An 86,836-nucleotide genomic window follows, 5' to 3' on the forward strand; every position below is an offset into this window, starting at 1 on the left:
GCTCGGCCTGGCCGGTCTCGCGCAGGTGCGCGGAGATGCGCTCGGGCATGCCGCCGGGCGGCAGATAGCGGGGGTCGCCGGCGTCGATGAGGCCGGCGAACGCCGGCGCTGCGGCGGCCTCCTGCAGCAGCCCCGGCAGCGCGGAGTCGTCCAGGTCCCACGCGCGCAGGCACTCCTGGACCAGCCACAGCCCCATGATGTTGCGCAGGAACCGGGTGGTGCCGTCGACGCCGAGCTCGTTGGTGAAGTTGGCGGCGCGCGCCTCCTGCGCGGTCACCGGAGCCTCCAGCTCCAGACCCGCCAGCGACCAGGTACCGCAGGAGACGTAGCCGAACCGCTCGGTGCGCGCCGGCACCGCCGCCACCGCCGAAGCGGTGTCGTGGGAGGCGACGGCGGCCACCGCAGTGCCCGCGTCGAGTCCGGTGTGCTCGGCGGGGCCGGGCAGCAGCGTGCCGATGCGCTCGCCGGGGGAGCGCAGCGCGCCCAGCAGGGCCGGGTCGATGCCGGCCGCCTCCGCCAGTTCGGGCGACCAGCGGCGCGTGGCGACGTCGAGCAGGCCGGTGGTGGAGGCGTTGGTGGCTTCGGCGCCGCGCTCTCCCGTCAGCCAGTAGGCCAGCAGGTCGGGGATGAGCAGCAGCGCGTCCGCGCCGTGCAGCTGCGGTGTGCCCCGCGCGGCGGCGAGCTGGAAGATCGTGTTGAAGGGCAGGAACTGCAGCCCGTTGCGGGCATACAGCTGCGCGGCGCCCAGGCGCTCGACCATCGCGGGTGCGACGGTGCCGGTGCGGGGATCGCGGTAGTGGTGGGGCAGCCCCAGCAGCGCGCCGTCCGCGTCGAGCAGGCCGTAGTCCACGGCCCAGGAGTCGATGCCGACCGAACGGGGCGCGTGCGGCGCGGCGGCGCGCAGCCCGTCGAGCATGCCGTGGTAGAGGCCGCCGATGTCCCAGTGCAGTCCGCTGGGCAGGCGCAGCGGCCGGTTGGGGAAGCGGTGCACCTCGGTCAGCGCGAGCTCGCCGGGGCCGATGCGGCCCGCGACGACGCGCCCGCTGGAGGCGCCCAGGTCGACGGCGGCGAAGACGTCGGAGGAGGACACGGCGGGCCTTTCCGGGTGAGAGCGGCCGGCGGGCCGCGGGGAGGTCGGGTGCGGTACCCGGCGCCGGACGGGAAGCCGGGGCGGGGCGTCGGCGGAGAAGGGGCGGGCAGAGTGAGGGCGGGAGCGTCGGCGCCCCCGCCCCCGCCCGCCTCAGCGCAGGAAGGCGGCCGCCACGCCCGCATCGACGGGGACGTGCAGCCCGGTGGTGTGGCTGAGCTCCCCGCAGGTCAGCGCGTAGACGGCGTTGGCCACGTTCTCCGGCAGCACCTCGCGCTTGAGCAGGGTGCGCTGGGCGTAGAACGCGCCCAGCTCCTCCTCGGGTACGCCGTAGACGGCGGCGCGCTGGGCGCCCCAGCCGCCCGCGAAGATGCCCGAGCCGCGCACGACCCCGTCGGGGTTGACGCCGTTGACGCGGATCCCCTCGCCGCCCAGTTCGGCGGCCAGCAGCCGCACCTGGTGGGCCTGGTCGGCCTTGGCCGCCCCGTAGGCGATGTTGTTGGGGCCGGCGAACACCCCGTTCTTGCTGCAGATGTAGACGATGTCGCCGCCCATGCCCTGGCGGGTGAGCACCCGCGCGGCCTCCCGGGAGACCAGGAACGACCCGCGCGCCATGACCCGGTGCTGCAGATCCCAGTCCTGCTCGGTGGTCTCCAGCAGCGGCTTGGAGACCGACAGCCCCGCGTTGTTGACCACCAGGTCCACACCGCCGAAGGCCAGGACGCTCTCCTGCAGCGCCGCCGCGATCCCGTCGGGATCGGTGACGTCGACCGCCACCGCGACCGCGGCGTCGGCGCCGCCCAGTTCGGCGGCCACCTCGGCGGCGGCGTCGGTGTCGCGGTCGGCCACCGCCACGCATGCGCCCTCGGCGGCCAGGCGACGGGCCGTGGCCCGGCCGATGCCCGAACCGCCGCCGGTCACCAGCGCGATCCGGGTCGCCAGCGGCTTGGGCGCCGGCTTGCGGCGCAGCTTGGCCTCCTCCAGCTCCCAGTATTCGATCCGGAACTTCTCCGACTCGGGGATGGGGGAGTAGGCGGAAAGCGTCTCGGCGCCGCGCATGACGTTGATCGCGTTGGCGTAGAACTCGCCGGCGACCCGCGCCGTCTGCTTGTCGGCGCCGAAGGAGAACATGCCCACGCCCGGGACCAGCACGATCGCGGGATCGGCGCCGCGCATGGGCGGCGAGTCCGCGTCGGCGTGGCGCTCGTAGTAGGCCCGGTAGTCCTCCCGGTAGGCGGCGTGCAGCTCGCTCAGCCGCTCCAGGGCCTGGTCGATCGGCGCGTCGGCGGCGACGTCGAGCACCAGCGGGCGCACCTTGGTGCGCAGGAAGTGGTCCGGGCAGGAGGTGCCCAGGGCCGCCAGCCGCTCCAGCGCGGAGCGCGAGACGAAGTCCAGCACCGCCTCGCTGTCGGTGTAGTGGCCCACCTGCGGCCGGTCGGTCGAGGCCAGCCCGCGCACCGCCGGCAGCAGCGCGGCTGCGCGCTCGCGGCGCTGCGCCTCGGGCAGCGGCGCGCGGCCCGCGACGACGTCTCCGAAGGGGTGGGGCCCGTCCGTGCCGCGTTCGGCGATGAAGCGCTCGGCGGTGCGGATGATCTCCAGGGAGTTGGCCTCGCACTCTTCGGCGGTCTCGCCCCAGGCGGTGATGCCGTGCCCGCCCAGGACCACCCCGACGGCTTGCGGGTTGTCCCGCTTGATCGCCGCGATGTCCAGCCCCAGCTGGAATCCGGGGCGGCGCCAGGGCACCCAGGCGACCTTGTCGCCGAAGCACTCGGCCGTCAGCTTCCGCCCGTCGGCGGCGCAGGCCAGCGCGATGCCGGAGTCGGGGTGGAGGTGGTCGACGTGGGCGGCCTCGACCAGGCCGTGCATCGCGGTGTCGATGGAGGGCGCGGCACCGCCCTTGCCGTGGGCGCAGTAGTCGAACGCGGCGACCATCTCGTCTTCGCGCTCGACGCCCGGGTAGACCCCGGGCAGGGCGCGCAGCCGGTCCAGCCGCAGCACCGACAGCCCCGCTTCGGTGAGCGTGCCCAGGTCGCCGCCGGAGCCCTTGACCCACATCAGCTCGGTGCCCTCGCCGGTGACGGGGTCGGTGGCGGTGCCTTTGGCCGAGGCGTTGCCGCCGGCGTAGTTGGTGTTGCGCGGGTCGGAGCCCAGCCGGTGCGAGCGCTCCAGCAGCGCCGCGACCTGGGCGTGGGTCGTCTGCTCGGTCATGTCGTCCCCTGAAGTTCGCTGGATGTGTGCTGCTGGGCTCAGTCGACCGCGAAGTCGGCCACGTGGACGGGGGAGGGCTCCTCGCCGGTGCTCGGCTCCTGGTAGAAGACCGACAGCCGGCCGTCGGAGTCCAGACGCGAGTCGTCGACCAGGACTTCCCCGAAGGAGTCGATCCCGGCCCCGTCGTAGACGGTGCGCCAGTCGCTGTAGTCGGAGGCGGCCGTGGCGGCCAGGATGGTGCCTCCGGGCAGCACGGCGTAGGCGTCGTCGTCGGGGCCCAGCACCAGGCGCGAGCGGCCGAAGGCGTCCACGCGCTCGGGCAGCTCGGTCTTGTGCCAGGAACCGGAGTCGTCGCGGAAGATGTGGAAGGGGCGGGCCCACTGCTCGCGCTGGCCGACGAAGTCGCCGACGCACTGTGTGAAGCGCCCGGGCACGTAGCTGACCATGATGTGGGGGGCGCCCCCCGAGTCCACGGCCTGGGACTCCTGGTTCATCAGCGCGTGGTCCACACCCAGCGGGTCGACGACGTGACCGGGGGTGTCGACCGAGACGCGGTTGCCGGTGCCGGTTTCGGCGGCGAGCCGCCCGTCGTCGGTGCGCCAGGTGCGGCCCATGTCGTCGCTGTAGACGTAGCCGGTGTCGTGGTTGGCCAGGCCGCCCGGGTCGCACAGGATGTCGCCGCCCGCGGCGGTCTCGCGCCAGGTGAAGGAGGCGTGCAGCCGTCCGTCGGTGTCGTAGCCGATGCCGTGCAGGTACATGTTGCGGGTGCCGCTGGTGGCGCCGTTGGCGGCGTATCCGCCCTCGGCCGAGGACCAGGCGCCCACGTTCGTCCAGTCCTGTCCGGTGTACTCGGCCAGCTCCAGGACGCCGTCGCCGGACCCGCCGGTGCGGTAGGTCAGCTGCAGGCCGCCGTCGGGGGTGGGCACGAACCGGGGGTAGGTGATGCCGCCCGGATCCAGGCCCTCCAGACTGCGCTGGACCTCCCCGAAGGAGTCGGCTTTCCAGGGGCCGCGCCCGTCGGCCAGGCCGGTCTGCGAACGCAGGTAGTACACCGTGGAGTTGTGCGTGTCCATGGCGATGTGCAGCCGCCCGTCCTCGGCCGAGACGCCCATCGCGATGACGTTGTGGGAGTCGTCGGCGCTGAGCTTGTGCGGGAGCTCCACCGTCTGCCACGCGGCGGGGGTGCCGGCCGGGCGGCGGGCGATCACCGCGGTGCGGTCGGCGGTGTACCAGGCCGCGTACTGGTAGCGGCCGTGGGTGAGGATGCCCTCTTGCTGGAAGGAGTTGTTGTTGACGATGCCGTCGTAGGACTCGAAGTACAGGCCCTGCTCGTCCAGGACGCTGTCGCGCACCAGTTCGGCGCCGGGCCCTGCGGAGGCCCCGGTGTCGGCGGACGCGGGGGCGGTGGCGGCACCGAGCGCGGTGAGCGGGACGAGCGCGGCCAGGCCGGCCGCGGCCAGCCGGTGCCGGGCGGAGGTGCGCGGTGCGGGGTGTGCCGTCGCCATCGTCAGGCCCCCCATCCGGCCTGCTGGCCGCCGACGCGCTCGGCGGCGATCGCCTCCATGTAGCCCGAGCGGGAGAACGCCGCCATGGGGTCGGGGTCCAGCCCTTCCTCCGCGCGCAGCTCGGCCAGCAGCGGGCGGACGTCGGTGTTGTAGGCGTCCATCAGCACCGCGTTGGCGCCCAGCACGTCGCCCGCGCTCTGGGCGGCGGACAGCGCCTCGGCGTCGACCAGCAGGGCCTTGGCGGTGGCTTCCTGGACGTTGAGGACCGAGCGGATCTGGCCGGGGATCTTGGGCTCGATGTTGTGGCACTGGTCGAGCATGAAGGCGATGCCCTCCTGCGGCTCGAAGCCGCCGCCGCGCACGACCTCGTACATGATCCGGAACAGCTGGAAGGGGTCGGCCGCGCCCACCATCAGGTCGTCGTCGGCGTAGAAGCGGGAGTTGAAGTCGAATCCGCCGAGCTTGTGCTCGCGCAGCAGGAAGGCGACGATGAACTCGATGTTGGTGCTGGGCGCGTGGTGGCCGGTGTCGACGACGACTTGGGCCTGGTCGCCGAGTTTGAGGCAGTGGGCGTAGGCGGTGCCCCAGTCGGGCACGTCGGTGGTGTAGAACGCCGGTTCGAAGAGCTTGTACTCCAGCAGCATCCGCTGGTCGGGGCCCAGCCGCTCGCGCACGGCCTCCAGCGCCTCGGCCAGCCGGTCCTGGCGGGCGCGGATGTCGTCCTGGCCGGGGTAGTTGGTGCCGTCGGCGAACCACAGCTTCAGGTCGGCCGATCCGGTGGCGTCCATGACGTCGACGCAGGCCAGCAGGTGGTCCAGGGCTTTGGCGCGGACGGCGGGGTCGGGGTTGGCGACACTGCCCAGTTTGTAGTCGTCGTCCTGGAAGACGTTGGAGTTGACGGTGCCGATGCGCACGCCCTGCTCGCGGGCGTAGTCGGCCAGCTCGCGGTAGTCGTCGACGGTGTCCCAGGGGATGTGCAGGGCGACGCTGGGGGCGGCGCCGGTGTAGCGGTGCACCTGTGCGGCGTCGGCGATCTTCTCGTGGGGCGTGCGCGGGACGCCCGGCTGGCCGAAGACCTTGAAGCGGGTGCCGCTGTTGGCGAACGCCCAGGACGGCAGCTCGATGGCCTGCTTGCGCAGCGCGGACTTGACGGCGCTGTGGTCGGTCATGGAGGAGGGCTCCTCGTGGTTGTAACGATTCAAATTCCGGTCGACCGGTCCGCCGACCGACGGGGGCGGCGGGACCGTCCGGCGGCGCCCGGCGGGCGGCCGGCGCAGCGGCGTCGGTCAGTCCAGGTGGAACACCTCCGTCAACGGCACCATCCCCTCGTCCGGGCGGCCGTCGAGCCCTTCGAAGAACGGAGCCGTCTCCGCCTGCCACCGGGCGTTGACCGCGGTCGCGGCCATCGCCGCCTGGGCGGCGGCGAAGTCCTCGGTCTCCAGATAGCCCACCAGCAGGCCGTCCTCGCGGCAGAAGATCGAATAGTTGCGCCAGCCCGCCTCGCTGAGAGCGGCCTTCATCTCCGGCCACACCTCGGCGTGGCGCCGCCGGTACTCCTCCAGGCGGTCGGCTTTGACCTTGAGCAGGAAGCAGACCCGCTGCATCGCGTCCTCCCCGGAACGGATCGGGGTCCGGCCGGGCCGCGGGCGCGGAAACGCGCTCGCGGCCCGGAACCGGACCGGATCAGAAGTCGAAGTCGCCGATGTTGTCCTCGTTGAACACCGTGGGCGGACCCAGCGCGATCTCGCCGTCGGCGCCGATCTCGTACTCGCCCAGGCGCCCGGCCTCGAAGGTCTGGCCCTCTTCACCGGTGATGCGGCCCGCCGCCTGCGACGCGCCGGCGTAGGCGGCCAGGTAGCCCAGGTCGGTCGGGTTCCACAGGGCGAACTCCTCGACCGTGCCGTCCTCGACGAACTCCCGCATCTGGTTGGGCGTGCCCAGCCCGGTCAGGGCCACCTCGCCCTTGAAGTCCGAGGAGCTCAGGTACCGCGCCGCGGCGGCCAGGCCCACGGTCGTGGGCGAGACGACACCCGCCAGGTCGGGGTGGGTCTGCAGCAGGCCCTGCATCTCGTTGAAGGACTTCTGGTCGTCGTCGTTGCCGTAGACGGTGTCGACGACCTCGATGTCGGAGTACCGGTCGGTGCCCAGCTCCTCCTTCATCAGCTCCAGCCAGGCGTTCTGGTTGGTGGCGTTGGGCGTGGCCGACAGGAAGGCGACCTCGCCCTCGCCGCCGATCTGCTCGGCGATCATCTCGACCTGGGTGGTGGCGAGCCCCTCCGACGTTGCCTGCTTGATGAACAGGTCGCGGCATTCGGGGTCGGAGTCGGAGTCGAAGGTGACCACGACGCTGCCCGCCTGGCGGGCCTGGTTCAGCGCGCCGCAGACCGCATTGGGGTCGTTGGCGGCAGTGGCGATCACGTCACTGCCCTGCTGGCTGAGCGTGTTGATGTAGCTGACCTGGGAGGAAGCGTTCGCCTCGGAAGGGCCGACCTCCTTGAACTCCCCGCCCAGCTCCTCGACGGCCTCCTCACCGCCGGCGTCGGCCACGGTGAAATAGGGGTTGTTCAGCTGCTTGGGCAGGAAGCTGATCGCCAGGTCCCCGGGGATCTCGGCGTCGGGGTCGGCCTCGCCGGAACCGCCGGAGCCGCCGGAGCCGCCGGAGTCGTCGCCGTCGCCGCGGGTGGTGCCGCCGCAGGCCGAGGCCGCCAGCATGACGCCGGCCAGGGCCGCGGCGGTGATGCCGTAGCGGATTCGCGTTCTCATGGTGGATTCACTTTCCTTGTGCGCAGGGGAATGGAAGGACGGGGATGTCGGGGTCGGTTCTAGGAGGGCGGCGCCGCCCGGGGGCGGCGCTCGCGCACGCGGGCCAGAGTGGTGGGAACCACCACCGAGGCCACCAGCAGCAGTCCGGTGACGATGTCGAGCACGTCGGAGGAGACGTCGGCCAGCATCAGGGCGTTGCGGATGACGCCCAGCAGCAGCACGCCGGCCAGCACGCCGGGCAGCGCACCGCGGCCGCCGAAGATCGACACGCCTCCCAGCAGCACCGCGGCCACCACCGACAGTTCCAGCGCGAAGGCGTTGTCGGCGCGGGCGCTGCCGTACTGCAGCGTCCAGAAGACTCCGGCGCCCGCCGCGACCGTGCCCGAGAGCACGAACAGCCACAGCTTGGTCCAGCGCACCGAGATTCCGGAGAAGCGGGTCGCCTCGGCGTTGTTGCCGACGGCGTACAGCGCGCGGCCCACCGGGGTGGCGTGCAGCACCGCACCGAAGACCGCCGCCAGTACTGCGATCAGCACGGCGATCCAGGGGATGTCGGTGCCGGGCAGCCGCGCGGTGGCGCCGCCGGTCCAGGAGAACGGGAAGTCGGCGACCGCCCGGTCGCCCAGCACCACATAGGCCAGGCCCCGGTACATCGCCATGGAACCGATCGTCACCGCCAATGACGGCAGCCCGGCCACCGTCACCAGCACCCCGTTGAGCGCTCCCAGGAGCGATCCCAGGACCAGACACAGCGGAACGATCAGCTCCAGCGGCAGGCCCGCCACCCACAACTGGCCCATGACCGCGCTGGTCAGACCGAGCGTGCTCGCCACGCTCAGGTCGATCTCGCCGGTGATGACCACCAGGGTCATCGGCAGCGCGATCAGCGCGATCGCGGTCACGTCCAGAATCAGGAAACCGGCGTTGCGGCCGGTGGCGAACCCCTCGACGATCAGCGATGCCGCCAGGATCGATACCAGCAGAGCGCCGATGATCGACGTTTCGCGGGTGCGCAGCAGCGACCGCAGTGACGCGCCCGCCGAGCGCAGAGCGCGGCTCCGGGCCCGGGGCGCGGTCCGCGCCGGTGCCGGCGCGGTGCTCGCGGCCGGTGTGTCGACCTCAGGCCCCACGGGGACCACCTCCTCTCAAGCGGCGGGCGGTGCGCACCGCCAGCAGCCGGTCCAGTCCGATCGAGACCAGGATCAGCAGGCCGACCACCGCCTGCTGCCAGAACGCGTCGACGTTCAGCATCGGCAGTGCGGCGTCGATGGTGGACAGCAGCAACGCACCCAGCGCCGCGCCGTAGACGGTGCCGCTGCCGCCGAAGATCGCCACACCGCCGACGACCGCGGCCGCCACGACCTCCAGTTCCATGCCGGTGCCCACCGTCGCGTCCAGGGTGCCGAAGCGCGAGGCGTAGACGACGCCGGCCAGGCCCGCCAGGGACCCGTTGACCACGAAGGGCGCGAACACCCTGCGGTCCACCGGGATGCCGATCAGCCGCGCCGCCGCCGGCTCCGAGCCCACGGCGTACAGTTCGCGTCCGCTGCGGTAGTTGCGCAGGTACCAGCCGGCGGCCACGACCACGGCCGCAGCGGCTACCGCGGGCAGCGGGACACCCAGCACAGTCACGCGCGAGAGGCCCAGGAACCCGTCGGGCATGTCGGCGGCGTTGATCTGCCGGCCGCCCGCCCACCAGTAGTCGATTCCCCGGAACATGTAGAGCGTTCCCAGGGTCACCACCAGCGCAGGTACGCGCGCAGCAGCCACCAGCACGCCGTTGACCACCCCGCACAACGTGCCCACCAGCACGCCGACCAGCATGACCACCGGAGTGGGCAGTCCGGGGAAGGATACGAACGTCATGCCCACGGCGAAGGCCGACAGGCCCATCACCGAGCCCACCGACAGGTCGACGTTGCGGGTGATCAGCACCATCGACTGGCCCACGGCGAGGATCGCCAGCAGGGTGGCGCCCAGCAGCAGGTCGCGCACGCTCTGCCCGGAGAGGAACCCCGGGCTGGCCAGCGTGGTCACCGCCACCAGCAGCACGAGGGCGAGCAGGATGCCCAGTTCGCGCGCCTGGGGGATCCGCAGGCGGGCGCGCCCGTCGCCGCGGTGCTCCCCGGACCCGTGCCCCGCGGGTGCGCCCGCGGCGGGCGGCGCGCTCGTCGGCGCGGAGGCGCCGGTCTCGTCGGTTCCGCTCACGCCGCCCTGCCCTTCTGGCCCGTCGCCGCATACATCACCGATTCCTCGGTGGCCTCGCCGCGGGAGAGTTCGGCGGCGATGCGGCCTTCGTGCATGACCAGTACGCGGTCGGCCATTCCGAGTACCTCCGGAAGCTCGCTGGAGACCATCAGCACGGCGATGCCCTTACCGGCGAGTTCCGACAGCAGCCGGTGGACCTCCGCCTTGGTGCCGACGTCGATGCCGCGGGTGGGCTCGTCGACGATGAGCAGCTGCGGCCGGGTGGCCAGCCACTTGGCCAGCACCACCTTCTGCTGGTTGCCGCCGGAGAGCGTGGTGACCGCGTCGGAGAGGCCTCCGGACTTCAGTTCCAGCTGCTCGCCCCACGCGGCCGCCTCCCGCTCTTCGTCGCGCCGGCGCAGCAGGCCCATGCGGCTCAGCGGCCAGCGGCGGGTCAGCGTGGCGTTGCGTGCGATGGACATCTCCATCACCAGGCCCTGCTGGCGGCGGTCCTCGGGTACCAGGGCGACTCCGGCGGCCATCGCGGCGGCGGGGCGGCCGTTGGGCAGCGCGGTGCCGGCCATGCGCACGGTGCCGGTCTCGTGGCGGTCGACGCCGAAGACGGCCCGCACGACTTCGCTGCGGCCCGCGCCGACCAGCCCGGCCAGCGCGACGATCTCGCCGGCGCGCACCGAGAACCCGACGTCGGCGAAGACGCCGGCGCGGCCGAGCCCCTCGACCTCCAGGACGGTCGCGCCGGGGGTGACCTCCTGCTTGGGGAACAGGGCCGCGACCTCCCGGCCGACCATGCGGTGCACGAGGTCGTCGACCGTCAGATCGGCGACGGGGTCGGTGGAGACGTAGCCGCCGTCGCGCATGACGGTGACCCGGTCGCACAGGGCGAAGACCTCGTCGAAGCGGTGGGAGATGAACAGCACCGCCGCTCCGTTGTCCCGCAGCGAGCGCGCCACGGCGAACAGCCGTTCGACCTCGACGCCCGACAGCGCCGCGGTCGGCTCGTCCATCACCAGCACGCGCGCGTCGAAGGACATCGCCTTGGCGATCTCGACGAGCTGCTGGTCGGCGATGGACAGCCCGCGTGCGGGGCGGTCCGGGTCGATGTGCACGCCCAGGCGGGTGAACAGGGCTTCGGCGGACGCGCGCATGGCGCGCCTGTCGATGCGGCGCCCGCGCGCCAAGGGCTGGCGGCCCATGAAGATGTTCTCCGCGACCGAGAGGTCGGGGAACAGAGTCGGTTCCTGGTAGATGACGGCGACCCCGGCCCGCTGGGCGTCGGCGGGGGCGCCGAAGACGGTCGGCTCGCCTCCGATCCCGACGTGCCCGGTGTCCGGACGGTGCACCCCGGCGATGACCTTCACCAGGGTCGACTTTCCCGCCCCGTTCTCGCCGCAGAGCGCGTGGATCTCGCCCGCACGCAGCTCAAGGGAGACGTCCTGGAGGGCGTGGACCGTCCCGAAGGACTTGGATACGCCCGCCAGCGACAGGAGCGGAGGAGCCGGTGGTGGGTGACGGTCCACGGCTTCCTCCTTCGACGGTCGAGCGCCGCGGGGGGCGACGCGCGTGAAAAACGTTTCAATGAAGTTGGACGTTAAGTGGGTCACAGGCCGTGTGTCAAGGGGGTTGCGGCGAAACGCCCCCGTCATTCCGTGTTCACGTGATGACGTGCCGGATGTGGTCATGCTATGGCGGCGGCGGATACGGGAGAGTAGTCTGAGGTCGAATATTGACACGTTTTAATAAACCTGTGAGCATGAACGGCCCCCGAGCCGCCCGAGCACCGCGGAGAGCAGCAGCGTTGTCCTCGACCGAAGGCACCAACCAGCCCGTCGGCATCAACGACGTGGCCGCGCGCGCCGGAGTCTCCCCCGGCACCGTTTCCAACGTCCTCAACCGCCCCGAGCGCGTCGCCGAGCCCACCCGGCGCCGCGTCGAGCGCGCGGTCCAGGAACTCGACTACGTGCGCAACTCGTCCGGGCGCAGCCTGCGTTCGGGCCGCAGCGACTCCGTGGGCCTGCTCGTTCTGGACGTCACCAACCCCTTCTTCGCCGAGGTCGCCCGCGGCGTCGAGGACACCGCCGGGGAGGAAGGGCTGGCCGTGGTGCTGCTCAACTCCGCCGAGCAGGACGCGCGCCAGCGCCGCTCCATGCGGCTGCTGGCCGAGCAGCGCGCCGCCGGAGCCGTCATCATGCCCGTCGACAGCGACACCGAGGACCTGCTGTGGCTGCGCAAGCAGGGCGTGCCCGGAGTGCTGCTGGACATCGGCGAGGTCCCCGGCGAGACCGCCTGCAGCGTCTCGGTCGACAACCATGCCGGCGGCATGGCGGCGGGGCGCCACCTGATCAACCTCGGACACGAACGCATCACCTACCTCGGCGGTCCCGCCGACCTCGAACAGTGCCGCACCCGGCTGGAAGGGCTGCGGGCGGCCGTGGCCGAGGCCGGGTCCGATCCCGGCGAGGCGGTGCGCGTGATCCGCACCGCCCAGCTCAACGCCGAATCGGGCGAGAAGGCCGTCGAAGAGGTCCTGGCCGGCGGGCCCCGGCGCCGTCCCCAGGCGGTCTTCTGCACCAACGACCAGCTGGCCGTCGGGGTGCTCAAAGGGATGGGGGAGCGGGGGCTGAGTGTGCCCGGCGACCTGTCGGTGGTGGGCTACGACGACGTCGACTTGGCCGCGCTGGTGCACCCGGGGCTGACCACGGTCGGACAGCCCAAGTACGAGCTGGGCCGGGCGGCCATGCAGCTGCTGCTCTCGGAACTCGGCGACCCCGGCCACCGCCACGAGCGCCTGACATTCGCCCCGCAGCTGGTCGTGCGCGGATCCACGGCCGCCTACCGCACCTAGCGCCCCAGCGGCTGCCGGGGCGCCGCCGCCCGCGGCGGAGCGGACCCGGAGCCGGAGGCGGTGCGTCGCTCGGGACGCGGGCGTCGAAGGGGGCGGCGCGCCGAGGCGCCGCCCGGCGTATGCGGACCCCTCCGCGGCGACCGACCCGCCGGCGGCGTTGCCCGTACGTGCGGATCCCCCGTTCGTCCCGGTCCCGCGGCCCCGGAGCGGCGGGCGCCGCTTGCGGCGGCCGAGCGCCGAAAGTCCCCAACGGGACTCCGGATGACCGCCCGGATCGAACCTCGCTTTTCGGTGACGGCACTCGTCACGTCGAATGCGGTATGAACCGGTCATCGAGTGTTCTCCGGTGCATTTCGGTGCGGAATGGATGTATAGAGTCCCTCTGCGGTGTTTTCCGCGATTCCCTGTTCTCGTCGGTGCCCTTTGCTAGGCTCGCCGTTGATTCGGAAGCCCGAGCCGGGCCGCCGAAAAACGAGACCTGCACATGACCTGTTTCGTGCCTGCATTCCGGCCTGCCTGGGGAATTCCCGGTCCAGGGGAGAGGTGTCGCAGCGGCCGCCCCCGCCGCCGCGAGCGTCCATCCGAATTCCCGGACAGGAGTTCTCCCAGCGTGTGCCGGTGCGCGATCAAGGTATCGGGACCATCGGCGGCCACCGCGGCCTCCGCTGTTTTCCGGTGCTGTTTCAGGGCCGGAATACCCGGTCACCGAGACGATTCGAGGAGGCGTGTTGTGGCGCAGCCGCCCTCACCACCGCCGGGCCGCGACGATCGGCCGACGCGCATGACCGCAGACGACGACACCCCCGCCCGCGGCGGGCGGTTCCGGCGCCTGCTCCGCCGTTTGGCGACGGGCCGGCGGGACGAGCCCGAGCAGCACGGGCATCCCCCTCCGCAGGCCCCGCCCCCGGGGCCCGCGGCGGAACGGGCGTTCGACGCCCCCGCCCCGTGGCGCCCGGAGGCACCCGGCGCCCACCGGGCCGCCCCTGATCCGCCCCCGCCCGGAGCGGGCCGACCGGTCCAGTGGAACGGCTCCGCGCGCAACGGTTCCGCACCCGCTCCCGCTCCCGCCGAACGGAGCGGTGGACCGGCCGACCCCGTCCGCGTTCCCGATCCCCAACCCGACCCGGGGCTGCTCACCGAAGCGCTCGCCGGCCTGGCGATGCGCGACCTGACCATGGTGGAGTCGCTGCTGGACATCGTCGGCAGCCTGGAGGACTCCACCGAGGACCCCGACCTGCTGGCCAAGCTGTTCGAGATCGACAACCTGGCCACCCGGATGCGCCGCAACGGCGAGAACCTGCTGGTGCTGGCCGACCAGGAGAGCGACGACGCCGGCGTGGAGCCGGTCTCGCTGCTCGACGTGGCCCGCGCCGCCACCTCCGAGATCAAGGACTACAGCCGCGTCCAGCTCGGCCGCCTGCCCGACCGGTTCATCGCCGGTGAGGCCGCCGACGACCTCAGCCACCTCCTGGCCGAGCTGCTCGACAACGCCACCACCCACTCGCCCGACCACGCCCAGGTCGTCATCAGCGGCCAGATGATGCCCGACGGTGCGCTGCTGGTGGTCGTCGAGGACGAAGGCATCGGCATCCCCGAGGAACAACTGGCGGACATCAACACCCGATTGGCGGGGACCCCGGTGCTGGACAAGCGCGTGATGCGCCACATGGGGCTCTACGTAGCCAGCCGCATCGCCCACCGCCACGGCCTGCGCGCGCAGTTGGAGGCCCGCGCCTTCCGCGGGGTCAGCGCCTACACGGTGGTCCCCGCCACTCTGCTGAGCACCGCCGGGCCCGCGCCTACTCCCGCGTCGGCGGTTCCGCACCAGGCGAAGCCCGCTATGGCGGCCGCCGCCCCGCAACCGGCCCCGCAGCAGCCCGCCGCGGGCCCGCCCCAGCCCGGCGCCCACCGCGCCGAGCCCGCATCCGAGGGCCGCCCCGGCGACTCCGGCGCACCCGGATCCTCCGACGGTCCCGGCGGCCCGCGCCAGAGCGGCCGGAGCTCCGCGGTCACCGATGCGGGGCTGCCGCGCCGCACCGCGCATCCGTCGCCGCTGCGGACGATGCCGGCCGAGGAGCCGTCGACCCCCGAACCCGCCGAAGACCCCGCTCAGCGCGCCGAGCGCATCCGCGACGAGTTGGACGGCTTCATGGAGGGCGAGCGCGCCGCCACCCGCGAGGACGACGGTCGCGCGGAGCGGCCGTGATCCGCCGCGGCGCGTACACGCGCGCTGCGCGCCGCATTCCGCGCAGGCACCGACCCCCGCACGCCGAGCGAGAGAGCTGGAAGAAGCGATGGACAACCAGATAGCCGTGACCGCAGAGAACTTCGCCTGGCTGATCAACAACTTCGTCGCCGACGTCCCCGGGGTCGACCATGCGGTCGTGGTCTCCTCCGACGGGTTGGTGCTGACCTCCTCCCAGGATTTCCCCGAGGAGCACGCCGAGCAGCTCGCGGCCATCGCCAGCGGTATGCACAGCCTGGCCGTGGGCGGCGCGAAGCTGTTCTCCAAAGGCGAGTGCGAGCAGCTGATCGTGCGCATGCAGCGCGGCCACCTGTTCGTCATGTCGATCAGCGACGGCTCCTGCCTGGCGGTACTCACCACGCCGTCGGCGGACATGAAGATCGTCGCCTACCAGATGACCCGGCTCGTGGAGAACGTCGGCCACGCCCTCACCCCGCAGCTGCGGTCCCAGCTGCGGGACGTGATCGGGAACTAGAGCCGGCGGCCCGGGCAGTCCGGGAGCGAATGAAGAGGTTGCCACAGTCATGAGCTACCGCAAGCGCAGGGGCTCGCGTATCCGCCCCTACACGTTCACGGGCGGGCGGACCCGATCACGCCACCCCCTCATGGTGCAGACGCTCGTCTCCACCGCCGATCCCAGCGACGACGCTCCCGCGAACCTCCTGCCCGAGTCGCAGCGGATCTACCTGCTGTGCCGGGAGACGCGCTCGGTCGCCGAGGTCTCGGCGGAGCTGAAGATCCCGCTCGGAGTGACACAGGTACTGCTCAGCGATCTCGCCGAGCTGGGAGTCGTGTACATCCACCCCACCATCACGGGCGACAGCCCGTCCGAAAACCAGGTTCTCGAGAGGGCGCTTCGTGGTCTCGAACGACTTTTCCAGTGACATGCCGACCAAGATGTCGACCAAGATCGTCATCGCCGGTGGTTTCGGAGCGGGGAAGACGACACTCGTCGGCTCGGTCTCGGAGATTCCGGCGGTGACGACCGAAGCCGTGATGACCGAGGCGAGCGTCCCGCACGACGACACCTCCGCCACACCGCAGAAGGTCACCACCACCGTGGCCATGGACTTCGGCCGCATCACCGTCGACCAGCAGCTGATCCTGTACATGTTCGGAACCCCCGGCCAGGCGCGGTTCTGGTTCATGTGGGACGACCTCGTGCGCGGGGCCGTGGGAGCGGTGGTGGTCGTCGACTGCCGGCGGCTGGCCGACAGCTTCGAAGCCGTCGATTACTTCGAGACGAACCGGCGCATCCCCTACGTCGTGGCGCTGAACAGGTTCGACGGGCAGTTGGAGTACACCGTCGAGGAGATCCGCGAGGCGCTTGAGGTGAGCGCCGACGTGCCCATCCTCGACTTCGACGCACGCGACCGCTCCTCCAGCGGCTCGGTGCTCAAGTCGCTGCTCCGCTACGCGCTGACGACCAACGCCGCCGCCGCGCCGGTGGGATGACCGCTTCGCCGCCTCCCCCGGTCGGCGCACCCCGCAGACTCCCCGAGAAGGACGACTCTGATGCGCAAGATCCTCATCGTCGGCGCCGGGCACTCGGGCCTCCACTTGGCCCACGGCCTGCTCAACCACGGCTACGACGTCACGGTGATCACCGGGCAGAGCTCGCAGGAGATCCGTACCGGCCGGCCGTCGATCACCCAGATGACGTTTCCGACCGCGCTGGACTACGAGCGCGAGCTCCACCTGGACTTCTGGAGCGGCCAGGCCCCGCGGATCGAGGACTTCAAGATGCACCTCTATCCGCCGGGCGGCGAGGCGGCGGTCCTCAAGGGCCGGACCGGAGCCCGGGACCAGTACACGATCTCCATCGACCGGCGGATCAAGATGGCCGACTGGCTGGAGTACTTCGAGGACGCCGGCGGCAAGGTCGTCATCCACGGCGTCACGCTCAGCGACCTCGACTACTTCTCCCGGATGTTCGACCTGATCGTGGTCGCCGTGGGCCACGGCGAGCTGGGCGCCCTGTTCGACAACGACACCAGCCGCTTCAGCGGGGCGCGGCCGCGCGTGGTGGCCCAGGCCAACATCTACGACGTGCTGCCCGACGCCGGCGAGAGCCCCAACATCGGCTGGGCCGCCTCTGCCGCCGACGCCGGGAACATGATCCTCCTGCCGTTCCTCACCGCCGACGGACCGTGCCACTCGCTGTTCCTCGGCGACCGGCGCGGCGGGCCGATGGACGTCTGGCCCGACCGGCCCCGCCCCGATGAGCAGTGGCGGCGGATGCAGGACCTGCTGCGCACCTACGCCCCGGAGTACTACGAGCGGGTCGCCGGGGCGTCGCTGGTCGACGGCAGCAGCACGCTGGTGGAGTACTTCACCCCGCAGGTGCGCAATCCCGTGGGAGTACTGCCCTCGGGCGGGCTGGCCCTGGGTATCGCCGACGTGGTGATCACCATGGACCCCTTCGTGGGCCAGGGGTGGAACCACTCCACCCGCTGCGCGCGCAGCTACCTGCAGAGCATCGTCGAGCACGGCGACCGGCCCTTCGACGAGGAGTTCCTCGCCGGCGCCTTCGAGCGCTTCTGGGAGTACGGGCTTCCCGTGCAGAGTTTCGCCGAGCTCTGCTCGACGATGTGGGACCAGGAGCTTCCGCCGCACTTCCAGGAGATCATCGGGGCCGCTGCGACCTACCCCGAGGTCGGCGATCGCTGGATCCAGGGGTGGGACTACCCGCCCGACTTCGAGAAGTGGCTCTACGACCCGGAAAAGGCCCGTGCCTACCTGGACGAGGTGGCGGCCGCCCACGGTGGGAGGTAGCGCCGGAACACGTATCGCGATTCGGTCCGTACACCCCGACGGGGTGTGCGGACCGAATTTGTTTCCTGGGCCTCACACATCTCTCCCTCACCACCGCTTTCGCGTGAACCCGCTGCTCACCGTGTTCTGCCGTGGGGAATGGCGGGACTATTGATCCGGTTATAGCTAAGGGTTACGATTACTCTGGATTGACTGCCTAAGTGGAGTATGGCCCCTTTTGGGGCATATGCTTCCCGAGCGGTGGTTCCGTGATCGTTTTCCCGCACCGACCTCCGGAGGCCGATATGGCAATGGGCACGTCGTCGGCGGACCGACCGCACCCCGAGCGCCGCGTCCTCCCCCGGAGTAGATCCGCATACCCGCAGGCGCGCACGCGCGGCGCACCCGCTACCGACGCGGACGGAACAAGGCACCGATGACCGCGGGTGCCGACACCGGCCCCGCGACGGGAAACGAAAGATCGTTTCCGTGCGAATGATCATCGAATAGCGACCGTTTTTCCAGGCGGATACGCATTCCGCCGCAGTCGGCCCGCCGCGGGCGCGGCGTGCCGAGTGCGCACGCCCGCATCCGCGGCGGGCTCAGCGGCGGACCGGCAGGGGTGAGCGACGTGATGCAGCGGGGACGTGCGGCCACGACAGCGCAACGGAGCGAGGACCGGGGCATCGCCGTCATCGGAACCGCCTGCCGGTTCCCCGGAGCCGGCGACCCCGAATCCTTCCGGCGGCTGCTGCGCGAGGGCCGCAGCGCCCTCACCGAGCCCCCGCCCGGCCGCGCCCCGGCGGCCGCGCACATCGGCGGCCGCCCGCTGCCCGGCGGGTTCGTCGACGCCGAGGTTTTCGACCCCGAGCCCTTCGGGATCTCCCCGCGCGAGGCCGCGGCCATGGACCCCCGCCAGCGGCTCCTGCTGGAACTGGCGTGGGAATCCGCCGAGGACGCGCGCCTGCCCGTCGAGCGGCTGCGCGGCAGCCGGACGGGCGTGTTCGTCGGAGCCATGGGCGACGACCATTCCGCCCGCACCGCCGAGCCCACGCACCACACGCTGACCGCCACCAGCCGGGCCGTCATCGCCAACCGGATCTCCTACGTGTTCGGTCTGCGCGGTCCCAGCATGGCCGTGGACACCGGTCAGTCCTCCGCACTGGCCGCCGTGCACCTGGCCGTGGAAAGCCTGCGCCGCGGGGAGTCCGACCTCGCCGCGGCCGGCGGCGCCCACCTCAACCTCGCGCCCGAGGCGGCGGAGCGCGAACGGGAGTTCGGCGCCCTCTCGCCGAGCGGGCGCTGCCGCACGTTCGACGCCCGGGCCGACGGTTACGCGCGCGGCGAGGGCGGCGGCGTCGTGCTGCTCAAGCCGCTGGCCCAGGCCCGCGCCGACGGCGACCGGGTCCACGCCGTGCTGCTGGGCGGCGCCGTCGGCAACGACGGCGGCGGCCCGAGCCTGGCCGCCCCCACCGCCGGCGGTCAGGCCGACGTGGTGCGCCTGGCCTGCCGCGACGCCGGGGTCGACCCGGCGGAGGTCGGCTACGTGGAACTGCACGGCACGGGAACCCGCGCCGGCGACCCCGTCGAGGCGGCCGCCCTCGGCGAAGCGCTGGGCGCGCACCGGCCCGCCGGCGACCCACTGCCGGTCGGCTCGGTCAAAACCAACATCGGGCACCTCGGCGCGGCCGCCGGCATCGCCGGGCTGATCAAAGCGGTGCTGGCCGTGGAGTCGGGCGAACTCGCTCCCGTGGCCGGATTCGCGAGCGCGCACCCCGACATCCCGCTGGCGGACCTGGGGCTGGCCGTGCAGCGCACCGCCGAACCGTGGCCCGCGACCGGCGCCCGCCGGGTGGCGGGGGTGTCCTCCTTCGGCATGGGCGGCACCAACTGCCACATGCTCCTAGCGCAACCGCCGCCGGGCACCGGCGCCGCCGCGGCAACCGGCACGGACCGCGCGTCCGGGCGGTCCGAACGGTCCGGGGCCGACGACGGAGCCGCGCCCGCCTACCGGCCGTTCGTGCTCTCCGCGGCCGGCGACGCCGCGCTGCGCGCCCAGGCCGGCCGGCTGCACGCGCGGGTCGAGGCCGACCCCGGCCTGGATCCGCCCGGCCTCGCCGGGGCGCTGGCCACCACCCGCAGTGCCCTGCCCCGGCGGGCCGCCGTCGTCGCCGCCGACCGTGCGGACCTGCTCACCGGTCTGGCGGCGCTGCACGACGGCACGCGCCGCACCGGCGTTCTGCGCGGCACCGTCCGCGAGGGCCCGCTCGCGGTCGTGTTCCCCGGCCAGGGCACCCAGTACTCCGGTATGGGGCGGGCGCTGTCGGAACGCGAGCCGGTCTTCGCGGCGGCGCTGGACGCCGTCTGCGCCGAACTCGACCCGCTGCTGCCGAGCCCGCTGCGCACCGTGCTGTGGGCGCGGGAGGGGACCGGTCCGGCGTCGCTGCTGGACCGCACCGGCTGGACCCAGCCCGCGCTGTTCGCGGTGGGCGTGGCCCTCTACCGCCTGCTGGAGTCGTGGGGCGTGCGGCCGCGGCTGGTGGCCGGGCACTCCATCGGCGAGGTGGCGGCCGCCCACGTCAGCGGCATGTTCACGCTGGCCGACGCCTGCCGGCTGGTGGCCGCCCGCGCCCGCGGCCTGGACGCGCTTCCCGAGGGCGGAGCCATGTTCGCCGTGCGCGCCGGCGCCGCCGAGACCGGCGCGCTGATCGACGCCCAGGGTGTCGGTGCCGAGGTCGCGATCGCCGCGGTGAACGGTCCCGAGTCGGTAGTGATCTCGGGCGCTCGGGATCCGGCAGCACGCATCGCCGAGCTGCTGGGCGAGCGCGGCCGCAGCACCCGGCGCCTGCAGGTCAGCCACGCTTTCCACTCGCCGCTGGTCGACCCTGCGCTACCGGCGCTGCGGGCGGCGGCCCGCGGCCTCCGGGTACGCCCGGCCGACGGACCCGCGCTGGTGTCGGGGGTGACCGGGCGCGTGGCCGGCCCCGACGAGCTCGCCGATCCGCAGTACTGGGCGCACCAGGCGCGCCATGCGGTGCGCTTCGCCGACTGCCTCGACACGCTGCACGACTACGGCACCGGGGTCTACTGCGAGCTGGGACCGGGCGGAAGCCTGTCTGCCATGGCGCGCGAGGCGGCCGAGGCGCGCGGCGGCGCGTCGGAGGCGGCGTTCGTCGCCGGGATCCGCCCGGGCGGGGAGGAGCGCGCGGCGGCCGAGTACGCGGCGGCGCTGCACGTCAACGGTGTCGGTCTCGACCGGCACGCGGTCTGGGCCGGCGGAGCCGAGCCGGTGGAGCTGCCCACCTATGCGTTCCAGCGCCGCTCCTTCGCTCCCCGACCGGCCGCAGATCCCGAAGCGCCGGACGCGCCGCAGGCCCGGGATGCGCGCGGCGCCGGCGCGGCGGAGGCCGCCCCGGGCGCCGATGCGCGGCACAGCACGGAGGCCGGAGTGCCGGGGGAGGGCGGCGGCGAGCCGCGTGCGCACACGGCCGCCGACCGGCGCCGGCTGCGTGAGCTGGTGCTGTCCGAAACCGCGGCCGTTCTCGGCCACGCCTCGCACGCCGGCGTCGACCCCGGTACCGCGTTCCGCGACCTGGGCTTCGACTCGATCCTGGCGGTCGAGCTGCGCGACCGCATCAGCGAGGCCACCGGGCTCGCGCTGCCCGCCACCCTGCTCTTCGACGCCCCCACGCCCGAGCGGCTGGCGGCCAGGCTGCGTGCCGAGCAGGACGGCCCCGATCCGGCGGCCGGCGACGGCGCACCGCGCGCATATGCGTCCTCGGACGCCTCCGTCGCGGTGGTGGGGGTGGGGTGTCGGTTTCCGGGGGGTGTGGGGTCGCCGGAGGGGTTGTGGGATCTGGTGGCTTCGGGTGGTGACGCCACGTCGGGGTTTCCGGGGGATCGCGGGTGGGATGTGGAGGGGTTGTTCGACCCGGACGGGGGGCGTGCGGGGTCGAGTCGTGTGCGGCGCGGGGGGTTTCTGGCGGATGCGGCGGGGTTCGACGCGGCGTTTTTCGGGGTGTCGCCGCGGGAGGCGCTGGCGATGGATCCGCAGCAGCGGGTGCTGTTGGAGACGGCGTGGGAAGCCGTCGAACGCGCCGGACTGCGCCCCGCCGACCTGCGCGGCCGGCGCGTCGGGGTGTTCGCGGGAGCCTCCGGCCAGGACTACGGGCCCCGGCTGCACGAGCCCGCGGCCGGAACCGGCGGCCACCTGCTGACCGGCAGGACCGGCGGTGCGGTCTCCGGTCGGATCTCCTACGTACTCGGCTTCACCGGACCGGCGGTCACCGTCGACACCGCGTGCTCGTCGTCGCTGGTGGCGCTGCACCAGGCGGTGCAGGCGCTGCGACGCGGCGAGTGCGACCTCGCCCTCGCCGGCGGTGCCACGGTGATGGCCACGCCGGGCATGTTCACCGAGTTCAGCGCTCAGCGGGGCCTGGCCCCCGACGGCCGCTGCAAGCCCTACACGGCAGCGGCCGACGGCACCGCCTGGGCCGAAGGCGCCGGTGTGCTGGTTCTGGAGCGGTTGTCGGATGCGGTGGCTGCGGGGCGGCGGATCTGGGGTGTGGTGCGGGGGTCGGCGGTGAATTCGGACGGGGCGAGTAACGGGTTGTCGGCGCCGAGCGGGGTGGCGCAGGAGGCGGTGATGCGGGCGGCTTTGGCCGATGCGGGGGTGGGGGCTTCCGAGGTGGGGGTGGTCGAGGGGCATGGGACGGGCACGGTGCTGGGTGATCCGATCGAGGTGCGGGCGCTGGGTGCGGTGTATGGGCGGGCTCGTGTCGGGGCCGGTGGTGTGGTGGTGGGGTCGGTGAAGGCCAATATCGCTCATGCGCAGGCGGCGGCCGGCGTCGCGGGGCTGGTGTCGTTGCTGGGGGTGGTGGGGCGTGGTGTGGTGCCGGGGTTGGCGGGGGCCGAGGAGGGGTTGTCGGAGCTGGTCGATTGGGGCGGGTTGGGGTTGGGTGCGGTGGTCGGGGGTTCGCGGGTGTGGGAGGAGAGCGGGGGTCGGCGGATCGGGGCGGTGTCGTCGTTCGGTATCAGTGGCACCAACGCTCACGTGCTCGTCGAAGAACCGCCCGCCGGCCACGCCTACGACTTCGCCGCCCTCGCCGCACCCGCCGACGCGGTCCCGGCCCCCGGCCGCCTCCTCGGAGGCCTCGACGAAACCCCCGGAGCCGCCGCGACCCCGCCCGCGTCCGCGCCGACCGGTGCGGACGGACCGGCCGGACGAACCGGGGAGACCGAGGAGACCGGACGAACCGGGGAGTCCGCGCCGCCCGCCGAACCCCCGGTCCGTACGGACCTCGTGCCCTGGGCCGTCTCCGGCGCCGCACCCGAGGCCGTGCACCACCAGGCGCAGCGCCTGCGGTCGGCGCTGCGGGCCGGGCCGCGCACGGGTCCCGCCGACGTCGCCTACGCCCTCGCGGCCGAGCGCACGCACTTCGAGCACCGCGCCGTCGTGCTCGCATCCGAACGCGACACCCTCATGGACGGGCTGTCGGCGCTCGCCCGGGGGCGCGCACAGCCCCCCGGCGCCCGGACGGTCCAGGGCAGCGCGGACCTGCCCGAAGGGCCCGTGCTGGTCTTCGGCGGCCAGGGCTCCCAATGGACCGGCATGGGCGCCGAGCTGCTGGAGGCCTCGCGCGCCTTCCGAGAACGCTTCGCCGCATGCGAACGGGCGCTGGCGCCGCACGTCGACTGGTCCCCGCAGGCCGTGCTGCGCGGCGACGCGCAAGCACCCGGGCTGGAGCGCGTCGACGTCGTGCAGCCGGTGCTGTGGGCGGTGATGGTGTCCCTGGCCCAGGTGTGGCGCCGCGTGGGCGTCGCCCCGGCCGCGGTCGTCGGCCACTCCCAGGGCGAGGTCGCCGCCGCCTGCGTCGCCGGCGCGCTCACCCTCGACGACGCGGCCGCGGTGGTGGCCCTGCGCAGCCGCGCCGTCGCCGAACTGGTTCCCGGCGGTGCCATGGCCGCGCTCGGTGAAGGGCCCGAGCGCACGCGGCAGCGGCCGGAGGTGCGCGGCGGTCGCGTCCACATCGCCGCGCTGAACGGGCCCGCCGCCACCGTCGTCTCCGGCGATGCCGACGCCGTGGCCGCACTGGTCGCCGCCGCCGGCGAGGAGGGCGTGCGCGCCCGGGACATCGACGTCGACTACGCCTCGCACACCCCCCGCGTCGACGCCGCACGCACGCGCATCGCCGCGGAGCTCGCCGGTATCGCGCCCCGCTCCTGCGACGTGCCCTTCTACTCCACCGTGACCGGCACCGAACTCGACGGCGCCGGACTCGACGCCGAGTACTGGTACCGCAACCTGCGCGAACCCGTGCGGTTCGGCCCGGCGGTTCGGGCCGCCGCCGGCGCGGGCCACGGCCTGTTCATCGAATGCGGGCCGCACCCGGTGCTGACCGCCGCCGTCGAGGACACCCTGGCCGAGGTGCGGGCCGCGGGTACCGCCCTGGGCACGCTGCGCCGCGGCGAGGGCGGCGCTGACCGGTTGCTCACCTCGATCGCCGAGGCGTTCGTGCGCGGCGCTCCCGTCGACTGGACCGCGCTGGTGCCGTCCGCGCGCCCGGGCGGCGTCGCCCTGCCGACCTACCCCTTCCAGCACGGCCGCTACTGGCTCCAGGCGCCCCGCGCCGGCGCCGACCCCGCTGCGCTGGGGCAGGCCGGCACCGGGCACCCGCTCCTGGGCGCGGCCGTGGACGTCGGCGACGGGCAGGCGGTGTGCACCGGACGCCTGTCCGTGCGCGAACAGCCCTGGCTGGCCGATCACGCCGTCGGCGGCCGCATCCTGCTGGCCGGGTCGGCCCTGGCCGAACTCGCCCTCGCGGCCGGCGGCCGCCTCGGGTACCTGCGGCTGGAGGAGCTGGCGCTGACGGAGCCGCTCGTGCTGCCCGACGACGGCGGCGGCACCGACGTCCGGGTCGTCCTGTCGGCGCCCGACGGCGACGGGCGGCGCACCTGCGCGGTCTACGCCCGCCCGGCCGGCGGCGAACAGCCCTGGCAGCGGCACGCGAGCGGCGCGCTCACCGCCGGCGACCCGCTCAGCGCCCCAGCGGCCCCGGACCGGCAGCAGTGGCCGCCCGAGGGCGCGACCCCGGTCGCGATCGCCGACGCCTACACCCGCCTGGCCGAACGCGGCTACGCCTACGGGCCCGCCTTCCGTGGCCTCACGAGGCTCTGGCGGCGCGGCGCCGACGTGTTCGCCGAGGTGTCCCTGCCCGAGCCGGTGCGCTCCGGCGCCGACGCGTTCGAGCTGCACCCCGCTCTGCTGGACGCGGCCCTGCACGCCTGGCTCGTCGCCGCGCCCGAGGGCGACGCGGCCCTGCACCTGCCGCACACGTTCAGCGGACTGGCGCTGCTGGCCCGCGGCGCCGCCGACCTGCGCGTCCACCTGCGCACCGACGGCACCGGAAGCGTCGGACTCGACCTCACCGACCCGGTCGGCGCACCGGTGGCCCGCCTGGACCGGCTGGTACTGCGGCCGCCGGCCCCGGACCCCGCCGGGGACGGCGCCGACCTGTACACCCTCGACTGGCCCGAACGCGCCGAGCTCCCGCCGCCGAGCGGGGGCCGGTGGGCGTTCGTCGGCGTCGCCCCCGAACGGGTCGGGCCGGCACCCGCCCCCCGCGGCGGCACCGGCGGCACCGACGGTGCCGCCGACCGGTGCTACGCCGACTTCGACGCGCTGCTGGACGACGTCGACGCCGGGCGGCCCGTGCCCGACACGGTCGTCGCGGCCTGCCCGGAGGCCGGCGGGCGCGACCCGCGCAGCGCAGCGCGCGCCGTCGCGCGGCAGGTCCTGGAACGGGCCCGGTGGTGGTGCGGCGACGAGCGCTTCGGCGCCGGCCGGCTGATCCTGCTCACCCGCGACGCGGTGGCGGCCACACCCGCCGACCGGCTCGACGGGCTCGCACAGACCCCGGCCTGGGGGCTGCTGCGGTGCGCCCAAGCCGAGAACCCGGGCCGGTTCGCGCTCGTCGACGACGACGGCGCCGCCCCGCTGGGGCCGCTGCTGCGCCGCGTCGCGGCCGACGGAGCGGAGCAGGCGGCGCTGCGCGGCGGGCGCGTGCACGTCGCCCGCGTCGCGGTGGCTCCGCCGCCGCCCGCTCCCGGCCCCTCCGGTGACGGCGCCCCCTGGCACATCGACGTCGCCGCGCCCGGTTCCCTCGACCGCGCCCTGCCGCGGCCCGCGCCGTGGGCCTCGGCTCCGCTGGAGGCCGGCGGGGTGCGCATCGACGTGCGCGCCGCCGGGATGAACTTCCGCGACGTCGTCGTGGGGCTCGGCCTGCTCGACGGCGAGCAGGGCATGGGCATCGAAGGCGCAGGCGTGGTCACCGAGGCCGGTCCCGGCGTCGACGGCCTGGCCGTGGGCGACCGTGTCATGGGCCTGTTCGACGCCGCGTTCGGGCCCGCGGCCGTCGCCGACCACCGGCGGATCGTCCGTGTCCCGAGCGGGTGGACGTTCGAGCGCGCCGCCGCGGTGCCGGTGGCCTACCTGACCGCCTACTACGGCCTCGTCGACCTCGCGCGTGTGCGCCCCGGCGAGTCGGTGCTGGTGCACGCCGCCGCCGGCGGGGTGGGCACGGCCGCGGTCGCCCTCGCGCGCCACCTGGGCGCGGAGGTCTTCGCCACCGCTTCGCCCGGAAAGCAGCCGCTGCTGCGCGCCATGGGCGTGGACGCGGACCGCCTGGCTTCCTCGCGCACGACCGGATTCGCCGCAGCGTTCTCCCGACCGGATTCCCGCTCCGGCGGCGTCGACGTCGTCCTCAACGCGCTGACCGGCGAGTTCGTCGACGCGTCCCTGGGGCTGATGACGCCCGGCGGCCGCTTCCTGGAGATGGGCAAGACCGATCTGCGCGACCCGCAGCGCGTCGCGGCCGAGTACGCGGGCGTGCACTACCTCCCGTTCAACCTGCCCGATGTGGCGCCCGAGCGGGTCGGCGCGATGCTCACCGAGATCCGCACGCTGCTGGACGAGGGACGCCTGGGCGCGCCGCCGCCCGTGCGGCGCCGTCCGCTGCGCGAGGCCCCCGCCGCCTTGGGCGAGCTGAGCCGGGGCGCCACCGTCGGAAAGACCGTCCTCGTCCCGCAGCGCCCCCTGGATCCGGACGGAACCGTGCTGATCACAGGAGGAACCGGAACCCTGGGCGCCGCCGTCGCCCGCCACCTCGCCACCGAGCACGGGGTACGGCGGCTGCTGCTGAGCGGGCGCAGCGGCCCCGAGGCCCCCGGCGCCGCCGACCTGACGACCGAGCTGACCGGTCTGGGCGCGGAGGTGGAGGTGCGCGCCTGCGACGCCGCCGACCGCGCCCAGGCGGCCGCGCTGCTGGACGCGGTTCCGCCCGACCGGCCGCTGACGGCCGTCGTGCACGCGGCGGGCGTGCTGGAGGACGCCACCCTCGCCGGACTCACCCCCGCCCAGCTCGACCGGGTCCTGGCGGCCAAGGTCGACGGCGCCTGGCACCTGCACGAGCTGACCGCCGGCGCCGACCTGTCGGCGTTCGTGCTGTTCTCCTCGGCGGTGGGCGTCCTCGGCGCCGCCGGGCAGGCCGGCTACGGCGCCGCGAACGCCTTCCTGGACGGCCTCGCCCACCACCGTGCGGCGCGCGGCCTGCCCGCGACGTCGCTGTCCTGGGGGCTGTGGGCCCGGCCCAGCGGCATGACCGGCCATCTGAGCGAGGACGGTGCGGCGGTCGCGGCGCGCCGCTCGGGGCTGGAGCCGATGGGCACCAGCCACGCGCTGGGCCTGCTCGACACCGCACTGGCCCTGGACCGTCCGCACGTGATCCCGGCCCGGATCGCCGCCCGGGGCGGCGGCGCCCCCCGCACCGGCCCCGCCCTGCCGCAGGCGGCCCGCGCCGCGGATCCGGCCGCCGCCGCGCACGCGGACCCCTCCGGTCTTCCGGACGATCCCGAGGACCGGCGCGCCGCGTTGCTGGAGCTGGTCACCGAGCACGCCGCGGCCGTCCTCGGGCTCACCTCGGCCACCGCGCTGCGGCCCGGGCGGCAGCTCACCGAAGCCGGAATCGACTCCCTCACCGCCGTCGAACTGCGCAACCGCCTCAACGCGGCCACCGGCCTGCGGCTGCCCGCCACCGTGCTGTTCGACCATCCCACCCCCGACGCGCTCGCCGCGGCGCTGGCCTCGCGGATGGCGGGTGACGACACGGCCGGCGACCACGCGGCGCCCACCGACCGCACCGGAACCGGCCCGGGCACCGGCGGCGAGCCCGGACCGGGAGGCGGCGCCCCGCCCGACGGGCGCGGGATCGACGCGATGAGCCTCGACGACCTGGTGGACCTCGCCCTGACCGACGACGCGACCCGATTCCCGGATTCACGCTGAGCCCGCCGCCGGAGGCAGCCATGACCGAGCACAGTCCCGGATCCGCACCCCAGCCGCCCGCCGCCGACCGTGTCGCGGCCGCGCTGCGGTCGGCCCTCAAGGACAACGAGCGCCTCACCGAGCACAACCGTCGGCTGAGCGCCGCCCTGCACGAGCCGGTGGCGGTGGTGGGGGTGGGGTGTCGGTTTCCGGGGGGTGTGGAGTCGCCGGAGGGGTTGTGGGATCTGGTGGCTTCGGGTGGTGACGCCACGTCGGGGTTTCCGGGGGATCGCGGGTGGGATGTGGAGGGGTTGTTCGACCCGGACGGGGGGCGTGCGGGGTCGAGTCGTGTGCGGCGCGGGGGGTTTCTGGCGGATGCGGCGGGGTTCGACGCGGCGTTTTTCGGGGTGTCGCCGCGGGAGGCGCTGGCGATGGATCCGCAGCAGCGGGTGCTGTTGGAGACGGCGTGGGAAGCCGTCGAACGCGCCGGCATCGATCCGGCTTCGCTGCGCGACAGCTCTACCGGAACCTACATCGGCGCGATCGCCCAGGAGTACGGACCGCGGATGTATGCGGCCGACGACGAAGGCACCGGCCATACCCTGACCGGGTCCATGCCCAGCGTCGTCTCCGGCCGCGTGGCCTACACCCTGGGGCTGCGCGGCCCGGCGGTCACCGTCGACACCGCGTGCTCGTCGTCGCTGGTGGCGCTGCACCAGGCGGTGCAGGCGCTGCGGCGCGGCGAGTGCGACCTCGCCCTCGCCGGCGGTGCCACGGTGATGGGCTCGCCGGGCGTGTTCGTGGAGTTCTCCCGCCAGGGCGGGCTTTCGCACGACGGCCGGTGCCGCTCCTACGGGGCCGGCGCCGACGGGACCGGCTTCGGCGAAGGCGCCGGTGTGCTGGTTCTGGAGCGGTTGTCGGATGCGGTGGCTGCGGGGCGGCGGATCTGGGGTGTGGTGCGGGGGTCGGCGGTGAATTCGGACGGGGCGAGTAACGGGTTGTCGGCGCCGAGCGGGGTGGCGCAGGAGGCGGTGATGCGGGCGGCTTTGGCCGATGCGGGGGTGGGGGCTTCCGAGGTGGGGGTGGTCGAGGGGCATGGGACGGGCACGGTGCTGGGTGATCCGATCGAGGTGCGGGCGCTGGGTGCGGTGTATGGGCGGGCTCGTGTCGGGGCCGGTGGTGTGGTGGTGGGGTCGGTGAAGGCCAATATCGCTCATGCGCAGGCGGCGGCGGGGGTCGCGGGGCTGGTGTCGTTGCTGGGGGTGGTGGGGCGTGGTGTGGTGCCGGGGTTGGCGGGGGCCGAGGAGGGGTTGTCGGAGCTGGTCGATTGGGGCGGGTTGGGGTTGGGTGCGGTGGTCGGGGGTTCGCGGGTGTGGGAGGAGAGCGGAGGTCGGCGGATCGGGGCGGTGTCGTCGTTCGGTATCAGTGGCACCAACGCTCACGTGCTCGTCGAAGAACCGCCCGCCGACACCCCGCACCCGCGCGCCTTCACCCGCCCCGCCACCTCCGCAGCACCCGACACCGGCCAGGAGCGGCTGCCCGGCGGGAAGCGGACGGCCGGAACCGGAGCCTTCGCCGACGACGCCCCGCCCTGGCCGCTGTCCGGGCACACCCCCCAGGCGCTGTCGGACCAGGCCCGCACCCTGCGCGCCCACCTGCTGCAGCACCCCGGCGACACCGCGGCCGACGTCGCCGCCACCCTCTCCACCGCCCGCGCCCACCTGGAGTACCGCGCCGTGGTCGGCGCCGCCGACCGCGACGGCTACCTCGCCGGCCTGGCGGCGCTGGAACGCGGCGAAGCGCCCGCCGACGGTGTCCGCGGCAGCGGCGGCCCGCCCGGCAAGACCGTGTTCGTCTTCCCCGGCCAGGGCGCTCAGTGGCCCGGTATGGCCGCCGACCTGCTGGAGCGGTCGAGCGTCTTCGCCGCGGCCGTCGACGAATGCGGAGCCGCGCTCGCCCCCCACGTCGACTGGTCGCTGCGCGCCGTGCTGCGCGGCGACACCGCCGCGCCCGACCCCGACCGGGTCGACGTCGTCCAGCCCGCGCTGTGGGCCGTCATGGTCGCCCTGGCCCGGCTGTGGATCTCCTGCGGCGTGCGCCCCGACACCGTGATCGGGCACTCCCAGGGCGAGATCGCGGCCGCACACGTGGCCGGCGCCCTGTCGCTGGAGGACGCCGCCCGCGTCGCCGCACTGCGCAGCCGGGCCGTGCACGCCCACGCCGGCGACGGCGCGATGGCGCAGGTGCCGCTGGACGCCGACGGTGTGCGCGCGCTCATCGGCGCCCGCGCCGACCTCGCCGACCGGGTCGGCGTCGCCGCCGTCAACAGCCCCGCCTCCACCGTCGTCAGCGGCGACGGTCCGGCCGTGCGCAGCCTGGTCGCCGACGCCGACGAACACGGGATCCGGGCGCGGACCGTCGCCGTCGACTACGCGTCGCACTCGGCGCACATGGAGGCGCTGCGCCCGGCCGTCCTCGCCGACCTCGCCGGCGTCTCCTCCCGGCGGCCCCGCATCGCCTTCCACTCCACCGTCACCGGCCGGCCCGTCGGCGAAGGCGAACTCGACGCCGAGTACTGGTACTCCAACCTCCGCCGCCCGGTCGGGTTCGCGGAAGCCGTGCGCACGCTGGCAGAAAGCGACCACGGCCTCTTCGCGGAGATGAGCCCGCACCCGGTGCTGACCATGGCCGTCGAGCAGACCGCCGAAGCGGCGGCCGAGCACGCCGCCGCTTCCGGGAGGCCGGAACCCCGCGCGGCCGCCGTCGGCTCGCTGCGCCGCGGCGACGGCGGGTGGCCGCGCTTCACCGCCTCCCTGGCCCAGGCCTACGCCCGCGGCGCCCCCGTCGACTGGACCGCCGTCTACGCCGGCACCGGCCTCCGCGGCGCCGAACTGCCCACCTACGCCTTCCAGCACGGCCGCTACTGGCGCCCGCCCCGCCCCGCGCCGGCAGCGCCCGCCGCCCCCGCGGCTTCCGCCGCCGAGCGGGACGGCGCTGCCGGACCCGGTGCCGCCGGTGCCGCCGACGACCGGTTCTGGGCGGCGGTGGACGACGGCGACGCCGAATCCGCGGCCGCCGCTCTGGGCGCCGCCGCCGAACCGGTACGCGCCCTGATGCCCGCACTGGAGCGCTGGCACCGGCGTCGCCGGGAACGGGACGCGCTGGCCGGACTGTGCTACCGCGAGCAGTGGACGCCCGCCCCCGCCCCCGCGGCACCGCCCGCCGGCGGCCGCTGGCTGGTGGTACGCGAACCGTCCGGCAGCGCGGCCGACACCGGGCGGGCCTGGTGCGACGCGCTGGCGGCCCGCGGCCTGGCCGTGGAAACGCTTGAGGCCAAGCGTTCCGAGACCGACCGCGCCTCGCTGGCGGAGCTGCTGCGCACCGCCGCCGGTACCGCGGAGGCCCCCCTCGACGGCGTACTGTGCCTACTGCCCGCGGACGGCGGCGACGCCGCCGCGCCGGCAGCCGGAACCGCGCTCGCCGCCGCGCTCCTGCAGGCGATGGGCGACACCGGTCTCGACGCCCCGCTGTGGTGCGCCACCCGGGGCGCGGTGTCCACCGGCGCCGACGACCCGCTGCGATCCCCGGCGCAGGCGGCGGTGTGGGGACTGGGCCGGGTCGCCGCCCAGGAGCACCCCCGCCGGTGGGGCGGCCTGGTGGACGTGCCCGAGAGCCCGGACCGGCGCACCGCCGCGCTCCTGCACACCGCCCTGTGCGCGTCCGGCGGCGAGGACCAGCTCGCCGTGCGTACCGCGGGCCTGCGCGCCCGCCGCCTCGTCCGCACCTGTGCGCCCGAGCCCGCGGGCCCCGCCGGCGACCCGTGGCGGCCGCGCGGAACCGTGCTCATCACCGGCGGCACCGGCGCCCTCGGCGCGCACACCGCCCGCCGCTTGGCCGAGCACGGAGGGCCGCACCTGCACCTGCTGCTGGCCGGGCGCCGCGGCCCCGCCGCGCCCGGCGCCGCGGAACTCGCCGACGAGCTGCGCGCCACCGGCACATGCGTCACCCTGGCCGCGTGCGACACCGCCGACCGGGCGGAGGTGCAGCGCCTGCTGGCCGCGGTGCCGGCCGAACACCCCCTCAGCGCCGTCGTGCACACCGCGGCGGCGCTCGACGACGCCCCCGTCGGCGACCTGGACGCCGCGCGCATCGACGCCGCCATGGCGGTCAAAGCGGGCGGAGCCCACCACCTGCACGAGCTTACGGCCGGCGCCGGCCTGTCGGCGTTCGTGCTCTACTCCTCGGTCGCGGGCATGCTCGGGATCTCCGGACAGGGCAACTACGCCCCGGCCAACGCCTACCTCGACGCGCTCGCACGCCACCGGCGCGCCGCCGGGCTGCCCGCCACCTCCCTGGCCTGGGGCGCCTGGAGCGGCACGGGCATGTCCCGGCGCGACGACGTGGCCGGCCTGCTGCACCGGCACGGGATGCCGGGCATGGCGCCGCAGGTCGCCGCGGCGGCGCTGGAGCCCGCCTTCACCGGTGGCGCCGACGCGGCCTTCGCCGTCGCCGACATCGACTGGGGGCGGTTCGCCCCGGCCTTCACCGCGGCACGCCCCAGTGCGCTGCTCGACGAGGTGCCCGAAGCGCGCCGCGCAGCCGCGCCCCCCGGAACACCCGGCGCCGGCGCCGCCCCGGAGGCCGGACCGGACCCGGCGGGCGCGCTGGGACGGCGCCTGTCCGAGGCGTCCCCGCCCGAACGCGACCGCATCGCCCGCACCCTGGTACGCGAGCACGTCGCGGCGGCGCTGGGCCACACCGCACCGGAAGCCGTCGACGAGGCCCGCCCCTTCACCGAACTCGGCCTGGACTCGGTGACGGCGGTGGACCTGCGCAACCGGCTCGGTGCGGCCACCGGGCTGCGGCTGCCCGCCGCGCTCGCGTTCGAGCACCCCACCGTGGCGGCGGTGGCCGCCCGTCTGCGCACGGAACTCGGCGCCGACGGCGACGCCGGCGACGGCGGTGCAGCCGACCCCTCCGGCGCCGAGCCCGCCGCGGATCCTCCGGCGGGGGACGCGGAGCTGGCGGCCCTGGAAGAGCTGCTGCCCCGCCTCGACAGCGAGCGGCTGCACGAATCGGGCGTCGCGCAGCGGCTGCAGGCCCTTGCGCGCACGGCCGCCCGCTCCGAAACGCCGACGGCCGCCGACGGCTCCCTGGACGACGCCACCCCCGACGAGGTCTTCGCGGTGATCGACGACGAACTCGGCGCTCCCTGACCGCCGAACCACCCACCTCCACCGAGCCCGCCACCCGATGCGGCACCCGCGGCCGCAGGCCCGACACGACTGGGGCGACGATGACCGAGCGCACTGCGACCGAGCGCACCGACACCGAGCAGAAGCTCTTCGACTACCTCAAGCGCGTGACCGCCGACCTCCGCGAAACCCGGCGCGAGCTGCACGAAGCCCGGACCTGCGCGCACGAGCCGGTGGCGGTGGTGGGGGTGGGGTGTCGGTTTCCGGGGGGTGTGGAGTCGCCGGAGGGGTTGTGGGATCTGGTGGCTTCGGGTGGTGACGCCACGTCGGGGTTTCCGGGGGATCGCGGGTGGGATGTGGAGGGGTTGTTCGACCCGGACGGGGGGCGTGCGGGGTCGAGTCGTGTGCGGCGCGGGGGGTTTCTGGCGGATGCGGCGGGGTTCGACGCGGCGTTTTTCGGGGTGTCGCCGCGGGAGGCGCTGGCGATGGATCCGCAGCAGCGGGTGCTGTTGGAGACGGCGTGGGAAGCCGTCGAACGCGCCGGCATCGATCCGGCTTCGCTGCGCGACAGCTCTACCGGAACCTACATCGGCGCCACCGGCAGCGACTACCTCGGCGCCGCGAGCCGGCCGCCCGACGAGACCGCGGGATTCGTGCTCACCGGCAACACCTCCAGCGTCGTCTCCGGCCGCGTGGCCTACACCCTGGGGCTGCGCGGCCCGGCGGTCACCGTCGACACCGCGTGCTCGTCGTCGCTGGTGGCGCTGCACCAGGCGGTGCAGGCGCTGCGGCGGGGCGAGTGCGACCTCGCCCTCGCCGGCGGGGTGTCGGTCGCCTCCTCGCCCGGGCTCTTCGTGGAGTTCTCCCGCCAGGGCGGGCTTTCGCACGACGGCCGGTGCCGCTCCTACGGGGCCGGCGCCGACGGAACCGGTTTCGGCGAAGGCGCCGGCGTGCTCGTGGTGGAGCGGCTGTCGGACGCCGTGGCCCGGGGGCGCTGCATCTGGGGGGTGGTGCGGGGGTCGGCGGTGAATTCGGACGGGGCGAGCAACGGGCTTTCGGCGCCGAACCCGGCGGCGCAGGAGGCGGTGATGCGGGCGGCGCTGGCCGATGCGGAGGTGGAGGCCGCCCGGGTGGGGGTCGTCGAGGGGCACGGGACGGGCACGGTGCTGGGCGATCCGATCGAGGTGCGGGCGCTGGGCGCGGTGTACGGGTGTGTCAGCGAGGATGCGGGCGGCGGCGCGGTGGTGGGGTCGGTCAAGGCCAACATCGCCCACACACAGGCCGCCGCCGGCGTCGCCGGAGTCGTGTCGCTGCTGGCCGCGGTCGGCCGCGGCGTCGTACCGCCACTGGCCGGCGCCGCCGGCGGAGTCTCCCCGATGATCGACTGGGACCGGACGGGGGTGGGCGTGGTCGCCGAGGGGCCGCGGGCCTGGGAGGGCGTCGGCGGCCCGCGGATCGGGGCGGTGTCGTCGTTCGGTATCAGCGGTACCAACGCCCACGTGCTCGTCGAAGAACCGCCCGCCGGCCACGCCTACGACTTCGCCGCCCTCGCCGCACCCGCCGACGCGGTCCCGGCCCCCGGCCGCCTCCTCGGAGGCCTCGACGAAACCCCTGGAGCCGCCCCCGCGTGGCGGCACGGCCGGACGGGCGCCCGGCCCGCCCCCCACACCCTCGCGGCCCCGACCGGCCCCGCGCCCGCCCCCGCGGGGGCGGGCGCGGGGGCGGCCGCCCCCGAGAGCGCAACGATCGCCCTGCCGCTCAGCGCACGCACCCCGCAGGCGCTGCGCGAGCAGGCCGAACGGCTGCACCGCCGGATGCAGCGCCGCCCCGACACCGACCCCGCCCGGATCGGCTACTCCCTGGCCGCGACCCGCGGCCGCTTCGAGCACCGCGCCGCCGTACTGGGATCGGACCGAAGCGAGCACCGCTCCGGCCTGGCCGCCCTCGCCGCGGGCGAACCCGCCCCCGGGCTGCTGCGCGGCGCCGCCGCCGCGCCGGGCGAGGCGACCGCGACCGTGTTCGCGTTCCCCGGCCAGGGCACCCAGTGGTCGGGCATGGGTGCCGAACTGCTGGAGGCGTCCCCCGTCTTCGCCGAACGCATCGGCGCATGCGAGGCCGCGCTCGCCCCCCACGTCGACTGGTCGCTGCGCGCCGTGCTGCGCGGCGACCCCGGCGAACCCGACACCTCCCGCGTCGAGGTGCTGCAGCCCGTACTGTTCGCGGTGATGGTCGCACTCGCCGGGCTGTGGCGCGCCTGCGGCGTCCACCCCGACGCCGTGGTCGGCCACTCCCAGGGCGAGATCGCCGCCGCGCACGTCGCCGGCGCGCTGTCCCTGGAGGACGCCGCCCGCATCGTCGCACTGCGCAGCCGCCTGGCCGCGCCGCTCGTCGAAACCACCGGCATGGCCTCGGTGGCGCTCTCCGCCGAGCAGGCCGAGGAGCTGCTGCGGCCCTGGCACGGCCGGCTGTCGCTCGGGGCCTTCACCGGCCCGGAATCGGTCGCGGTCTCCGGCGAGCAGACCGCGTTGGACGAGTTCGTCGCCGCCTGCGAGCGCGACGGCGTCCACGCCCGGCCGGTCTCCTCCGTCTACGCCTCCCACTCCGCGCAGATGGAGGCGCTGCGCGCGCCGTTCACCGACGCCGTCTCCGGGATCGCGCCCCGCTCCGCCGACGTCGCCATCCACTCCACCGTCGAAGGCGGTCCGGTCGACGGCGCCCGCCTCGGCGCCGACTACTGGTACGCCAATCTGCGCCGGCCCGTGCTGTTCGAGCGGGCCGTGCGCGGCATCGCCGCCGACCGCGCGGTGTTCGTCGAAATCAGCCCGCACCCCGTACTGGCCGGACCGCTGGCGCACATCCTCGCCGACGGCCGCGGCGACGGCGCCGACGAGCGCGTCGTCGCCACCCTGCACCGCGGCGACGGCGGTCCCGACCGGTTCACCGCCGCACTCGCCGCCGCCTACACCCGCGGCGCCGAGCCCGACTGGGACGCCGTCTTCGCCGGGCGGGCCGACGGCACCGTCCACCTGCCCACCTACCCCTTCCAGCACCGCCGTTACTGGGTCGCCGAAACCGCCGGAACCGGCCCGCAGGGACTCGGCGCCGGCGCCGAGTCCCACCCGCTGCTGGGCGCCGCCGTTCCGCACGCCGGGGGAGCGGGGTTCCTGCTCACCGGGGAGCTGTCGCTGCACCGGCTGCCCTGGCTGGCCGACCACGCTCTCAGCGGCGCCCCTCTGCTGCCCGCAGCGGCGCTGGCCGAACTCGCGCTGCACGCGGGCGAGCGCGCCGACTGCCCGCACCTGGCCGAACTCGCTCTGCGCACCCCGCTGTGCCTGCCCGCAACCGGCGGCGTGCAGCTGCAGGTCGCCGTGTCCGGCCCCGGAGACGACGGTCGCCGCGCGGTGCGGGTGCACGCCCGCCCGCGCCGCGCCGGCGACGACGCCGGACCCGACGGGCGTGCCTGGACCCTGCACGCCGACGGGGTGCTGGCGCCCGAAGCCGGCCCTCCTCCGGCCGGCAGTGGGCCCTCGGCCCGGCCTCCGGCCGGCGCCGAGGAGATCCCGCTGCAGGACTGCTACGCCCGCATGGCCGAGCGCGGCTACGACTACGGCCCCGCGTTCCGCGGGCTGCGCGCGGCCTGGCGCCACGACGGCCGCCTCTACGCCGAGGTCGAACTGCCCCAGGAGCACCGCGCCGCGGCCGCGGGATTCGGCCTGCATCCGGCACTGCTGGATACCGCCCTGCACCCGCTGCTGCTCGGCGCCCGCGCCGACGGCGCCGACCCCGGACCGCACCCGGCCCCCGGCCCCCGCCTGCCGTTCTCCTGGGAAAGCGTGAGCCTGCACGCCGAAGGCGCCACCGCGCTGCACGTGTGCCTGACCCCGCTGGACGACGACACCTGGTCCGTGTACGCGGACGACCCCCGGGGATCCCCGGTGATCGGGATCGACGCCGTGACCACCCGCCCCGCGCCCGCCGGCGCCTCCGCCGGACACGACGCCCGCAGCATGCTGTTCTGCCTCGACTGGGAGGCGGTGCAGGCCCCGCCGCAGCCGGCCCCGCCCGCCTCCTGGGCGGTCGTGGGAGAGCCCGATGCACCCGCCGGCCCCGCCCCGGAGAACACTCCCCGCTACCCCGACCTCGCCGCCCTGGCCGCCGCCGTCGACGGGGGAGCGCCGTTGCCCGGTGTCGTGGTGCACCGCCACACGCCCCCGGAGGCCCCGGCCCACGCCGCCCGCGCAGCGGTGCGCGGCGTCCTCGGCCTGATCCGCTGCTGGCTCGACGACACCCGCTTCGCCGGCTGCCGCCTCGCCGTGGTCACCGAAGGCGCCGTCGCGGCCGAGGCTCCGCCCGTCGGCGCCGCGGACGGCGCCGACGCCGCGGCGCCGCCGCACGACCTCGCCGGCGCCGCCCTGTGGGGGCTGCTGCGTTCGGCCCAGAGCGAGCATCCGGGCCGCTTCGCGCTGATCGACCTGGAGCCGGCGAGCGCCGACCGGGCCGCGGCCCACGCCGGTCCCGGAACCGGTCCGGCGCCCGTCCACGAAGCGGTCGCGGGCGCCCTCGCCCACGGCGAAGACCAGCTCGCCTGGCGCGCCGGCACGCTCCGCGCCCCGCGCCTGGCCCGAGCGGAATCGCCCGAGCGGGTGCTGCCGCCGCCGGGCGGCGAGCCGTGGCGGCTCGAACCCGCCGGCGACGGCACCGTGCGCCTGGCCGCGGCGCCCAACCCCGCGGCCGACCGGCCTCTGGAGCCCGGCGAGGTGCGCGTGGCCGTGCGCGCCGCCGGGCTGAACTTCCTCGACGTCATGCTCGCGCTGGGCATCTTCCCCGCCGAGTACGACTTCGGTGCTGAGTGCGCCGGTGTGGTGGTCGAGACGGGGTCCGGCGTCGCCGACCTCACCGCCGGCGACCGCGTCATGGGCATGATGCACGGCTCCTTCGGCACCGTGGGCGTCGCCGACCGCCGCACCCTCGCCCGCATCCCCGACGGCTGGAGCGACACCCGGGCCGCGGCTGCGCCGGTCGCCTACCTCACCGCCTACTACGCGCTGGTGGACCTGGCCGGCGTGCGCCCCGGCGAGCGGGTGCTCGTGCACGCCGCCGCCGGAGGCGTCGGCACTGCGGCCGTGCACCTCGCCCGCCATCTCGGCGCCGAGGTCTACGGCACCGCCGGCCGGTCCAAGCAGCCGGCCCTGATCGGCGGCGGTCTCCCCGCCGACGCCGTCGCCGACTCCCGCACCCTCGACTACGAGGACCACTTCCGCCGCGCGACGGGCGGCCGCGGTGTCGACGTCGTGCTCAACTCGCTCACCGGAGCCCACATCGACGCGTCCCTGCGGCTGCTGGCCGACGGCGGCCGGTTCGTCGAGATCGGCAAGGCCGACGTGCGCGACGCCGCCCAGGTCGGCGCGGCCCACCCCGGAACGGCCTACCTGCCCTTCCACCTCGACGAGGTCGGACCCGACCGCATCCAGGCGATGCTGGCCGCGATCCTGGAGCTGTTCGACCGCGGGCGGCTGGCCCATCCGCCGGTGGCCGCCCGGCCGATGCACCGCGCCCACGACGCGTTCCGGACCCTGCAGCAGGGCCGCAACGTCGGCAAGGCCGTGCTCACCGTGGCGAAGCCGATCGACCCGCGCGGCACGGTGCTGATCACCGGCGGCACCGGGCGCCTGGGCGCGCTGACGGCCCGCCGACTGGTGCGCCGGCACGGTGCCGGGCGGCTGCTGCTGGTCAGTCGCCGCGGTCCCGAGGCGCCGGGCGCCGCCGCCCTCGCCCGGGAGCTGACCGACCTGGGCGCCGAGACGACCGTGCGCGCCTGCGACGCCGCCGACCGGGGCGCACTCGCCGAACTGATCGCCGCGATCCCCGCCGACCGGCCCCTCACCGCCGTCGTGCACGCCGCCGGGGAACTGGAGGACGGTGTCGTCGCCGAACTCGCCCCCGAACGCGCCGAGGCCGCTCTCACCGCGAAAGCAGACGCCGCCTGGAACCTGCACCTGCTCACCCGGGACCGCGACCTGGCCGCGTTCGTGCTGTACTCCTCGGCGGCGGGCGTGCTCGGCGCGTCCGGGCAGGCCGCCTACGCCGCCGCCAACGCCTATCTCGACGCGCTGGCCGCCCACCGCCGCGCCGCCGGGCTGACCGCCACCTCGCTGTCGTGGGGCCTGTGGGCCGACCGCAGTGCGCTCACCGCCGAGGTCGGCACCTCCGACCTCGCCCGGATGAACCGCCAGGGACTGGCCGGTGCGCTGGAGACCGAGCAGGCGCTGGAACTGTTCGACACCGCTTTGGCGACGGGCGAAGCCCACCTGGTCGCGATGCCCGTCGACCGCGACGGCCTGCGCGAGCGGGCCCGCAGCGGCGGCGTGCCCCCTGTGTTCCGCGGTCTCGCCGGCCGGCCGCGCCGCGGCTCCGCCGCACCCGCCGACACCGCGGAAGGCGGCGCCGCCGCGAGCGTGGAGCTGCCGCGCGACTTCGCGTCCCGGCCCCCCGAGGAGCGCACCGGCATCCTGCTGGACGTCGTACGCACCCACGCCGCCGACGTGCTCGGCCACCCCGGCGACGCGGCGGTCGGCGAGCAGCGCCGCTTCCTGGAATTGGGAGTGGACTCGCTTACGGCGGTCGAGCTGCGCAACCGCCTGGCCTCGGCGGTCGGGACGCCGCTGCCGGTGGGCCTGGTCTTCAGCCGCACCACCCCGCGCGAACTCGCCGACCACCTGCGCGGCGTACTGGAGGGGACCGCCCCGCGCCGTACCGCCGGGCCCGCCGCCCCGGGCGGCGGGGACGACGGAGGCGGCGACGACAGCGTGGTCGCGCTGTTCCGCCGCGCCTGCTCAGCCGGCCGCGCCGCTGACGGGGTGCACATGCTGCGCGCCGCCGCCCGGCTGCGTCCGACCTTCGCCGACGCCGACGAGTACGGCGCCCCGCCCCGGCCGTTGGGGATCGTCGAAGGAGGCGCGGCGCCGCGCCTCGTGTGCTTCCCGTCGCTGGTGGCGATCTCCGGCCAGCACGAGTACGCCCGTTTCGCCGCAGCCCTGAGCGGTCGCAACGACGTCGCCGTGCTCGCCCACCCGGGTTTCGCATCCGGAGAGCCGCTGCCGGCCACCGTCGCAGCGGCGGCGAAGCTCGGGGCCCGCGCCGTCGCCGACGTATGCGGAGACGAGCCCTGCGTCCTCGTCGGCAGGTCTTCGGGCGGCTGGATCGCCCAGGCCGCCGCTGAACTTCTGGATGCGCAGGAGTGCGGCCCCGCCGGGCTGGTGCTGCTGGACACGCCGCTGCCGGAGGACGCCGCGCTGCCGCAGCTGATCGCCGGCATCATGGAGCGCGACCGCGGGCTCGGCCTGACCGACACGGCCCGCGCCACGGCCATGGGCGGCTACCTGGACCTGTTCGAGGGCTGGTCGCCGCTCAAGACCCGCGTTCCCACCCTGCTGGTGCGCCCCGCGGATCCGGTCGCCGGCGGCGCCTTCGGCGAGCGCTCGTGGAGCGTCGACTGGCCCGTGCCGCACGCGACCGCGGAGGTGCCCGGCGACCACCTCACCATGATGGAGGCCTCGGCCGCACCGACCGCCGCCGCCGTGGAGGAATGGGTGCGGTCCGCCGCCGGCCCGGCGTAGCCGTCGCCGAGCGCCGGTGCCCCGGGCCGCGCGTCAGTCCGGATCGCGGTCCCCGGTCCGATCGGGGCCGGGGCGCGCGTCGGCGGGCGGTGTCTGCGCGGGCTCGGGCGGGCGGCGCGTCGCGCCGACGCTGGCGGCCACCACGCAGGCGACGGCCAGCCACTGCCACAGCGTCAGGAACTGGCCCAGCAGCACCAGCCCCACCAGGGCGGCCGCCGCCGGCTCCAGACTCATCAGGATGCCGAAGACCCGCGGCGGCATGCGCCGCAGCGCCTGCAGCTCCAGCGTGTAGGGCACGACCGAGGACAGCACCCCGATAGCCGCGCCGATCAGCAGCAGCCGCGGGTCCAGCAGCGCGGAACCGCCCGCGGCCACCCCCAACGGCGCCACCAGGACCGTGCCGACGACACTGGCCACCGCCAGCCCCGACATGCCCGAGAACCGGCGGCCGGTGGCGGCGCTGAACACGATGTAGCCCGCCCAGGCCGCCGCCGCGAGCAGCGCGAACAGCACCCCCGCCAGCGTCACCGTCCCGTCGCTGCGGCCCAGCAGCGCCACGCCCGTCCCGGCCAGCGCCACCCACACCAGGTCGGTCTTGCGGCGCGACCCGATCACCGCCACCGCCAACGGGCCCAGGAACTCGATGGTGACCGCGATTCCCAGCGGGATGCGCGCGAACGACTGGTAGATGGCCACGTTCATGGTCGCCAGGCACACGCCGAACCCGACCGCCACCATCCAGTCGGCGCGCGAGCGGCCGCGCAGCGCCGGGCGGGCCAGCGCCAGCAGCACGACGGCCGACGTCAGCAGCCGCAGCCATACGACCGCGCTGGGCGGCAGCACCGCGAACAGCCGGCTGGCGATGCCCGCCCCGGCCTGTACGGACAGAGTGCCGATGAGTACGAACCAGGTCGGCGGAATCGTTTCGCCGGCCGCGCGCAGCAGTCCGGCGCCACGGGGCAGGCGCCTCCGGGTGGGGTCACCGGATGAATCAGCGGCCGCGTTCGTCGTCACGGGCGCCCATCCTATGCGGCGCCCCGCGCCCCCGCGCCCCGGCTCCGCCCCGCCGGCGGCCCGCCCGAGGTTTCGGGGCTGCGGTCGGACGGAATGCTGACCGTCGCCCCGACATGCGCGATCCGAGGCGAGACGAGGAGCCCATGGCGTTTTCGGTGACCTCTGAAGTGGGACGGCTGCGGCAGGTCATCGTGCACCGCCCCGGACTGGAACTGGACCGGATCACGCCCTCCAACAACGACGCCCTGCTGTTCGACGACGTGCTGTGGGCCGAGCGGGCGCGCGAGGAGCACGACGCCTTCACCGCGCTGCTGCGCGACCGCGGCGTCGGGGTGCACCTCTTCGGCGACCTGCTCCAGGACGTCCTGGCACTGCCGGAGGCCCGCGCCTACGTACTGGACTGCGTGTGGGACGAGCGGTTCTTCGGCCCCATGGCGGTCGGCGCGCTGCGCGCGGCTTTCGAAGCCATGGACCCGGCGAGCCTGTGCCGATTCCTCATCGGCGGCATCACCAAGCGCGAACTGCTGGAGCGCATCGCCGAGCCGCGCTCGGTGTGGCTGCACACCCTCGGCCCCGACGACTTCGTCCTCACCCCGCTGCCCAACCACCTCTTCACCCGCGACACCTCCTGCTGGATCGGCGGCGGCGTGTCGATCAACGCAATGCGCAAGAAGGCGCGGCGCCGCGAAACCATCCACTACGAGGCCGTCTACCGCTGGCATCCGCGCTTCGCCGGCGCGGACTTCGAGCTGTGGAACCCGGGACACGCCTGGGGCCCGGCCACCGTCGAAGGCGGCGACATCATGCCGATCGGCAACGGGGCGGTGCTGGTGGGCATGAGCGAGCGGACCCAGCCCCAGGCCGTGGAGATGCTCGCCCACGAGCTGTTCGCCCGCGGCGGCGCCCGGCGGCTGCTGGGGCTGCGGATGCCCCAGGCCCGCGCCATCATGCACTTGGACACGGTGATGACCTGCGTCGACCGCGGCGTGTTCACCAAGTACGCCGGACTCGGGATGCTGCCCTCCTACACCGTCGAGCCCGGCGACACCGGCAAGGGGCTGAAGGTCACCGACCACCCGCCCGAGCGCATGCACGACGCCGTCGCCGAGGCGGCCGGGCTCGACGAGATCACCGTGCTCACCCCGACCCAGGACGTGTTCTCCTCCGAGCGCGAGCAGTGGGACGACGGCTGCAACGTCGTCGCGCTGGAGCCCGGCGTGGTCGTCGCCTACGAGCGCAACGCCGCGTCCAACGCCTATCTGCGCGGGCACGGCGTGGAGGTGTTGGAGATCAGCGGCAGCGAACTGGGCCGTGGACGCGGCGGCCCCCACTGCATGACCTGCCCCCTGGAGCGGGACGAATAGGCCGGTGACGGGGCCGCCGAAGCCCCTGCGGATGCGACGGAGCCCGGTATCAGTGCCGTGCGCGTCCCGCGCCGTCCGGCGCTGGGGTTCCGCCCGAGCCCCGATGCGCCCCGCACACGGTTCAGCGTGCCCGTGCGGGATCGTCCCGAGCCCCCGGATCGGCGGCGTTCCGGCCCCGGGAGGAGGCGCCGCGGCGCGGCACCGCCGCCACCGCGGCCGCCAGCGCCAGCATCCAGGCCAGCGCGTCCACGGCCGGCTGGATCAGGATCATCGCCGGCCCGACGACCGTCTGCCGACCCACCCCGGCGCCCGCCTGCAGCAGCAGCCACGCGAACGGCAGCGCCGCTGCCGCGAGGTGCACCGACAGCGCCGCCCACATCAGCCGCGCCCGTGCGGGACGGCGGCGGACCAGCACCACCCCGCCGACCGCGAGCACCACCAGCGGCGGTCCCAGCGAGCGGATCAGCGCCACCGACGGCACCCCGATGAACTCCACGCGCACGACCTTATCGGGCGGGCGTCCGGCCGGGGCCCCGCCCGCCCGCAGAAGCCGCGGGTCGGGCCGCGCGGGCGGGGCTCACTCCCAGCGGAAGTACCGCGCTGCCAGCACCGCGCCGACCGCCGCCCAGACCGCCAGCACCGCGACGGGCACCGCCGACGGCGCGGACCCGTCGGCAAGCACGCCGCGCAGCCCTTCGGACAGCGCGGTGATCGGCAGCGCCTCGACCACCGGCTGCACCGCCGGGGGAAGCCGGCCGGTCGGGAAGACCACCCCGCCCAGCCCCAGCAGCACCACGTAGACGAGATTGGCCGCCGCCAGGGTCGCCTCCGCCCGCAGTGTCCCGGCCATCAGCAGCGCCAGAGCGGTGAAACAGGCCGTGGCCAGCAGGACCAGCAGCACCGCGTAGGCGGCGCCGGCCGCGTCGGCCTGCGGGCTCCAGCCCAGCGCCGCGGCGGTGGCGCAGATGAGCACGATCTGCACGGTCTGCACCGCCAGCACCGCCAGGGTTTTGGCCGCCAGCAGCCCGCCGCGCGGCAGCGGTGTGGCGCCCAACCGCTTGAGTACTCCGTAGCGGCGTTCGAACCCCGTGCCGATCGCCTGGCCGGTGAAGGACGTGGACAGCACGGCCAGCGCCAGCACACCCGGCGTGAGGAAGTCCACGCGCGGCCCCGGCCCCAGATCGAGCACGGGCGTGACGCTGAAGCCCGTCAGCAGCAGCAGCGGGATGACCATGGTCAGAAGCAGCTGCTCGCCGTTGCGCAGCATGATGCGCAGCTCCATGGACGCCTGCGCGGCGACCATGCGGTGCGGCGGCGCCGCCCCGGGAGCGGGGGTGAACACGTCGGTTTCGGTGCGGGATCGGATCATGGTCAGCGCAAGTCTCGGCCGGTGAGTTCGAGGAAGACGTCTTCGAGACTGCGCCGCTGCACGCGCAGTCCTTCGGGGGACACGCCGTTGGCGGCGCACCAGGTGCCCACGGTGGCGACCAGTTCGGGGCCGACCCCGTCGCAGGCCTCGGCGGTGACGGCGTATTCGGTGCGCGGGGCGGCTGCGCGCCCTTCGCCGGGCTCGCGCCCGTTCTCGCCGCGCCGCTCGATCCGGGTGGAGGCGGGCAGCGCGGCCCCCAGCGCGGCGGTGTCCAGGCCGGCGTCGGCACGGAAGCGCAGCTCCTGGCGGGAGTCGGTCAGCTCGCCGGGGGCGTCGGCGGCCACGGTGCGGCCGTGGTCGATGATCACCACGTGGTCGGCGAGCCGTTCGGCCTCCTCCATGTAGTGGGTCGTCAGGACCACGCCGACCCCGCTGTCGCGCAGTTCGGCGATGAGGTCCCAGGTGGCGTGGCGGGCCTGCGGGTCCAGTCCGGCGGTGGGCTCGTCGAGGAAGACCAGCTCGGGGCGGCCCACCACGGCCGCGGCCAGCGACAACCGCTGCTGCTGGCCGCCGGAGAGGCGGCGGAAGGGCGTCGCGGCCGCGGAGAGCAGGCCCAGGCGCTCCAGCAGCGCGCCGGGCGGGACCGGGCGGGCGTGGAAGGAGGCCACCAGGCGCAGCCACTCGCCGGCGCGGGCGCCGGTGGGCACGCCACCCGACTGCAGCATCACCCCCACGCGGGGTTTGAGCGCGGCGGCGTCGGCCGCGGGGTCCATCCCCAGTACCCGCACCCGGCCCGCGTCGGCGCGCCGGAACCCCTCGCAGGTCTCGACGGTGCTGGTTTTGCCGGCGCCGTTGGGACCGAGGAGCGCGGTGACCGCGCCGCGGGCCGCGGAGAACGTCAGGCCCGCCACGGCGGTGGTCGCGCCGTAGCGCTTGACCAGATCGGTGGCCTCGACCGCGGCTGTCTCCATGGCACCCGAGTCTAGGGCGGGGGGCGGGCCGACCTGCACCGGCCCGGCACCGGCGAAGTACCGACTGCCCCGAGGGGGTTCGGCCACGAATAAGGCGTGGCCGACCCGAGGGGGTTGGTGGTGGCGCAGGCGTGGCCACCCCGAGGGGGTGGTCACCGTCAAGGGGCGGCCGGCCCGAGGGGGTGAGCTGCGGCAATGGGGCGCAACTCGCCCAGCGAGTGAGCCAGCTTGCCGCCGAGCGCACGCCGCACCTGCGAGCAGGAGCCCGGCCCCGGCGCGCTGGTGATTCGGGCCCTGGGGTGGTGGGGGCGACGGGTGGGAATCACAGCCCCCTGTGGTTGTTGTCCTGTCCGGGTAGGTGGCCGCGGCGCCGCAGCCGTGGTCCGGCCGCAACGCCGGTCAGGCAAGGCTGTCCTGCGTGATCGACCGCATCGCGGGGCGTTTGCCTGCCGGGACTTATTTACGCCACACTGATGTTGTGAAAAACGTGGGGAACCGAGAGCAGCCAGAGGAAGGCGCCGTCGCCGGCGCCTCTGCGGCCGCGCCCGGTCCCGAACGGGGTGCCGAGAACGGAACGCGCGCACGTGTCGCGCGGCTGATCCTCGAGCACGGGCCGATCACCGCCGCCATGCTGGGCGAGCGGCTCGGCCTCACCCCGGCGGCCATCCGCCGCCACCTCGACAATCTGATGAACGACGGCATGGTCGAAGCCCGCGACTCCCGCAGCCGCGGGCGCCGCGGCCGCGGCCGGCCGGCCCGGGTCTTCGCGGTCACCGAGGCCGGGCGCGACGCCTTCGTGCACGGCTACGACGACCTCGCCGCCAGCGCGCTGCGGTTCCTCTCGGAGAAGGCCGGATCCCAGGCCGTCGCCGAGTTCGCCCGGCGCCAGGTCGGCGACCTGGAACGGCGCTACCGCCCGATACTGGCCGCCGCGCCGCCCCAGCAGCGCATCCGGCTCCTGGCCGAGGCGCTGTCCAACGACGGCTACGCGGCCTCGGCGGGCGAGGCTCCGGCGCCGGGCGGCGGCGACCAGCTGTGCCAGCACCACTGCCCGGTGGCCCACGTCGCCACGGAGTTCCCCGAGCTGTGCGAGGCCGAGGTCGAGGTCTTCGAGCGGCTGCTGGGCACTCCGGTGCGGCGGTTGGCCACCATCGCCCACGGCGACGGCGTGTGCACCACACACGTCACCCCGCGCGACATCAGCGCGGCCGATCCCCCTCCCGCGGGGGAGCCGGTCCAGTCGCGCACCGATGAGAACACGTCCGCCCCGTCCCGGAAGGGGCAAGGGCGGGCAACGTCAGATGAAGGACGTCTGAGTCCAGGAGGATCCGCGTAATGACGTCTACCGCGCACCCCGAGCTCGACGGGCTCGGCACCTACGAGTACGGCTGGGCCGACTCCGATGAGGCCGGCGCCTCCGCTCGCCGCGGCGTGGACGAGGATGTCGTCCGCGACATCTCCGCCAAGAAGGACGAGCCGGAGTGGATGGAGAAGCTCCGTCTCAAGGCGCTGCGCCTGTTCGGCAAGAAGCCGCTGCCCGAGTGGGGTGCCGATCTGTCGGGGATCGACTTCGACAACATCAAGTACTTCGTGCGGTCCACCGAGCAGCAGGCCGCCTCCTGGGAGGAGCTGCCGGAGGACATCAAGAACACCTACGACAAGCTGGGCATCCCCGAGGCCGAGAAGCAGCGCCTGGTCGCCGGTGTCGCCGCGCAGTACGAGTCCGAAGTCGTCTACCACCAGATCCGCGAGGACCTGGAGGCGCAGGGCGTCCTCTTCCTCGACACCGACACCGCGCTGAAGGAGCACCCCGAGCTCTTCCAGGAGTACTACGGCACGGTCATCCCGCCCGGCGACAACAAGTTCGCTTCCCTCAACACCGCCGTGTGGAGCGGCGGCTCGTTCATCTACGTGCCCCCGAACGTGCACGTCGAGATCCCGCTGCAGGCCTACTTCCGGATCAACACCGAGAACATGGGCCAGTTCGAGCGCACGCTGATCATCGTCGACGAGGGCGCCTACGTCCACTACGTCGAGGGCTGCACCGCGCCGATCTACAAGACGGACTCGCTGCACTCGGCGGTCGTGGAGATCGTCGTCAAGAAGAACGCCCGCTGCCGGTACACGACCATCCAGAACTGGTCGAACAACGTCTACAACCTGGTCACCAAGCGCGCCGTCGCCTACGAGGGCGCCACCATGGAGTGGATCGACGGCAACATCGGCTCCCAGGTGACGATGAAGTACCCGGCGATCTACCTGATGGGCGAGCACGCCAAGGGCGAGACCCTGTCGGTGGCCTTCGCGGGCCAGGGCCAGCACCAGGACGCCGGCTCCAAGATGGTGCACTGCGCGCCCAACACCTCCTCGACCATCGTCTCCAAGTCGGTGGCGCGCGGAGGCGGGCGGGCCTCCTACCGGGGGCTCATCCAGGTGCAGGAGGGCGCCGACCACGCCAAATCCACGGTCAAGTGCGACGCGCTGCTCATCGACACCGAGAGCCGCTCGGACACATACCCCTACAACGACATCCGCGAGGACGACGTGGAGATGGGCCACGAGGCCACCGTCTCCAAGGTCAGCGAGGACCAGCTCTTCTACCTGATGAGCCGCGGTCTGGACGAGGACGAGGCCATGGCGATGATCGTCCGCGGGTTCGTCGAGCCCATCGCGCGCGAACTCCCCATGGAGTACGCGCTGGAACTCAACCGGCTGATCGAGCTGCAGATGGAAGGAGCGGTCGGTTAAGCATGGCCAGCCCCAATCTCGGAATCCGCGAGCACTCCCACGGCGGGGAGGACGTCCCCGTTTCGCACCTGGACGTGCACGGATCCTTCGAGTCCGCGAGTTTCCCCGTGCCCAACGGGCGCGAGGAGGAGTGGCGCTTCACGCCGCTGCGCCGACTGCGCGGCCTGCACCAGGGCCGCGAGATCGCCGACGGCACCGTGACCGTCGAGGTCTCCGGTCCTGAGCAGGCCGTCGTCGAGCGGGTGGGTCGCGACGACCCCCGGCTCGGCGCGTCGTTCCTGCCCAGCGACCGCGTCAGCGCCCTGGCCTGGGAGAGCTTCACCGACTTCAACCCGGCCACGGTGGTGACCGTGCCCAAGGACACCGAGCTCACCGAGACGGTGTTCGTCAAGATCACCGGCACCGAGCACGGCGACGCCTACGGTCACACCGTGGTGCGCGCCGAGCCGCACTCGGCGGCCACCGTCGTGCTGGAGTACGCCGGCTCGGCCGTCTACGCCGACAACGTCGAGTTCGTCGTCGAGGACGGCGCTTCGCTGACGGTGATCAGCCTGCAGGACTGGAACGACGACGCCGTCCAAGTCTCCCACCACTACGCCACGGTGAACCGCGACGCCCGCTTCCGCAGCTTCGTGATCACCCTCGGGGGCGACCTGGTGCGCCTGTCGCCCAGTGTCCGCTACAGGGGCACCGGTGGCGACGCCGAGCTGCACGGCCTCTACTTCACCGGCGCGGCCCAGCATCACGAGCACCGCTCGCTGATCGACCACAACGTGTCCAACACCCGCAGCCGCGTCGAGTACAAGGGCGCGCTCAGCGGCGAGGACGCCCACGCGGTGTGGATCGGCGACGTCATCATCGGCGAAGGCACCACCGGCACCGACTCCTACGAGCACAACCGCAACCTGGTGCTCACCGACGGGACCCGGGTCGACTCCGTGCCCAACCTGGAGATCTTCACCGGTGAGGTCGAGGGCGCCGGCCACGCCAGCGCCAGCGGCCGCCTCGACGACATCCACCTGTTCTATCTGCAGTCGCGCGGCGTCCCCGCCGACGAGGCGCGGCGCCTGGTGATCCGGGGCTACTTCCAGGAGCTCATCGGCCGTATCGAGGTCCCCGAGCTGCGCGACCGCATCATGGACGAGGTGGAGGAGAAGCTGGCCCGCCATGAGTGACGGTTTCACCCGTGTGTGTTCGCTGAGCGACGTCCCCGACGAGGGCGCGCTGGGCGTGGAGGTCGGCGACACGCCGGTGGCGGTGGTGCGCAGTGAGGGCGAGGTCTACGCCATCAACGACATCTGCTCCCACGCCGAGGTGAACCTCTCCGAGGGCGAGGTCGAAGACGGGACCGTGGAGTGCTGGCTGCACGGCTCCTGCTTCGACCTCGGCTCGGGCAAGCCGATCAACCCGCCGGCGACCCGGCCGGTCGCCACCTACGCAGTGCAGATCGACGGCGACGACGTCCTCGTCGCGCTGGACACCCAGAGTTCAAAAGGCTGAATCGCATATGACGAAGTTCGAAATCCGCGGGGTGCGGGCCGACGTCCTCATCGGCGCCGAAGAGCGCCAGGAGATCCTCAAGGGCGTGGACCTCACCATCGACTCCGGCGAGACCCACGCCATCATGGGCCCCAACGGCTCCGGCAAGTCGACCCTGGCCTACGCCATCGCCGGCCACCCCCGCTACGAGATCACCGACGGCGAGGTGCTGCTGGACGGCGAGAACGTGCTGGAGATGAGCGTCGACGAGCGCGCTCGCGCCGGCCTGTTCCTGGCCATGCAGTACCCGGTCGAGGTCCCGGGCGTGTCCATGTCCAACTTCCTGCGCAGCTCGGTCACCGCGGTGCGCGGCGAAGCCCCCAAGCTCCGCGCCTTCTCCAAGGAGCTGCAGGAGAGCATGGGCAACCTGTCCATCGACTCCTCCTTCGCCTCCCGCGGCGTCAACGAGGGCTTCTCCGGCGGTGAGAAGAAGCGCCACGAGATCCTCCAGCTGGAGCTGCTCAAGCCGAGCATGGCGATCCTCGACGAGACCGACTCGGGTCTGGACGTCGACGCGCTGAAGGTCGTCGCCTCCGGCATCAACCGCGCGCGGGAGTCCGGCGAGATGGGCGTCATGCTCATCACGCACTACACCCGCGTCCTCAACTACGTCCAGGCCGACCACGTGCACGTGTTCGCCGGCGGCCGCATCGCCGCCTCCGGCGGGCCGGAGCTGGCCGACACCCTGGAGTCCGAAGGCTACGAGCGTTTCGCGAAGGCAGCGGCGAAGTGACGACGAGCGAGCTGGGGCGCCTCGACGTCGAGGCGGTGCGGGCGGACTTTCCGATCCTGACCCGCACCGTCCGCGACGAGCGCCCGCTGGTGTATCTCGATTCCGGAGCGACCTCGCAGAAGCCCCGGCAGGTCCTCGACGCCGAACGGGACTTCTACGAACGCCACAACGCGGCGGTGCACCGCGGCGCGCACCAGCTCGCCGAGGAGGCCACCGACGCCTACGAGAGCGCGCGCGCGACCATCTCGGCGTTCGTGGGTGCCCGGCCCGACGAGATCGTGTTCACCAAGAACGCGACCGAGGCCATCAACCTGGTGGCCTATGCCATGAGCAACGCCGCCACCAGTGGCGAGGCCTACGCCCGCTTCGTCGTCGGCCCCGGCGACGAGATCGTGGTCACCGAGATGGAGCACCACGCCAACCTGGTGCCCTGGCAGCAGCTGTGCCAGCGCACCGGCGCGACGCTGCGGTGGTTCCCGGTGACCGCGGAAGGCCGGCTGGACCTGAGCGGCATCGACGAGCTGATCAACGACCGCACCAAGCTCGTCGCGCTCACCCACCAGTCCAACGTGCTGGGCACCGTCAACCCGGTCGCCGCCGTCGCCGAGCGCGCCCACGCCCACGGCGCGCTGGTGCTGGCCGACGCCGCGCAGTCGGTGCCGCACATGCCCGTCGACGTCGCCGAACTGGGTGTGGACTTCCTGGCGTTCTCCGGGCACAAGATGCTCGGTCCCAACGGCATCGGCGTGCTGTGGGGGCGTCCGGAGCTGTTGGCGGCCATGCCGCCGTTCATCTCCGGGGGGTCCATGATCGGTGTGGTCTACATGGACCACACCACCTGGGCCGACCCGCCGCAGCGGTTCGAAGCCGGCGTCCCCATGGCCCCGCAGGCCGTGGGGCTGGCCGCCGCCTGCGACTACCTCAGCGCCGTGGGGATGGACAACGTGCTCGCCCACGAGCAGGAACTGACCCGCTACGCGCTCAAGCGCGTGGGCGACCTGCCGGGCGTGCGCATCATCGGTCCGGTCGACTCTGAGGACCGCGGCGGCGCGCTCTCGTTCACGGTCGCAGACATCCACCCGCACGACGTCGGGCAGCTCCTCGACGACGCCGGCGTCGAGGCGCGCGTGGGCCACCACTGCGCATGGCCGCTGCACCGGTGCTATGAGACGGTGGCGACCACGCGGGCGTCGTTCTACCTGTACAACACGTTCGCCGAAGTCGACGCCCTGGCCGAGGGAATCCAGGCCGCGCAGCGGTTCTTCGGCACCGCGGCGGCACGCTAGGAGGGGCACAGGTCGCAATGCAGCTCGACTCCATGTACCAGGAGATCATCCTGGACCATTACCGCAACCCCCACAACAAGGGATTGCGGGAGCCGCACAACGGCGAGGCCCACCACGTCAACCCCACGTGCGGCGACGAAGTCACCGTGCGTGTGCGGTTGACGCCGGCCGCCGAGGGCGGCGCCCTCGACGGCGAGGCGACGATCGCCGACGTGTCCTACGAAAGCATGGGCTGCTCGATCAGCCAGGCCAGCGCCTCGGTGGCGACCGACCTGCTGATCGGTCACACCCTCGACGAGGGCATGCGCATGCTCGACGCGTTCACCGAGCTCATGCACTCCAAGGGCCGGGTCGATCCCGACGAGGACGTGCTGCAGGACGCGGTGGCCTTCGCCGGTGTGTCGAAATACCCTGCCCGTATCAAGTGCGCCCTGCTCGCCTGGATGGCGTTCAAGGACGCGACCGCCCAGTCCCTGGAAACGGAGAAGGAGGGCGCCTCATGACCGAACAGGAGTCCACCGCCACCGCGCCGGAGCCCTCCGGCGGCGATGCGCTGGCCGAGGAGATCGGCGAGGCGCTGAAGGACGTCATCGACCCCGAGCTGGGGGTCAATGTCGTCGACCTCGGTCTGCTCTACGGGGTCAACGTCGACGGGAACGTCATCACGCTGGACATGACCCTCACCAGCGCCGCCTGCCCGCTGACCGACGTCATCGAGGACCAGGCCAACAGCGCGCTCGACGAGTTCGAGCGCGAGGTCAAGATCAACTGGGTCTGGATGCCGCCGTGGGGCCCGGACAAGATCACCGACGACGGCCGCGACCAGCTGCGCATGCTCGGATTCAACGTCTGAGGACCGCGACCGAAGGCGCGGCCTCCGGCAGCCTCCACGGGCCCTGCTGAACGACCGGCGGGGCCCGTTCGCATGTCGGGGCGGTCGGTCCTGCCGCCGTGTGGGAGCGACGGTCTCGGACGGGTGGTCGGACGGCGTGGAGCCGCTGGTCTCCACGCATCCGCAGTGGGCACCGCGTAGACGTGCGTCTGCGCGCTCGCCGGTGTCAGTGCGCCGGCATGAGGGCGGGGCGCAGTTCGGTGGCGATGTCGGTGTCGCCGCGTTCGGCCAGGAAGTCCAGCAGGCCCTGCGGCTCCGAGGCGCGGGCGTCGGAGCCGTCCTCGCTGATGCGGTGGGCGATGATCTTCAGGGCGTCCTCGGTGGAGGCCGGCGCGGTGTAGCCGATCAGGTGCAGCGCACGGCTGGTCGGACTGTGCCCGCTGAGGTCGGCGGCGGGCAGGCGGCGCGCGTCCAGGCGGTCGCCGTTGACGGTCATGAACACCCGGTCACCCGGCTGCGCCGACAGCCGGCGCAGCAGCGGGCGCAGCGAGTCGAACGCCGGTTGGTCGCGCCAGACCAGCACCAGCAGGTCGGCGCCGGGAGCCGTGAGGCACAGCAGGCGGCCCGGCTGCAGCCCCAGATGCGTCGCATAGCCCGGCGGCACGGTGACCGGAGCGCCGTTGAGGTGGTCACCGGTGACGTCCACCCGGTGCCACCAGCGGCCGTCGGGTGCGCGGAAGCAGCGGGCCGAGTCGCCCACGCGCGGCGGCTGCGGCTGGGGTGCGGCCGGCTCGGGCTGCGGTTCGTCGGGGCTGTCCTGCAGCGGATCCTCGGCGCCCGGACGCCGCCGGATGGGCAGGCCGTTGGCGGTGGTGCTCCCCTCGGCGTCGGGCTCGGGGTCGGGCGGCGCGCCGTAGGAGGTGCCGGGTGGGGCGTTCTCCACCGGGATGGACGGGTCCACCATGACGTGGCCTTCGCGGATGGTCACCCCGGGCGTGCTCAGCAGCCACGCGCGCACGGCCTGCTGGCGGATCCCGATCCGCCCCAGCCGGACGGCGGCGTCGGAGGTGCTGGGTGCGTCTCCCAGCATCTCGCGGGTCTGCCAGCGCATCCGGTGGGGGTCGTCGGCCACGAGCCAGCCGTTGTGCAGTCTGCGGTCGGTGAACAGGGTGATCACCACCCGCCACAGCGGTGTGCCCAGTGCGGGAACCTCGACCGGGTGGTCGGGGTGGGCGCTGATGAGGTGGTCGACCGTGGCGGCCGCGCCGAGGTGCTCGGACAGCTCGCGCAGGTGCGTGGTCAGCGGCGCCCCGCCGGGAGAGCCCAGCCACTGCAGCAGCCGCTCCTCGACGGTGCGCTGCGCGTTGCGGATTTCGCGCACGTCCACGGATATCTGGTCGGCCAGCAGCCGGATGCTGACCGGTTCGGAGGCGAACAGGCGCTGGGCCGCGACGGTGCGCTCGGCGTCGCTCCAGTTGCGCAGGAACTCCTCCAGCAAGTCCACCAGCGGGTGCCGGCCCAGCTCGGGGGCGGGGGCCGGCTGCTCCTCGGTCTGCTGCTTGGGCGGGCCGAAGGACGGGCGGCGCAGAGCGCCGTCGGGTCCCAGGAGCGAACTGCGCGCGCCACCGGCGGTACCGGAGGTGCTGGGGGCGCCGGCGGTGCCGGGTGCACTGGGGCCGTCGGGTTCGGCGGGCGCGGCGGCGGGATCCTGCTCCGGCGCGGCGCTCCCGGCCCGGGGCTCCTCGTCGCGGTTGGCGCGCAGGGCGCGCAGCGTGCGGATCGCCCGGGTCGCGGGGCTCTGGGTCGACGGGGGCTCTTCGGCGTCGCCGGTTCCCGCGTCGCTTTCCGGGGCCGGTTCGGCTCCGGTAGCCGCACCGAGGTAGGCCATGGCGTTGTGCACGTGGTCCGGTGCCGACCGGGGCAGCCAGTTGGCCAGTGTGCGGACGGCCTCGACCATCAGCGCGGGGGAGGGGGTGGGAACGCGCGCCTCTTCGCCGGCCAGGGGTTCGATCGCGCGCCAGGTCGCGGTGCTGATGAGGTCCAGGGGCCCGCAGCTTTCGGGAAGGCCCCAAGAGGAGATGGCGGCGGGTGTGGCCGAGACGAGCCGCTCCCAGCTCCCGGCGGTGGCCAGCAGGGCGCCGCGTACGGGTTCGGCGACGTCGTCGAGGTCGACCCGCGCTGCGCGCAGGCACGGCAGGAATTCGCCCAGCTCCAGATGGCTCCACTGCTCCGCGGCCAGCCGGGCCAGTGAGTGCGACAGCCAGGTGCCTCCGGCGATGTCGAGGACCCGGGGGAGCGGCAGTGAACTCCACCAGCCCTCGACCAGCCGGGCGTGCCACAGGACCGGTCCCACCATTGCGGGGTCGCTCCACCGCAGTGCGGGAACGAGGTCGCTGAGGCAGATCGGGGAGACGGCGTTCATCTGCTTCAGACCTCGACCTCCGCGCGTTCTGCCCGCGGCGGGCGGCGCCCCGCGGGCAACATGTCCGTGCACAACAGTACGTCCACTCGACCGGCGCCGTGCGCCCGGGCGCCGGGCCCGCCGCGCGTCGGGAGCGGTGGGTGCCCCCGCTTCGCGGCGGCGCACCTTCGGATGATCGTACGTGTGAGCGCGGCGGTTGGGTAGTGGCGGAGCGGGTGCGATGCGGGGCACGGGTGGGCGGGCGGGCTGCGGGATCCCCGGATGGCGCAACGAACGCCCGGATGCCGCTTTCGTCCTGAAAATCAGACGAATGTGACCCGGATTACGCGGGCGGACGGGCCCGGGACGGGCATGCGCCCCGCGGCGACGTCCGTGCGGCCGGGGCGGCGACGGCTCCGGCGGCCCGGGGGCCGCCGGAGCCGGCCGGGCTTACGTCGCCAGGTTCGCCACCGTGGCCGGGTAGACCGGCACGCTCGCCGGGTTGCCGGGGTTCAGCGCCAGTCCAACGCCCTCCGGCATCGCCTCGGCGAGGTCGCGCGCGGCGAGCACGGTGTAGGGCAGTTCGGCGCTACGCAGTCCGAGTTGCTCCTCGGAGGTGAAAGCCGGGATGAACGGCGATCCCTCCAGTTCGAGCGTGGGCAGCGCGACCGAGCCGTCGTCCTGGGTGCCCGACCCCTCCGGCAGCGGCACCCATACCTGCCCCTCGCGCAGCGCCGCGATGAAGGCGCTGACGGGTTCCGGATCGGGAGACTCGGCGCCGGACTGCGCCAGCGCGCCCTGCAGCGCGTTCTCGACGTCGTTGGCGGGGAAGGACGCAGCCTGCTCGACCGACTCGCTGTTCTCCGGGGTGGCCTCGCTGTTGCTCATGCGGATGCAACGGCTCCTTGCATTTGTTGCGGGTGGAAGTCGCTCCGGCCGCCGCCCGCCCGGGAAAAGCGCCGGGGAATGCTCCGCATATCGGTCCTGGTGCAGGCGTGTCGGCGGTAGCCGGAGGTATGCTTATCGGGCAGGCCCTACCCTAGCCTCTCCCCGCTGACACATCTTCATCCGTGACGTGTGAGGGGCATCCCGTTGTCGAGCTCCCCGCGTGCCGCCGTGGGCCCTGGCACCGGTGCCCGTGGCCGAGCTGCATGATTGGTTGACGTGACTGACCTGGAGATGAATCCCCCCGAGGGCGATCAGGCGCAGCGTCCGGCAGCGATCCGCACCTACGTGGCCATCGGCGACAGCCTGACCGAGGGCCTCGACGATCTCGCGCCCGACGGCGAGTACCGCGGTTTCGCCGACCGCCTCGCCGAGCACCTGAGCGCCTCCGCGCCCGGCTTCCGCTACGCCAACCTGGCCGTGCGCGGACGCCGCATGCGGCACATCTTCGGCGATCAGCTCGAGCAGACCCTGGACCACAAGCCCGACCTGGTCACCGTGCACGCCGGCGGGAACGACGTGCTGCGGCCCAACACCGACCTCGACGACCTCGCCGCGCAGTTCGAAACCGGCGTCCAGCGGTTGCGCGACGCCGGGATCCGCGTCGTGATCCTCTCCGGCCACGACACGGGGTGGATCCCCGTCCTGCGCGTCTACCGCGGCCGCATCGCGGTGTTCAGTATGCACCTGCGCGCGATCGCCGAGCGAACCGCCAGCGACGTCGTCGATCTGTGGTCCATGGGCGCGCTCAACGACCCGCGCGCCTGGAGCGTGGACCGGCTCCACTTCAACGCCGAGGGCCACCGCGTCGTCGCCGCCCGGATCGCCGAGCTGCTCGGCGATCCCATGGGGCCGCGGGAGACCTGGTCGCGCCCGTGGGACACTCCGCCCGAGCGGCTTCCGCGCATCCTGCGCCGCCGCGAGAACTGGCGCTGGGCCCGCGAGCACCTGGTGCCGTGGATCAGCCGCCGCGCCATGGGCCGCTCCTCCGGCGACGGCCGCCGGCCCAAACGCCCCGAGCCCGTCGAGCTGGCCCCGGACCGTTCCGGCGCGCCGGACGACGCCCGCCCGCCGCGGGCCCCCGGGCGCGAACGCTCCGAAGGCCGCGCCCCCGGCGCCGAAAGCCGCACCCGCCCGGCGGTCGGAGACCGCGAACCCTACAGCGGACGCGGCTGAGGCGCCGGGCGCAGGCACCCTCCGGCGCCCCCGCGCGGCCGGGCCCGCCACAGGGACTTCGGCGATAGGTCCGGGGCCGCCTGGCGCGGGCGCCCGCCGGCCGCCGCGAGGTCGTCGACCCGGAGAGCAACCGCGGCAGAACCGCAGCACCTCGTGTGCGGCGGGGCGGGAGCGTGCGCCGCAGCGGCCGGTCCGGACGGTACCGCCACGGCACCGTCCGCCTACCCGGCCTCAGCCGGTTTCGGCGGCCAGGCTCTGGATCAGATCGCCCACGTGCACGATCCCGGTGCACTGGCCGAACTCGTTGACGGCGACGAGGTCGTCGTAGACGCGTTCGCGATCGCTTCCCGCGGCGCGCAGGGCCGCCATCGCCCGCACGGTGCGGGGCACCGTGCGCGGGGTGTCGGCCAGGCGCTGGGCCGGGCGCTTGGCGTGCAGGGCGTGGCCGTAGGGGCCGGTGACCGCGAGCAGGAACCGGGCCCGGTCGATGAGGGCGACCGGGCGGTCGCGGTGGTCGATCAGTACGACGCTGTTGAGCGCGGTGTCGCCGCTGAACGTGTCCAGCACCTCTTCGGCCGTCGCTTCCGGGCCCATGCCCACCGGCGGACGCAGGAACTCGGTGACGGGCGGCCCGGAATCGTGGCGGTCCCGGGCCGCCTCGACCGGCGCCTTGGGCACCGCGGCGACGCGCTCGCCGGGCGCCCAGCCCTCGTCGGCGAACAGCGGGCCCTGGGCCAGCCGCACCCCCGCCTCACGCAACCGCGCCACCTGCGCCTCGGAGGTCACCCCGGCCGCCATGGGAAAGACGCTGTTGCCGTGTCCGATGCGCGCCAGACCGTCGACCAGCGCAGCCATGCGCTCGTCGCCGGGCAGTCCCGCCACGATCCCGGGATCGATACGGAGCAGGAACGGGTTCGTCTCCAGCAGCAGGTCCGGCGGCACCGCGGCGGTGCCCAGCGCGCAGCGGAACCCCTGCTCCCGGAGCCGGGCGATCCCGCGCACCAGCGGCTCGCGGGGAACCCGGGGCAGGTCGGCCCCCAGCAGCACGGTGACGTCGCGGGGCCGCCGCCCGCAGCGGCGCAGCGTGTCCTCGAACATTCCGAGCACGTCGGGCGCCGCGGCAGCGGCCTGGGCGGGCAGGGGGACGATGAGCGGGAGCAGTGACTCGTGGCCGGTCGCACTGCGGACGAGCCGGGACAGCCGTTCGGCCGCTGCCGACGGATCGCCGGGCCACGCCGCCGTCCCGTCGGCCGCGCGGATATCGGCGTCCACGGCCAGGACCGCGCCGGAGTCGAGGTCGACGACGGGGCGGTACACCGGGGCCTCGCCGGACGCGCCGTCGACGGCGTCGCTCCGGTGGCCGCCGGGACCGGATTGGAGTTCGCTCACCGGGGACTGGAGGGACACAGGGCCATCATCGCGAACCGCGGTGCTGCTGTCAGGGGGCCGCGAAGCGAATTCAGGGGGACTTCCCCCGGAAGAGGGGAGGCGTTCACACGCGGGTGCCCGCGAACGCACGAAGGGCGGACGGGCGTGAAACCCGTCCGCCCTTCTCCGCGGCCGCAGGAGTGTCGGCTGCCTCCGCGGACGCCCTAGACGCGGCGGAACGCCACGGCGACGTTGTGGCCGCCGAAGCCGAAGGACTCGTTGACCGCGGCGACGGCGTCGGCGGGCATGTCGCGCGGCTTGTCGCGGACGATGTCGACCCGCACCTCTGGGTCGAGTTCGGCGATGTTGATCGTCGGCGGGATCCGGCCCTCGTACAGTGCCAGGACCGACGCGATGGACTCCACCGCGCCGGCGCCGCCGAGCAGGTGCCCGGTCATCGACTTGGTGGAGGTCACCGCCACGCGGTCGGTGGCGGAGTCGCCCAGGGCCTTGCGGAGGGCGACGGTCTCGCCGACGTCGCCGGCCGGGGTGGAGGTGGCGTGGGCGTTCACGTGGGCGATGTCGGAGGGCGCCAGCCCGGAGTCCCGCAGCAGCGCCCGGATGGCCTCCGACTGGCCGTTGCCCTCGGGGTCGGGCAGCACGATGTCGTAGGCGTCGTTGGAGTAGCCGGTGCCTGCGGCCACCGCGTATACGCGCGCGCCCCGCGCGGCCGCGTGCTCGGCCGACTCCAGGACCACCGTGCCCGCGCCCTCGCCCATCACGAAGCCGTCGCGCTGGGTGTCCCACGGCCGTGATGCGCCCTGCGGGTCGTCGTTGCGGGTGGACAGCGCGCGCATCGACGCGAAGGACGCCATGTTCAGCGGATGGATGGCGGCTTCGACGCCGCCGGCGATCACCACGTCGGCGCGGCCGCTGCGGATCATCTCGACGGCGTTGGCCAGGGCCTCGGCGCTGGAGGCGCACGCGCTCACCGGGGCGTGCGCCCCGGCGCGGGCCGAGAACTCCAGGGACACCGCGGCGGCGGGGCCGTTGGGCATCAGCATCGGCACCGTGAACGGCGAGACGCGCTTCCAACCGCGCTCGCGGAAGGTGTCGTACTGCTCCAGGATCGTGAGGATGCCGCCGATGCCGCTGGAGACCACGGCCCCCAGGCGCAGGGGATCGACGTCGGGGCCGCCCGCGTCGTCCCAGGCTTCCTGAGCCGAGATCAGCGCCAGCTGCTGGGTGCGGTCCAGGCGCCGCAGCCGCTGCCGCGGAAGCACCTCGGAGGGCTCCCGGGCGATCTGTCCGGCGAAGTGCACCGGGAGATCCTCGACCCAGTCCTCCTGGATCGTGTCGATGCCGGACCGGCCTTCGAGAAGTGCGGACCAGGTGCTGGCGACATCACCTCCCAGCGGGGTTGTGGCGCCGAGTCCCGTCACGACGACTTCGGTGGTGTTCATCGCTCCCAATCGCCCTTCTCGCTCGTCGGGTGGTCGATCTCCCGGCCTGAGTGGACGGGGGTGGCAGGTACGCGGGGCCGCGGAGGGCCCGGCCCGCCGGCCGGCTCGCGCGGGGCCGGCGGGCGCGACGCGCTACTTCTGGATGTAGGTGACGACGTCCTGGACCGTCTTGAGGTCCTTGAGCTGGTCGTCGGGGATCTCCACGCCGAACTTGTCCTGCGCGGCCACGGCGATCTCGACCATCGACAGCGAGTCGATGTCGAGGTCGTCGACGAAGCTCTTCTCCAGAGTGACCTCGCTGGCGGGGACGCCGGCGATCTCGTCGACGATCTCGCCCAGGCCGGCCAGGATCGTTTCCGTGTCGGTGTTGGCCATGTCGGGGGTTCTCCTTTGATGACTAGCGTGTCGGTCGAATACTGCCGCGGCTCCCGTCCCGGGTCCGGGCCGGCAACCGCGGAGGTCTAGGGAATCTCCAGCACCTGGGCCGAGTAGGTCAGGCCGGCGCCGAATCCCATGGTGAGCACGAGGCTCCCCGAAGGCAGTTCGCCGCGTTCGGACATGCGCGCCAGCGCAAGCGGGACCGAAGCGGACGAGGTGTTGCCCGCGGTGACGATATCGCGGGCGACGAGCGCCTGCGGCGCTCCGAGCTTGCGGGCGATCGCCTCGACGATGCGCAGGTTGGCCTGGTGGGGCACGAACGCCGTCAACCGGTCGGCCGTCACGCCCGCGCGGCGCAGCGCCTCGGCCGCGACGCTGTTGAGCTCGGTGGTGGCCCACCGGAAGACCGCCTGGCCTTCCTGGTAGAGGTACTTGTTCTCGCGCAGGTAGATCTTGTCGGCGCGTTCGCCCGAACTGCCCCACACCACGGGGCCGATGCCGGGTGACTCCGAAGCGGTGACCACGGCCGCGCCGGCGCCGTCGGCGAAGATCACGCAGGTGGACCGGTCGTCCCAGTCGAGCCAGTCCGAAAGCTTCTCCGACCCGATGACCAGAACGTTGCGCGCCGATCCCGATCGGATCGAATCGGAGGCCAGGCCCAGTGCGTAGCAGAATCCGGCGCATGCGGCGTTGACGTCGAAGGCGCCGGGTGCCTCGATGCCCAGGCGGGCGGACACGCGCGCGGCGGCGTTGGGGATCTGGTCGACCAGGGTGCATGTGGCGACGACGACCAGGTCGATGTCGGCGGGCGTCAGCCCGCTTGCGGCCAGCGCCTTGCCGCCGGCGGCCGCGGCCATCGACACCACGGAGTCGTCGGGGCCGGCGATGCGCCGTTCCCGGATGCCGACGCGGCTCTGGATCCACTCGTCGGTGGTGTCGACCCGGCGGGTCAGGTCCTCGTTGGTGACCACGTCGGCGGGCTGGTACTCGCCCAAGGCCGCGACACGGGCTCCGGCCGCCGCGGGGAGGAGGTTCATCAGAGCCGGCCTTCCTGTTGTAGGGCGGTGCTCCCGGCGTGCTCGCGCACGAGTTCGCGGGCGCGTTCCAGGTCGTCGGGGGTCTTGACCGCCAGCCGCTCGACGCCGGGCAGCCCGCGCTTGGCCAGGCCGGTCAGCGTGCCCGCCGGGGGCAGCTCGATGATCGCCGTGGCACCGAGGCCGGCCAGGGTCTCGGTGCAGGAGTCCCAGCGCACGGGCGTGCCGATCTGGTCGACCAGGCGCTGCAGGTACGTGTCGCCGCCGGTGATCACGGCGCCGTCGCGATTGGACAGCAGCCGGGTGCGCGGGTCGGTGGGCGCGATCGTGTCGGCCAGCCGCTGCACGCGCTCCACCGCCGGGGCCATATGGCGGGTGTGGAAGGCGCCCGCCACCGAGAGCGGGCGCAGCCGGGCGCGCGCCGGAGGGTCGGCCGCCAGCGCGTCGAGCTGCTCGGTGGTCCCGGCGGCGACGATCTGGCCCGAACCGTTGTCGTTGGCGGGCGTGAGCCCGTGGGTGTCGAGGGCGGCCAGCACTTCACCGCGGTCGCCGCCGAGGACGGCGGTCATCCCGGTGGCGGTGCGTGCGGCGGCTTCGGCCATGCCCCGGCCGCGCTCGGCCACCAGGGCCAGCGCGTCCTCGGGGCGGAGCGCGCCCGCCAGCGCCGCCGCGGTGAGTTCGCCGACGCTGTGGCCGGCCGCCGCGTCGATGTGATCGGGGGCGGTCTCGACATCGCCGAAGAGGGCGACTGCGGCGGCCAGGCCCGCGCCGACCAGCAGCGGCTGGGCCACCGCGGTGTCACGGATCGCGTCGGCGTCGGCGTCGGTGCCGTAGTGGCGCAGATCCAGGCCGGTGATCTGCGACCACCGCTCGACGCGATCGGCCGTTCCGGGGAGTTCGAGCCAGGGGGCGAGGAATCCGGGGACCTGGGCGCCCTGGCCGGGAGCAACGATGACAAGCACGCTACCCACCTTGCCCTGTGGAACCCCTCCGAACGGATGCGGACTGAGACGAAATATCCGGGCGGCGGTTTGTGACTCTTCTACAATGGGACCGTCGAGGGGAGCCGAAAAATGCGGCACTGGTCACACTGCAGGGCGGGATCGCCCGGCCGCAAGGGGACCAGGCCCCCGTTGCGGGCGCCGCGCAGTCCGCAGCGCCCGCGCGTCGATGCCAGGCTGGAAACGTGAGCACGGATTCCACCGACCGGTCCGACCGTACGGGGCAGCAGGCCGCCGGCGACGACGACGCCGTCCGGGCCGCCACCGTCCGGCGCCTGGAGCGCGCGATGGGCGATCTGGGCAGCGCCGCGGTCGCGCGCATGGAGAGCCGCCTGTCCTGGTTCCGGCGGATGTCGGCCGAAGACCGCTCGTGGGTGGGGCTGGTAGCCCAGTCGGGCGTGGCCGCCTTCGTCGAGTGGTTCAAGAACCCCGAGCGCGGGCGGCCGGCCATCGCCGTCGAGGTGTTCGGCACCGCACCCCGCGAGCTGACCCGCTCGGTCAGCCTGCAGCAGACGGTCGACATGGTCCGCGTCGTCATCGACGTCGTGGAGAGCCAGGTCGACGACCTCGCGGCGCCCGGCGGGCAGCGGCAGCTGCGCGAAGCGGTGCTGCAGTACACCCGCGAGGTCGCCTTCAGCTCCGCGAAGGTCTACGCCCGTGCGGCCGAGGCTCGCGGGGCCTGGGACGCGCGGCTGGAGGCGCTGGTGGTCGACGCGCTGCTGCACGGCGACCGCGAGCAGGGGCTGCAGACGTGGGGCTCGGCGCTGGGCTGGTCGCGTACCCCGGTGATGGCGCTGGCGGGCGGCCTCGGCGAGCAGGATTCGGAGAGCACGCTGGAGGATCTGCGTTCGGCGGCGCGCCGGGCCGGCCACGACGTACTGGCCGGCGTGCAGGGCGAGCGCGTCATCGCGGTCATCGGCATCAGCGAGAACCTCAGCGGCGACGCGGCGGTACTCACCGCCTCCGAGCCGCTGGCCGGCCTCTTCGGCGCGGGCCCGGTCGTCGTCGGGCCGGCCGTCAGCGACCTGCGGGTCGCCAACCGCTCGGTGCGCGCGGCGGTCAGCGGGTTGCGCGCCGCACTCGCCTGGCCCGACGCGCCCCGCCCGGTGCGGGCCGAGGACTTGCTTCCGGAGCGTTCCCTGGAGGGCGACACGGCCGCGCGCAGGCAGCTGGTCGAAGAGGTGTACCGGCCGCTGCGCAACGCGGGCTCGCCGCTTCTGGACACGCTCTCGGTGTATCTGGAGCACGCCTCGTCACTGGAGTCCACGGCGCGGATGCTGTTCGTGCACGCCAACACGGTGCGCTACCGGCTGGGCCGGATCACCGAACTGACCGGACACTCCCCGGGGGACGGGCGCGGCTCGTTCGTGCTGCGGATCGCCCTCACCCTGGGGCGGCTCTCCGAACGCGAGGAGTGAGCGCGGGTCCGGCGCGTCCCGCGCCGGACCCGCGTCCGATGCCGGCACGAGACGTGATCGTGTCTTGCCCCGGTGATTCATCCGCCCTATGTCGGGCAGGAAAAGGGACGAACACCGACAGACAGGGACTCTCTCTACCCCGGCGCCGTCACCGCCTCGTCGACCACCGGCCCGATGTGCGTACGCGGGTCTGCTACCTGCAGCCGCCCCCCGCGCTGTGATCGTCCGAAAGTCCGCGCAAGCGGGCACTTCGGCCGCCGAAAAGCGGATAGTGTCGACACCGGGAGGTCGGCGACGGGCCCGGTCGGGACCGGGGCGGGTCCCCGGGGCCCCAGCGCAGGGCCGACGCGGAGAACCGCGGCGCCTTGTTCGAGGGGCGGGGCGGGTGGACGGGGGGTTCCGTGGCGCGCAGCGTCTCTGTTCGACAGCGATGGCGGGTTCACCGGACGGCCCCGCTCGCACAGAAGCCGCAGCACGAGTTTGGGGGTGCCACAGCAGTGATGACCGGTCGCGTCAGGAAGCAGTTGAGCAGAGTTTCGGCGGCGCTGAGACGTCCGACCGAGTCCGGCCAGCTCCTGCGCCAGGTCCTGTTCTTCGTACCGACGCCGCTGCCCGTCCTCGTTCTGGCCGGGCTCATGGTCGGCGGCCGCCTGTCCGCTCCCGGATGGACCATCCTGCTCGCCGGCTCCGTGGCCGTGGCCTCGCTGCTGCTGGCGCTGATGGTCCAGCCCACGCCGCTGCCCGAAGGCCTCTCGGCCGAAGCCTCGGTGCGCCGGTCCCTGCACCGCTTCCGCCAGATCGCCTCCCTGCGCATCGCGCTGGCGCTGACCCCGGTCGCCGTAGGCGCCGGGGCCGCTCTCGCCGGGGGCGGCCTGCTTCCGCTGCTGGTGACGCTCGCCCTGGCCTGGCCCCAGCTGCTGCTGGCGGCACCGACCTTCTTCACCATCACCCGCGCCCGGCGGGCGATGGAGGCCTGGGGGACCCGCGCCTACCTCTGGGCGGCGCTGGCCCAGCCCGCTCCGGTGGAGTGGCCCGTCGCCACGGCGCTGGCCGCGCGCTACCGCACCTGGCAGCAGAAGCGCGCGACCCGGCAGACCGCTGCGGCCTCCGGCGCCGCAGCCGCCGGCGAGGACTCCGCGGCCGGCGCCGCAGCCGGTGGCGCCGGCGCGTCCGAGCGCACCGGGGCGACCGGCGAGGAGCCGCAGGACGAGCCGGGCGGTATCGTCCCCGGCCTGGCCGGCGGATCCGGCAGCGCCGCCACGGGGCCGCGTCCCGTGCCGCGCCAGCCGCGGTCGAACCGGCGCAAAGGTCCTGCGTCGCGCTCGGGCGGCAACCGCCCCAAAGCCAAGAACTGACCCGTTCGGCGTCGGCGGGCCGCTGCCCGGCGGGACCGCCGGCGCGCGGCCGCAGGGCGCCCGCCGGGGCCCGGCGGGTCAGCTGCGGGGGGTCGCCGCGAACGCCTGGACCAACTGGTGCTCGGCGAGGTCGAAGTAGTCCTCCAGCTCCCGCGCCGCCGATGCCCCGGAGCCGGCGGACAGCAGATCGTAGATCACGCGGTTGCGGTCGAGGTAGGGCGCGTAGAAGTCGCGCGGGGCCGCCATCACGTGGAAGGCCAGGCGTAGTTCGGCCAGCAGTTGGCGCATGGTCTCGTCGGCGCGCGGGCTTCCCAGCAGGCCCGCGACCGCGCGGTGGTAGGCCATGTTGGCGGTGCCGATGCCCTCCCAGTCGCCGCGGGCGCGCGCGGCTTCCCCTTGCTCGACCGCTGCGCCGACGGCGCCGAGGGCCCCGGCGGCCGCCTGCGCACCCGAGCGCACCGCGGTCAGCTCCAGCGCCCGGCGCATCCGGAACAGGTCCGCGACGTCCGCTGCGCCGGGCTTGGCCACGAAGACGCCGCGGTTGAACTCGTGGACGAGCAGCCGCTCGTGGCCCAGCAGGCGGAAGGCCTCGCGCAGGGTGTTGCGCGAGACCCGGAATTTGCGTCCGAGCCGCTCCTCCGACAGCCGCGCTCCCGGCGCCATCGCGCCGTTGATGATGTGGCCCCGGAGGAGGTCCGCGACGCGCTCGGCCGTGCTGGAACGCTCCAGTTCGTCCCCGGCCTCGGGAAGGTCGTCGATCCAGTCGCCGGCGGCGGTCACGCCCGTTTCCCCCTCCTTCTGCCTCGGCCCTGCGCCCATTGTCCCCGATGCGCCGGAGCCGCCGTACTCCGTCCGCCGGCTCGGACGCGGGGTAGGCGGCATTCGCCCGCACCCTGTGGCGGAACCCATCACATTGGAGTATTGTTCAACAATTCCACTGAGGGGTGTCGCACGCGAAGAGCCCCACACCTTCAGCCCCGTCCCCTGGAGGCCCCGCATGAGCGAGACCCCCGCGGCCGCTCGCACGCCCCGGCGCACCCCGCGCGTGCTGAGCAGCAGCCTGCTCGGCGCCATGTTCCTGATGGCCACCAGCGCCATCGGCCCCGGCTTCATCACCCAGACCACCGACTTCACCGCCCGGCTGGGCGCGGCGTTCGCCTTCGCGATCCTGGTGTCGGTCCTGGTCGACATCGCCGTCCAACTCAACGTCTGGCGCGTCATCGGCGTCACCGAGACCCGCGCCCAAGACCTGGCCAACAAGGTGCTGCCCGGGGCCGGATACCTGCTCTCCGCCCTCATCGTCTTCGGCGGGATCGTGTTCAACGTCGGAAACATCGCCGGAACCGCGCTGGGACTGGACGCCCTGGCGGGCGTCGACATGAAAGCGGGCGGCGCGCTGTCGGCCGCCGTCGCCGTGGCACTGTTCCTGCTGCGCGGCGCGGGCGTGGCCCTGGACCGCATCCTCGTCGGGCTGGGCGTGCTGATGATCGGCCTGACGCTCTACGTCGCGTTCGTGTCCCGCCCGCCCGCGGGCGAGGCCCTGCGCCAGGCGGTACTGCCCGGCGATGTCGGCGGCGACCTCTTCCTGGCCACCGTCACCCTCATCGGCGGCACCGTCGGCGGCTACATCACCTACGCCGGGGCCCACCGCCTCGTCGACAGCGGCCAGGGCGGGATCCGCAACGTCGACGCCGTCACCCGCACCTCGGTCGTGGGGATCGTCGTCACCGGCATCATGCGGGTCCTGCTGTTCCTGGCGGTGCTGGGGGTCGTCACCGGCGGGGCCGCCGTCCTCGACGCGCCCAACCCGCCGGCCGCCGCCTTCGCCGCGGCCGCCGGCGACACCGGAAAGCGCCTGTTCGGCCTGATCATGTGGGCCGCGGCCATCAGTTCCGTCATCGGCGCCTCCTACACCTCCGTCTCGTTCGTCTCCACGTTCTCCGCCGGGCTCACGCGCAACCGCAACTGGCTCGTGGCCGGGTTCATCGCGCTGTGCACCGCGCTCTACCTGGGGCTGGGCCAAGCTCCCCAGACACTGCTCATCCTGGCCGGCGCCCTCAACGGCCTGATCCTGCCGGCCGGCCTGGGCGTCATGCTGTGGGTGGCCGCACGGCACCGGCGCGACCTGCTGCACGGCTACCCCTATCCGGCCTGGCTGCTGGCGATCGGCGTCCTGGCCTGGCTGGTGACGGTCTACATCGCAGCCAACTCGCTGGGCGGCATCGCCGACCTGTGGAGCTGACGTCCGCCCCCGCCGCCCGGCCGGGCGGCTCACGCGTGCGCTCAGACGGGCGGCGCGGCCGCGCAGCGGGTAGCGGTGCGGCAGGCGGCGGACCGCCGCACACCGACGGAAAGGAACGGAACCGGCTTGCGCATCGACCTCAACGCCGACCTGGGCGAGAGTTTCGGCAACTGGAGCCTCGGCGACGACACGGCACTGCTGTCCATCGTCACCAGCGCCAATGTGGCCTGCGGATTCCACGCCGGAGACCCCACGGTGCTGCGCCGGGCCTGCGCCCAGGCCGCCGAACGGGGCGTGGCCATCGGCGCCCAGGTCGGCTACCGCGACCTCGCCGGATTCGGCCGCCGGTTCATCGACATGGCCCCGGCCGAGTTGACCGACGACGTGCTGTACCAGATCGGTGCGCTGGAGGCGATGGCGCATGCGGCAGGCGAGCGCGTGCGCTACGTCAAACCCCACGGCGCCCTCTACAACGCCATCGTGCACCACGAAGACCAGGCCGCGGCCGTCGCCGAGGCGGTGGCGCTCTATGACCCCGGCCTGCCCGTGCTGGGCCTGCCCGGGTCGGTGTGGCTGCGCCGGGCCGAACAGGCCGGGCTGGGCACCGTTCCCGAGGCCTTCGCCGACCGCGCCTACACCCCCGAAGGGACCCTCGTCCCCCGGCGGGAGCCGGGCGCGGTGCTGCACGACGCCGACGAGATCGCCCGGCGCTGCCTGGCCGTGGTGCGCGGCGAACCCGTCGCCGCGATCGACGGGACGCCGGTGCGCATCGGCGCCGAATCGCTGTGCGTGCACGGCGACAGCCCCGGCGCCGTGGAGATCGCCCGTACGCTCGCCCGGCGGCTGCGCGCCGCCGGCGTCGACACGGCGCCCTTCACCGGGGCCCGGCGATGAGGGCCCGCGTGCGCGATGCGGTGGCCGGACCGGCGGGAACGGCCGGGCGGACCGGGCGCGCAGGAGAACCGGTCCCCGCAGCGCAGACGACGGAGGGAGCGGCGGCGTGCGGGTGCTGAGGTGCGCCGACTCCGGCGTCCTGGTGGAAGTCGCCGACCTCGGCGAGGTCATGGCGCTGCACGCCGCCCTGGCCGAGGACCCGCCCGAGGGGGTCGGCGACATCGTCCCCGCGGCCCGTACCGTGCTGCTGCGCATCGCCCCCGGCGGCGACCCCGACGCGGTGGCCGCCGCCGTCGGTCGGCTGCGTCCGCGGCCCGGCGGCCGCGCCGCAGCCGGCGAACTGGAGGTGCCCGTCCAGTACGACGGGCGCGACCTCGCCGGCATCGCCGAACTGACCGGACTCACCGAGCGCGAGGTGGTCCGCGCCCACACCGGCGCGGAATGGGCGGTGGCCTTCTGCGGATTCGCCCCCGGGTTCGGCTACCTCGTCGGCGACGACCCCCGGCTGCACGTGCCCCGCCGCGGGGAGGCGCGCACCCGCGTGCCCGCGGGGGCCGTGGCGCTCGCGGGGGAGTTCAGCGGGATCTACCCGCGCGCCTCGCCGGGCGGCTGGCAGCTGCTGGGCAGCACCGAGCTGGTGACCTGGGACCTGGACCGCGACCCGCCCGCACTGCTGCGCCCCGGAGTCCGGGTGCGCTTCACCGAGGAACCCCCCGCACCGCGCCGCGGTCCCGGCGGCGGGCGGCGCGCGCACCGCGAAGGAGGCACCCGAACCGATGCCGGCAGTTGAAGTGGTGCGCACCGGCGCGCTGACCACCGTGCAGGACGGCGGCCGCCGCGGGCACGCCGCGCTGGGCGTCGGCGGGTCCGGAGCCGCCGACGCCGCCTCCTACGCTCTGGCCAACCGGCTGCTCGCCAACCACGAAGGCGCCGCGGCGCTGGAGGTGACCATGGGCGGGCTCGTGCTGCGGGCGCGCGGAGCGGTCACCGCGGCCGTTACCGGCGCGACCTGCCCCGTCACCGTCGACGGCCGCGGCGCCGCTCCCGACACCGTCCTTCACCTGGCCGACGGCGCCCGGTTGCGCCTCGGCACCCCCACGAGCGGTCTGCGCAGCTACGTGGCGGTGCGGGGCGGGGTGGACGTGCCGCCGGTCCTGGACTCGCGCAGCACCGACACGCTGGCCGGCCTCGGACCGCCGCCGCCCGAGCCCGGCACGGTGCTGACGGTCGGTCCGCCGCCGCGCGCGATGCCGACCGCCGACTGGGTGCCCTCCCGCCCCCTCCCAGCGGGGGAGCTGAGCCTGCGGATCGTTCCCGGACCGCGCGACGACTGGTTCCGCGACGACGCGCTCGCGGTCCTGCTCGCCTCGGCCTACGAGGTCACCGACCGCAGCGACCGCATCGGAGCGCGCCTGTCCGGGCCGCCGCTGGCGCGGCGGTCCGGCGGCGAGCTGCCCAGCGAGGGGATGGTTCCCGGATCGCTCCAGGTCCCGCCCGAAGGGCGGCCGGTGCTGTTTCTGGCCGACCACCCCGTGACGGGCGGCTACCCCGTGATCGCGGTCGTCACCGCCGACGACGTCGCCCGCGCGGCCCAGGCCCGCCCGGGCACCGCGGTGCGGTTCCACCGGTGACGGTTGCCCGGAGCGCCCGCGGGTGCGGCCGTGCCCGGCGGAGAGCGAACCGGGAGCCCGTGCCAGCGCTCGTGCCCGCCCCCGCCGCCCGCAGCGCCGGATTCCCGCGGCCCTCTCCTTCCCCGGCGACCTGCGCAGGGGGACCGGACCGCCCCGGCCGGCCGGATACCCGAGGGGTCCTCTCAGGGCGCCAGCGTGTGGCGCCCGAGCTCGCGCACGCGCGGCCGCGGAGCCTCGCTGGGGGTCAACCGCTGCACCGCGCGCTTGGCCAGCGGCGAGTGCGACCACACCACGTCGGCGCTGCGGCCATCCAGCACCAGGGTCGCCAGGGCGTTGTCGTACCAGGGGCCGCCCTCCAGGCGCCAGCGCAGCCGGGGCCGGGCCACACCCGCGGCGCGCGCCATCAGGGATCCGACCAGACCGGTGACGGCGCGGGCGCTCAGCCACGTCAGACGGCGCAGGGCCGGCGGCATCCGGTTGCACATCGGTGAGCACACCAGCTGGGTGATGTCGGACGCGGCACCCCGCGCACCGTCGGCGGCGCGCGCCCGCGCGAGGTAGGAGAAGTGGACGTCGCCGCCGAGGAGCAGCACGCCGGCGGGAGGCGCGCCGCGCTCACCGCGGGCCACCCGCAGCAGGGAGTCGCCGACCGACCGGAACGACGCCTGGAACGCCGCCCAATGCTCCAGGTCGATCTCCTGGCGGAGCTTCTCGCCGGGGCCGCGCAGCGCCTGCCCCCACGCTCCGGCGCATACCGCCTCGTTCCAGGATTCGAGGTGGTGCACGCCCGGCGGCAGCAGGAAGGGCAGGGTGCTGGCCACCACGAGGTGGTCGACGTCGCCGGTGAGCTGCTCGTCCAGCCATGCGGCCTCGTCGGAGTCGAGGATGCGGCGCCGGGTGTCGTCGTCGACGACGCGGCCGCAGCGGGTGTCGACCATCAGCAGGCGGCTGCGGCCGATGTCGAAGCGGAAACTCCACCTGTAGCTCTGGGCGTCCCGGTGGGCGCGCCACGCGAACGCGTCGACGATCGCGGCGCCGTCGCCGCCCCCGGAAGGCGGGGCCGCACCGGACCCGCCCGGTGTTCCACCGGTCCCGTGTCCTCCCTCGCGCGCGGGCGCGACCCCGTGGGACGGCGGGTCCCGCTCCGGCTCGGGAGAAAGGGCGGAGGCCGTGCCGGCCCCGGTCCGGGCAACCTCGGCGAAGACGGGGTCGGCGGCCCGTTCGTCGGGGGAGAGGTTGCCCAGATGCTGATAGACCCAGTAGGCGCCCAGCCCGGAGGTGATGCGCGGACGCCACCACGGGTTGTGCGACATCTGCTCGCGCCAGGTGCCCGACGTGTTCCAGTCGTCGCGGATGTCGTGGTCGTCGAACAGCATCAGGGTGGGCACCGTCGACAGCAGCCACCGGATGTCGGGGTCCGACCAGGCCTGGCGGTACAGCTCGGCGTACTCGTCGAACGAGACGACTTCGTCGGGCGGCGGGGCGTGGCCGGCGGCCCGGCTGTCGGCCTGAGCCCGGCGGCGGGCGAGGAACTCCGTCATGCGCGGCTGCAGCTCGTCGGCGTAGACCTGGTCGCCGATGAGCAGCAGCAGCGACGGATCGGCTTCGTGCTCCGGTGCGGGGCCGCCCTCGCCGCCCCGGGCACGGCCGGAGCCGCCGGCGTCGGGCCCGCCGCGCGTCCCGGCCAGGCGCAGCGCGTAGGCGCGCAGCATGTCCACGCCGTACCGCAGCACGGCTGCGCGCGAATGGTCCGAGGGGGTGTGGCAGGAGCCGAAGAGGATCCGGCTCGGCGAGGACGCGTCGAGGGTGCGGATCAGGCTCGGCGGGTGCGGCGCGTCCGGTTGGGGCCAGACGGCCGCACCGTCGATGCGCACCTCGTAGGGCAGCGCCGTGCCGGGGGACAAGCCGCGCAGGTCGCACAGCGCGTAGTGGTGCCCGTGCACGGTGAACGTGCGGGAGCGCGCGGTGTGCCCGCCGGCGTCGACGGCGACCTCGCACGGCCGTTCGGTCTCGACCCAGACCGTCGCGGTCGTCTCCGTCACATGGCGCAGCAGCGGGCCCAGGCGCAGGCCGTTTCCCACCGGTTCCCCCTTGTTCGACGTCGTCCGCCGGTTCGCCGCGCGGAAGTGCCCCGCCCGGGACGGACTGTGCGTATTCGAGTATGGCGGCCGCGGCCGCAGGCGGCCACCGCCGATCCGGGGCCTGTGGAGGTTGGAGGGGGCCGCGGAGTGGGTACGCGTTGCGGCATGCGGACAAAACTTCTCGACCTGCGCACAGGCGGGGCCGAGAGCATCACCGATATCACCGGCATGTGCCGGGAGTTCGTCTCCGAGGACGGCGGCGACGGCCTGCTGAACGTGTTCGTGCCCCACGCGACGGCCGGTGTGGCGATCATGGAGCTGGGCGCGGGCTCCGACCGGGACCTGCTTGCACTGCTGGGGGACCTGGTGCCGAAAGACGACCGGTGGCGGCACCGGCACGGCAGCCCCGGCCACGGCCGCGACCACGTGCTTCCGGCCCTCGTCCCGCCGTACGCCACGGTACCGGTGGTCGGCGGCCGAATGGAGCTGGGAACATGGCAGTCCATCGCGCTGGTCGACACCAACATCGACAATCCGACCAGGCATGTCCGCCTCTCGTTCTTGACGGGTGCGGGATAGGGGCCAGGATGGGAAGAGCAGTACACCTCAGGGCGCAGGCGCGTTGACGGATCAGGTCCCCAGCGTGTGAACTTAGCCCTCAACAGCGGGGTCGCCCCGGTGATAAGGGGACCGCGCACGATCGACCCGCCGACAGGGCGGGATCGGCGCGAACAGTAGAACTTGTGGAGGAGGACTTTCGTGAGCGCGACCGCGGGCCAGGCACAAAGCGAACGTGGCCTGGCCGATCGACTCGGATTCAAACCGGGTCAGGTGGTGCAGGAATTCTTGTTCGACGATGACGTGGACGAGGAGCTGCGCGCCTCGATCGCCGAGCGCACCGGCGAGGAGCTGGTCGACGAGGATTACGACGGCGCCGTCGACTCCGCGCTGCTGTGGTGGCGGAGCGACGAGGAGGACGACCTCACCGATGTCCTGGTCGACGTCCTCAGCGCCGTCGAGGGCGGGGGCATCATCCTGGTGCTGACCCCCAAGCCCGGCCGGGACGGCCACGTCTCGCCGAGCGAGGTTTCCGAAGCGTCCTCCACGGCCGGACTTTCGCAGACCAGCGCCGTGAGCGCGGGCCCGAACTGGTCGGGCACCCTGCTCGTCGCGCCGAAGGTGCCGCGCTGAGCAGGTCCCGTCCCCGGCCGCGACGGCACAGGCGGCGCGGATTGCCCTAGGGTGGCCCGCAAGTGTGCCGTCCGCCGGCAGCGGCGGGCGGCACACGACCCGTGCCCGCACGCTGCACAAGGGGGCGCCGATGCCGATCGAGCCCGGCCAGACCGCACCGGACTTCGAACTGTCCGACCAGCACGGCCAGACCGTGCGCCTGGCCGATTTCGCCGGTCGCAGGAATGTCGTCCTGGTCTTCTACCCGCTGGCGTTCTCCGGGGTGTGCCGGGGCGAGCTCGTCGCGCTGCGCGAGGCCGCGCCCGATCTCGTCAACGACCGGGTCCAGCTTCTGACGGTTTCGGTCGACTCCATGTTCGCCCACCGCGTCTGGGCCGAGCAGGAGAGCCTGGAGTTCCCCCTGCTGTCGGACTTCTGGCCGCACGGCGGTGTCGCCCGGTCCTACGGGGTCTTCGACGACGCCCGGGGCGTGGCGGTGCGCGCGACCTTCGTCATCGACACCGGCGGCGCCGTCCGCTGGCGGGTCGTCAATCCGATCTCGGAGGCCCGTGACGTCGACGACTACCGCAAGGCCCTGTGCGAACTGGCCTGAATCACCGCCGGAGCGCCCCCACCACCGCGCGGAGCCGGTACGATTTCCCTGTCACCGGATCGGCACGACCACACATCCGGGCGTGTAGCTCAGTTGGTAGAGCCCCCGCCTTACAAGCGGGTGGTCGGAGGTTCGAGTCCTCTCGCGCCCACCGGATACACGGAACGCCCTCCGACCGCCCAGGTCGGGGGGCGTTTTTCGTCGCCGATGTGAGGCAGGATGGAGTGAGCGACAGCCCGGAACTGTTGGCTACACCGTGACCAGAGGATCAAACTATGGGTCGCACCCAAGCTCGCCACGCTCGCCATCTCAACCCTCCTCCCGGCCTCTCGGCGCACATCGAGTCCTTCGTCCTGTACCTGCGCTCCATCGGGCGCGGCCAGAAGACCGTCTCCATCTACCGTGAGGCTACCCAGTGGTTCGCCGCCGAATACCTGGCCACCGGCGGCCGGCCGCCCGTCGAGGACATCGCCCCCGAGTTCACCTTCGACGCCGTCGACGACTGGGAGCGCGTGCAGCGCAAGCACGTCCAAGGCTGGTGCGCGCACCTGTTCGAGCGCGGCTACTCCGACTCCTACGTATCGAACCAGTACCGGGCGCTGCAGGCGTTCTTCAAGTGGTTCGCCGAGGACGAGGAAGTGCCGAACCCGATGCTCGGCATGAAGCCGCCCAAGGTCGTCGACAAGCCCGTGCCGGTGCTCACCGAGGACGAGATGAGCGCGCTGTTCGCCACCGTCACGGGCAAGGACTTCCGCTCGCGCCGGGACATGGCCATCATGCTGATGCTGCGCGACACCGGCATCCGGCTGCAGGAGCTCGCCGGCCTCCAGATCGACGACGTCTCCGCACTGGAGCGCGAGGCCACCGTCACGGGCAAGGGGCGGCGCACCCGCACGGTGAAGTACTCCTATGAGGCCGCCCGCGCGCTGGACAAGTACTTGCGGGTGCGGGCCAAGCAGCCCAACGCGCAGCTTTCAGCGGTGTGGATCGGGCTGAAGGGCGCGGTGACACCTTCGGGCATCCAGCAGATCGTGCAGCGCCGCGCGGCCGAGGCAGGCCTGGGAACGCTGAACCCGCACAAGTTCAGGCACTACTTCTCGCACACGTGGCTCGACCGCGGGGGAGCTGAGGGTGACCTGATGGAGCTGAACGGCTGGAATAGCCCCATGATGCTTCGGCGCTACGGCCGCTCGGCGGCGGCCTCCCGCGCCCGCCGCGGCTATGACCGCATCATGGGCGAGGGGCAATAGAACTCCTTGTCCAAGTTGGGTAACGAGAAGTCGGCGCCGAAGTTGGACCGGCTGTAGAAAACCAGGCAGAAGAAGGCTCCTCTCCGGCAGGGAGAGGAGCCTTCTTTGCGTCGGGCCGGTCCGAAGTGTCAGGCCGTCTGCATGCCCGGCGAGGACTCCTCGCCGGGATTCAGATAGCCGGACACGGCCGCCAACTGGCCCTCGTTCAGTTGGAGGGCCAGCAGGGAGGAACGGATGTCCGCCCTTGTGGACCGGGAGTTAATCATGATCACCGAGTCGGTGGGATTCTCTCGGTGCATGATCGACGCTGCGGGTGCATCCTGCCGATTCCCTCCTACCGGCAGGATGCACACCAGGGGGATGGTGTCCCCGTCTTCTTCTACCACCGGCCCTCCTTCGAGCTGGTGTTCAGCGAGTTGCTGACGTCCCTTTATGGGTTGGAGGGGATCTTACACGTCAATGACCTCAATTTGGCCGGGCCCCGGGTGCGACGAGCGGGGTTATCAAGATCGTTCGGGCCCATCACCGCGCTGTCGCCGGAGATGTAGTTCGGCGACGTCGGCCAGATAGTCGATCAGGCTCTGCTGCTCCTCCGGGGTGAGGTCCTGAAGTTGCTCTTCGATCGGGGCATAGCTGATTTTCGCTGGCTCATCGTCGACCGTCCGGGTTCCTGTTATTAGCTGGGGCGCTCGTTCGGGGTCGCGACCCTCCATGACCCGGTCGACCGAGTAGGTCGCCCATCCGAGTCCGGCTTCCAATTTCCTGTAGGTGCGCGTCGCGACCTTCGTGCCCTTGCGGATCTTTATGAGTGTTTCGACGGTGAACCCTGCTTCGCGAGCCACGTCGACGTAGTCGAGCCCCATCTCATCGATGCGGCGTTCGACGGCGTGGGCCAAGCGGGTGCGTCCCTTGGGGTGCTCCATGGGGTGCTCGGGCATGGCGGGCATGCTAGCCAACTTTCGCGAACATAGTCCAACTTTCGCGCCGAAGTTCACGTGATCTTCACCGAGTCACGTTCCGCGTTTCCGCAGGTCAAAGCGCGATAGAGGCTAACTCTCTAGAAAGTTCGCCATGTTACTGATGGGTAGGACTACAAAACACTAGAAAGTTCGGTAGCCTCGGCGGCATGATCACTCAGACGATCGACGGAACGAAGTTCCGCCAGGTCCGCGAGAGCCGCGGCATCCCTGTCGCCGCCCTCGCCCGTGCCGTCGGCCGCTCGGCCAGCCTCATCTACAGCATCGAAGCCGGGCGAACTCAGCCCAGTGCCGAGGTGTTCCGCCTCTGCTGCCTGTTCCTTCAGGTCGACCCGGCATCGATCAGCACTCATCCCCGCGAGCCCATGGCGGCCGCATCGTGACCGAGCCCGCGGCGGACCACCCGCCCCGCGGCGACCTGTGGCACTGCGAATGCGGATCAGCCAACGAGCCCTGGCGCTCCCACTGCCGCAACTGCGGATGCCAGCGCATGACCGCGGCCCCCCAACCCCACCTTGTCCTGATCAGAGGAGGTGCCTAATGGCTGCCCAACACGCGGCGAACGGCCGCATCGGAGCCCTGGAGTCCTGGTCGCGCACCAGCGACCGCGCCGCTCGCACCAAGCGGGCCCGCGAGAACTCGCCGGCGTGCTTCGAGTACCACCTCGCGCGGGTGGACGCGGAGATCACCGACCACCAGGAGCGAGTGAAAGCCGCCGAGGCCGCCCACCGGGCGTACATGCTCCGGCTGGCTCAGGCGTCGGCGAAGTCCCGCAAGAAGAAGGCGGCCCGCGATGACGCGGCCTGAGCCCGCGCAGCGGCCCACACGGAAAACGCCCCCGCCTGGTGGCAGCCAGACGAGGGCCGTGTCCGCAGATCAGAGTCCCAACGAAAGGAATCCGCAGACGATGCACTCCCAGAGTAGCAACCCCGCCACAGCCGTAGAGGGATCGGCCTCGGCCTCACAGCCCGCTGTGCAGCCGCGCGTCATGACCTTGGAGAACCAGGTCAGCGACCTTCCGTACTGGCTGACCAGTCCCTGCCCGCACTGGTGCGGCGGCTTCCACCGCCCGCACGACACCATCCACGACGCGCTGCACCTCAGCGACTTCGACGTGACCCTGCAGCTGACCACGCAGGAGGCCGATCCCCACGTCAACCGCGACGAGCTGGGCATCGAACCGGTGCAGCTCGCGGCCAGCCTGCGCCAGCACCACCTCGAAGCGGCCCCGCGCGTCGCCCTGGTCGCCGACATCGACGGCAAGGAACGCGATCTGAAGCTGACGCTCGCAGAGGCGCGCGAACTCGCCGCCGGACTGACTCACCTGCTCTCCCTGGCCGAGGACGGAGGTGCCCGGTGAACCTCACCACATCTGCCGACTGGTTGCACCAGGACCTACCCGACGGCACACGCCAGTCCATCCTCGACTGCGGCACCGCACCGGGCCCCATCGGCGTCACGGCGATCTACGAACCGAGCTTCTGCGACCTCGCCTCGCCCGACGTCATGACGGTGACCACCCAGCACAGCGGCCGCATCCACTGCTACGCGCTGGTGTACGTCGACACCTTCGAGGTCGACCCCGTCCAGCTCCGCCAGCTCGCCGCCGAACACTTCCAGGTGCGGCCCACAGCTCCCCCGGGCTGATCCGTGCGCCGGGCCCGCCGTGCGCGGGTCCGGCCACTGGCCGGACTTCAACAACCAGGGGGAGAGAAATGCAGATCAACGCACGCGCCACGATGACCGTCGGCGCGACCAACGGGGCAATCACCGATCAGGCCGTCGCCGACGCCGCCATGCGCAGCGTCGCCGGCATGCCCAAAGGGGTGCCGCTCGACGTGCACGTCGTCGGCGACGTCCGCTTCATCAGCCCGTGCGCCTTCGGTGCCGTAGGGGACCTTCTGCTCCGCGCGCGTGAGATCACCGTCTACGCGCCCGGCAACGTCGTCTCCGACATCACCGCCGCCATCGGCCACGCCGTCGACGAGGAGAAACGCCGCCTCGAACGCTCTGCCCAGCCCGACCCGGTGCTGGCCGCCGAGTACGACGCCGTCGCCCGCAGCGAGCGCCGCGGGGGTGACCGTTGACCACCCTCGCCCCCGGCGACACCTCGACCCGCAGTCACGCCATGGCGTATCTCGCGCGCGAGTGGAAGGCGTTCGCGCTCTCCGCGTCGAAGAAGCCGCTGCGCAACTGCGACGCCTGCGATGTCGCCTGCACCACCCCAGAAGCCAAGGAGCGCTGCGACTGCCTGGCCTGCCACGGGTTCTACGCCGCGACGGCCGACGAGGACCGCGTCGACGCCATGTTCATGGTGGATCCCCGCCGTTGCCTCGCGGTCCGCACCGGGGCGCCCAGCGGGATCATGGTCGTCGACGTGGACGGGCCCGAAGGCGTCGCCACCATGCGCGAGCTGATCGCCGAAGGGATCCTGCCGCGCACGCTGAGCGCCCGTACCGGCTCCGGCGGATACCACCTCGTCTACCGGCACCCCGGCGGGCACGTCATGTCCGGCGCCGGGAAAGTCGGGCACAAGGTCGACAGCAAGTCCGACGGCGCCTACGTCGTAGCACCACCATCGGTGCACCCGCGCACCGGCGAGCGGTACCGGTGGATCGACTGGTCGGTCCCCCTCGCCACCCCGCCGCGCGCCCTCGTCGACGGGCTCCGTCCGCCCACGGTGCCTCCGCGGCCCGCCGTCGACCTCGGCCGGCTGCCCGGTCACCTCGCCCACGCCCGCATCAAAGGTCTGGTCACCAAGGTGCTGGAAGCCCCCGAAGGCAACGGCAACAACGTGCTCCATTGGAGCGCCTGCCGAGCGGGAGAGATGGTCGCCCGCGGCGAAGTCACCGAGGACCAGGCCCACGCCGCCCTGTTCGATGCCGCCACCAGCATCGGGATCAAACCCGGCGACGCCGGCCGCGACCCCCGCCCACGGCACCATCGGCAGCGGCCTGCGCAGGGGGCAGCAGTGACCGAAGCCCCGACTGACGACGGCCCGCCCTCAGCCGACGAGATCCTCCAATCCGCCGGCATCACCACCTCCGGCCCCGGGCTCACCGCCGTCGAACCCGACGCCGAGGACGGGCCCTCGCCGCTGCGCTTCACCGACGACTGGCTCGCTACCGTCCTCGTCTCCCAGTACGGCGACGTCGTGCGCTACTGCCCCAAGTTCGGGTACTGGCTCGCCTGGGACGGGCAGCGGTGGCGCGAGTGCGCCGACTCCGGACCGATCCGCCAGCTCGTGCGCACCATCGCCCGGAGCCTGCCCGAGGACGATAAGGACGCCGTGCGGGCGAAGAACCGCGCGTGCTCGCGCGGCGGCATCGACGCCGCTGTCGCCCTCGCCCAGGGCGACCCGAAGGTGGTGGTCGAGCCCGAGCAGCTCGACGCCCACCCCTGGGAGCTGAACACGCCCGGCGGCATCGTCGACCTGCGCACCGGCAAGCTCCTGCCCCACGACCCGGCCAAGCTCCACACCCGGATCGCCGCGGCCACGCCCGACGCGTGCGCCGACGCCTCCATGTGGACCCGGTTCCTGGAGGTGACCTTCCCTGGCGACGCCGAGCTGGTCTCCTACATGTGCCGCCTGGCCGGATACTCCGCCGTCGGTGAGGTCCGCGACCACGTGCTCCCGTTCTGCTACGGCGACGGCGGCAACGGTAAAGGAGTCTTCCTCGAAGCGCTCTACAAGATCCTGGGCGAATACGCGGGCAAGGCCAAGCGCGGGTTCCTATCGGTGCGCGCCCACGACCCCCACCCAGAGGAGATCGCGAACCTCGCCGGCCGCCGGTTCGTGCTCGTCTCCGAGACCAACGAGGCCGACAAGTTCGACGAGGGCAAGGTCAAGGAGCTGACCGGCGGCGACACCCTCACCGGGCGCCAGATGTACGGCAAGAGCTTCAGCTTCGAGCCCGCGCACACGCTGTGGCTGATGGGCAACCACCGGCCCAAGGTCGAGTCCGGCGGCCGCTCGTTCTGGCGCAGGGCGCGCGAGATCCCGTTCCTGCACAAGGTGCCGGAGGAGCAGCAGATCCCGGACCTGCAGAACCGGCTGGTGCGCGACCACGGCGACGCCCTCATGGCCTGGATCGTGCAAGGCGCTGTCGAGTACTACCAGGGCGGCCTGCAGACGCCGCAGTCGGTCATCGACGCCACCGCCGAATACCAGCGCGACCAGGACACCGTGAAGCGGTTCCTGGAGGAGTGCTGCCACGTCGGCGGCGGGAAGCTCGTGAAGGTCCTCAAGGACACGCTGCGCAGCGAATACGAGAAGTGGTGCCGCAGCGAGGGCCTGGAACCGGTGAACTCCATGTCGCTCGGCAAGGAGCTGCGCGGCCACGGCATCGACAGCGTCCGGTCCAACAGCAAGTCCTTCTACATCAACGTCGGTCTGGCCGCCACTGAGGAAGACGAGGGGGCCTCATGGGGCCGATGACAGGCGGGGTTACTCCCCGATCAGGCGGGGTTGGAGGCGGGGTTTCAGGCGGGGTTCTCGGCAGGATCACCGCAGGTCAGGACCCAATCAGGCGGGGTAGGCGGGGTGATTCCCGAAAACTCCGCGCGCATGAAGTCCCTTTCCTGGCAGAGACCCCCAGTGCGCCAGTGACCAAAACAATGTCGGATCCACCCCGCCTACCCCGCCTGTGCGACTGCCCAACTTGGAGGCTCACCAGCGAAAACACCACCAGGCGGGATTGAGTCCACCCCCGCCTGCCACCCCCGCCTGCCCCGACTGAAGACCGAAGGGATCACCGCATGCCCCTCCCGAACCGCGACCTGGCCGCAGCCGCCGTCGACACGGCCAACGCCAACGGCCGCGGGCTCCAGCGCCGGGCCGCCGGATGCGCCGCCGTCGTCCTCGGCTCCACCACGACCGTGGCCGGCGCCAAGAAGGCCCTCGCCCAGGCGCACCTCGGCGACGAGATCCGCGCCGCCGCCGAGCAGCTCATCGACCAGCTCGCCGAGAACACCGAGAAGGAGACCCACCCATGATCACCGCAACCGCGCTCGGCACCACCGGCGCCGCCCTCGGCCTGGCCTTCGTCGTCACCGTCAAGGTCCTCGTCGGCCGCTGGGCCGCCCGAGTCGAACGCGACATACAGGCCGCCATGTGGGGCGTGCGCACCGACGGTCGGCTCCGCCCTCGGTGCGAGCGGTGCCTGCACCCGACCGTCGCCCAGGTGGCCATCCCGCACACCGAGGGATGCCTGTTCCACGTGCCCGACACGCCCGCCGAGCTCGCCGAGGAGACCTGATGCCCGACCTCGCCACGGCACTGCCCGCCGCCGGCCGCATGCGGCTGGCCACCGCCGACGGCCACACCACCGACACCCGGCCCGTCATCGTCGAGCCCGACGGCCAGGTGCTCGGCGCCGGCTTCGACACCGAACCCGGCCGCACCTACACCCGCGCCCACATCGAAGGCGACCGCATCGAGGTCACGCTCATCCTCGACCCGCCCGAACGGATCGGCCGGACCCCGGCCTATGTGTTCATCACCCACGTCGAGGTCGACGTGCCCGAGCCGGTCGTCCGCGCGGATGGGCGCAACCAGGTGGACCTGGGCCCCTACCCGCTGCCGTGGACCTGGCGAATCTTCTGCCTGGTCGCGCTGACCGTCGCCCTCGGCGAGATCGCCCTGACCGTCGCAATCCTCACCGGAGCTGCCTGATGTCCACCACGACCGAACCCGCCCGCGCCCAGTGCCGCATGACCAACGCCAAGGGTGACCGCTGCACCGGCGAAGCCCTCGACCCCGATCCCAAGGCCATCCAGGTCTGCCAGCGCCACGCCGCCGAGGTCATGGCGTTGATCGCCGACCACCGCAAGCGCACCCGCACGTGACCGACCACGCGAAGGGCCGCCCTGTTCCTGCCAGGGCGGCCCGGCCCCACCCAACCACACGGAAGGCCGACCCCATGAACGACAAGTACTACAGCCTCATCGACGGCGAACCCATGATCTCCCTCGACGGCATGGCGCTGCTCATGGACCTGCCCGCCGACACCGTCCGCGCCAAGTGGCAGCGCCAGGGCGGCCCCGACGCAGGCTCGCTGAAGGTTCCCGAGCCGTGGGTCAAGCGCGGCCGGCGCGTCCGCAAGGAGGTCGCCGCCGCCTTGGGCTACGAGCCCTCCCTGAAGGAATCCATCGACTACCTGGCCGCCAAGGCCGCCCCGTAACCGCGGAAGGACGAACCGATGGACCAGAAGACCAAAGCGGCTCTCGCCGAGCAGATCAACCAGGCCCGCGCCGAGTTCGTGCAGGGCATCGCCGGTGTCCTCCACACGATCAAGGCCAGTCTGTGCGGCGCCGACGTCGACGGCCAGCCGTGCGTGCGCCCCGCCGGCCACGTCGGCCCCCACAACTACCGGTGGCCCGGAGGGCTGCCCGAGGAGGCGCCGTGACCCACCCGCTCGACCGCGACGGCGAATGGGAACTGCGCATGTCGATCTACCGCAACGGCCGCCGCGTCGGCTTCTGCGACGTGCGCGCCAGCTCCTATGACGCCCTGGTCTACGACGCCGAGTCCGTGCTGTCGCGGGACGACGAGATCACGTTCACCGGGCGGGACGCCCGCTACACCGGCACCGCCCGCACCACCACCGAGGAGACCCCCGTTGATTGACCAGATGACCCGCATGTTCGCCAACGACACCCGCGACCACGAGATGACCATCCTCCACGAGCACGGGGTGTATCGGCACGTGCGGTTCGCCCGCCCCGACACATCCCTGTACCGGTTCGACCTGATCACCTGGCCCCACCACCTGGCCGTGTCCGGCGACCTGGACGGGATCACGTTCCACGCCTCCCCGGAGGACATGTTCACCCTGTTCCGGTCCTCCAACGGGTCCGGCCCGAACTACGACTACTGGGCAGAGAAGGCCGGACGCCACCAGGTGCGGGAGTGGTCCGAGGACCGGTTCCGCCAGCAGCTGTTCGAGCACGTGTCCGAGGACATCCGGTGCGGGTTCGCGCCCCGCGGGATCGGACGCGCGGTCCGCCGAGTCATCACCGACGACTGGACCGTGGCCCTCGACAACCCCCACTCCGCCATGGGCGCCCTCAACGACTTCTGCCACCGGGGCTACGAAATCACCGGGTGGGAGGAATGGGACTGCTCCGACTACACCCCGAACTTCGTCCGGGCCTGCCTCGCGGTGGACACCGGCATCCGCATGTACGACCACGCCCACCAGCCGGCCGCCGCCTGAGAGGAGCCCCCAGTGCCCACACTCGCCAGCAAAGGATTGCCCGAGCTTCACCCCGACGCCGCCGCGCTCACCGCGATCCGAACCATCGGCGACGACCAGGTGCGCGCCTACACCATCGCCGAGCCCACCCAAGGATGGCGCCAGATCAACCAGTTGCTCCGCCAGGCCGCCGCGTGCGGGCTCGTCCGCCCCGCCACCGAGCGCATGCGGGACGCCTACGCGGTGCTGGACGTGCTGAACGGCGACGACGACATCGTCCAGGACTACGCCATCCCCACCGCCGCGGCGTGGCGGTGGTGGTACCGCAAGCTCCACCTGCGCATCGCCGCCTGACCCGCCCGCGCGCCGGGCGGCTACCCGCCGCCCGGCACCACCCCAGAAAGGACGATCGCATGCCCACCCGCCACCCCTTCGCCGCCATCGCCGGCCTGTTCCGCGAGATGCGCCACGCCAGCAACCGAGGCCGCCTCGCCGGCGACCTTGCCCGCGTGACGCTGACCCCCGCTAGCGCCCCGCCCGTCGTCGTGCCTATCCGGCTCGCCGTCGGCCGCGGCGCCACCTACGAGGTCGCTGCTGCCTACGTGCCCGCGGGCGCCGGATCCCGTGAGGTCCGCGCCACGATCGCCGATGCGCTGAGCACCCTGGCCGCCGAGCTGAACGCTTCCGCCTTCGCCGACACCGAGACAACTGCGGACGCGCCGTGCATCCACTGCCCCGACGGCCACACCCCGCCCACCGGTGGCACCGAACCGTGGCACGCCTACGTCAGTCCCGCCCGCGACGGCGACGGCCAGCCCACCCAGATCATCGTCATGCGTTCCGCCGGCGCCCACGTCGCCGAGTCCGACGCCGAATGGGTCCGCGGCCTGCTGCGCGCGGGAGGTGCCCGGTGACCGTGGTCGATCTCGCCCGCCACCTCGCAGCACGGACCACCCACTGATCCCCGCCGGGGGTACATGCTGCCGTGTACCCCCGGCGCCCCGTTCACCATCAGCACGACCACCCGGGGGACCTCATGACATGCGACGCCGTCCACACCGCCGACCGGGCCGACCGCATCACCGGAACCGTCGCCGACCTCACCTGGATCGCAGAGTCCTGGCCCGACCTCCACCAGATGCGCCTGCCCGGAACCCGGCGACGCCGCACCCGGCGCCCCCTCAGCCGCACCGCCCGCCGGCGCGCCGACGAGCTCGCCCGCACCGAACGCCAGGAGCAGCCCCTGGCCGTCCTCGGCGCGAGCCGGGCGCCGATGCACGTCGCCGTCCTCGACGACCTCGCCCAGGTGCTGGCCGAGGCCACCGAGACGGCCGCCGGCATCAACGCGGCCACGGGCATCGTCGAGCCCGACCCGCCCAGCACCGCCTACGACTTCGAGGCCCTGGACCGCCTGCTCGCCTACGCCGCCGCGCACCTGGCCGCGGCCGCCGACGCCGACCCCGGCGTCCTCGACGACGCCCAGGCCGCCGCGGCGCGCATGCGGCGCACCTTGGAGCGGTCGCTGTCGGAGATCGTCGACGGCCAGGTGCTGTCCACCGTGTGCGCCTGGTGCCACGGGCGCACGGCCGAAGCGCCCGTCGGCGGGGAGCGCACGCTGGTGGTGCGCCTGGTCGCCGGGAACCCGCTGATCGTGTGCGAGTCCGACGCGTGCGAGCCGCCGCCGGCCGACTGCGGCACGTGGCTCTTCGGCAAGCCCGCCTGGCCTGACGCCGAGTGGGAGTGGCTGGCGAAGCGGCTCGGGGCGTGAGGTTTGCGCTGATGATCACCGCTGGTTAGAGTTATCCACAGGTGCAGCCGAGACGGTGTTCTCGTCATGCCCAGAAACAGACTCAGGCCCGGTTCGAGCCCCGCTCGCCGGGCCTTTGTCGTGTCCGGACACGACCGCTGCACTCGGACACTCCCCTCAATCGAGGAGCGGACGATGCCCACCCTCCACCAGTCCGACCTCGCCACCGTCGTCCGCGCCGATGCCACCGACCCCCACATCATCGACGCCGCACCCGTCGCCGACCTCCTCGCCACCGACCCGCCCTACGGCGTCCGCTGGCAGTCCGGTCACCGCGCCCAAGCGTGGCCCGAGCTCCTCGGCGACGACGGCACGCTCGACGTCCCCGCCGTGCTCGCTGCCTGGACTCGGCGCCGACTCCGCGAAAAGCGCCACGTCTACGTGTTCGGCTACCGCCCCGACCAGCTCGCTGGCCCCCTACGCCTCGGCGGCACCGTAGAACTCATCTGGGACAAGCGCCACGTCGGCCTCGGCAACCTGTCATTGCCGTGGGGCCCCGAGCACGAGGTGTTCACGTTCGGCGTCTACTGCCCGTCGAAGGTGGGCCGGGCGCAAGGCGGCGGTCGCCTGGCCGCCCGCCTACGCCAGGGCAGCGTCATCACCACGCCCCGCAAGAGCAGCACCCGACACCCCACCGAGAAACCCATCGCCCTCATGGTCCAGCTCGTCGAGTCCAGCACCACCCGTGGCGAGCTGGTGCTCGACCCCTTCGCCGGGTCCGGCTCGACCGGCGTCGCCGCGATCCTCGCCGGCCGCCGCGCCTACCTCGTCGAGGCCGAGGAGACCTACGCCCGCACCGCCGTCGAGCGCATCCAGCGGGCCGAGGCCATCGCCCGCCAGATCGCAGCCGCGTAAGACACCCCACCGTCCCGGCCTGGCTCCGCAGAGGGGGAGCTGCGTCGAGCTGGCCGGGGCCCTACAGGCCCAGCGCGGTGCTGGGAGGCGTGCGGGCGCCGGCCGCCCTGGGCGTGGAAACCCCGGGGCGGCCACGCCGCACCACCGCACACCACGATCCGACACATCACCAGGGAGCCCGCCATGCCGCGCGTCGACATCCCCGTCACCACCATCACCCGCGACGGCGTCGCCGGCGCCGCCGAGGTCACCGGCGACCCCGCCAACGGCCACGCCGTCGCCAACACGTCCGGGCGCACCGTCCTCGTCGTGTCGAACAGCTCCGTCGACACCGCCCAGGACGTCACCCTCGTCACCCAGGCCACCGTCGACGGCCAGGACGTCGCCGACCGCACCGTCTCGGTGCCCTTCGGTGAGACCCGCTACATCGGCGGCCTGCCCGAAGGCGTCTACGGCCGCGAGATCCACATCGACATCACCAGCGCCGATCTGTCGTTCCAGGCGTTCACCTTCCCCCGCTGAGCCCGCTCAGCCAACCTGCGCACGAGGAGAGCCGATCATGGCTGAGCTGGAGACCACGACCACGCACACGGTCACCCTCACCGCTGAGGAGCTGGAGGCGCTGCGCACCGGCATGTCCGTCGCCGTGTCCGCCACCGTCCGCGAGCCCAGCAAGCACAAGCACCGCCCCCTCTGGCAGCGCCTGGCCCACGTCGGCAAGGCCACCCGCGAGCAGGCCCCCGCCGAGGGTGAGCGGCGCCTGCCCGTCTGGGGCGCCCCCACCACCGCCCGCAACACCACGGGGGAGGCGGAGCGGGTCGACCCCGGGGACGCCCCCGCCGAGGGGTGATGCCCCATGCCCTACGCCGCCCCCACCCGGTGCGGGTACCGGGACACCGCCGGCCACCCCTGCCCGGAGGTAGCCACCGAGAGGGGGAGGTGCGCCGATCACCAGCGCCCCCCGTGGCAACGCCGCTCGAA

At 73.5% G+C, this 86,836-nt stretch carries 73 protein-coding genes and 1 tRNA gene (1 of these 74 cut by a window edge); 50 read left to right on the forward strand and 24 right to left on the reverse strand.

The annotated features are described in order from the left end of the window. The 9 genes from HNR25_RS22515 to HNR25_RS22555 form a co-directional block, all read right to left on the reverse strand. Window positions 1–1,090 carry the 5' portion of a rhamnulokinase gene (locus tag HNR25_RS22515; RefSeq protein ID WP_184638459.1) on the reverse strand. Its footprint begins 368 nt before the window's first position, so only the first 1,090 of its 1,458 coding nucleotides appear in the window; the start codon lies at window positions 1,088–1,090; its stop codon lies beyond the left edge, outside the window. Window positions 1,091–1,240: 150 nt separating this feature from the next. Then, window positions 1,241–3,295 (reverse strand): bifunctional aldolase/short-chain dehydrogenase, encoded by a 2,055-nt coding sequence (locus tag HNR25_RS22520; protein WP_184638462.1) that lies wholly within the window; start codon window positions 3,293–3,295, stop codon window positions 1,241–1,243. Between the two features lie 38 nt (window positions 3,296–3,333). Further along, a complete protein-coding gene (locus HNR25_RS22525; RefSeq protein WP_184638464.1) occupies window positions 3,334–4,800 on the reverse strand; it encodes a BNR repeat-containing protein in 1,467 nt (488 codons plus the stop codon). 2 nt (window positions 4,801–4,802) lie between these two features. Then, window positions 4,803–5,969 carry an L-rhamnose isomerase gene (rhaI, locus tag HNR25_RS22530; protein ID WP_184638466.1) on the reverse strand — a complete coding sequence of 389 codons (1,167 nt, stop codon included), beginning with the start codon at window positions 5,967–5,969 and terminating at the stop codon, window positions 4,803–4,805. A gap of 117 nt (window positions 5,970–6,086) precedes the next feature. Beyond that, window positions 6,087–6,404 (reverse strand): L-rhamnose mutarotase, encoded by a 318-nt coding sequence (locus HNR25_RS22535; RefSeq protein WP_184638468.1) that lies wholly within the window; start codon window positions 6,402–6,404, stop codon window positions 6,087–6,089. Between the two features lie 79 nt (window positions 6,405–6,483). Next, entirely contained in the window at window positions 6,484–7,563 is a 1,080-nt protein-coding gene (gene rhaS, locus HNR25_RS22540; RefSeq protein ID WP_184638470.1) for a rhamnose ABC transporter substrate-binding protein, read from the reverse strand. Between the two features lie 59 nt (window positions 7,564–7,622). Further along, on the reverse strand, window positions 7,623–8,693 hold the full coding sequence (locus HNR25_RS22545; protein WP_312862692.1) for an ABC transporter permease: 1,071 nt from the start codon (window positions 8,691–8,693) through the stop codon (window positions 7,623–7,625). Next, on the reverse strand, window positions 8,683–9,771 hold the full coding sequence (locus HNR25_RS22550; protein WP_376767531.1) for an ABC transporter permease: 1,089 nt from the start codon (window positions 9,769–9,771) through the stop codon (window positions 8,683–8,685). Before HNR25_RS22550 ends, HNR25_RS22545 begins: the two co-directional genes overlap by 11 nt. Beyond that, window positions 9,768–11,288, reverse strand: a complete 1,521-nt coding sequence (locus tag HNR25_RS22555) for a sugar ABC transporter ATP-binding protein (protein WP_312862693.1) — start codon at window positions 11,286–11,288, stop codon at window positions 9,768–9,770. Before HNR25_RS22555 ends, HNR25_RS22550 begins: the two co-directional genes overlap by 4 nt. 278 nt (window positions 11,289–11,566) lie before the next feature. Here HNR25_RS22555 and HNR25_RS22560 point away from each other — a divergent pair, with 278 nt between their 5' ends. The 9 genes from HNR25_RS22560 to HNR25_RS22600 all read left to right on the forward strand — a co-directional run bounded on the left by HNR25_RS22560 (window position 11,567) and on the right by HNR25_RS22600 (window position 40,744). Then, entirely contained in the window at window positions 11,567–12,613 is a 1,047-nt protein-coding gene (locus tag HNR25_RS22560) for a LacI family DNA-binding transcriptional regulator (RefSeq protein WP_246463819.1), read from the forward strand. A gap of 781 nt (window positions 12,614–13,394) precedes the next feature. Then, window positions 13,395–14,819: a sensor histidine kinase gene (locus HNR25_RS22565; protein WP_246463821.1), complete on the forward strand. Its 1,425-nt coding sequence runs from the start codon at window positions 13,395–13,397 to the stop codon at window positions 14,817–14,819. Window positions 14,820–14,907: 88 nt separating this feature from the next. Then, window positions 14,908–15,333: a roadblock/LC7 domain-containing protein gene (locus HNR25_RS22570; protein ID WP_184638480.1), complete on the forward strand. Its 426-nt coding sequence runs from the start codon at window positions 14,908–14,910 to the stop codon at window positions 15,331–15,333. Window positions 15,334–15,382: 49 nt separating this feature from the next. Next, window positions 15,383–15,742 (forward strand): DUF742 domain-containing protein, encoded by a 360-nt coding sequence (locus HNR25_RS22575; protein ID WP_184638482.1) that lies wholly within the window; start codon window positions 15,383–15,385, stop codon window positions 15,740–15,742. Between the two features lie 13 nt (window positions 15,743–15,755). Beyond that, window positions 15,756–16,313, forward strand: coding sequence for a GTP-binding protein (locus tag HNR25_RS22580; RefSeq protein WP_184639716.1), 558 nt, complete (start codon window positions 15,756–15,758; stop codon window positions 16,311–16,313). Between the two features lie 60 nt (window positions 16,314–16,373). Further along, entirely contained in the window at window positions 16,374–17,633 is a 1,260-nt protein-coding gene (locus HNR25_RS22585; RefSeq protein ID WP_184638484.1) for a styrene monooxygenase/indole monooxygenase family protein, read from the forward strand. 613 nt (window positions 17,634–18,246) lie between these two features. Beyond that, the gene (locus HNR25_RS22590) at window positions 18,247–27,954 is read left to right on the forward strand and encodes a type I polyketide synthase (protein ID WP_246464726.1); all 9,708 of its coding nucleotides are present in this window, start codon (window positions 18,247–18,249) and stop codon (window positions 27,952–27,954) included. Window positions 27,955–27,974: 20 nt separating this feature from the next. Then, window positions 27,975–33,149, forward strand: coding sequence for a type I polyketide synthase (locus HNR25_RS22595; RefSeq protein WP_184638488.1), 5,175 nt, complete (start codon window positions 27,975–27,977; stop codon window positions 33,147–33,149). Window positions 33,150–33,229: 80 nt separating this feature from the next. Beyond that, entirely contained in the window at window positions 33,230–40,744 is a 7,515-nt protein-coding gene (locus HNR25_RS22600; RefSeq protein WP_184638490.1) for a type I polyketide synthase, read from the forward strand. 33 nt (window positions 40,745–40,777) lie between these two features. Here HNR25_RS22600 and HNR25_RS22605 read toward each other — a convergent pair whose 3' ends face one another. Then, entirely contained in the window at window positions 40,778–41,758 is a 981-nt protein-coding gene (locus HNR25_RS22605) for an EamA family transporter (RefSeq protein WP_184638492.1), read from the reverse strand. A gap of 143 nt (window positions 41,759–41,901) precedes the next feature. Between HNR25_RS22605 and HNR25_RS22610 the strand changes: the two genes are divergently transcribed. Then, the gene (locus HNR25_RS22610; RefSeq protein ID WP_184638494.1) at window positions 41,902–43,122 is read left to right on the forward strand and encodes an arginine deiminase; all 1,221 of its coding nucleotides are present in this window, start codon (window positions 41,902–41,904) and stop codon (window positions 43,120–43,122) included. 121 nt (window positions 43,123–43,243) lie between these two features. On the opposite strand, the gene HNR25_RS22615 is transcribed toward HNR25_RS22610, so the two are convergent. The 3 genes from HNR25_RS22615 to HNR25_RS22625 all read right to left on the reverse strand — a co-directional run bounded on the left by HNR25_RS22615 (window position 43,244) and on the right by HNR25_RS22625 (window position 45,462). Beyond that, a complete protein-coding gene (locus HNR25_RS22615; protein ID WP_184638496.1) occupies window positions 43,244–43,618 on the reverse strand; it encodes a hypothetical protein in 375 nt (124 codons plus the stop codon). An 81-nt stretch (window positions 43,619–43,699) separates the two neighbouring features. Then, the gene (locus HNR25_RS22620; protein WP_184638498.1) at window positions 43,700–44,491 is read right to left on the reverse strand and encodes an ABC transporter permease; all 792 of its coding nucleotides are present in this window, start codon (window positions 44,489–44,491) and stop codon (window positions 43,700–43,702) included. 2 nt (window positions 44,492–44,493) lie between these two features. Next, window positions 44,494–45,462: an ABC transporter ATP-binding protein gene (locus HNR25_RS22625; RefSeq protein WP_184638501.1), complete on the reverse strand. Its 969-nt coding sequence runs from the start codon at window positions 45,460–45,462 to the stop codon at window positions 44,494–44,496. Between the two features lie 487 nt (window positions 45,463–45,949). Between HNR25_RS22625 and HNR25_RS22630 the strand changes: the two genes are divergently transcribed. Genes HNR25_RS22630 through HNR25_RS22665 form a run of 8 tightly spaced genes read left to right on the forward strand, consistent with a single transcriptional unit; the run spans window position 45,950 to window position 52,621 of the window. Beyond that, window positions 45,950–46,798, forward strand: a complete 849-nt coding sequence (locus HNR25_RS22630) for a helix-turn-helix transcriptional regulator (RefSeq protein ID WP_184638503.1) — start codon at window positions 45,950–45,952, stop codon at window positions 46,796–46,798. Further along, window positions 46,798–48,210, forward strand: a complete 1,413-nt coding sequence (sufB, locus tag HNR25_RS22635; RefSeq protein ID WP_184638505.1) for a Fe-S cluster assembly protein SufB — start codon at window positions 46,798–46,800, stop codon at window positions 48,208–48,210. The genes HNR25_RS22630 and sufB overlap by 1 nt, the downstream gene beginning before the upstream one ends. 2 nt (window positions 48,211–48,212) lie before the next feature. Beyond that, a complete protein-coding gene (gene sufD / locus HNR25_RS22640) occupies window positions 48,213–49,385 on the forward strand; it encodes a Fe-S cluster assembly protein SufD (protein ID WP_184638507.1) in 1,173 nt (390 codons plus the stop codon). Continuing rightward, the gene (locus tag HNR25_RS22645) at window positions 49,378–49,710 is read left to right on the forward strand and encodes a non-heme iron oxygenase ferredoxin subunit (RefSeq protein ID WP_184638509.1); all 333 of its coding nucleotides are present in this window, start codon (window positions 49,378–49,380) and stop codon (window positions 49,708–49,710) included. Before sufD ends, HNR25_RS22645 begins: the two co-directional genes overlap by 8 nt. Before the next feature lie 7 nt (window positions 49,711–49,717). Next, entirely contained in the window at window positions 49,718–50,482 is a 765-nt protein-coding gene (sufC, locus tag HNR25_RS22650; protein ID WP_184638511.1) for a Fe-S cluster assembly ATPase SufC, read from the forward strand. Continuing rightward, complete coding sequence (locus HNR25_RS22655) at window positions 50,479–51,768, forward strand: cysteine desulfurase (RefSeq protein ID WP_184638513.1); 1,290 nt, start codon at window positions 50,479–50,481, stop codon at window positions 51,766–51,768. The genes sufC and HNR25_RS22655 overlap by 4 nt, the downstream gene beginning before the upstream one ends. 17 nt (window positions 51,769–51,785) lie before the next feature. Next, window positions 51,786–52,271 carry a Fe-S cluster assembly sulfur transfer protein SufU gene (gene sufU, locus HNR25_RS22660; protein ID WP_184638514.1) on the forward strand — a complete coding sequence of 162 codons (486 nt, stop codon included), beginning with the start codon at window positions 51,786–51,788 and terminating at the stop codon, window positions 52,269–52,271. Beyond that, window positions 52,268–52,621 carry a metal-sulfur cluster assembly factor gene (locus tag HNR25_RS22665; RefSeq protein ID WP_184638516.1) on the forward strand — a complete coding sequence of 118 codons (354 nt, stop codon included), beginning with the start codon at window positions 52,268–52,270 and terminating at the stop codon, window positions 52,619–52,621. Before sufU ends, HNR25_RS22665 begins: the two co-directional genes overlap by 4 nt. 205 nt (window positions 52,622–52,826) lie before the next feature. Here the strand turns inward: HNR25_RS22665 and HNR25_RS22670 are convergent, their stop codons facing one another. Both HNR25_RS22670 and HNR25_RS22675 read right to left on the reverse strand, forming a co-directional pair. Then, window positions 52,827–55,022 (reverse strand): hypothetical protein, encoded by a 2,196-nt coding sequence (locus tag HNR25_RS22670; RefSeq protein ID WP_184638518.1) that lies wholly within the window; start codon window positions 55,020–55,022, stop codon window positions 52,827–52,829. Window positions 55,023–55,451: 429 nt separating this feature from the next. Beyond that, window positions 55,452–55,889, reverse strand: coding sequence for an SseB family protein (locus HNR25_RS22675; protein WP_184638520.1), 438 nt, complete (start codon window positions 55,887–55,889; stop codon window positions 55,452–55,454). Window positions 55,890–56,165: 276 nt separating this feature from the next. On the opposite strand from HNR25_RS22675, the gene HNR25_RS22680 reads away from it, so the two are divergent. Continuing rightward, window positions 56,166–57,122, forward strand: coding sequence for an SGNH/GDSL hydrolase family protein (locus HNR25_RS22680; RefSeq protein WP_312862694.1), 957 nt, complete (start codon window positions 56,166–56,168; stop codon window positions 57,120–57,122). A gap of 231 nt (window positions 57,123–57,353) precedes the next feature. On the opposite strand, the gene HNR25_RS22685 is transcribed toward HNR25_RS22680, so the two are convergent. The 5 genes from HNR25_RS22685 to HNR25_RS22705 form a co-directional block, all read right to left on the reverse strand. After that, window positions 57,354–58,511 carry an EAL domain-containing protein gene (locus tag HNR25_RS22685; RefSeq protein ID WP_184638522.1) on the reverse strand — a complete coding sequence of 386 codons (1,158 nt, stop codon included), beginning with the start codon at window positions 58,509–58,511 and terminating at the stop codon, window positions 57,354–57,356. 203 nt (window positions 58,512–58,714) lie between these two features. After that, entirely contained in the window at window positions 58,715–59,953 is a 1,239-nt protein-coding gene (fabF, locus tag HNR25_RS22690; protein ID WP_184638524.1) for a beta-ketoacyl-ACP synthase II, read from the reverse strand. A 132-nt stretch (window positions 59,954–60,085) separates the two neighbouring features. Next, entirely contained in the window at window positions 60,086–60,328 is a 243-nt protein-coding gene (locus HNR25_RS22695) for an acyl carrier protein (protein ID WP_184638526.1), read from the reverse strand. 86 nt (window positions 60,329–60,414) lie between these two features. Beyond that, window positions 60,415–61,368, reverse strand: coding sequence for a beta-ketoacyl-ACP synthase III (locus HNR25_RS22700; RefSeq protein WP_184638529.1), 954 nt, complete (start codon window positions 61,366–61,368; stop codon window positions 60,415–60,417). Next, window positions 61,368–62,327 carry an ACP S-malonyltransferase gene (locus HNR25_RS22705; RefSeq protein WP_184638530.1) on the reverse strand — a complete coding sequence of 320 codons (960 nt, stop codon included), beginning with the start codon at window positions 62,325–62,327 and terminating at the stop codon, window positions 61,368–61,370. Before HNR25_RS22705 ends, HNR25_RS22700 begins: the two co-directional genes overlap by 1 nt. A gap of 224 nt (window positions 62,328–62,551) precedes the next feature. Between HNR25_RS22705 and HNR25_RS22710 the strand changes: the two genes are divergently transcribed. Further along, entirely contained in the window at window positions 62,552–63,784 is a 1,233-nt protein-coding gene (locus HNR25_RS22710; RefSeq protein WP_312862695.1) for a PucR family transcriptional regulator, read from the forward strand. Between the two features lie 500 nt (window positions 63,785–64,284). Then, complete coding sequence (locus HNR25_RS22715) at window positions 64,285–65,139, forward strand: hypothetical protein (RefSeq protein ID WP_184638532.1); 855 nt, start codon at window positions 64,285–64,287, stop codon at window positions 65,137–65,139. Window positions 65,140–65,217: 78 nt separating this feature from the next. Here HNR25_RS22715 and HNR25_RS22720 read toward each other — a convergent pair whose 3' ends face one another. Next, entirely contained in the window at window positions 65,218–65,919 is a 702-nt protein-coding gene (locus HNR25_RS22720) for a GntR family transcriptional regulator (protein WP_312862697.1), read from the reverse strand. A gap of 217 nt (window positions 65,920–66,136) precedes the next feature. Between HNR25_RS22720 and HNR25_RS22725 the strand changes: the two genes are divergently transcribed. The 4 genes from HNR25_RS22725 (at window position 66,137) to HNR25_RS22740 (ending at window position 69,906) form a co-directional block, all read left to right on the forward strand. Continuing rightward, a complete protein-coding gene (locus tag HNR25_RS22725; protein ID WP_184638537.1) occupies window positions 66,137–67,381 on the forward strand; it encodes an NRAMP family divalent metal transporter in 1,245 nt (414 codons plus the stop codon). Window positions 67,382–67,507: 126 nt separating this feature from the next. Beyond that, entirely contained in the window at window positions 67,508–68,275 is a 768-nt protein-coding gene (locus HNR25_RS22730) for a LamB/YcsF family protein (protein ID WP_184638539.1), read from the forward strand. 106 nt (window positions 68,276–68,381) lie between these two features. Continuing rightward, window positions 68,382–69,065 carry a 5-oxoprolinase subunit B family protein gene (locus HNR25_RS22735; RefSeq protein WP_184638542.1) on the forward strand — a complete coding sequence of 228 codons (684 nt, stop codon included), beginning with the start codon at window positions 68,382–68,384 and terminating at the stop codon, window positions 69,063–69,065. After that, window positions 69,052–69,906, forward strand: coding sequence for a 5-oxoprolinase subunit C family protein (locus HNR25_RS22740; RefSeq protein ID WP_184638544.1), 855 nt, complete (start codon window positions 69,052–69,054; stop codon window positions 69,904–69,906). Before HNR25_RS22735 ends, HNR25_RS22740 begins: the two co-directional genes overlap by 14 nt. 182 nt (window positions 69,907–70,088) lie before the next feature. Here HNR25_RS22740 and HNR25_RS22745 read toward each other — a convergent pair whose 3' ends face one another. Further along, window positions 70,089–71,987, reverse strand: a complete 1,899-nt coding sequence (locus tag HNR25_RS22745) for a DUF7800 domain-containing protein (protein ID WP_184638546.1) — start codon at window positions 71,985–71,987, stop codon at window positions 70,089–70,091. A gap of 165 nt (window positions 71,988–72,152) precedes the next feature. On the opposite strand from HNR25_RS22745, the gene HNR25_RS22750 reads away from it, so the two are divergent. From HNR25_RS22750 to HNR25_RS22770, 5 genes are all read left to right on the forward strand, one after another. Continuing rightward, complete coding sequence (locus tag HNR25_RS22750; protein ID WP_184638548.1) at window positions 72,153–72,566, forward strand: secondary thiamine-phosphate synthase enzyme YjbQ; 414 nt, start codon at window positions 72,153–72,155, stop codon at window positions 72,564–72,566. Between the two features lie 180 nt (window positions 72,567–72,746). Further along, on the forward strand, window positions 72,747–73,178 hold the full coding sequence (locus HNR25_RS22755; RefSeq protein ID WP_184638550.1) for a DUF3052 domain-containing protein: 432 nt from the start codon (window positions 72,747–72,749) through the stop codon (window positions 73,176–73,178). 130 nt (window positions 73,179–73,308) lie between these two features. Continuing rightward, a complete protein-coding gene (locus tag HNR25_RS22760; RefSeq protein ID WP_184638551.1) occupies window positions 73,309–73,770 on the forward strand; it encodes a peroxiredoxin in 462 nt (153 codons plus the stop codon). 78 nt (window positions 73,771–73,848) lie between these two features. Beyond that, window positions 73,849–73,921, forward strand: a tRNA-Val gene (locus tag HNR25_RS22765). A 124-nt stretch (window positions 73,922–74,045) separates the two neighbouring features. Further along, a complete protein-coding gene (locus HNR25_RS22770; RefSeq protein ID WP_221457787.1) occupies window positions 74,046–75,020 on the forward strand; it encodes a tyrosine-type recombinase/integrase in 975 nt (324 codons plus the stop codon). Window positions 75,021–75,148: 128 nt separating this feature from the next. Here HNR25_RS22770 and HNR25_RS22775 read toward each other — a convergent pair whose 3' ends face one another. Beyond that, entirely contained in the window at window positions 75,149–75,319 is a 171-nt protein-coding gene (locus HNR25_RS22775) for a hypothetical protein (protein WP_184638553.1), read from the reverse strand. Window positions 75,320–75,523: 204 nt separating this feature from the next. Beyond that, the gene (locus HNR25_RS22780) at window positions 75,524–75,958 is read right to left on the reverse strand and encodes a hypothetical protein (protein WP_184638555.1); all 435 of its coding nucleotides are present in this window, start codon (window positions 75,956–75,958) and stop codon (window positions 75,524–75,526) included. A gap of 188 nt (window positions 75,959–76,146) precedes the next feature. On the opposite strand from HNR25_RS22780, the gene HNR25_RS22785 reads away from it, so the two are divergent. The 20 genes from HNR25_RS22785 (at window position 76,147) to HNR25_RS22880 (ending at window position 86,705) form a co-directional block, all read left to right on the forward strand. Then, a complete protein-coding gene (locus HNR25_RS22785; RefSeq protein ID WP_184638557.1) occupies window positions 76,147–76,380 on the forward strand; it encodes a helix-turn-helix domain-containing protein in 234 nt (77 codons plus the stop codon). A gap of 157 nt (window positions 76,381–76,537) precedes the next feature. Then, on the forward strand, window positions 76,538–76,804 hold the full coding sequence (locus HNR25_RS22790) for a hypothetical protein (RefSeq protein WP_184638559.1): 267 nt from the start codon (window positions 76,538–76,540) through the stop codon (window positions 76,802–76,804). A 100-nt stretch (window positions 76,805–76,904) separates the two neighbouring features. Continuing rightward, complete coding sequence (locus HNR25_RS22795; RefSeq protein ID WP_184638561.1) at window positions 76,905–77,357, forward strand: DUF6907 domain-containing protein; 453 nt, start codon at window positions 76,905–76,907, stop codon at window positions 77,355–77,357. Then, window positions 77,354–77,644, forward strand: coding sequence for a hypothetical protein (locus HNR25_RS22800; RefSeq protein ID WP_184638563.1), 291 nt, complete (start codon window positions 77,354–77,356; stop codon window positions 77,642–77,644). The genes HNR25_RS22795 and HNR25_RS22800 overlap by 4 nt, the downstream gene beginning before the upstream one ends. 68 nt (window positions 77,645–77,712) lie before the next feature. Then, complete coding sequence (locus HNR25_RS22805) at window positions 77,713–78,084, forward strand: hypothetical protein (protein WP_184638565.1); 372 nt, start codon at window positions 77,713–77,715, stop codon at window positions 78,082–78,084. Continuing rightward, window positions 78,081–80,435, forward strand: a complete 2,355-nt coding sequence (locus HNR25_RS22810; RefSeq protein ID WP_184638567.1) for a phage/plasmid primase, P4 family — start codon at window positions 78,081–78,083, stop codon at window positions 80,433–80,435. The genes HNR25_RS22805 and HNR25_RS22810 overlap by 4 nt, the downstream gene beginning before the upstream one ends. Window positions 80,436–80,755: 320 nt before the next feature. Then, window positions 80,756–80,992: a hypothetical protein gene (locus tag HNR25_RS22815; RefSeq protein WP_184638569.1), complete on the forward strand. Its 237-nt coding sequence runs from the start codon at window positions 80,756–80,758 to the stop codon at window positions 80,990–80,992. Next, complete coding sequence (locus HNR25_RS22820) at window positions 80,989–81,255, forward strand: hypothetical protein (protein ID WP_184638571.1); 267 nt, start codon at window positions 80,989–80,991, stop codon at window positions 81,253–81,255. The genes HNR25_RS22815 and HNR25_RS22820 overlap by 4 nt, the downstream gene beginning before the upstream one ends. Continuing rightward, window positions 81,255–81,671 (forward strand): hypothetical protein, encoded by a 417-nt coding sequence (locus HNR25_RS22825; RefSeq protein ID WP_184638573.1) that lies wholly within the window; start codon window positions 81,255–81,257, stop codon window positions 81,669–81,671. The genes HNR25_RS22820 and HNR25_RS22825 overlap by 1 nt, the downstream gene beginning before the upstream one ends. Next, a complete protein-coding gene (locus HNR25_RS22830; protein ID WP_184638575.1) occupies window positions 81,671–81,844 on the forward strand; it encodes a hypothetical protein in 174 nt (57 codons plus the stop codon). Before HNR25_RS22825 ends, HNR25_RS22830 begins: the two co-directional genes overlap by 1 nt. 74 nt (window positions 81,845–81,918) lie before the next feature. Next, on the forward strand, window positions 81,919–82,179 hold the full coding sequence (locus HNR25_RS22835; protein ID WP_184638577.1) for a hypothetical protein: 261 nt from the start codon (window positions 81,919–81,921) through the stop codon (window positions 82,177–82,179). 18 nt (window positions 82,180–82,197) lie between these two features. After that, window positions 82,198–82,404, forward strand: a complete 207-nt coding sequence (locus HNR25_RS22840; protein ID WP_184638579.1) for a hypothetical protein — start codon at window positions 82,198–82,200, stop codon at window positions 82,402–82,404. Next, complete coding sequence (locus HNR25_RS22845) at window positions 82,401–82,625, forward strand: hypothetical protein (protein ID WP_184638581.1); 225 nt, start codon at window positions 82,401–82,403, stop codon at window positions 82,623–82,625. Before HNR25_RS22840 ends, HNR25_RS22845 begins: the two co-directional genes overlap by 4 nt. Next, window positions 82,618–83,214, forward strand: coding sequence for a hypothetical protein (locus HNR25_RS22850; protein ID WP_184638583.1), 597 nt, complete (start codon window positions 82,618–82,620; stop codon window positions 83,212–83,214). The genes HNR25_RS22845 and HNR25_RS22850 overlap by 8 nt, the downstream gene beginning before the upstream one ends. A gap of 12 nt (window positions 83,215–83,226) precedes the next feature. Then, the gene (locus tag HNR25_RS22855; RefSeq protein WP_184638585.1) at window positions 83,227–83,547 is read left to right on the forward strand and encodes a hypothetical protein; all 321 of its coding nucleotides are present in this window, start codon (window positions 83,227–83,229) and stop codon (window positions 83,545–83,547) included. A 59-nt stretch (window positions 83,548–83,606) separates the two neighbouring features. Further along, on the forward strand, window positions 83,607–84,107 hold the full coding sequence (locus tag HNR25_RS22860; RefSeq protein WP_184638587.1) for a hypothetical protein: 501 nt from the start codon (window positions 83,607–83,609) through the stop codon (window positions 84,105–84,107). Window positions 84,108–84,229: 122 nt separating this feature from the next. Next, a complete protein-coding gene (locus HNR25_RS22865) occupies window positions 84,230–84,961 on the forward strand; it encodes a hypothetical protein (protein ID WP_184638589.1) in 732 nt (243 codons plus the stop codon). A gap of 174 nt (window positions 84,962–85,135) precedes the next feature. Next, the gene (locus HNR25_RS26675) at window positions 85,136–85,855 is read left to right on the forward strand and encodes a DNA-methyltransferase (protein ID WP_184638591.1); all 720 of its coding nucleotides are present in this window, start codon (window positions 85,136–85,138) and stop codon (window positions 85,853–85,855) included. Between the two features lie 183 nt (window positions 85,856–86,038). After that, a complete protein-coding gene (locus tag HNR25_RS22875; protein ID WP_184638593.1) occupies window positions 86,039–86,377 on the forward strand; it encodes a hypothetical protein in 339 nt (112 codons plus the stop codon). A 37-nt stretch (window positions 86,378–86,414) separates the two neighbouring features. Next, window positions 86,415–86,705, forward strand: a complete 291-nt coding sequence (locus HNR25_RS22880; protein WP_184638596.1) for a hypothetical protein — start codon at window positions 86,415–86,417, stop codon at window positions 86,703–86,705. The last annotated feature ends 131 nt before the right edge of the window (window positions 86,706–86,836 follow it).

This window comes from Streptomonospora salina, from assembly GCF_014204715.1.
GTDB lineage: Bacteria > Actinomycetota > Actinomycetes > Streptosporangiales > Streptosporangiaceae > Streptomonospora > Streptomonospora salina.

What these genes read in the sequence shown, in the direction of transcription:
- HNR25_RS22520 (WP_184638462.1), bottom strand. Translation starts at nt 3,295, where the DNA reads ATGACCGAGCAGACGACCCACGCCCAGGTCGCGGCGCTGCTGGAGCGC.
- HNR25_RS22525 (WP_184638464.1), bottom strand. Translation starts at nt 4,800, where the DNA reads ATGGCGACGGCACACCCCGCACCGCGCACCTCCGCCCGGCACCGGCTG.
- rhaI (WP_184638466.1), bottom strand. Translation starts at nt 5,969, where the DNA reads ATGACCGACCACAGCGCCGTCAAGTCCGCGCTGCGCAAGCAGGCCATC.
- HNR25_RS22535 (WP_184638468.1), bottom strand. Translation starts at nt 6,404, where the DNA reads ATGCAGCGGGTCTGCTTCCTGCTCAAGGTCAAAGCCGACCGCCTGGAG.
- rhaS (WP_184638470.1), bottom strand. Translation starts at nt 7,563, where the DNA reads ATGAGAACGCGAATCCGCTACGGCATCACCGCCGCGGCCCTGGCCGGC.
- HNR25_RS22565 (WP_246463821.1), top strand. Translation starts at nt 13,395, where the DNA reads ATGACCGCAGACGACGACACCCCCGCCCGCGGCGGGCGGTTCCGGCGC.
- HNR25_RS22570 (WP_184638480.1), top strand. Translation starts at nt 14,908, where the DNA reads ATGGACAACCAGATAGCCGTGACCGCAGAGAACTTCGCCTGGCTGATC.
- HNR25_RS22575 (WP_184638482.1), top strand. Translation starts at nt 15,383, where the DNA reads ATGAGCTACCGCAAGCGCAGGGGCTCGCGTATCCGCCCCTACACGTTC.
- HNR25_RS22580 (WP_184639716.1), top strand. Translation starts at nt 15,756, where the DNA reads ATGTCGACCAAGATCGTCATCGCCGGTGGTTTCGGAGCGGGGAAGACG.
- HNR25_RS22585 (WP_184638484.1), top strand. Translation starts at nt 16,374, where the DNA reads ATGCGCAAGATCCTCATCGTCGGCGCCGGGCACTCGGGCCTCCACTTG.
- HNR25_RS22590 (WP_246464726.1), top strand. Translation starts at nt 18,247, where the DNA reads ATGCAGCGGGGACGTGCGGCCACGACAGCGCAACGGAGCGAGGACCGG.
- HNR25_RS22595 (WP_184638488.1), top strand. Translation starts at nt 27,975, where the DNA reads ATGACCGAGCACAGTCCCGGATCCGCACCCCAGCCGCCCGCCGCCGAC.
- HNR25_RS22600 (WP_184638490.1), top strand. Translation starts at nt 33,230, where the DNA reads ATGACCGAGCGCACTGCGACCGAGCGCACCGACACCGAGCAGAAGCTC.
- HNR25_RS22610 (WP_184638494.1), top strand. Translation starts at nt 41,902, where the DNA reads ATGGCGTTTTCGGTGACCTCTGAAGTGGGACGGCTGCGGCAGGTCATC.
- HNR25_RS22620 (WP_184638498.1), bottom strand. Translation starts at nt 44,491, where the DNA reads ATGATCCGATCCCGCACCGAAACCGACGTGTTCACCCCCGCTCCCGGG.
- HNR25_RS22625 (WP_184638501.1), bottom strand. Translation starts at nt 45,462, where the DNA reads ATGGAGACAGCCGCGGTCGAGGCCACCGATCTGGTCAAGCGCTACGGC.
- sufB (WP_184638505.1), top strand. Translation starts at nt 46,798, where the DNA reads ATGACGTCTACCGCGCACCCCGAGCTCGACGGGCTCGGCACCTACGAG.
- sufD (WP_184638507.1), top strand. Translation starts at nt 48,213, where the DNA reads ATGGCCAGCCCCAATCTCGGAATCCGCGAGCACTCCCACGGCGGGGAG.
- HNR25_RS22645 (WP_184638509.1), top strand. Translation starts at nt 49,378, where the DNA reads ATGAGTGACGGTTTCACCCGTGTGTGTTCGCTGAGCGACGTCCCCGAC.
- sufC (WP_184638511.1), top strand. Translation starts at nt 49,718, where the DNA reads ATGACGAAGTTCGAAATCCGCGGGGTGCGGGCCGACGTCCTCATCGGC.
- sufU (WP_184638514.1), top strand. Translation starts at nt 51,786, where the DNA reads ATGCAGCTCGACTCCATGTACCAGGAGATCATCCTGGACCATTACCGC.
- HNR25_RS22665 (WP_184638516.1), top strand. Translation starts at nt 52,268, where the DNA reads ATGACCGAACAGGAGTCCACCGCCACCGCGCCGGAGCCCTCCGGCGGC.
- HNR25_RS22670 (WP_184638518.1), bottom strand. Translation starts at nt 55,022, where the DNA reads ATGAACGCCGTCTCCCCGATCTGCCTCAGCGACCTCGTTCCCGCACTG.
- HNR25_RS22675 (WP_184638520.1), bottom strand. Translation starts at nt 55,889, where the DNA reads ATGAGCAACAGCGAGGCCACCCCGGAGAACAGCGAGTCGGTCGAGCAG.
- fabF (WP_184638524.1), bottom strand. Translation starts at nt 59,953, where the DNA reads ATGAACACCACCGAAGTCGTCGTGACGGGACTCGGCGCCACAACCCCG.
- HNR25_RS22695 (WP_184638526.1), bottom strand. Translation starts at nt 60,328, where the DNA reads ATGGCCAACACCGACACGGAAACGATCCTGGCCGGCCTGGGCGAGATC.
- HNR25_RS22700 (WP_184638529.1), bottom strand. Translation starts at nt 61,368, where the DNA reads ATGAACCTCCTCCCCGCGGCGGCCGGAGCCCGTGTCGCGGCCTTGGGC.
- HNR25_RS22715 (WP_184638532.1), top strand. Translation starts at nt 64,285, where the DNA reads ATGACCGGTCGCGTCAGGAAGCAGTTGAGCAGAGTTTCGGCGGCGCTG.
- HNR25_RS22725 (WP_184638537.1), top strand. Translation starts at nt 66,137, where the DNA reads ATGAGCGAGACCCCCGCGGCCGCTCGCACGCCCCGGCGCACCCCGCGC.
- HNR25_RS22740 (WP_184638544.1), top strand. Translation starts at nt 69,052, where the DNA reads ATGCCGGCAGTTGAAGTGGTGCGCACCGGCGCGCTGACCACCGTGCAG.
- HNR25_RS22750 (WP_184638548.1), top strand. Translation starts at nt 72,153, where the DNA reads ATGCGGACAAAACTTCTCGACCTGCGCACAGGCGGGGCCGAGAGCATC.
- HNR25_RS22760 (WP_184638551.1), top strand. Translation starts at nt 73,309, where the DNA reads ATGCCGATCGAGCCCGGCCAGACCGCACCGGACTTCGAACTGTCCGAC.
- HNR25_RS22770 (WP_221457787.1), top strand. Translation starts at nt 74,046, where the DNA reads ATGGGTCGCACCCAAGCTCGCCACGCTCGCCATCTCAACCCTCCTCCC.
- HNR25_RS22775 (WP_184638553.1), bottom strand. Translation starts at nt 75,319, where the DNA reads ATGCACCGAGAGAATCCCACCGACTCGGTGATCATGATTAACTCCCGG.
- HNR25_RS22780 (WP_184638555.1), bottom strand. Translation starts at nt 75,958, where the DNA reads ATGCCCGAGCACCCCATGGAGCACCCCAAGGGACGCACCCGCTTGGCC.
- HNR25_RS22785 (WP_184638557.1), top strand. Translation starts at nt 76,147, where the DNA reads ATGATCACTCAGACGATCGACGGAACGAAGTTCCGCCAGGTCCGCGAG.
- HNR25_RS22790 (WP_184638559.1), top strand. Translation starts at nt 76,538, where the DNA reads ATGGCTGCCCAACACGCGGCGAACGGCCGCATCGGAGCCCTGGAGTCC.
- HNR25_RS22795 (WP_184638561.1), top strand. Translation starts at nt 76,905, where the DNA reads ATGCACTCCCAGAGTAGCAACCCCGCCACAGCCGTAGAGGGATCGGCC.
- HNR25_RS22805 (WP_184638565.1), top strand. Translation starts at nt 77,713, where the DNA reads ATGCAGATCAACGCACGCGCCACGATGACCGTCGGCGCGACCAACGGG.
- HNR25_RS22815 (WP_184638569.1), top strand. Translation starts at nt 80,756, where the DNA reads ATGCCCCTCCCGAACCGCGACCTGGCCGCAGCCGCCGTCGACACGGCC.
- HNR25_RS22820 (WP_184638571.1), top strand. Translation starts at nt 80,989, where the DNA reads ATGATCACCGCAACCGCGCTCGGCACCACCGGCGCCGCCCTCGGCCTG.
- HNR25_RS22825 (WP_184638573.1), top strand. Translation starts at nt 81,255, where the DNA reads ATGCCCGACCTCGCCACGGCACTGCCCGCCGCCGGCCGCATGCGGCTG.
- HNR25_RS22830 (WP_184638575.1), top strand. Translation starts at nt 81,671, where the DNA reads ATGTCCACCACGACCGAACCCGCCCGCGCCCAGTGCCGCATGACCAAC.
- HNR25_RS22835 (WP_184638577.1), top strand. Translation starts at nt 81,919, where the DNA reads ATGAACGACAAGTACTACAGCCTCATCGACGGCGAACCCATGATCTCC.
- HNR25_RS22840 (WP_184638579.1), top strand. Translation starts at nt 82,198, where the DNA reads ATGGACCAGAAGACCAAAGCGGCTCTCGCCGAGCAGATCAACCAGGCC.
- HNR25_RS22860 (WP_184638587.1), top strand. Translation starts at nt 83,607, where the DNA reads ATGCCCACCCGCCACCCCTTCGCCGCCATCGCCGGCCTGTTCCGCGAG.
- HNR25_RS22865 (WP_184638589.1), top strand. Translation starts at nt 84,230, where the DNA reads ATGACATGCGACGCCGTCCACACCGCCGACCGGGCCGACCGCATCACC.
- HNR25_RS26675 (WP_184638591.1), top strand. Translation starts at nt 85,136, where the DNA reads ATGCCCACCCTCCACCAGTCCGACCTCGCCACCGTCGTCCGCGCCGAT.
- HNR25_RS22875 (WP_184638593.1), top strand. Translation starts at nt 86,039, where the DNA reads ATGCCGCGCGTCGACATCCCCGTCACCACCATCACCCGCGACGGCGTC.
- HNR25_RS22880 (WP_184638596.1), top strand. Translation starts at nt 86,415, where the DNA reads ATGGCTGAGCTGGAGACCACGACCACGCACACGGTCACCCTCACCGCT.